The organism is Janthinobacterium sp. GW821-FHT03A03 (assembly GCF_059421435.1).
Genome location: NZ_JBWKUZ010000002.1, coordinates 448,617 through 563,959 on the forward strand (window position 1 = coordinate 448,617; position 115,343 = coordinate 563,959).

General features: G+C 60.3%; 94 protein-coding genes and 4 pseudogenes (2 of these 98 cut by a window edge). 54 read left to right on the forward strand and 44 right to left on the reverse strand.

Going from position 1 to position 115,343, the window contains the following annotated elements; translation table 11 throughout:
• Window positions 1-105: the start of a GTP cyclohydrolase FolE2 gene (gene folE2 / locus AC07VI_RS08665; protein ID WP_086145424.1), read on the reverse strand. 813 nt of this gene lie to the left of the window's left edge; only the first 105 of its 918 coding nucleotides appear in the window; the start codon lies at window positions 103-105; its stop codon lies beyond the left edge, outside the window.
• A 121-nt stretch (window positions 106-226) separates the two neighbouring features.
• Here folE2 and AC07VI_RS08670 point away from each other — a divergent pair, with 121 nt between their 5' ends.
• The 3 genes from AC07VI_RS08670 to AC07VI_RS08680 are packed head-to-tail and all read left to right on the forward strand — an operon-like array spanning window position 227 to window position 1,305.
• On the forward strand, window positions 227-562 hold the full coding sequence (locus tag AC07VI_RS08670; protein ID WP_099374352.1) for an ArsR/SmtB family transcription factor: 336 nt from the start codon (window positions 227-229) through the stop codon (window positions 560-562).
• Between the two features lie 15 nt (window positions 563-577).
• Window positions 578-835: a hypothetical protein gene (locus tag AC07VI_RS08675; protein WP_492994415.1), complete on the forward strand. Its 258-nt coding sequence runs from the start codon at window positions 578-580 to the stop codon at window positions 833-835.
• A 38-nt stretch (window positions 836-873) separates the two neighbouring features.
• Window positions 874-1,305 (forward strand): hypothetical protein, encoded by a 432-nt coding sequence (locus AC07VI_RS08680; protein ID WP_492994416.1) that lies wholly within the window; start codon window positions 874-876, stop codon window positions 1,303-1,305.
• Here the strand turns inward: AC07VI_RS08680 and alkB are convergent.
• Window positions 1,277-1,939: a DNA oxidative demethylase AlkB gene (alkB, locus tag AC07VI_RS08685; RefSeq protein WP_492994417.1), complete on the reverse strand. Its 663-nt coding sequence runs from the start codon at window positions 1,937-1,939 to the stop codon at window positions 1,277-1,279. The genes AC07VI_RS08680 and alkB overlap by 29 nt on opposite strands.
• Before the next feature lie 82 nt (window positions 1,940-2,021).
• Here alkB and AC07VI_RS08690 point away from each other — a divergent pair, with 82 nt between their 5' ends.
• Window positions 2,022-2,492 (forward strand): heme-degrading domain-containing protein, encoded by a 471-nt coding sequence (locus AC07VI_RS08690; RefSeq protein WP_086145428.1) that lies wholly within the window; start codon window positions 2,022-2,024, stop codon window positions 2,490-2,492.
• On the opposite strand, the gene AC07VI_RS08695 is transcribed toward AC07VI_RS08690, so the two are convergent.
• The 3 genes from AC07VI_RS08695 to AC07VI_RS08705 are packed head-to-tail and all read right to left on the reverse strand — an operon-like array spanning window position 2,493 to window position 4,673.
• Window positions 2,493-3,185 (reverse strand): aspartate/glutamate racemase family protein, encoded by a 693-nt coding sequence (locus tag AC07VI_RS08695; RefSeq protein WP_086145429.1) that lies wholly within the window; start codon window positions 3,183-3,185, stop codon window positions 2,493-2,495.
• Between the two features lie 17 nt (window positions 3,186-3,202).
• Entirely contained in the window at window positions 3,203-3,937 is a 735-nt protein-coding gene (locus AC07VI_RS08700; protein WP_086145453.1) for an SDR family NAD(P)-dependent oxidoreductase, read from the reverse strand.
• Window positions 3,938-3,944: 7 nt separating this feature from the next.
• Window positions 3,945-4,673, reverse strand: a complete 729-nt coding sequence (locus AC07VI_RS08705; protein ID WP_086145430.1) for a GntR family transcriptional regulator — start codon at window positions 4,671-4,673, stop codon at window positions 3,945-3,947.
• 136 nt (window positions 4,674-4,809) lie between these two features.
• On the opposite strand from AC07VI_RS08705, the gene AC07VI_RS08710 reads away from it, so the two are divergent.
• Window positions 4,810-5,262 carry an acyl-CoA thioesterase gene (locus AC07VI_RS08710; RefSeq protein ID WP_492994418.1) on the forward strand — a complete coding sequence of 151 codons (453 nt, stop codon included), beginning with the start codon at window positions 4,810-4,812 and terminating at the stop codon, window positions 5,260-5,262.
• Here AC07VI_RS08710 and AC07VI_RS08715 read toward each other — a convergent pair.
• On the reverse strand, window positions 5,259-5,942 hold the full coding sequence (locus AC07VI_RS08715) for a YoaK family protein (protein ID WP_086145431.1): 684 nt from the start codon (window positions 5,940-5,942) through the stop codon (window positions 5,259-5,261). The genes AC07VI_RS08710 and AC07VI_RS08715 overlap by 4 nt on opposite strands.
• 189 nt (window positions 5,943-6,131) lie before the next feature.
• On the opposite strand from AC07VI_RS08715, the gene AC07VI_RS08720 reads away from it, so the two are divergent.
• Window positions 6,132-7,496 carry an amino acid permease gene (locus tag AC07VI_RS08720; protein ID WP_086145432.1) on the forward strand — a complete coding sequence of 455 codons (1,365 nt, stop codon included), beginning with the start codon at window positions 6,132-6,134 and terminating at the stop codon, window positions 7,494-7,496.
• Window positions 7,497-7,580: 84 nt separating this feature from the next.
• On the opposite strand, the gene AC07VI_RS08725 is transcribed toward AC07VI_RS08720, so the two are convergent.
• A complete protein-coding gene (locus tag AC07VI_RS08725; protein WP_492994419.1) occupies window positions 7,581-9,185 on the reverse strand; it encodes a hypothetical protein in 1,605 nt (534 codons plus the stop codon).
• Between the two features lie 423 nt (window positions 9,186-9,608).
• Here AC07VI_RS08725 and AC07VI_RS08730 point away from each other — a divergent pair, with 423 nt between their 5' ends.
• The 6 genes from AC07VI_RS08730 (at window position 9,609) to AC07VI_RS08755 (ending at window position 15,605) form a co-directional block, all read left to right on the forward strand.
• Complete coding sequence (locus tag AC07VI_RS08730) at window positions 9,609-11,291, forward strand: methyl-accepting chemotaxis protein (RefSeq protein WP_172404723.1); 1,683 nt, start codon at window positions 9,609-9,611, stop codon at window positions 11,289-11,291.
• A 24-nt stretch (window positions 11,292-11,315) separates the two neighbouring features.
• Entirely contained in the window at window positions 11,316-11,942 is a 627-nt protein-coding gene (gene cysC, locus AC07VI_RS08735) for an adenylyl-sulfate kinase (RefSeq protein ID WP_086145456.1), read from the forward strand.
• Between the two features lie 31 nt (window positions 11,943-11,973).
• Window positions 11,974-13,092 carry a sulfotransferase family protein gene (locus tag AC07VI_RS08740; protein WP_086145435.1) on the forward strand — a complete coding sequence of 373 codons (1,119 nt, stop codon included), beginning with the start codon at window positions 11,974-11,976 and terminating at the stop codon, window positions 13,090-13,092.
• Window positions 13,093-13,286: 194 nt separating this feature from the next.
• Window positions 13,287-14,627 (forward strand): sensor domain-containing protein, encoded by a 1,341-nt coding sequence (locus tag AC07VI_RS08745; RefSeq protein ID WP_099419738.1) that lies wholly within the window; start codon window positions 13,287-13,289, stop codon window positions 14,625-14,627.
• A 46-nt stretch (window positions 14,628-14,673) separates the two neighbouring features.
• Window positions 14,674-15,066: a hypothetical protein gene (locus AC07VI_RS08750; RefSeq protein WP_494808781.1), complete on the forward strand. Its 393-nt coding sequence runs from the start codon at window positions 14,674-14,676 to the stop codon at window positions 15,064-15,066.
• 95 nt (window positions 15,067-15,161) lie between these two features.
• Window positions 15,162-15,605, forward strand: a complete 444-nt coding sequence (locus tag AC07VI_RS08755) for a DUF411 domain-containing protein (protein WP_086146942.1) — start codon at window positions 15,162-15,164, stop codon at window positions 15,603-15,605.
• A gap of 91 nt (window positions 15,606-15,696) precedes the next feature.
• On the opposite strand, the gene AC07VI_RS08760 is transcribed toward AC07VI_RS08755, so the two are convergent.
• Both AC07VI_RS08760 and AC07VI_RS08765 read right to left on the reverse strand, forming a co-directional pair.
• The gene (locus AC07VI_RS08760; protein WP_086146974.1) at window positions 15,697-17,928 is read right to left on the reverse strand and encodes an NADP-dependent isocitrate dehydrogenase; all 2,232 of its coding nucleotides are present in this window, start codon (window positions 17,926-17,928) and stop codon (window positions 15,697-15,699) included.
• 348 nt (window positions 17,929-18,276) lie between these two features.
• Window positions 18,277-23,319: a diguanylate cyclase domain-containing protein gene (locus tag AC07VI_RS08765; RefSeq protein WP_492994423.1), complete on the reverse strand. Its 5,043-nt coding sequence runs from the start codon at window positions 23,317-23,319 to the stop codon at window positions 18,277-18,279.
• Window positions 23,320-23,765: 446 nt separating this feature from the next.
• On the opposite strand from AC07VI_RS08765, the gene AC07VI_RS08770 reads away from it, so the two are divergent.
• Window positions 23,766-25,130, forward strand: coding sequence for a hypothetical protein (locus tag AC07VI_RS08770; protein WP_492994425.1), 1,365 nt, complete (start codon window positions 23,766-23,768; stop codon window positions 25,128-25,130).
• Window positions 25,131-25,203: 73 nt separating this feature from the next.
• Entirely contained in the window at window positions 25,204-25,857 is a 654-nt protein-coding gene (locus tag AC07VI_RS08775) for a PEP-CTERM sorting domain-containing protein (protein WP_492994427.1), read from the forward strand.
• On the opposite strand, the gene AC07VI_RS08780 is transcribed toward AC07VI_RS08775, so the two are convergent.
• Window positions 25,817-25,942, reverse strand: coding sequence for a hypothetical protein (locus tag AC07VI_RS08780; RefSeq protein WP_492994428.1), 126 nt, complete (start codon window positions 25,940-25,942; stop codon window positions 25,817-25,819). The two genes, AC07VI_RS08775 and AC07VI_RS08780, sit on opposite strands and share 41 nt — an antisense overlap.
• A 157-nt stretch (window positions 25,943-26,099) precedes the next feature.
• Entirely contained in the window at window positions 26,100-28,331 is a 2,232-nt protein-coding gene (locus AC07VI_RS08785) for an AAA family ATPase (protein WP_172404811.1), read from the reverse strand.
• A 229-nt stretch (window positions 28,332-28,560) separates the two neighbouring features.
• On the opposite strand from AC07VI_RS08785, the gene AC07VI_RS08790 reads away from it, so the two are divergent.
• The 4 genes from AC07VI_RS08790 to AC07VI_RS08805 all read left to right on the forward strand — a co-directional run bounded on the left by AC07VI_RS08790 (window position 28,561) and on the right by AC07VI_RS08805 (window position 31,399).
• Entirely contained in the window at window positions 28,561-29,400 is an 840-nt protein-coding gene (locus tag AC07VI_RS08790) for a universal stress protein (RefSeq protein ID WP_086146947.1), read from the forward strand.
• A 63-nt stretch (window positions 29,401-29,463) separates the two neighbouring features.
• Window positions 29,464-30,108, forward strand: coding sequence for a BON domain-containing protein (locus tag AC07VI_RS08795; protein WP_086146948.1), 645 nt, complete (start codon window positions 29,464-29,466; stop codon window positions 30,106-30,108).
• Window positions 30,109-30,398: 290 nt separating this feature from the next.
• Window positions 30,399-30,869 (forward strand): pyridoxamine 5'-phosphate oxidase family protein, encoded by a 471-nt coding sequence (locus tag AC07VI_RS08800; RefSeq protein ID WP_492994431.1) that lies wholly within the window; start codon window positions 30,399-30,401, stop codon window positions 30,867-30,869.
• A gap of 158 nt (window positions 30,870-31,027) precedes the next feature.
• On the forward strand, window positions 31,028-31,399 hold the full coding sequence (locus AC07VI_RS08805) for a hypothetical protein (protein WP_139842566.1): 372 nt from the start codon (window positions 31,028-31,030) through the stop codon (window positions 31,397-31,399).
• Window positions 31,400-31,469: 70 nt separating this feature from the next.
• Here the strand turns inward: AC07VI_RS08805 and AC07VI_RS08810 are convergent, their stop codons facing one another.
• Together AC07VI_RS08810 and AC07VI_RS08815 are read right to left on the reverse strand one after the other, a co-directional pair.
• A complete protein-coding gene (locus AC07VI_RS08810; RefSeq protein ID WP_216356375.1) occupies window positions 31,470-32,114 on the reverse strand; it encodes a SagB/ThcOx family dehydrogenase in 645 nt (214 codons plus the stop codon).
• A gap of 38 nt (window positions 32,115-32,152) precedes the next feature.
• Window positions 32,153-32,602 (reverse strand): Hsp20/alpha crystallin family protein, encoded by a 450-nt coding sequence (locus AC07VI_RS08815; protein WP_226935707.1) that lies wholly within the window; start codon window positions 32,600-32,602, stop codon window positions 32,153-32,155.
• A 293-nt stretch (window positions 32,603-32,895) separates the two neighbouring features.
• Between AC07VI_RS08815 and AC07VI_RS08820 the strand changes: the two genes are divergently transcribed.
• Together AC07VI_RS08820 and AC07VI_RS08825 are read left to right on the forward strand one after the other, a co-directional pair.
• A complete protein-coding gene (locus AC07VI_RS08820) occupies window positions 32,896-33,627 on the forward strand; it encodes a lipid-binding SYLF domain-containing protein (RefSeq protein ID WP_157792298.1) in 732 nt (243 codons plus the stop codon).
• A 50-nt stretch (window positions 33,628-33,677) separates the two neighbouring features.
• Window positions 33,678-34,538, forward strand: a complete 861-nt coding sequence (locus AC07VI_RS08825) for a universal stress protein (RefSeq protein WP_226935709.1) — start codon at window positions 33,678-33,680, stop codon at window positions 34,536-34,538.
• 15 nt (window positions 34,539-34,553) lie between these two features.
• Here the strand turns inward: AC07VI_RS08825 and AC07VI_RS08830 are convergent, their stop codons facing one another.
• The 3 genes from AC07VI_RS08830 to AC07VI_RS08840 all read right to left on the reverse strand — a co-directional run bounded on the left by AC07VI_RS08830 (window position 34,554) and on the right by AC07VI_RS08840 (window position 38,219).
• Window positions 34,554-36,122 (reverse strand): thymidine phosphorylase family protein, encoded by a 1,569-nt coding sequence (locus AC07VI_RS08830; RefSeq protein WP_099374342.1) that lies wholly within the window; start codon window positions 36,120-36,122, stop codon window positions 34,554-34,556.
• The gene (locus tag AC07VI_RS08835) at window positions 36,119-37,477 is read right to left on the reverse strand and encodes an MBL fold metallo-hydrolase RNA specificity domain-containing protein (RefSeq protein WP_492996333.1); all 1,359 of its coding nucleotides are present in this window, start codon (window positions 37,475-37,477) and stop codon (window positions 36,119-36,121) included. Before AC07VI_RS08835 ends, AC07VI_RS08830 begins: the two co-directional genes overlap by 4 nt.
• A gap of 103 nt (window positions 37,478-37,580) precedes the next feature.
• Complete coding sequence (locus AC07VI_RS08840; protein WP_086146978.1) at window positions 37,581-38,219, reverse strand: response regulator; 639 nt, start codon at window positions 38,217-38,219, stop codon at window positions 37,581-37,583.
• A gap of 305 nt (window positions 38,220-38,524) precedes the next feature.
• Here AC07VI_RS08840 and AC07VI_RS08845 point away from each other — a divergent pair, with 305 nt between their 5' ends.
• Window positions 38,525-39,355, forward strand: a complete 831-nt coding sequence (locus AC07VI_RS08845; protein ID WP_492994436.1) for a helix-turn-helix domain-containing protein — start codon at window positions 38,525-38,527, stop codon at window positions 39,353-39,355.
• Window positions 39,356-39,415: 60 nt separating this feature from the next.
• Here AC07VI_RS08845 and AC07VI_RS08850 read toward each other — a convergent pair whose 3' ends face one another.
• The 10 genes from AC07VI_RS08850 to AC07VI_RS08895 all read right to left on the reverse strand — a co-directional run bounded on the left by AC07VI_RS08850 (window position 39,416) and on the right by AC07VI_RS08895 (window position 50,076).
• The gene (locus tag AC07VI_RS08850; RefSeq protein WP_319017158.1) at window positions 39,416-40,045 is read right to left on the reverse strand and encodes a response regulator transcription factor; all 630 of its coding nucleotides are present in this window, start codon (window positions 40,043-40,045) and stop codon (window positions 39,416-39,418) included.
• 26 nt (window positions 40,046-40,071) lie between these two features.
• On the reverse strand, window positions 40,072-41,769 hold the full coding sequence (locus AC07VI_RS08855) for a PAS domain-containing sensor histidine kinase (RefSeq protein ID WP_099374341.1): 1,698 nt from the start codon (window positions 41,767-41,769) through the stop codon (window positions 40,072-40,074).
• A gap of 180 nt (window positions 41,770-41,949) precedes the next feature.
• Entirely contained in the window at window positions 41,950-42,195 is a 246-nt protein-coding gene (locus AC07VI_RS08860) for a hypothetical protein (protein WP_086146957.1), read from the reverse strand.
• Window positions 42,196-42,479: 284 nt separating this feature from the next.
• A complete protein-coding gene (locus AC07VI_RS08865) occupies window positions 42,480-44,093 on the reverse strand; it encodes a sensor domain-containing diguanylate cyclase (protein ID WP_492994438.1) in 1,614 nt (537 codons plus the stop codon).
• Window positions 44,094-44,263: 170 nt separating this feature from the next.
• Window positions 44,264-44,710, reverse strand: a complete 447-nt coding sequence (locus AC07VI_RS08870) for an Hsp20/alpha crystallin family protein (RefSeq protein WP_086146959.1) — start codon at window positions 44,708-44,710, stop codon at window positions 44,264-44,266.
• A gap of 187 nt (window positions 44,711-44,897) precedes the next feature.
• Entirely contained in the window at window positions 44,898-46,976 is a 2,079-nt protein-coding gene (locus AC07VI_RS08875; protein WP_492994441.1) for a [FeFe] hydrogenase, group A, read from the reverse strand.
• A gap of 45 nt (window positions 46,977-47,021) precedes the next feature.
• The gene (gene phbB / locus AC07VI_RS08880) at window positions 47,022-47,744 is read right to left on the reverse strand and encodes an acetoacetyl-CoA reductase (protein ID WP_086146961.1); all 723 of its coding nucleotides are present in this window, start codon (window positions 47,742-47,744) and stop codon (window positions 47,022-47,024) included.
• A gap of 205 nt (window positions 47,745-47,949) precedes the next feature.
• Entirely contained in the window at window positions 47,950-48,300 is a 351-nt protein-coding gene (locus tag AC07VI_RS08885) for a carboxymuconolactone decarboxylase family protein (RefSeq protein WP_216356376.1), read from the reverse strand.
• 28 nt (window positions 48,301-48,328) lie between these two features.
• Window positions 48,329-48,520, reverse strand: a complete 192-nt coding sequence (locus AC07VI_RS08890; RefSeq protein ID WP_086146963.1) for a YgaP family membrane protein — start codon at window positions 48,518-48,520, stop codon at window positions 48,329-48,331.
• Between the two features lie 230 nt (window positions 48,521-48,750).
• Window positions 48,751-50,076, reverse strand: a complete 1,326-nt coding sequence (locus AC07VI_RS08895) for a sigma-54 interaction domain-containing protein (RefSeq protein WP_492994444.1) — start codon at window positions 50,074-50,076, stop codon at window positions 48,751-48,753.
• Window positions 50,077-50,257: 181 nt separating this feature from the next.
• Between AC07VI_RS08895 and AC07VI_RS08900 the strand changes: the two genes are divergently transcribed.
• From AC07VI_RS08900 to AC07VI_RS08910, 3 genes are all read left to right on the forward strand, one after another.
• Window positions 50,258-50,986, forward strand: a complete 729-nt coding sequence (locus tag AC07VI_RS08900) for a lipid-binding SYLF domain-containing protein (protein WP_086146965.1) — start codon at window positions 50,258-50,260, stop codon at window positions 50,984-50,986.
• Between the two features lie 35 nt (window positions 50,987-51,021).
• The gene (locus AC07VI_RS08905; protein ID WP_099374336.1) at window positions 51,022-52,023 is read left to right on the forward strand and encodes a zinc-dependent alcohol dehydrogenase family protein; all 1,002 of its coding nucleotides are present in this window, start codon (window positions 51,022-51,024) and stop codon (window positions 52,021-52,023) included.
• 294 nt (window positions 52,024-52,317) lie between these two features.
• A complete protein-coding gene (locus AC07VI_RS08910; RefSeq protein ID WP_086146967.1) occupies window positions 52,318-53,613 on the forward strand; it encodes an HD-GYP domain-containing protein in 1,296 nt (431 codons plus the stop codon).
• 268 nt (window positions 53,614-53,881) lie between these two features.
• Here AC07VI_RS08910 and AC07VI_RS08915 read toward each other — a convergent pair whose 3' ends face one another.
• Both AC07VI_RS08915 and AC07VI_RS08920 read right to left on the reverse strand, forming a co-directional pair.
• Window positions 53,882-54,433 (reverse strand): hypothetical protein, encoded by a 552-nt coding sequence (locus AC07VI_RS08915; RefSeq protein ID WP_139842568.1) that lies wholly within the window; start codon window positions 54,431-54,433, stop codon window positions 53,882-53,884.
• Window positions 54,434-54,497: 64 nt separating this feature from the next.
• The gene (locus AC07VI_RS08920; RefSeq protein ID WP_492994447.1) at window positions 54,498-57,044 is read right to left on the reverse strand and encodes a cation-translocating P-type ATPase; all 2,547 of its coding nucleotides are present in this window, start codon (window positions 57,042-57,044) and stop codon (window positions 54,498-54,500) included.
• On the opposite strand from AC07VI_RS08920, the gene AC07VI_RS08925 reads away from it, so the two are divergent.
• Window positions 57,043-57,483, forward strand: a complete 441-nt coding sequence (locus AC07VI_RS08925; protein WP_492994449.1) for an integrase core domain-containing protein — start codon at window positions 57,043-57,045, stop codon at window positions 57,481-57,483. The two genes, AC07VI_RS08920 and AC07VI_RS08925, sit on opposite strands and share 2 nt — an antisense overlap.
• A gap of 224 nt (window positions 57,484-57,707) precedes the next feature.
• Complete coding sequence (locus AC07VI_RS08930) at window positions 57,708-58,106, forward strand: hypothetical protein (protein WP_139842569.1); 399 nt, start codon at window positions 57,708-57,710, stop codon at window positions 58,104-58,106.
• 231 nt (window positions 58,107-58,337) lie between these two features.
• Here AC07VI_RS08930 and AC07VI_RS08935 read toward each other — a convergent pair.
• The 4 genes and pseudogenes from AC07VI_RS08935 to AC07VI_RS08950 form a co-directional block, all read right to left on the reverse strand.
• Window positions 58,338-59,498, reverse strand: a pseudogene (locus tag AC07VI_RS08935) (IS3 family transposase).
• A gap of 389 nt (window positions 59,499-59,887) precedes the next feature.
• Entirely contained in the window at window positions 59,888-62,329 is a 2,442-nt protein-coding gene (locus AC07VI_RS08940; RefSeq protein WP_492994451.1) for an ABC transporter permease, read from the reverse strand.
• Window positions 62,330-62,342: 13 nt separating this feature from the next.
• Complete coding sequence (locus AC07VI_RS08945) at window positions 62,343-63,053, reverse strand: ABC transporter ATP-binding protein (protein ID WP_226935713.1); 711 nt, start codon at window positions 63,051-63,053, stop codon at window positions 62,343-62,345.
• A gap of 27 nt (window positions 63,054-63,080) precedes the next feature.
• A complete protein-coding gene (locus AC07VI_RS08950; protein ID WP_492994452.1) occupies window positions 63,081-64,283 on the reverse strand; it encodes an efflux RND transporter periplasmic adaptor subunit in 1,203 nt (400 codons plus the stop codon).
• A 287-nt stretch (window positions 64,284-64,570) separates the two neighbouring features.
• Between AC07VI_RS08950 and AC07VI_RS08955 the strand changes: the two genes are divergently transcribed.
• The 8 genes and pseudogenes from AC07VI_RS08955 (at window position 64,571) to AC07VI_RS08990 (ending at window position 72,920) form a co-directional block, all read left to right on the forward strand.
• Complete coding sequence (locus AC07VI_RS08955; protein ID WP_099419769.1) at window positions 64,571-65,941, forward strand: sigma-54-dependent transcriptional regulator; 1,371 nt, start codon at window positions 64,571-64,573, stop codon at window positions 65,939-65,941.
• A 292-nt stretch (window positions 65,942-66,233) separates the two neighbouring features.
• The gene (locus tag AC07VI_RS08960) at window positions 66,234-67,148 is read left to right on the forward strand and encodes a sensor histidine kinase (RefSeq protein ID WP_492994455.1); all 915 of its coding nucleotides are present in this window, start codon (window positions 66,234-66,236) and stop codon (window positions 67,146-67,148) included.
• Between the two features lie 218 nt (window positions 67,149-67,366).
• Complete coding sequence (locus AC07VI_RS08965; RefSeq protein WP_492994457.1) at window positions 67,367-69,025, forward strand: glycoside hydrolase family 13 protein; 1,659 nt, start codon at window positions 67,367-67,369, stop codon at window positions 69,023-69,025.
• Between the two features lie 19 nt (window positions 69,026-69,044).
• A pseudogene (locus AC07VI_RS08970) lies at window positions 69,045-69,221 on the forward strand (transposase); the annotation flags it as partial.
• Between the two features lie 134 nt (window positions 69,222-69,355).
• Window positions 69,356-69,703, forward strand: coding sequence for a hypothetical protein (locus AC07VI_RS08975; RefSeq protein ID WP_139842570.1), 348 nt, complete (start codon window positions 69,356-69,358; stop codon window positions 69,701-69,703).
• Window positions 69,704-70,183: 480 nt separating this feature from the next.
• Window positions 70,184-70,657: a hypothetical protein gene (locus AC07VI_RS08980; RefSeq protein WP_492994459.1), complete on the forward strand. Its 474-nt coding sequence runs from the start codon at window positions 70,184-70,186 to the stop codon at window positions 70,655-70,657.
• An 81-nt stretch (window positions 70,658-70,738) separates the two neighbouring features.
• Window positions 70,739-71,140 carry a hypothetical protein gene (locus AC07VI_RS08985; RefSeq protein ID WP_099419719.1) on the forward strand — a complete coding sequence of 134 codons (402 nt, stop codon included), beginning with the start codon at window positions 70,739-70,741 and terminating at the stop codon, window positions 71,138-71,140.
• Window positions 71,141-71,744: 604 nt separating this feature from the next.
• Window positions 71,745-72,920, forward strand: coding sequence for a tyrosine-type recombinase/integrase (locus AC07VI_RS08990; RefSeq protein ID WP_492994461.1), 1,176 nt, complete (start codon window positions 71,745-71,747; stop codon window positions 72,918-72,920).
• A 259-nt stretch (window positions 72,921-73,179) separates the two neighbouring features.
• On the opposite strand, the gene AC07VI_RS08995 is transcribed toward AC07VI_RS08990, so the two are convergent.
• Window positions 73,180-73,404: a hypothetical protein gene (locus tag AC07VI_RS08995; protein WP_492994463.1), complete on the reverse strand. Its 225-nt coding sequence runs from the start codon at window positions 73,402-73,404 to the stop codon at window positions 73,180-73,182.
• A 204-nt stretch (window positions 73,405-73,608) separates the two neighbouring features.
• Window positions 73,609-74,931, reverse strand: coding sequence for a HEPN/Toprim-associated domain-containing protein (locus tag AC07VI_RS09000; RefSeq protein WP_492994465.1), 1,323 nt, complete (start codon window positions 74,929-74,931; stop codon window positions 73,609-73,611).
• A gap of 101 nt (window positions 74,932-75,032) precedes the next feature.
• Here AC07VI_RS09000 and AC07VI_RS09005 point away from each other — a divergent pair, with 101 nt between their 5' ends.
• The 3 genes and pseudogenes from AC07VI_RS09005 to AC07VI_RS09015 all read left to right on the forward strand — a co-directional run bounded on the left by AC07VI_RS09005 (window position 75,033) and on the right by AC07VI_RS09015 (window position 78,436).
• The gene (locus AC07VI_RS09005; protein ID WP_492994467.1) at window positions 75,033-76,232 is read left to right on the forward strand and encodes a GmrSD restriction endonuclease domain-containing protein; all 1,200 of its coding nucleotides are present in this window, start codon (window positions 75,033-75,035) and stop codon (window positions 76,230-76,232) included.
• The gene (locus tag AC07VI_RS09010) at window positions 76,232-76,990 is read left to right on the forward strand and encodes a hypothetical protein (RefSeq protein ID WP_492994469.1); all 759 of its coding nucleotides are present in this window, start codon (window positions 76,232-76,234) and stop codon (window positions 76,988-76,990) included. Before AC07VI_RS09005 ends, AC07VI_RS09010 begins: the two co-directional genes overlap by 1 nt.
• Before the next feature lie 363 nt (window positions 76,991-77,353).
• Window positions 77,354-78,436, forward strand: a pseudogene (locus AC07VI_RS09015) (IS3 family transposase).
• A gap of 411 nt (window positions 78,437-78,847) precedes the next feature.
• Here AC07VI_RS09015 and drt3b read toward each other — a convergent pair.
• The 5 genes from drt3b to AC07VI_RS09040 all read right to left on the reverse strand — a co-directional run bounded on the left by drt3b (window position 78,848) and on the right by AC07VI_RS09040 (window position 85,953).
• A complete protein-coding gene (drt3b, locus tag AC07VI_RS09020; protein WP_492994471.1) occupies window positions 78,848-80,908 on the reverse strand; it encodes an antiviral reverse transcriptase Drt3b in 2,061 nt (686 codons plus the stop codon).
• Complete coding sequence (gene drt3a, locus AC07VI_RS09025; protein ID WP_492994473.1) at window positions 80,901-82,247, reverse strand: antiviral reverse transcriptase Drt3a; 1,347 nt, start codon at window positions 82,245-82,247, stop codon at window positions 80,901-80,903. The genes drt3b and drt3a overlap by 8 nt, the downstream gene beginning before the upstream one ends.
• Window positions 82,248-82,406: 159 nt before the next feature.
• On the reverse strand, window positions 82,407-84,998 hold the full coding sequence (locus AC07VI_RS09030; protein WP_492994475.1) for a DEAD/DEAH box helicase family protein: 2,592 nt from the start codon (window positions 84,996-84,998) through the stop codon (window positions 82,407-82,409).
• Between the two features lie 142 nt (window positions 84,999-85,140).
• Window positions 85,141-85,605, reverse strand: a complete 465-nt coding sequence (locus AC07VI_RS09035) for a hypothetical protein (RefSeq protein WP_492994477.1) — start codon at window positions 85,603-85,605, stop codon at window positions 85,141-85,143.
• A gap of 6 nt (window positions 85,606-85,611) precedes the next feature.
• Window positions 85,612-85,953: a hypothetical protein gene (locus AC07VI_RS09040; protein ID WP_492994479.1), complete on the reverse strand. Its 342-nt coding sequence runs from the start codon at window positions 85,951-85,953 to the stop codon at window positions 85,612-85,614.
• Window positions 85,954-86,407: 454 nt separating this feature from the next.
• Here AC07VI_RS09040 and AC07VI_RS09045 point away from each other — a divergent pair.
• The 15 genes and pseudogenes from AC07VI_RS09045 to AC07VI_RS09115 all read left to right on the forward strand — a co-directional run.
• Window positions 86,408-87,619: pseudogene (locus AC07VI_RS09045) on the forward strand (IS3 family transposase); the annotation flags it as partial.
• 187 nt (window positions 87,620-87,806) lie between these two features.
• Entirely contained in the window at window positions 87,807-88,814 is a 1,008-nt protein-coding gene (locus AC07VI_RS09050; protein WP_492994481.1) for a hypothetical protein, read from the forward strand.
• Window positions 88,815-88,966: 152 nt separating this feature from the next.
• The gene (locus AC07VI_RS09055; protein ID WP_099375916.1) at window positions 88,967-89,344 is read left to right on the forward strand and encodes a transcriptional regulator; all 378 of its coding nucleotides are present in this window, start codon (window positions 88,967-88,969) and stop codon (window positions 89,342-89,344) included.
• A gap of 198 nt (window positions 89,345-89,542) precedes the next feature.
• Window positions 89,543-90,502 carry a P-type conjugative transfer ATPase TrbB gene (gene trbB / locus AC07VI_RS09060; RefSeq protein WP_492994483.1) on the forward strand — a complete coding sequence of 320 codons (960 nt, stop codon included), beginning with the start codon at window positions 89,543-89,545 and terminating at the stop codon, window positions 90,500-90,502.
• A gap of 10 nt (window positions 90,503-90,512) precedes the next feature.
• Entirely contained in the window at window positions 90,513-90,941 is a 429-nt protein-coding gene (gene trbC / locus AC07VI_RS09065) for a conjugal transfer system pilin TrbC (protein ID WP_492994485.1), read from the forward strand.
• A 2-nt stretch (window positions 90,942-90,943) separates the two neighbouring features.
• Window positions 90,944-91,255 (forward strand): conjugal transfer protein TrbD, encoded by a 312-nt coding sequence (locus tag AC07VI_RS09070; RefSeq protein WP_092605191.1) that lies wholly within the window; start codon window positions 90,944-90,946, stop codon window positions 91,253-91,255.
• Window positions 91,252-93,789: a VirB4 family type IV secretion/conjugal transfer ATPase gene (locus tag AC07VI_RS09075; protein ID WP_492994488.1), complete on the forward strand. Its 2,538-nt coding sequence runs from the start codon at window positions 91,252-91,254 to the stop codon at window positions 93,787-93,789. Before AC07VI_RS09070 ends, AC07VI_RS09075 begins: the two co-directional genes overlap by 4 nt.
• The gene (locus AC07VI_RS09080; RefSeq protein WP_492994490.1) at window positions 93,786-94,550 is read left to right on the forward strand and encodes a VirB8/TrbF family protein; all 765 of its coding nucleotides are present in this window, start codon (window positions 93,786-93,788) and stop codon (window positions 94,548-94,550) included. Before AC07VI_RS09075 ends, AC07VI_RS09080 begins: the two co-directional genes overlap by 4 nt.
• 11 nt (window positions 94,551-94,561) lie before the next feature.
• Entirely contained in the window at window positions 94,562-95,461 is a 900-nt protein-coding gene (gene trbG, locus AC07VI_RS09085) for a P-type conjugative transfer protein TrbG (protein ID WP_492994492.1), read from the forward strand.
• A gap of 79 nt (window positions 95,462-95,540) precedes the next feature.
• The gene (locus AC07VI_RS09090) at window positions 95,541-95,954 is read left to right on the forward strand and encodes a conjugal transfer lipoprotein TrbH (protein ID WP_492994494.1); all 414 of its coding nucleotides are present in this window, start codon (window positions 95,541-95,543) and stop codon (window positions 95,952-95,954) included.
• Window positions 95,951-97,303 (forward strand): TrbI/VirB10 family protein, encoded by a 1,353-nt coding sequence (locus AC07VI_RS09095; protein ID WP_492994496.1) that lies wholly within the window; start codon window positions 95,951-95,953, stop codon window positions 97,301-97,303. The genes AC07VI_RS09090 and AC07VI_RS09095 overlap by 4 nt, the downstream gene beginning before the upstream one ends.
• An 18-nt stretch (window positions 97,304-97,321) precedes the next feature.
• Window positions 97,322-98,083, forward strand: coding sequence for a P-type conjugative transfer protein TrbJ (gene trbJ, locus AC07VI_RS09100; RefSeq protein ID WP_492994498.1), 762 nt, complete (start codon window positions 97,322-97,324; stop codon window positions 98,081-98,083).
• Between the two features lie 10 nt (window positions 98,084-98,093).
• Window positions 98,094-98,303 carry an entry exclusion lipoprotein TrbK gene (trbK, locus tag AC07VI_RS09105; protein WP_492994500.1) on the forward strand — a complete coding sequence of 70 codons (210 nt, stop codon included), beginning with the start codon at window positions 98,094-98,096 and terminating at the stop codon, window positions 98,301-98,303.
• A gap of 5 nt (window positions 98,304-98,308) precedes the next feature.
• The gene (gene trbL / locus AC07VI_RS09110) at window positions 98,309-99,958 is read left to right on the forward strand and encodes a P-type conjugative transfer protein TrbL (protein WP_492994502.1); all 1,650 of its coding nucleotides are present in this window, start codon (window positions 98,309-98,311) and stop codon (window positions 99,956-99,958) included.
• A 35-nt stretch (window positions 99,959-99,993) separates the two neighbouring features.
• Window positions 99,994-100,446: a lysozyme family protein gene (locus tag AC07VI_RS09115; protein WP_492994504.1), complete on the forward strand. Its 453-nt coding sequence runs from the start codon at window positions 99,994-99,996 to the stop codon at window positions 100,444-100,446.
• A 142-nt stretch (window positions 100,447-100,588) separates the two neighbouring features.
• Here AC07VI_RS09115 and AC07VI_RS09120 read toward each other — a convergent pair whose 3' ends face one another.
• The 3 genes from AC07VI_RS09120 to AC07VI_RS09130 are packed head-to-tail and all read right to left on the reverse strand — an operon-like array spanning window position 100,589 to window position 107,980.
• Window positions 100,589-104,821, reverse strand: a complete 4,233-nt coding sequence (locus tag AC07VI_RS09120; protein ID WP_492994506.1) for a DEAD/DEAH box helicase family protein — start codon at window positions 104,819-104,821, stop codon at window positions 100,589-100,591.
• A complete protein-coding gene (locus AC07VI_RS09125; protein ID WP_492994508.1) occupies window positions 104,814-106,763 on the reverse strand; it encodes a phospholipase D-like domain-containing protein in 1,950 nt (649 codons plus the stop codon). The genes AC07VI_RS09120 and AC07VI_RS09125 overlap by 8 nt, the downstream gene beginning before the upstream one ends.
• Complete coding sequence (locus AC07VI_RS09130) at window positions 106,760-107,980, reverse strand: hypothetical protein (protein WP_492994510.1); 1,221 nt, start codon at window positions 107,978-107,980, stop codon at window positions 106,760-106,762. Before AC07VI_RS09130 ends, AC07VI_RS09125 begins: the two co-directional genes overlap by 4 nt.
• A gap of 649 nt (window positions 107,981-108,629) precedes the next feature.
• On the opposite strand from AC07VI_RS09130, the gene AC07VI_RS09135 reads away from it, so the two are divergent.
• Together AC07VI_RS09135 and AC07VI_RS09140 are read left to right on the forward strand one after the other, a co-directional pair.
• Complete coding sequence (locus AC07VI_RS09135) at window positions 108,630-111,197, forward strand: hypothetical protein (protein ID WP_492994512.1); 2,568 nt, start codon at window positions 108,630-108,632, stop codon at window positions 111,195-111,197.
• Complete coding sequence (locus AC07VI_RS09140) at window positions 111,190-112,221, forward strand: ComEC/Rec2 family competence protein (RefSeq protein ID WP_492994514.1); 1,032 nt, start codon at window positions 111,190-111,192, stop codon at window positions 112,219-112,221. Before AC07VI_RS09135 ends, AC07VI_RS09140 begins: the two co-directional genes overlap by 8 nt.
• Window positions 112,222-112,535: 314 nt before the next feature.
• Here the strand turns inward: AC07VI_RS09140 and AC07VI_RS09145 are convergent, their stop codons facing one another.
• Both AC07VI_RS09145 and AC07VI_RS09150 read right to left on the reverse strand, forming a co-directional pair.
• Window positions 112,536-112,907 (reverse strand): hypothetical protein, encoded by a 372-nt coding sequence (locus AC07VI_RS09145; protein WP_492994516.1) that lies wholly within the window; start codon window positions 112,905-112,907, stop codon window positions 112,536-112,538.
• Between the two features lie 68 nt (window positions 112,908-112,975).
• Window positions 112,976-115,343, reverse strand: the 3' portion of a protein-coding gene (locus AC07VI_RS09150; protein WP_492994518.1) for a zincin-like metallopeptidase domain-containing protein. Its footprint extends 875 nt past the window's final position; the window shows 2,368 of its 3,243 coding nt (coding positions 876-3,243); its start codon lies beyond the right edge, outside the window; its stop codon occupies window positions 112,976-112,978.

Sequence of the window (115,343 nt, forward strand, 5' to 3'; positions counted from 1 at the left end):
GATGCCCTGCATGCCCACCCATTCCAATGGCAAGGGGTGGCCCAGATGGGGGCCGGCCGCCACGTCGGGCAGGGGCGAAGAAAGGGAATCGCGCTTCATGGTCATGGCTCCATATGCAAACAAGTTGCATATCATGGAGAAAAAGCGCCGCATTTGCAAGTATCTTGCATTAAAACGGCGAATGATTTTTCTTGACTCGCTAACACATGTCAGATAATGTTGACACATGACAGATACAAACACTTTCCCCACCGGCGAGCGCTTGCTGGCCATGCTGGCGGCGCTCGACAATCCGCACCGGCTGCGCATCATCGCGGCGCTGGCCAGCGGCGGGCGCAACTACATCAGCCAGCTGGCGCGCGACCTGGGCATCAGTCGGCCCCTGCTGCATTTGCACCTGCAGAAGCTGGAACACGCGGGACTCGTCACCAGCCAGCTGGAACTGTCGCACGACGGCAAGGCCCTCAATTACTTTGAAGCCAGCCCGTTTGAATTGCTGCTGACGCCGGCCAGCATCGCCGCGGCGGCGTCCACGCTCACCCCCAACCCGGATCAATCCTGAACTGTAGAGGTCATCATGTCTGAAAATATCTTTTTCGCCGCCTTCTTCTTCCCCTGCACGGCCGCCGTCATCATCTTCGCCCTCAAATACACGTCCGGCATCGTGCAGGCGCGCGCCCGGCTGGCGCAGGATGGCGCCTACCAGGAGCTGGCCAGGTCCGCAGCCGCCGCGCAGGCGGAAACGGCAGCGTCGCTGGCCGCATTGAACGCCTCCGTGGCGCAGATCCAGGCGCGCCTGGGCAGCCTGGAAACGATACTCAAGGAAGTCGAGTAAACCCTTTCATCGCCACCCCACGACCAGGAGACCGCACCATGAATACCGTATCGACCGCCCGCCTGTATGCGCTGCGCGCCATGTATCTGCTGGTTGTCCTGGGGCTGGGCAGCGTGCTGTGGCCCGGCATCGTCACGCCGCACGCGCCGTGGGAACTGGCGCGCGGCACCGTCAACTGCATGCTGGCCGCGTTCTCGCTGCTATGCTTGCTGGGCTTGCGCTATCCGCTGCAGATGCTGCCCCTGCTGCTGTGGGAGGCGCTGTGGAAGACCCTCTGGCTGCTGCTCGTGCCGCTGCCGCAATGGCTGAACGGCCAGATCGATCCCGCCACCGCGGCAACCGCGTTTGAATGCGCGTTCGTCGTGCTGGTCTACCTGGCCATCCCGTGGCGCCATATGCACGCGCAGTACGTCGTCAAGCCGGGAACGGCCTGGCGCCAGCTCAGGCAGCCTTGCGAAACGTCAGATTGATGCGTTGCGCGCCCAGCAGCGCGTGTTCACCCTCCTTCAGGGGCGCCACGCCGTGGAAGCGCAGGCGGTCGGCGCCGCCCCACACCACCACGTCGCCATGCAGCAAGGGGATGCGGATAGCCTTGTCGGCCCGCTCCGCGCCGCCGAACAGGAAGGTGGCGGGCAAACCGAGCGAGACGGAGACGATGGGCGCATTGAAATCGCACTCGTCGCGGTCCTGGTGCAGGGCCATGCGCGCGCCGGGCGCATAGCGGTTGACCAGGCAGGCGTCGGGCATGAAGTCCGCATAGCCGGCCGCCAGCGCCGCCTGCTGCGCCAGGTGCAGGAACACGGGAGGCATCGGCGGCCAGGGACGGCCGCTGGCCGGATCGAGCCGCGCATAGCGGTAGCCGCGTCCATCCGTGACCCAGCCAAGGGCGCCGCAATTGCTCATGGCGACCGACATGCGCAAGCCGCCCGGCGTGGCCATGTGGCGCAGGGGCGCCGCCAGCATGATGGCGTCCAGCGCCGGCAGCAGCTGCGCCAGGCAAGGCAGCGCGAATGCGCGCAGCAGGACCGACGCGGACGATCCCGGCACCAGCGGCGCCGGGCCGGCCGGAGCCTGGTCTTCATCGGCAAACAGGGACAGGTTCATGGCGCCTATTTTAGCCGCATTACACAAAAGCCCCCATGGTGCGCTACAGTAGCGCTTCCAGCCACTACCACCCGCCTCCACGATGGATCATTACGCCGATTTGCTGCACACCCTGGCGCAACAGGAACAATCCCTGCAATTCGAGCGCTTCGACAACGACGCCGCGCTGGCCGTGGGCCTGTGGATCGTCGAAGAAGTGCGCAAGCGGGGCAAGGCCGTCACCGTCAATATCACCCGCAACGGCCAGGTCCTGTTCCACCACGCCATGACGGGCGCCACGGCGGACCAGGCGGACTGGATACGCCGCAAGAACAACACGGTACAGCGCTTTTGCCGCAGCTCCTATTACATGGGCATCTCGCATAAAAGCCGCGGCAGCACCTTCGAAGACGTCAAATACCTCGAAGACGTCGAGTACGCGGGCCATGGCGGCGCGTTTCCCCTGCTGATACGCGGCGTGGGACTGGTCGGCACGGTCACCGTATCCGGCCTGGCGCAGGCGGACGACCACGCGCTGGTAGTGGCTGCCCTGCAGGCGCAACTGGACAAATAGTCAACCGCCGACTGCATGGCGCAGGGCGGCGCGCGCCAGCAGGCGCGTGGAATCGAGCGTCGGCAGCGGCGCATTGGCGTCGCTGATGATGAGCGGGATTTCCGTGCAGCCGAGGATGACGGCGTCGCAGCCCCGCTCGCGCAAGCCTGCGATGACGGCCTGGAAGCGCGCCACGCTGTCCGGCTGGACCGCGCCCGGCACCAGTTCTTCCATGATGATGCGGTTGATCTCGTCGCGCTCGTCCTCGCCGGGCCGCACGCAGGCGATGCCGCGCGCGGCCAGCCTGTCCGGATACACGGCGCTGTCGACCAGCCAGCGCGTGCCCGTCAGGCCCACGCGCCGGTAGCCGCGCGCGGCCGCCTCACTGGCCACGACGTCGGCGATATGCAGCCAGGGCAGCGGCGACCGGGGCGCCATCAGGGCAAACGCCTGGTGGATGGTGTTGTCGGGGCAGATCAGGAAGTCGGCGCCGGCGGCGGCCAGCTTGTGCGCCGACGCCAGCATCAGCCCGGCCACGCCGGCCAGATCGCCCCTGTTCAGGCATTCCACGTAGCGCGCCAGCGGCGGCGTGTGCAGCGTCACTTCCGGATGTTCATAGGCGCCCAGCGCATGCGCGCCCTCTTCGCAGATGGTGCGGTAGCACAGGGCCGCCCCTTCGGCGGAACAGCCGACGATGCCGATATGTTGAGTCATGCGATCTTCCTTTTCACTTAAATGCGCTGGCCGCCGTCGATGGGGATTTCCGCGCCCGTGATGTACGAGGCGCGCTCGCTGCATAAAAACTCCACCAGGTCCGCGACTTCGGCCGTCGTGCCCAGGCGGCGCAGCGGAATTTGCGTGTCGACGATGTGCGAGGTCCCCGGCGACAGAATCGCCGTGTCGATCTCGCCCGGCGCAATCGCATTCACGCGCACGTTCAGCGGCGCCATGTCATTGGCCATTTCGCGCGTCAAGGACGCCAGCGCCGCCTTCGAGCTGGCGTAGGCGGAGCCGGCGAACGGATGCACGCGGTAGCCGGCGATCGAGCACAGGTTCACGACGGCGCCGTGCGCATTCGACAATTCCTGCGCAAAGCCGCGCGTCAGGGCCAGCGGCGCAAAGAAATTCGTGTTGTACATTTCCTGCCACGTCCGCATGTCGGTGGTCAGCGAATTGACGCGCGCGCCGCCCGGCCCCTTCGGCGACACGCCCGCGTTGTTGACCAGCGCATGTAGTTTGGAGTCGCCCAGCATGGGGCGCAGGGTATCGACCATCTGCCCGATCTGGCTCAGGTCCGACAGATCCATGCACACATGCGTGTTGTGCTCCTGGCTGCGCGGGCAGCCGCCCGGTATCGGGCTGCGCGAGACGGTGATGACCCGCCAGCCCAGGCTGCGGAAGCGCTCGGCCACGGCGTGGCCGATGCCGCGGCTGGCGCCCGTGACGATGGCGGTCTTCTGTTCCATGCTCCGTTCAATCTTGTGCTTGATGTGCGTCATGTGCTTCCTTGTCCTGTTGTGTTGCGCCGGCATGCATGCGCTCCTGGCGCATCACATAGGCCAGCATTTGCGTGCCGCCGTCGAGAATGTCCTGTTCGATGGCGCGCCGCGCGGCCGCGCCGTCGCGCCGGCGCAGCGCGTCGAGGATGGCGTGGTGGTGGCCGACCCGCATGTCGGGAGAAAAGCTGGCGTAGCCGACGGCGATCAGGGGCGCCGTCTGCATCCACAGGTGGTCGACGAAGCGTTTCAATGTCGGCATGCCGGCCGCCTGCGCCAGGCCCAGGTGAAAGGCCTGGTTGCATTGCAGGGCCGCCGCCTGGTCGTGCCGCGCAATCGCCGCTTCATTCGCCTGCAGCAGGCGCTCCAGGTCGGCCAGGGTGGCGGCGTCGATGCGCTGCGCCGCCTCGAACGCGCCCAGCCCTTCCAGTTCCAGGCGCAGCGCGCGGATTTCCAGGTAGCGCGCCACGCTGAGCACGGGCACGCGAAAGTCGCGCGGCGAGCGCAGCACCAGCGCCTCTTCCTGCACCAGCTGCAGCATGGCGTCGCGCACGGGCGTGACGCTGGTGCCCAGCTGCAGCGCCAGCTCGCGGATGCGCAGCCGGTCGTTCGGCTGGAAGCGCCCGGCCGCCAGGGCTTCGCGCAGCATCGCATACACGGACTTGCCGAGGTTGACGTGCAGCAGACTGTCCAATTGGCGCTTCATGCGTATGCTCGAGAGTTGAAAAATTATGATGCATCATACATCAAGAGAAAAAACACTGCTTCATACCGTGCGCAACGCCAGCGCAAACGGCCGCAAGACCGTACAATCAGCCGCCACCGTCTCGAAAGGATTGCTCTTGAACTGGGATTTTCCGCACGCCTGCACCCTGCCCGTCAGCCCCGAACCGGCCGATATCGACGGCTTGCAGCATACGAACAACGCCGTCTACGTGCGCTGGTGCGAGCATATCGCCTGGCACCACTCGGCCACCCTGGGGCTGGACCTCGACGATTACCGGCGCCTGGACCGGGCCATGGCGATCCGCCGCGGCGAATACGACTACCTGCTGCCGACGCGGGCCGGCGAAGCGCTGAGCCTGGCCACCTGGCTGTGCGCCAGCGATGGGCGCTCCAGCATGGAGCGGCGCTTCCAGCTGGTGCGCGACAGCGACGGCGCCACCGTCGTGCGCGGACGCTGGGACTTGATCTGCATCGAATTGAGCAGCGGCCGCGCGCGCCGTTTGCCGCCCGAGTTCCTGGCCGCATACGAGCCGGCCGTCGTCGCTGCGCGCGCGCCTGCGCGGGACTAAGCGGCCAGGCGCGCCGGTTCCAGCGCGATCAGCACCAGCAGAATGGCCAGCGGCACGGCCAGCGCGGCAAAGCCCACGGCCAGGTAGGCAAAGGCGGCCAGGATGGCGCCCGCGGCAAAGCCCAGCAGGGGCCAGAAGAATTTGACGCAACGTTCGCGCGTGGCGCCGTCAGCCGCGCCGCGCAGCACGTCGACCGTGTCGATCACCACTTGCGTCACATTGCCCGTCATCATGGACGTGGGCGCCAGATGGGCCAGCAGCAGCCGGCTGATGGCGCTGTGCGCGCCCATGGCCGCCGCGCCGGACAGGCCGGCCGTCATGGCCAGCGCGCCCGGCTCGGGGCCCAGCGGCTCGGCCAGCACGCCCAACACCATGAAACCGAGCAGCAGCGCCAGCTCCAGCAGCAACGCCAGGCGCAGCGCCGGTCCACCGCGGCGTTCGGCCGCCACCGTCAACAGCCGCGCCGCCGCCACGCCCGCGACAAACGCGGGAAACGCCAGCAGCTTGAGGGCGATCGAGGCATGCGTGGCGTTGGCCAGCGCCGCGCCGATCAGCACGAAGTTGCCCGTCACGTGGGCCGTGAACAGGCCAAACAGGGCGACGAAGCCCAAGGTATCGACATAGCCGGCCAAAAAGCCCAGGCTGACGCCCTGCAAACGGCTACGCTGCGCAAGATTCATACCCACTCCTTGAAATTTTCCATCATGATACCGTGGCGCCGCCGCGGCCTGCAGCCGTTTTGCACGCCGTTCGGCGAAGATGCGGGGCGTTTCTTGCACCTCCGCAGTGCAACATGCATTTCGCTCCTGCTTTGCCCGAGCATGCTTTAGAATCAGCGACCTCAGCCCCGTAAAAACAGGATAAAACATATGACGGCAGTCGGGAATACCGAACCACAAGAGCTCAAGCGCGGCCTGAAAAGCCGCCACATCCAGCTCATCGCCCTGGGCGGCGCCATCGGCACCGGCCTGTTTCTGGGCATCGCGCAAACCATCAAGATGGCCGGGCCTTCCGTGCTGCTCGGTTATGGCATCGCCGGCGTCATCGCCTTTCTGATCATGCGCCAGCTGGGCGAGATGGTCGTCGATGAACCGGTGGCCGGCTCCTTCAGCTACTTTGCCGACAAATACTGCGGCCACCTGCCCGGCTTTTTGTCGGGCTGGAACTACTGGGTGCTGTATGTGCTCGTCAGCATGGTCGAACTGACGGCCGTCGGCATCTACGTGCAGTACTGGTGGCCGGACGTGCCGACCTGGGTCTCGGCGCTGGTGTTCTTTTGCGTCATCAACGCCATCAGCCTGCTGAACGTGAAGGCATTTGGCGAGATGGAATTCTGGTTCTCCATCATCAAGGTGGTCGCCATCATCGGCATGATCGTCTTCGGCGCGTATCTGCTCGCTTCCGGCGATGCCGGACCGCAGGCGTCGGTGGCCAACCTGTGGCAGCACGGCGGCTTCTTCCCGAATGGCTGGCAAGGCCTGGTGATGGCCATGGCCGTCATCATGTTTTCGTTCGGCGGCCTGGAACTGGTGGGCATCACGGCGGCCGAGGCGGACGATCCGAGCACGACGATTCCCCGCGCCACCAACCAGGCCATCTACCGCATCCTGATCTTTTACATCGGCGCGCTGGGCATTCTGCTATCCCTGTACCCATGGCAAAACGTCGTCACCGGCGGCAGCCCTTTTGTCCTGATCTTCCATGCGCTCGACAGCAACCTGGTGGCCACGGCACTGAACGTGGTGGTACTGACGGCGGCACTCTCCGTCTACAACAGCGGCGTGTACTGCAACACGCGCATGCTGTTCGGCCTGGCCAAGCAGGGCAACGCCCCGCGCGCGCTGCTGCAGCTGAACCGCCGCGGCGTGCCGCTCGTCGCCCTGGGCGTCTCCGCCCTGGCGACGGGCGCCTGCGTGGTGGTCAATTACCTCATGCCGGGCAAAGCATTCCAGGTATTGATGGGACTGGTGGTCTCGGCGCTGATCATCAACTGGGCCATGATCAGCTGGATCCATTTGCGCTTCCGCGCGCAGAAAAAAATCGAAGGCAAGACGACCCTGTTCCAGAGCCTGGGCTACCCGTTCACCAACTACCTGTGCCTGCTGTTTTTGGCCGGCATCCTGGTGATCATGTACCTGACGCCGGGCCTGCGCATCTCCGTCTACCTGATTCCCGTGTGGCTGGCCGCGCTGGGCGTCGGCTACTGGATCAAGCAAAACAAGGCCAAGGCATAGGCTGTTTTACACCGCATCAAGCAAAAAGCCCGTCTTCGCAGGAAGGCGGGCTTTTTGCATTCAACGCGGTCTCGCCGTCTATTGCTAAGCGGCGGCCCCGCCCTCTTCCGGCAGCACGTCGGCGCGCCACAGGCCGATGGTCTGGCCCGGATACGATTGCAGCAGCACTTCGTCGTTCAGGGTCAGCATCGCCTGCTGGCGCTGCTCCGCCTTCTTCTCGGGCGTCATGCCCAGCTCACCCGTCTTGTACGGCCCCAGCACGGACAGCAGGTCGCGCAGCACGGAATAGTTGCCCGGCGTGGTCTTGTCCGATTCCAGCTTGCCCAGGAAATATTTCATGACATGCTCGGACTGGCTGGCCTCCTGCCGCAAGCTCGCCTTCACCATCTTGCCATCCTTGTAGGCCACCTGCGCGTCGCTGCTGGCCGTATCCTCGATCTGGTGGTAGGTATAGTTCTGCGATTCCGTGCTGGTCGTCAGGCGCAGCGGCACGCCGGGGACGAGAGTCTCATGGAAGCTGGCGCTGAGCTTCGATTGCTGCTGCTGCCTGACCGAACGTGCATCCTGGCTGGCACCGGTCTGCTCCGTCTTTTGCGACACTTCATAATTGAAGCCATCCTTTTCCGAACTGCGCATGGGATTGCTGAATTGCACGGTCTGCGACACGGAGGCGCTGAAATCGGCCAGTCCCGTCAGGATGGACTTGTCCTCGGCCGCCAGGCGCCACTTGCCCGTCGCGGGCGTGTCCGTGGCCGCTTGCGGCGCGGCGGTATTGCTGTGCAGGGCAGTAAAGCTGTCCTTGAGCATGGCCACCAGCCCCGCGTCGCCATGGCCGCGCGACGCCGCCTGGTCGAACTGCTTCATGTAACTGCCCAGCGCCTTGGCTTGCCGTTCCTTGCTGCCCAAGGTATTGAGTTGGCTGGCGTCGACCTTCAGGTCCAGGCTGCCGGCCAAGCCGCTGAAGCTGATCTTGCGCTGCGCGCCATCGGCCTGGAAATCCAGGGTTTGAATACTTTCCGGCTCGCCGCGCACCTTGACTTCCGCATGCAGCTTCACCGACGCCAGCAGCTGCTGGTCAAACTGCATCAGGCCTTCCAGCTTGATTTTCGGCGTATCCCGTCCCATGCCATCGATGGCGTCCTGAAAACCTTTCGCCAGGTCGCCCAGGGCGCTGGCTTCAGCGTCGCTGAGCTCGCCGCTCGTCGTCATGCTCACGGCCAGGCCGTCTTGCTGGCTGTCGAGCGACAGCTTGACTTCCACGCCGCTTTTGGTGGTGATGGTGAGGGCAACCTTGTCCTCGCCATTGCCGTGCAGGCTGCCCGGCGCGATGCCGGACGCCGCGTAGACATTGGGCGTGGTGCTCGGCGGCGGCTGCCGCATCGCCTGCGCGAAATTGTAGTTTCCAAGCTTGGCCTGCCCCAGCATGGCCGCGCCCAGGCCGCTGAAGCGGCCGCCAAACGCATGCGAAGAGAAACTCTTTGTCATCGCGTCGCTCACCTTGTTGCGGGTCGCGCTTTCCCATATCGTCGGCGAAGGCAGCAGCTGCGCGACGGCTTGCGTCGCCCCGATGTCAACAATGGAGGACGGGCTCGGCGCCGGAGACGGCGTGGCATCCGCCTTGGTGGCAGCGGCATTGAGCGCGCGTGAGGGACTTGGATTCCAGCTCGGGATCGAAGAGACGGAGGTCATGGGTCTTATGCCTTGCTAAACGAAGATGGGTGGTTAGGTAAAGTATGCATAACTTTCATTTTTTGATAACTGCTAGCCGTCGAGTACTGCCATGTTTTCTCAGAGCAAGGGATGGGTCGCATCTCAAGCGCTAAGCAGACACTGCTATAACGACGTGAAATGTGAAATCATGAGCGCGAAGGAGCATGAAAATTTTTCATTCTTGATACAAATCACGCTCCGCCGCCATGCCAGCGTTCGCAGGTGTTCGCCATCTAACTCAATTTGAACAGTTGCCACAAGTAAATTTCTACTGTTGCTCAAATGCTGAAAGTGACTATGTGTGATTTTTCGCCCGCCCGCAATCAATATGATCGCTGAGTGCTTGGTGATAAAGCTGCATATGCTTACTCGGAACCGCAAGCACGGCCTTAAGGAGGCAATATGAAATTTATGCACTTAACCATCGCCAAACGGCTCGGCATGGGCTTTGGCCTGGTCGCCCTGTTCCTGTTGCTGGTCATCGCGCTGGGACTGACCAGCATGCGGCAAATCCAGGATCGCATGGATGAAGCGACCAAGGTCAACGACGTCGAAACCAGGCTGGCCCAGACCATGGATTTGACGGTGACCGAGCGGGCACTGGCCCTGCGCAATCTGATCTTGCTGAAAGAAGACAAGGAAATCCAGATCGAGGTCGCGCGCATCGGGGAGCAGGAAAAGAAATACGCCATCGCCCAGCAAAAGCTGGGGGCGATGTTCGGCAGGCTGGAGGGCACATCGAGCGAAGAAAAAAGCCTGCTCGAACAGATCCGCACACAAAGCGAGCTGGCGGCCCCCTTCATACAGCGGGCCGCCGACCTGGCGCTGCACCAGAAACAGGACGATGCCTACAAGCTGCTGCGTTATGAATTCCGCCCCGTGCAGAAGCGCTGGTGGGAATTGCTGCGCACCTTGATCGCCGTCGAGGAAAAACAGAATAGCGAAGCCTCCATCATCGCCGAGGCCGCCTACAGCCAGGCGCGCCTGATGATGCTGAGTATCGGCTCGCTGGCGCTGGTCACCAGCCTGCTGGCCGCCGTGCTGATCACCCGCAGCGTGACGCGCCAACTCGGCTGCGAACCCGACGAAGCGGCGGCGATTGCCGGACAGATCGCCGGCGGCAACCTGGCCGTCCCCATTCATACCCGCGCCGGCGACACGCACAGCCTGCTGTACGCCATGCAATCGATGCGCGACAGCCTGGCGCAAATCGTCCAGCAAGTTCACGCCAGCACCGAGACCATCGCCACGGCGGCGGGACAAATCGCCATGGGCAATCTGGACTTGTCTTCGCGCACGGAGCAGCAGGCCAGCACGCTGGAGCAAACCGCTTCATCCATGGAAGAACTGACCAGCACCGTGCGTATCAACACCGACCATGCGCGCCAGGCCAACGGGCTGGCCGAAACGGCTTCCGATGTCGCCACCAAGGGCGGCGCCGTAGTGGCGCAGGTGGTCGACACCATGGCCGCCATCGATGTCTCGGCGCGCAAGATCGTCGACATCATCGCCGTCATCGACGGCATCGCCTTCCAGACCAATATCCTGGCGCTGAACGCGGCGGTCGAGGCGGCCCGCGCCGGGGAACAGGGGCGCGGCTTTGCCGTGGTGGCCACCGAGGTGCGCAACCTGGCGCAGCGCTCGGCCGCTGCGGCGAAGGAAATCAAGGACTTGATCGGCGACTCCGTCGACAAAGTCCAGGCCGGCAACCGGCTGGTGGAACAGGCAGGATCGACCATGCATGAAGTGGTCGCCAGCGTGCGGCGCGTCACCGGCATCATGTCTGAAATGATGTCCGCCAGCCAGGAACAATCGGCCGGCATCGAGCAAATCAATATGGCCGTGACGCAAATGGACAATGTCACGCAGCAAAACGCGGCCTTGGTCGAGGAAGCCGCCGCCGCCGCGCAAGCGATGCAGGAACAGGTCAACAGCCTGAACGAGGTGGTCAGCGTCTTCCGCGTGGAAAACAGGGACGGCCGCCGCGATGCGGGGCTGCGCGTGGTCAGCCGTCCGCCAGCGCCCCTGGCAGTGCCGCGCCCCGCCGCTGCCAAGCCCCGCGAAATCGAATGGGAGCAGTTTTGAGCCGGCAACGGGGGAGTGACGCACGTGGGTAAACTGGAACAGATCGCCGCTGCGGGCGGCGTAGCGCAACACATCTTCCCGCATGCGGGCCATATCGGCAAGGCACAACGCAGCGTGCTGGCCGGCCAGCAAGGCGCGACCTTGTGGCTGACCGGCCTGAGCGGTGCAGGCAAATCGACGCTGGCCTACGCGCTGGAAAGGCGGCTGCTGGCGGAGGGCCACCTGAGCTGCGTGCTCGACGGCGACAATATGCGGCACCACCTGAATGGCGACCTGGGTTTCTCTCCCCGCGACCGCCAGGAAAACATCCGCCGCAGCGCCGTCGTGGCCAGGCTGATGAACGATGCCGGCATGATGGTCATCTGTGCCTTCATCTCGCCGCTGCGCGGCGACCGCGAAATGGCGCGCCAGATCATCGGCAGCGATAATTTTATCGAAGCCTACATCAGCACGCCATGCGCGCTGTGCGAGGAACGCGATCCCAAAGGACTGTACCGGAAAGCGCGGGCCGGACTGATCCCTGCATTTACGGGCGTCTCGGCGCCCTACGAAGTGCCGCTGGCGCCGGCGCTGACGCTCGATACCGGCACGCTGTCGCTGGACCAGGCTTGCGAACGGCTGTTCCAGCAACTGCGCCCGTGCTTCATCTGATGTCGCGCCCACTTTTCAGAGGAATGATGAAATGAGCAGCAGCCACCATTGCGGCCACGGTAGGCGCCCGCGCCCTGTCATGATGATCCCCCTGCGCCGCTGCGGCAGCCATGCCCTGCGGCTGCGCCTGAACCTGTCGCCCCAGTTTTATTCACCGTATCCGCTGCACCTGGTCGACATGATGCCATTGCTGCCCCTGTACGGCGACTTGCGCGACGACCGCGCCTACTTTCGCCTGGTGGTCGATGTGGTGGGCCTGGCGGCGGTCAGCATGGTCAAGTGGCCGGGGGTCGTCTTCGATCCAGTGGAAGTATTCGAGACGCTGCGCAGCCAGCCGCGCAGCATCCACCGCGTGGCATGGGAACTGCTGCTGCGCGCGGGCGAACACCGCCAGGCGCAGGTGGTGATGGACAAGTCACTCGACAGCGTGCACTACGCCGACGACATCGTGCGGCTGTACCCGGACATGCTGTTCCTGAACGTGGTGCGCGATCCGCGCGCGCAGGTGGCATCGATGAACCGCGCCATCATCCACGATTTTGACACGCTGCTCAATGCCAGGACCTGGCTGGCCGCCCATGCGGCAGCCGACCAGGTCGTGCAACGCTATGGGGCACGCGTGCTGACGCTACGCTATGAAGATTTCCTGTCGCGCCAAAGGGAGACGCTGGAAAAGGTATGTGACTTTCTCGGCATCGCCTTCCTGCCGCAAATGCTGGATGTGACCGCGTCGGCGGAAGCGCGGCAAATCGCGCAGTTGTCGTCGCTCTGGTCGGCCAACTGCTATGCGCCCATCGCGGCCAACATCGACAAATTCAGGCAGCAACTGTCGGACGATGACATCAACATCATCGAAACGCTCACCGGACCGTATATGGACCGCTACGGCTACGCGCGCCTGAGCCGCGGCGACGCCAGCATCACGCCCGCGCTGATCGAGCTGGCCGGCCTGCGCTCGGCGCAAGGACGCGAACGCGCCTGGCGCACCCTGGAACACGATAACTTCCGCGATTACCTGCTGCGCCGCTGCCGCGCCGACTATCTGGCACAGCTGCATGTACGGCTCAGCCAGAGCAGCGGCGCGCCGGGCAGCGGCACCATCGTTACGCTGGATCAACTGGACCCGGGCGCGTTTGTCGTCAGTGATTAAAGCCTGGCCATCGCCAGTGCCAGGCCGCCCTCCTGCGCCTGGCAAGCAGCTGCTTGCCCGGTAGCTCTTCCTAGGTGACATGCTTGGGCATGTCATCGCCATTGCCTCCCGGGCAAGTCGCGCTGCCCAGTCATTTATCCCTAAAAACAACAATTTCAATATCAATCGGCAATGTCCACTAGAATAGTGAACATATGAAACATATGCTTAGCGCGCCGGTCGCCAGTTTCACCGATTTGCTGCTCGACGCCGTGTGCATGGTCGATGTGGAGGGCCGCTTTGTCTTCGTCAGCGCCGCCTGCGAGCGCATCTTCGGCTATACGCAGCAGGAAATGATCGGCAAGCTCATGCTCGACATGGTCGCCCCCGCCGACCGCGCGCGCACCCTGGCGGCCGCGCGCGCCATCATGGACGGCCATGCGCAGACGCATTTTGAAAACCGCTACCTGCGCAAGGACGGCAGCCTGGCCCACATCATGTGGTCGGCCCGCTGGTCCGCCGCCGACCAGCTGCGCGTGGCGGTGGCGCACGATGTTACCTTACTGAAACAAGCACAGGCGAAGCAGGCTGCGCTGTACGCCATCTCCGAAGCCATGCAGGCGACGCAGGACTTGCCGGCCTTGCTGTACCGCATACAGCACATCATCGGCGAACACTTGCCTGCGCGCAGCCTGACCTTGCTGCTGCAGGACGAACACGGCGCGCAACCTTTCATGACCTGTCATGCCGACGACGGCGCGCCGCAGCCCGCGTCGCCGCTGGCCAGCCTGCTGTGCGACGAAGTGCTGCGCAGCGGGCGTTCCCTGCTGCTGCAGGCGGGGCAACTGGCCGGCCTGCCGCCCGCGCTGCAAGCGGCGGCCGGCACCTTGTCCGGGTGCTGGCTGGCCGTGCCGCTGTATTCCTCCAGCGGCAGCATCGGCGTGCTGGCCTTGCAAGGCAGCCCGGACGCCGTCATCGGCACGGAGCAAGACCAGGATCTGCTGCAATTTGTCGCCAAACAGCTGGCCACCGCCATCGAGCGCCGGCAATTGCAGACGCAAATGCAGTTCATGGCCATGCACGATGAGCTGACCCGGCTGCCGAACCGCCGCCTGTTCCACGACCGCCTGCACACGGCGTTCGCGCGCGCGCACCGCCAGGAAGGCCGGCTGTCGCTGCTGTTCCTGGACCTCGACAACTTCAAGCTGGTCAACGACTTCCATGGCCACGCCTGCGGCGACCTGCTGCTGCAGACGGTGGCGGGCCGCCTGCGGGATTGCATGCGGGAAACAGATACCCTGGCCAGGATGGGCGGCGATGAATTCGTCGTGCTTCTGGAAAGCAACGCCACGCCGGTGGACGTCAGCCTGATCGAGCAAAAGATCCACGCGGCGCTGGCCGCGCCGTTGCACTTGGGTAACGGACAGCAGTTGCAGATCGCCGTCAGCATCGGCGTGGCCCACTATCCGGAAGACGGCGACACCATGCAGCAACTGCTGCGTCATGCGGACCGCGCCATGTACGCCGCGAAGCTACTTGCCGCGGCGGCGCGCTAGCGGCCGCCTCCTGGCGGCAATTGCCCCTATGCTATACTTTCCAGCGATGCTGAAACTCTTCAAAACATGGCTGATCCTGCTGCTGATGGCGGCGGTGCCGCTGCAAGCGGCCGCTGCGGGCGTTGCCCGGGCATGCACGCCGCCGGCGCACGCCGCGCCTGCCGCCGTGGCGGCAACGGCCTGCCAGCATCACGGTGCGGCGCCGTCAGCCGCGCCGGACGGCGCCAGCGCGCCCGGCGACGCCAAGACCGCCCCTGCCAAGCACCCCGCTTGCGGCGCCTGTTCCGCCTTTTGCCTGGGCGCGCTGATGCCGCCCCCCTGCGCCCTGCCTGCCGCCGCCGCCAATGGCGCGGCACATGCCGCCGCCTCCGCTGCCGCCTTGCTGCCGGGATTCATTCCCGACGGCTTGCGCCGGCCGCCGCGACCGCTTTCCGCCTAAGCGCCGGCAGCAACGCCGGCACGTTTGCGCGCGCGCAAACCCAGAGCGGGCCACGCGGGTGGCCACGATTATCTTATTTATTTGAAAACAACACCATGATCAAACATTTCTTATTGCGCGGCGCCTTCGCCGGCATGCTGGGCCTGCCCACGTTCGCCATGGCGGCCTTGCCCGTCATTGAAGTCTACAAGAGCGCCTCGTGCGGCTGCTGTGCCGACTGGATCAAGCACCTGGAAGCGAACGGCTTCACGGTGCGCGCGAAAAATGTCGAGATGCCGGCGCAATACCGCAAGCTGTCCGGCATTCCCGACCAGCTCGGTTCATGCCACACGGGCCTCGTCAACGGCTACGCCATCGAGGGCCATGTGCCCGCCAGCGAGATCAAGCAGCTGCTGCGCGAAAAACCGAAGGCCAAGGGCCTGGCCGTGCCGGCCATGCCGATGGGCTCGCCAGGCATGGAAGGTCCGCGCAAGGATCCGTACGACGTCTTCCTCGTCAATAACAATGGCAGCACCACGGTCTACAAGCATTACAAATAAGGCTGAACGGCCATAAAAAAACGCCGCCGGGATCGCTCCCCGCGGCGTTTTTTGTCAGGCAGTAAAGAACTTACCGCCTGTCAAGATTGCATCAGATGCTGGCCAGGGCCGCGTTCAGCGTGGCGCTCGGACGCATGACGGCGTCCGTTTTCACCGGATCGGGCAGGTAGTAGCCGCCGATATCCATTTCCTTGCCTTGCACTTCTTTCAGCTCGGCAACGATCTTCTCTTCATTGGCGGCCAGGGTTTGCGCCAGCGGCGCGAAGTGTGCCGCCAGTTCCGCGTCATCCTTCTGCGCGGCCAGGGCTTGCGCCCAGTACAGGGCCAGGTAGAAATGGCTGCCGCGGTTGTCGAGTTCACCGGTGCGTGGCGATGGCGACTTGTTGTTGTCCAGCAACTTGCCGGTGGCTTCGTCCAGGGTTTTGGCGAGGATTTTGGCCTTCGCATTGCCCGTCTTGATGCCCATGTCTTCCAGCGACACGGCCAGGGCCAGGAATTCGCCCAGCGAATCCCAGCGCAGGTGGTTTTCTTCCACCAGCTGCTTGACATGTTTCGGCGCCGAACCGCCGGCGCCCGTTTCGTACATGCCGCCGCCGGCCATCAATGGCACGATGGACAGCATCTTGGCGGACGTGCCCAGTTCCAGGATCGGGAACAGGTCGGTCAGGTAGTCGCGCAGGATGTTGCCGGTCACGGAAATGGTGTCCAGGCCGCGGAAGGCGCGTTCCAGCGTGTAGCGCATGGCGCGCGTCTGCGACATGATCTGGATGTCCAGGCCCTTGGTGTCGTGTTCCTTCAGGTAAACCTGTACCTTCTTGATCACTTCGTTCTCGTGCGGACGGTAGGAATCGAGCCAGAACACGGCAGGCATGCCCGAGTTGCGCGCGCGCGTGACGGCCAGCTTGACCCAGTCGCGGATCGGCGCGTCCTTGACCTGGCACATGCGCCAGATATCGCCCTCTTCCACCGTCTGCGTCAGCAGCACTTCGCCCGTTTCCAGGTCGGTGATGTTGGCGGTGCCGCCTTCCGGCACTTCAAACGTCTTGTCGTGCGAACCGTATTCTTCCGCCTGCTGCGCCATCAGGCCCACGTTCGGCACGGTGCCCATGGTCTTCGGATCGAAGTTGCCATGCCATTTGCAAAAGCCGATCATTTCCTGGTAGATGCGCGCGAAAGTCGATTCCGGCATGACTGCCTTGACATCCTTCGGACGGCCGTCGGCGCCCCACATCTTGCCGCCGATGCGGATCATGGCGGGCATCGACGCGTCGACGATGATGTCGTTCGGCGAATGGAAGTTGGTGATGCCCTTGGCCGAGTCGACCATGGCCAGTTCCGGACGGTTCGCGTGGCAGGCGTGCAGGTCCTTGAGGATTTCATCCTTTTGCGACGCTGGCAGGGTCTCGATCTTGTCGTACAGGTTGCTCATGCCGTTGTTGACATTGACGCCCAGCTTGTCGAACAGTTCGGCGTGCTTGGCGAACGCGTCCTTGTAGAAAATGCGCACGCAGTGACCGAAAACGATCGGGTGCGACACTTTCATCATGGTGGCCTTGACGTGCAGCGAGAACATCACGCCCGTCTTGAAGGCGTCGTCGATTTCCTTCTCGTAGAATTCCAGCAGCGCTTTCTTGCTCATGAACATGCTGTCGATGATTTCGCCCGCTTGCAGGGAAACCTTCGGTTTCAGCACGATGGTCTTGCCCGAGGCGGTGACCAGTTCCATCTTGACGTCGCGCGCCTTTTCCAGGGTCAGCGACTTTTCGCCATGGTAGAAGTCGCCATGGTGCATGTGCGACACGTGGGTCTGCGACGCCTGGCTCCACTCGCCCATCGAATGCGGGTGCTTGCGGGCGTACTCTTTGACAGCCTTCGGTGCGCGGCGGTCGGAGTTGCCTTCGCGCAGAACCGGATTGACCGAGCTGCCGATGCACTTGCCGTAGCGGGCCTTCAGGGCTTTTTCTTCTTCCGTCTTCGCCTCTTCCGGGTAGTCCGGCAGCTTGTAGCCGCGGGCTTGCAGTTCGCGCACGCAGGTGATCAGCTGGCCCTGGGAAGCACTGATGTTCGGCAATTTGATGATGTTGGTGTCCGGATTCTGGGTCAGCTTGCCCAGTTCAGCCAGGGTGTTCGGGACTTTTTGCTCGTCCGTCAGGAATTCGGGGAATTCGGCCAGTACACGCGACGCCACCGAAATATCGCTGGAAACCACGTCCACGCCGGCCGGCGCGGTGAATTTTTTAATAATCGGCAACAGGGAATACGTCGCCAGCAGCGGCGCCTCGTCAGTCAGCGTGTAGATGATTTTGGATTTTTGTGTTGCCATGTTCATTCCCTTGTATGCGGTGATGCCTGGTGGTTAACTTTCTTCATTCCAAACACAGGACGGTTAGCCTTGCTTTGGACGGCTAGTGTGCCGGCGGTGACGCCGTGCTTGCCCACCACGTATTTTAGACTGTCCTGCCGCTGTTTGTGTATCAGATGCCGAGGAATCTTATATAAGACAGCAAATATCTGGCGGCGGCAGCCCGGAATGGCCATTTTCCGTCTTGAAATGCCGGCAGCACAGACGATGCGGCATGTATGCGACAATGGAAACAAATTAAATAAAAGCAATATCCAAACGAAAGCGGCATCGGTGCCGCCTCCTTGTCGACGATGCGGCGCAGTTTCTTCATGGCATGGCAAGCGCCCGCAGCACGACGCAATTGCGCCCCGCATCCTTGGCGCTGTACAGCGCGGCATCGGCCAGGCGCATCAGCGCATCCGGATCGGCGGCGCCCGGCACCGGCTGGATCGCGACGCCGACGCTGATCGTCACCTGTCCCGCATCCGCCCCCGCGTGGGCGATGCCCAGGTCTGCGATGGCGCGCCGCAGCGCTTCGCCTATCAGGCGCGCCTCGTCCGCGCCCGTATTTGGCAGCACGATCGAAAACTCTTCGCCGCCGTAGCGCGCCGTCAGGTCGCCTGCGCGGCGCATGCTGGCCAGCAGGGCGTGCGCGACGCGGATCAGGCACGCGTCGCCGGGCTGGTGGCCGTAATGGTCGTTGTACCGCTTGAAGTAATCGACGTCGAGCATGATGACGGCAAGCGGCTGGCCGACGCGGGTGGCGCGCGCGCATTCGGCGCGCAGCACGTCGTCGAAATGACGGCGGTTTGCCAGGCCCGTCAAGCCGTCGGTGATGGACAGCGTGGCCAGCTTGCGGTTGGCGTCTTCCAGCTGCTCGGTACGCTCCGCAACGCGCCGTTCCAGGCTGTCATGCAGCCTGGCGCTGGAGATCGAGATCATCGCCTGCGCGCCCAGCATGCGCAGGAAGGCCACGCGCTCCTCCGTGAACGAGGCGTCGGCAAGCCGGTTTTCGAAGTACAGGACGCCGTCGATCTGGCCGCCATGCCGGATCGGCAGGCACATGACGGCACGCGGCCGCTGCAAGCGCACGTAGGGGTCGCCGGCAAAGCGCGACACGTCGGCGATGCTGTCCTCGATGACCGCGGCGCCCGTGCGGATGACGTAGCGCAGCAGCGACAGCGGAAACTGCGGGTCGCTGGCGGCGTCGAGGTCGAGCCGGCGCGCCTGCAGCACGGTGACGGCGTCGCCATCGATGTCGGCCTCCAGCTGGTAGGCGCCATCGGACAGCAGCAGCAGGCGCGCCACCTGCCCGCCGGCGTTTTCGCACACGATGGAGATAAGGCGCGTCAACACGTTGCGCAGGCCGACTTCGTTCGACAGGATCTGGGCCGCTTTCAGCAGCGACACCAGGTCGAGCGCGGAACTGCCGTGCGTGAGGGAGGCAAAATGCGGCTGCAGGGCGCGTCCCGCCCCTGCGGGCAGCAGCGCAGCATGGCGCGCCCGCAGCTGCGCCACCTTGCCTTCCGCGCCCCACTGGCCGTAATGGGCGATGGCGTCCCGCAGGAACACGGCGGCCACGCGCGCTTGCCCCTGGTCCGACCAGCATTCGCCGCACAGCTCATTGCCCAGCGCCTGCACGTTGACGTAGCCGGCCAGGCCGGCGGCGTCGACGGCCTGCTGGTACAGGCGCGTGGCCAGCGGCAGGTCCTGCCGGTAGCGCGCCATCTCGGCCGTCACCAGCAGATGCTTGGCGGCGCTATTGTCCGAGCCTTGCCTGGCCCAGCCGGCCAGACTGGCTTGCAGCGTGCCGATCACGGCCAGCACGTCCGCGGCGTCCGGACGCGCGGGATCGCGCCGCAAGGCGCGCAGCAGGATCAGCGCGGCGTAGAAGCTGGACTCGGCAACCTTGGCCTGGCCGCGCATGATCTGCGTGACCATGCCCAGCTGGCCAGCCAGCATCTCGGCGTCGGCGCCGTCGAACAGGTAGGCGTTGCGTATCTTGCCTTGCAAGAAATAGGCGCGGTACAGCTGCGAATGGCCATATTGCTCAAGAAAGCGCGCTTCGCTGAACGTCGCATCGTCGTAGCTGTCGTGACGGGGAAGCAGGCCCATCAGGCACTTGATCGGCTGGATCGCGGCCGCCACGCAGCAGTCGGCCATCGCCTGCTGGCCGTTGGCGCGCATCAGCGCCAGGTCTTGCCCGATGTCGTGCATCAGGTGCGGCAGGTAATCGCCGAGGATGATGCGCTCCGTCGCGCGCACGGCCGCCACCACGCCGACCTGGACGAAATCGGCGATTTCCAGCGCCCAGCCGAACGCTTCCTCGTACAGGGCGTCGGAGCTGCGTAGCGGCCGCGTCCAGTGGTTGCTGAGTGCGCCGAACATCAGCGCCGTGAGGGTGCGCGTCTGCAGGTTGGCGCGGCGCCTGGCCAGCGCCATCGCCATGGCGCCGAAGTCGTAGCCGCGCGCGACGTCGCCGCCGTACAGCGCCAGCATCAGCGCGTAGCCGACATAGGCGACAGCGCTGAAGTCGCTATTCCCCTGCTGCATGGACAGGCGCGTCATCGACACCACCATCAGCGCGCTGAGATCCTGCTGGCCCGCGTAATAGCTGGCCATCCACAGGCCCTGCATCATCTGCATCGCGGCCACGGCGCCCGGATCGTTCATTTCCCCGGCCGCCAGCAAGGCGTCGGGGGCGTGCGCGCCGGGCAGCCGCCCGATGTCGGCGAGAATATCGGCGAAGCGCGCCTTCATGTGCGCCACGTCGTGGGGAATGTCGATATCCAGCTGCGCCAGGCCGTCGCGCTGCACGGCGATGGCTTCGAGCAGGCGCCCCTGCAATTGGTACTGGTGCGCCTGGATGGCGATGCAGCGCAGCTGCTGCAGCGGACTCAAGGCGCGGGCGCGCAGCAGCGGATAGATGGCCTCGGCGGCGTCGAACTGGCCGCACAGATAGGCCGCTTCGGCCGCGCCCAGCTGCAGGTCGAGCCAGAGGTCCGCATGGCCGCGCCAGGCCTGCGCCGGCAGCAGCTCCAGGCCGGTGCGCATGTGCTCCAAGGTAGCCTGGAACGCGGCGGCGCGGCGCGCCTTGCCGCCGGCCTGCAGATTGAGCGCGGCCAGCCGCGCGCGTTCGCCCGCATCGCGCATCAGCGCGCGGCCGGCGTTGAGCTGCTCGACGATTTCAAACAGCGCGCCATCGAGGCACTGCTGCGTCGTATGCCGCAGCAGCAGGCGGCCGATGAGCAGATGGTTGGCCGCGCGCGCGCCGTCATCGGCGACCAGGTAGGCCGCCTGCTGGACCCGGTCGTGCAGGAATCGGTAACTGACGCCGCTCTCGCCACGCCCGGTGCCGCCATTGACATATTTATAGCGTTCGTCGAGCGGCTGGATCAGCCCTGCCTTGAGCGCCGGCCACAGTTCCTGCTGCGTGCGCCAGGGTGCCCGGTCCACGGCCAGGGCGAGCGTATCGAGCGTGAAGCGGTTGCCGCTCGATGCCGCCAGTTGCAGCAGATGCTGCGTGACGCCGGGCAGGCGGCGGATTTTCTCGAGCAGCACCTCGACCACGTTGTCAGTGTATCTGGCCTGTTCGATCGCCGGCAAGTCCCACTCCCAGCAATCGCCGTCGGCCTGGTAGCGCAGGTGGCCGGCATCATTGAGCGCCGCGAGGAACTGATTGAGGAAGAAGGGATTGCCGGCCGTCTTCCGGTAGCAGATGCGGCTCAGCGGCGCGCAGTCGGGGACTGCCACGCGCACGGTGGCCGCCACCATTTGCGCAATCTGCGGCTCGGTCAGTGCGGCCAGCAACAGCGTGGACAGGCGCGCGCCGCGCGCCAGCAGCTTGTCGCGCAAGCCCCTGAGCGGATGCGCGGCGTCCACTTCGTTGTCGCGGTACGCGCCGATGCACAGCATGCAGCACGTGTCGCAGGAAACCATGAGCCGCTCAAGCATCCGCAGCGTGGCCATGTCGGCCCATTGCAGGTCGTCGAGGAACAGCACCAGCGGATGCCCGGCGGCGGCGAACACTTCGACGAAGCGGGGAAACAGGCGGTCCAGGCGCAGCTGGGCCTGTTCCGGCGCCGGATCGGGCACGGCGTCGGTGGGACCGACGATCAGCGCCAGCTCGGGTATCAGTTCGACGATCACGCCCAGGCCGCTGCCCAGGGCGGCATGCAGTTTTCCGGACCACTGCCGCAGCGTTTCTTCTGGCTGGCCCAGCAACTGGCGCACCAGCCCCTGGAATGCCTGGACCAGCGAGGCATAGGGCACGTCGCGCTGGAGCTGGTCAAACTTGCCAGACAAGAAGCAGCCGCGCCGGGCAACGATCGGTTTTTGCACTTCGTTCACCACCGCCGACTTGCCGATGCCGGAATGGCCGGCCACCAGCAGCAGCTCGCAGCGGCCTGCGGCACTGCGTTCAAACGCGGCCAGCAGCACGGCGATGGCGTCCTCGCGCCCGTGCAGCGTTTGTGGAATCAGGAAGCGGCCGTTGTGGCCGGACAAGGTGAGTGGCTGCGCCGGCTTTGCCGCACGGCATGCCTCAAGGTCGCTGCGCAAGCCTTGCAAGCTCTGGTAGCGTTGATCGGCATTCTTTTCCAGCAGCCGCTGAAGGATGGGCAGCAGCTGGCCAGGCAAGCCCGTGAGCGCCGGGTGCGACCAGTCCGGACTGCGCGCGATGTGACAATGCACGAGCTCCATCTCATCGCCTGCCTCGAATGGCGCCTGGCCGACCAGCAATTCGTACAAGGTGGCGCCGAGCGCATAGAAATCGGCGCGGTAGTCGACGCGCCGGTTCATGCGCCCCGTCTGCTCCGGCGCCATATAGCGCAGCGTGCCTTCCAGAACATGGAGATTGACGATGCCATGGCTTTCAAATGGCAGTTCGCAGGCGATGCCGAAATCGATCAGCTGCAGCCGGCGCCGCTCGCCATTCCACGCCAGGTTCGATGGATTGATATCCTTGTGGATCACGCCCTGCCGGTGTACCTCGTCCAGCGCCGCGCACAGTTGCAGGGCGATGTCGAAAAAATCGTCCAGCGCCAGCGCGGGCTGCGATGGCGACGAGCGCGCCGCCGCCTGCGCGCGCACAAGCTGGTCGAGCGCCTGGCCGCCGGCATCTTCCAGGAGCATCGTCCAGCGCCCCGCGTGCAGCTGCAGCGCAAGCGGGTGCGCCACGCCCGGATGGCGGCAGCGGCGCGCGATCGCAAATTCACGCTTGAATTGTGCCACTTGCTGAAAGGAAGGAAACGGCTGGTTCGGCATCTTGACGATCAGCGCGGTGCCATCGGCGGCCCTGGCGCGGTAAACCCGCGAGCGGGCACCGCTGTGCAGCTGTTTGATGATCTCGTGGTCGAAAAGTGAGCTCATGGGCGAGTCTTGCGGTACACAGACGGTTGCGGAAGCCTCGGGGCGCAGATTTCGTGGCGTTAACTGATTGTAAGTATTATATCAGTTGAGATTCGTGGAGTGTATGCTCAGCGGCAATAGGCCCACTTGCACACATTGCCGCAGAGCTAGAGAGATTGTCTGCCGTGATGCAATTTTACAACGCAGATACCGTAGCGGCACCGGGATGCGGCCCGGACGGCGCCAGGAAAGTTCAGCGCCCCTGCCTGCCGATGCGCAGCCCGCCCCCCCGGCGCCTGTCGAAGAATTTGACAGTCGAGCCCGCAAATCTCACTCTTCAAAAAAATTTTACATATGAATCAGTAGCTTGCACCGCTGGCCCTGTTCTTGCTCTCGTCTCTGCCGCAAGCATGGCCTGCCCGCGTGCCAGCCATGTCCCTGGCCGCAGTACCCGAGGAGACGACATCATGACTGCTTTCCCTACAAACATCGCGGCAAGCGCCGCCCGCTGGTGCCGGCGCAGCTTCGCCATGGCCGCCTGCGCCGGCTTGCTGCTGGCGCCAGCGGCCATGGCGGCCAGCCAGCGCAGCGACCTGTTAAGCGGCGCGGGCCGTACCGACGGCAGCGGCTGGCAAGCGAGTCCCAACGGCGTCGACGGCTGGATTCCCGCCTACGGCCCCTACCCGAACCCGGTCACCATGCCCAATCCCCATATCAACCCGGAGGGCGTGCATGCCAACCTGATGTGGTACTGGCCCGGCCCCGGGCTGCCCGCACCAGGCAGCCCGCCGACCAGCGCCTACTTCCGCTACCAGCTCAACCTGGAACCGGGTCTGCTGCCGCAGATTGTCGCGCTGGTGGCGGCCGACGACCAGATGACGCTCACCGTCAATGGCGTCACGATCGGCAGCTACGAGCTGGCCGAGCACATGCCCGATGGCCAGCCTGAAGCGGTCGTCATGGATCTGACGCCGGGGCTGCAGCCTGGCGCGAACCTGATCGAGATCCGCGCCACCGATAACGGTAGCTATCACTGGGTATTTTTCGATAGCTACAACATTATGGCGTCGCCACAGCGCGTGCTGGTGAAGCTGGCGCCGGTCTTGACCAGCCTGATCGGCGACGTGGACAACTTCCACGGCGGCGATCCGGCCGACACCGCGCCCAGGTCGCAGCACGTGCTCGACATGCAGGACCATCTCGTGGCGGCACCCGCCATCAACCTGGACCAGCCCGCGGCGAAGCAGTCGGTCGGCCTGAGCCACGACGCCACGCTACCGGACGGTGCGCTGATCACCTCGGCGACCGTCAAGCTGCACGTCAGGATGACGGGCGATATCCCCGATAACGACGTCATTTTATTTAACGAAAGCAATGTTCCTGAGCAAGGACAGGCCAGCCGGGTGATTGCGCTGCATGATTTGCTGGGCTTTCCCCCGCAGTCAGGCGCTAGCTATGACGTCACGTGGAACCTGGCCAAGACGCCGCTGCGCAATTTCACCGCCGATGCGGTGACCGGCCAGCCGGACCAGGTGGTCAACCTGTTGCCCATGCTGAAGAACGCACAACATCTGGACGTGCTGCTGGCCGACGACACCATGCTGGATTTTTCGCAGCTGAGCATCACCTACACCACTGTCGATGCCGCTTCTGGCGACCTGAACAACGACGGCGCCGTCGATCGCGACGACCTGAACATCCTGCTGCTGGGACTGAACACCGTGGCATCGGCGTCGAACGACCCACGCGACCTCGACCATGATGGACGCATCACCGTGCTCGACGTGCGCAAGCTGGTCGCCAGTTGCACCCGTGCGCTGTGCGGCAAGTAAGCCGATGCCGGTACGCCAATCTTTCACGCCGGCCGTGTGCGGCCGGCTTGCTCATATTGCGGGAGAGGTGATCATGAATAAGCTATTTCTTGCGGCACTGCTCTGGCTCGCCTGCCTGGGCTGTTCGCCGCTGGCGCAGGCGCTGCAGATGACCCTGGTGCCGCGCGGCGGCTACCAGATCGCCCCGGGCGGCACGGTGCTGGTGGACCTGAACATTGCCGGCCTGCAATCCGCAGGACTGAGCACGGAACTGGGCGCTTTCCATTTGGACCTGTACTACGACCCCGACCTGCTGTTCTATCTGCCCGGCGCGCCATCGGGCTGGGGCACGGCGCTGGGCCAGACGGCCGGCGGCGCCCAGGCGCTGGCGTTCGCCGGCCACGGCACGCCCGGCCTGCTGCATCTGGACGAGGTGTCGCTGCTCGACGCACTGACGCTGGGCCAGCTGCAAGGCGATGGCTTCCGCCTCGCCACGCTGGCGTTCCAGGCGCGGATGCCCGGCGGCCCGGTGCCGGCCAATACCTTTCTGTTCGCCGACGATATCCTGCTGGGCGATGCGGCCGGCAACCGCATTCCCGTCGCGCTGGACGAGATTCCCGTGCTGATACTGCAGGTGGAGGAGCCCGCAACCATCGCGCTCTTCGGCATGGGCGTCGCGGCGCTGGCCTGGCAGCGGCGCCGCGTCATCATGCGGCCGCGCCGTCGGCAGGCGGCGCATAGCGCTTGAGCAGCTCGCACCATGCCAGCGCCAGCAAGGGTACCAGGCAGCAGAGCGCCAGCGCCGCCATGCCCGGCACGGCAAAGGCGAACAACTGCCTCGGCGGCAGTCGATCCGCTTCCCTGCGAAGGTGCCCGTGACATGACTATCGCTTGGCAGCAAGATTGACGGCATGTAGTTTTCACAATGCCAATATTGATGGCCGCATCCATCAGCGCCGCAGCAAGCAGCACGGCTCCAGAGGAGGCAGGTCACGTCGTGTTTCGATGCGGCTCGCATGCTGTGGCGCACCGCTGCAAGGCCTGGCGCACCTGTTCCACCAGCAACGCCAGCGCCTCGGCGCCGAAATCGGCGCCATTGGCGATCTCAATGACGTCAGCCGTTTCGCCGGGACGCAAGCCTTGCCCGGCGCAGCGCTCCATCTGGCCAGCGAGAACGGCCATGTCCGCATCGGAAGGGTCGGTGCCGGCGCGCGCCCGCGCAGCCAGGCGCGCCGCAAGCACGGGCAGCGGCGCATCGACGTGCAGCAGCAGGAACGGCACCTGGCTGCGGCGCGCCAGCGCGCGAAAGGCCAGGCGCCGGCGGCGCTCCAGGAAGGTGGCATCGACCACCATCACGAAACCGGCCGCCAGCCCTTGCCGGGCGAGCCGCGCCAGGCGCCGGTACGTCGCGCCATTGGCGGCCCGGTCATACATTCCCTGCGCTGGCAAGGCAGCGGCGCCGCTGGCGGCAGGGGCGCAAAACAGGCGCTTGCGCTCGACATCCGAGCGCAGCCGCACCGCCTCCAGCGGCTCGACCAGCGCGTTGCACAGCCATGACTTGCCGCTGCCGGCCAGTCCGAAGGCGATCAGCAGCGCCGGCGCGGCGGGGGCGATGCACGCATGGGCGAAGGCCAGATAGCGCTGCGCATGCAGCAATGCCGAAGAGCGTCCGCGGCTGCCTCCCAGGGAGCGCAGCAGGAACACCTTGCAACGCACCAGCGCCCGCTGTACCCGGTAATAAGGCAGCAGCGCCAGGCTGCCATAATCGCCGCAACGCTCCAGATAATCGTTCAGCAAGCGGGCGGCCAGGCCGCGCCGCCCCTGGCATTGCAGGTCCATCCAGGCAAAGGCCAGGTCCTGCGCCACGTCGATCCAGCGCAATGCGGCGTTGAATTCAATGCCGTCGAATACGCGCACCTGTCCGGCCACGGTCAGGATGTTGCCACAATGCAAATCGCCATGGCATTCGCGCACCCAGCCATCAGCCTTGCGCTTTGTCAATACCGGCGCCAGGGCTTGCTCCTGCCGTGTCAGCCAGGCCGCAATCTCGTCGAGCATGGCACGCTGGCGCGCGTCGTCGAGCACGGCGCCGATGCCGGCCACGTCCTCGTGGGTGCGGGCGACGATCAATGCGGCATTGCCCCAGGGCGACTGGGGTGCCGCCCGCGCGGCGCCGGCATGAAAATCCGCCAGCAACAGCGCCAGGGCGCTGACCTCATCCGCGCCAAGCAGGCCGGCATTCAAGCGCGCCTGCCACAGGGCGGACTGGTCAAAGCGGCGCATGCGCACGGCATACTCGAGTACCGGCCCGTCGCCATCGATGGACGGACATGCCCGCGTGCCGGTGATGCTCGCCAGGCCCAGGTACAACTCGGGCGCCAGGCGTCGATTCAGGCGCAGTTCCTCCTCGCACGCATACCGCCGTGCCGACAGGGTGCTGTAATCGAGCACGTCGCGCTGCAGGGCCGTCTTGAACTTGTAGGCCAGGTCGCCCACCAGCAGGATGCGCGAAATATCGGTGACGATGAGCCGCACCCGCGCATCGGCGCTGTCGAGGCGATTTGCCAGGCGGTGCAATAGCCTGGTCTGCCGCCCGACCTCGTGCTTCCCGCTGCCTTGCTCGGCGGCAGGCCACCGGTGCCCGCCTTGCGGCGCAGGCATCGGCCCCTGGTCAAGCAGCGGCGACGCCCCCGGCTGCGCGGCCCCGTTCTGCCCGAGCGCCTGGACGCCGCCAAGGGCATGGGGAGGCAGCCGCCTTTTCCAGCGCATTTCACCGGCAGGGCCTGCCGGCGCCAGGGCAATGCGGTTCTCGACGCCGCGCACCCCGCGCAAGCCATACACCGCCTCCTCGGCCCGCTTGCGCTGATAGTTCCAGCCCAGCATCCCTTCCAGCCGCAGCACGCCGTCTTGCGCCGCCACCGTAACGGCATCGGCGGAGCTGGGCAATTGCGCCTTGACGATCGCCAGCGCCGCGCGCGCAAGGTCCGCATCCGAGCGCTCCTGTCCCCCGGGCACCACTTCGATCTTGTTGAGCACGCCAGCCACCCCGGCCACTTCCCCGGCGCATCGCCCGGCCTGTATCTTGCCGACGAAATCGGGCGCCAGCCCCGACAAGGTGACGACGCCATGACGCACGGACACCACGATGGCAGGTGGCCCTAGCCGGGCAACACAGCTCAGTTCATGCTCCACATTCCGCCTTACTTCGGCATCGTTCAACATGCTTTCCTCCGCAGGCCGGATGCCGCGCGCACAGCATCTTCTTGCCGTGCATCGCCGGCCCGGCAGTGATCCTAGCATGGCCACAGCGCCAGAAAATATGATCTGGATCAATGCTTGCCCTGCGCCAGTTCCCTGAGCTGAGAATTGCGGGCCGGCTTGACCTGGATCAGCTGGCCCTCCTTACAGGCGCGCCGGAAACAGGTATCGTGAATTTTTAACGGAGTCCAACATGTACAAGACCATCCTGATGTATGCCGACCAGTTTTCCGGCTTCGAACGGCGCCTGCAAGTGGCAGCGGCGCTCGCCAGCGAAGCTGATTCCCATCTGATAGGAACCGTCGCCAGCGGCGGGCCGCAACTCGATTACCTGGTCTACGGGGCGGTCACGCTGGCGCCGCCCCCGCCGATCGACTACGAACCCTTGCGGGAAGCGGCGCGGGAGCAGCTGGCGCGCTTCGACGAGCGTTGCCGCCAGCTGGGCGTCGCCTCGTATGAAACCCGCTTTCAGGACAGCAGCGCGGCCGATGCGCTGATACTGCAGTCGCTGTACTGCGATCTGGTCATCACGGGCCAGAGCGACCTGAGCGACCGGTCGCTGATCTGGTCGACCCGCCTGCCCGCCTATCTCGCCCTGCACAGCGCCCGCCCCTTGCTCGTCATCCCCGATGGCGATGGCCCCGTGACCATCCCCGGCCGCTCCGTCGTCATCGGCTGGAACGCCACTGCCGAGGCCAGCCGCGCGGTCGCTGGCGCGCTGCCGCTGCTGGTGCGGGCGCAGCGCGTGCAGATCATCGTGCTGAACCCGCGCCAGCATTACGGGCAGCATGGACAGGAGCCGGGCGCGGACCTGGCCACCTACCTGGCGCGCCATGGCGTGCGCGCGGAAGTGAGCCGCAGCGAAACGAGCGAAGAATGCGGTACGGCGCTGTGCCGCCTGGCCCAGGACAGCGGCGCGGACCTGATCGTGGCAGGGGCATTCGGCCGCAGCCGCTTCCAGGAATGGGTGCTCGGCGGCACCACGCACAGCCTGCTGAGCCAGTCGCGCCTGCCAGTATTGCTGGGCCACTGAGGGGCGCCGCCGACGCCGCGGCGCAGGCCGCAGGCGCTTTCTTGTCCGACTGGGAGCACGTTCATGATCACCGACAACGACATCAAGACGCAAGTCGAACAGGAATTGCTGTGGGATGTGAGCATCGATCCCAGCCATATTGGCGTCTCGGTCAACGACCGCGTCGTCGCGCTATCGGGCTTCGTGCACGCCTACAGCCACAAGCTGCACGCGGAGCGCGACGCGCAACGCCTCGCCGGCGTGCTGGGCGTGGCCAATGACATCGAGGTGCGCCCCCACTCGCGGCTGGACGCGGAAATTGCCCACGACGCCATTGCCGCCATCGCGCTGCAGCTGCCCGTATCGTCGAAAACGATCAAGGTCATCGTCGAGCACGGCCATGTCAGGCTGGAAGGCACGGTCGACTGGAACTACCAGCGCGAGCACGCCCAACTGGCACTGCGTCACATGCATGGCATACGCGGCATCGAGAACGCCATCGCGATCAGCCACAAGGCCATCCCGGCCGATATCAAGGCGCGCATCCAGGCGGCGCTGAAGCGCAGCGCCCTGATCGAGGCCAGCGGCATCAAGGTCGAGGCGGATGGCGACGCGGTCATCCTCAGTGGCAAGGTGCGTTCCTGGAGCGAACGCGACGAGGTCGAGCGCGCGGCCTGGATGGCGCCGGGCATTACCGCCGTCACGAACCAGCTTCAGGTGGGCAGCTGAATTGTCCGCGCGCATGGACGGGACGCAAACTGCGCCTCATCCCGCTGCCGTACCTCGACGAAGTCAGGGCAGCATGGCGGCGCTGCCTCCCGCCCACTGCCGCGCCGCCAGATAACCTTATCTGCCGGGCAATATCCATGCCCGCGCCACGACAGCGCCGGCATCCGCGACCTAGCTGCAGCAGCAACATCGCCTGCACATGATCTGGCGCATTGCCAGGCACGGCGCAATTTCCTACTATCGAAGTCCGGGCGCAGCGCGCCCACCGTGCATTGCGTCAAGGAGCCACCATGATGCCGCTGGACTCATCCCACCGCCAGTTCATTTTCGACGTACTCGCTGCCACGCAGGACATGGCCCTGGCCACCGTGCGTCCGGATGGCTATCCGCAGACGACGGTGGTCAGTTACGTGCACGACGGCCTGACGCTGTATTCCTGCATCGGGCTGAACAGCCAGAAAGCGCACAATATCCGCCAGCACGACAAGGTCTCGCTGGCCATTACGCCCGCGTACCAGGACTGGCAGCATATCCGCGGCCTGTCCATGGCGGGCACGGCTGCCCTGGTCGACAACGCCGACGAAACCGAGCAGGTGGCCGACCTGATGCTGTTTCGCTTTCCCCAGATGCGCGACATCATGGGGGCCGGCACGGCCGCGCCGTGGCCGGGCCTCGTCTTCCTGCGCATCCGCCCAAGCGTCATTTCCTTGCTGAACTATGAACTGGGTTTCGGCCACACCGAATTGTTTGAAGTCAGCTGAAACAGGGTAAGTCACCATGCCTTGCCGATTATTGCTGCGCTTGATACATATCAATTCCCCGGCTTCCGCCGCGGATGCCGGCCGCTACACTGACCTGGTGGCTGCGTTTCCTGCAGCAGAACCTGCGTGCCGCGCCACGCCAACACCGGAGAGCCAACATGCCCGACATTCACCTCAAATTTGCCAACCTGCTCACTTCCGGCAGCAGTACCTTGCTCGACCGCTACAATGCGGTGGCCCGGCATGCGCTCGACAGTAGCGCCGATGCTGCGCGCCTGACCCTGCATTACCTGCAGGACCTGTCGCAGGCAAACATGAACGCGCTGCTGCAGCGGGTACAAGACAAGGGCGGTGCCAATCTGTATGAATTCGATCCGGGCAGCTTGAAAGCGCTATGCACCTTGAACGATGATTACCGCTCCAATCTCTTCGCCATCCTGCTGGACATGCAAAAATCTATGGTGGAAAGTAGCTACTCATCCGTCTACGACGGCTACAGGCAGTGGCAGAGAAGCGCTCCCTCCCAGTAAGGCGGCGCTCCTGGCGCACCTGGGGAGCGGGGATCGCACCCTGCCGGCGCAGCCCCTGCCATCCCGCTGCTCAGGAATAAGGCGATGGCGCGGCGGCCGCCAGCGGATAGCCCAGCGATTGCGCCAGCATCACATGGTGCCCATCCGCCAGGCCCATGGCTGCGGCCAGCTCCCGCTGGTCGAACCAGCCACGCGACACCACCGCCAGGCCCTCGGCGGCGCAAAACAGGTACACGTTCTGGCTGATGTGGCCGGCATCGAGGGCGGCAAACAGCAACTGCCTGGCCTGCTCCTCGGGCGGCATGCGCGACAAATTGGCGACGTACAGCAGGTTGACGGGCGCCGTCGCCACGAAATCCTGCTTCCCCGTCACGGCGCGGATATCCACGGCGCTCAGTTGGCGCAATGACGGTGCCAGCGGGTCATACAGGTACAGGCCGCTGGACATGGCGACGTAGATGTCGATTTCCTGCGCATTGCAGACGGAGGGCGCCGTTCGATGGCCCGTGCCGGGGCGGTTGCAGCCATCGGCGGCCCACAGCAGGCGCGACAGCCGGTACCAGGACAGCTCGCGCTCGCCAAATTCGCGCTGCGACTGGCGCAGCTTCAATACTTCGATGAGGGCCATGCCCAGGGCACTGATGTCGGCATCGAGTTCGAAGGTACCCGGCCCCATCAATGGCAAAGGCTCGCTTGTGAGTGCATTTTTCTTCACTTCCCCTCCGTTGCCTGAAACGGCCCGCCATGCTTCCCCTAACTGATCTGCAGGCGCTTTGCACTGCCGCCGAGCAGCTTGGGCAGCTCCATGTCGAGCACGCCGTCACGGTACCTGGCCACGGCCTTGTCGGCGTCGATGTCCTGTGCCAGCGAGAAACTGCGGAAATACTGTCCCGCATGGCGCTCGCGGCGCACGACTTTCTGACCGTTCGTCTCTTCGTGTTCCTGCCTGGATTCGGCCGAGATGGAGACGCGGTTGCCATCGATGTCCACCGAAATATCGTCCACCTTAAAGCCAGGCAACTCAGCCTTGATCTGGTAGGCTTGCTCGCTTTCCGTGACGTCGAGCCGGATCGGCGACGGTCGGCCAAAGTCCTTGAGCGCATCCTTGAAGCCCATGTCCTTCAAAAAATCGTCCATGCTGCGCATGGGGTCGAATCTTGCGATGTCGCTGAGCGGATCAAAATGCATCATATGCTGTGCCATCTCCTGCCTCCTGAACAAAAATCGATGCCGCAGGGAAGAACCGGGCTGCGGCAACCGGATACCCAAGCTCACTATAAAGGGCCAACTCCCGCTTGTCTGCCTGGAAAATGATCGATATCAAGAACGACGCTAATCGGCACGCATGCGCCTCCTGGCCGGACGACAGCCATCACCGGCGACTGAGCGGCTGCGCACCATTATTCGGGCCCGGTATTGATGCAGATCATGGCAAGCGATGCCTGCCTGACTGTAGTGTGAAAGGCCGTTGCCCCCATTTAAACAGGAGTATGGCCATGATTGCCTACATGAAACCGCTTGGCAGCCTGCTGTGCGGCGCGCTGCTCGCTTGCGCGCCAGCGCAAGCCCTGTCCCAGCCTAAGGATGGCCTTGCGTCCGACCAGGAGATGGCCAGAGTGCAGTTGCAGGCGACGGCAAATCAGCATGTCGACACCGCGCGCACGGCTGTGGCCGTGCTGGCGAAGGATCCGCTGATGACGGAAGCGCTGCGCTGGTCGAAGGGCGTCTTCATTCTGCCCGCCTACCGCCGTGCGGCGCTGGCCATCGGCGCCAGCGGCGGCACCGGAGTGCTGCTGGGCAAGCGGGGCGACGGCAGCTGGAGCGCTCCCGCATTTTTCAAGCTGGGAGCACTGGGCATCGGGCTGCAGGCCGGCGTCGAAGCTGGCCCATTCGTCTTCGTATTGCTCAACGACAAGGCCATGCGGCAGTTCCAGCAGCGCAGCAGCTTTTCCGTCAGTGCCGATGCGGGACTGACGGTCCGCAACTGGAAAAAAGTGGCACGCGGAACCGTTGGCAAGGGGGACGTCATCGCCTGGTCCGGCACGAAAGGCCTTTTCGCCGATGCGGTGGCTGTCAGCGTGGACGATATCCGCTACGACGAGCAATTGACCGACGCCTATTACCACCGCACGCTGGCCGTCGGCGACGTGCTGGCCGATCGCGTCAGCAATGACCAGGCCCAAGGGCTGCAGCAGGCGCTTGCGGCAGCCAGTGCGCCGGACCGCTAAGTAATCCTCAGGAAATTATTGTGAATTTATGACGAACAGAAGCAAATGCCATGCAAGACGCCCGCTGCGCCGCAGTGCGAGCACTGTTAGCAGCGGGCAACGCCGCAGAGCGCCGGTTATGGAAGTCAGAAATCACAATCATTTATTGGGGGTTACTTAGCGGCGGCAGCGCGCGGCCCTGGCCCTGCTGGTCCCGCGTGCTGACGCGGAACAGCAATCCGCGCCGTGCCTGCACCACCTGCGTCCGCTATCGCCGGCTTCGCCTGCCCGGCCGCATCAATTTACATCAAGGCAACATCGCTGATCGGCAGGAGCCGTGCGCATCGCAAGCGGGCATGCCGGGCACCACCCGGCCTGGGCGGCGATGCCTGGCATCCATTTGCTGTCGTCACAATGATCTGGATCATGGTTTCTCTGCGGTATCAACGGCACACTGTACGCTCCACAACAAGTTCGAGGAGAGCACCATGTTCAAGCACATACTGGTTCCAACGGACGGGTCGCCCGCCTCGCGGACTGCGCTGCTGTCAGCCATCGCGCTGGCGCATTCGTGCGGCGCGCGCATTACCGCGCTGCACGTGGTGCCGGAATTTCACGTCCTCAGCCATGATACGGAGATGCTGGAGGCGACCCGCGCAACTTATCTGGAAGAAAGCATGGAGAACGGCAAGAAAGTGCTCGATGTCGTCCTGCGGCAGGCACGCGAAGCCGGCGTCGAATGCGCCACCTTCCTGACGCGCGCCGATTCCCCGAATGAAAAAATACTCGAGGCCGCCCAGGCAAACGGCTGCGACCTGATCGCCATGGCGACGCACGGCAAATTCGGCTTGAAAGGCGTGCTACTGGGAAGCGAAACACACAAGGTCCTCGTGCACAGCCCCGTGCCGGTACTGGTCTTTCGCGCCGCCTGAGCGCCGGCGGCAGCCTTATTCCGCGCCGGCCAGGCCGGCGCCTATCGCGGCGTCGCCGATCGTGACGAGATTATCCTGGGCCTGTGCATAGGCGAGCGCATACGCGAGTTCGCCGGGGGAACCCGCATGCAAGGTGAACAGCGGTTGCCCCACCGCCACCACCGTCCCCAGCGGCGCATGAAACACCATGCCTGCCGCCGGCGTCTTGGGCGCGCCGGCCAGCTTGGCCGTCCGGGCCAGCAGGCGGTTGTCGATGGCCAGGACCGTGCCAGCGTGCAATGCACACAATGGCTGCGTAAAGGCGGCGCGCGGCGGCTCGCGCATCCCGCCCTGGGCGGCGCAGATGGCCTGGAATTTGCGCCAGGCGGCGCCACTGTCCAGGGCCGCGGCGGCCATGGCCAGGCCGGCGCCCTGGGACGCCTTGCCGGCCAGCTCCAGCAAGCCTGCGGCCAGCGCCAGGGCCCGCTGGCGCAAGTCATCCGGCGCGCCGCCGTGATTCTGCAACACGGCCAGCACGTCGAGCGCTTCGAGCGCCGGACCGATACCGCGGCCAACGGGCTGCGTACCGTCGCTCATCTGCACGCGCAGCGCCATGCCCAGGCTGCGCGCGACCTCCCCCAGGCGCGCGGCCAGGATAGCGGCGGCCTCGGGCGAGCGGACCTTGGCGGTGCGCCCCACGGGCATGTCGATCAGCACGTGCGTGGCGCCCGCCGACGCTTTCTTCGACAGGATGGACGCTACCAGCAAGCCATCGCTGTCGAGCCCCAGCGGCCGCTCCACGCGGATGAGCAAATCATCCACCGGGCTCAGCGCTACAGCCCCGCCCCAGGCGATGCAGCCGCCCTCCTGCTCCACCACGCCGTGCATCTGCTGCGCCGTCAATTCCACCGGCGCCAGGGTTTCCATGGTGTCCGCCGTCCCCGCCGGCGACGTGATGGCGCGCGAGGAAGTCTTGGGTATCAGCAAGCCGCAGGCGGCGACGATAGGCACCACCAGCAGCGTGGTGCGGTTGCCTGGCAAGCCGCCGACGCAATGCTTGTCCGCCACGACAGGGGCATCCCAGCGCAGGCGCTGCCCCGCATGGACCATGGCCATGGTCAATGCCGCCGTTTCGGCCAGGTCGAGCCGGCTTCCCGAGCACGCCGTGATCAGCGTCGCCAGCTCGATGTCCGAATACGCGCCGGCGGCGATGTCATTGATAATGGCCGTGATTGCCTCGTTGCCTAAGGGACGGCCATAGATCTTGCCGCGCACGGCCGAGAACGATTCCACCGCCGGTGCATGGCCAACTTGCACCACCTGCCCGTCGGCCTGCCCGAATGCCATCCAGGCGGCCTCCGACAGGCCGATTTCGTCCATGTCGATCAGGGGGAAATGCACGACATTCAGGGTCGCGACGATCCTGCGCTCGCCGCACCACAGCTCCAGCCGCGAACGCGCTTCGAAGCCCTCCGCCTTGCAGACGGGGCTATCGCTGCGGATATAGGCGATGGCTTCCTGATAAGTGTCGATGCCCAGGCGCCGCAAGCGCAATGCCGAGGCGGCGACGGCGGTGCGCGGCGGCGACGGTGCATGGCGCATCATGTCAACGTCACTTCGTCGCCATACGCCGGCACGCTGCATTCCCAGCCAAGCTGCTCGCCTATGCGCCGCCGCAGCGCTTCGGCGGCATCCGGCTCGCCATGGGTGATGAAGGTGTGGCGTGGCGCCTGGCGCAACGGCGCCATCCAGGCCATCAATTCATCGCCATCGGCATGCGCGGACAGGTTGCTGATCTGTCGGACGGTGGCACGTACTGGCACATACGCGCCATGGATCTTGACGGCGTCAGCGCCAGCGACCAGCGAGGCGCCGCGCGTGCCGCCGGCCTGAAAACCCGCAAACAGGATGCTGTTGCGGCGATCCGGCGCGAACGCCTTCAGGTGGTGCAGCACGCGCCCGCCCGTCGCCATGCCGCTGGCGGCGATGATCACCATCGGCATGCGGCGCTGGTTCAGCTCGATCGACTCCTGTGCGCTGTTGACGATCGTGGCCGCGTGCGACATGGCCTCGCACTGCGCCGGCGTCAGGCGGTGATCGTGCGGATAGCGGCGGTACAGCATGGTGGCGTCGACCGCCATGGGGCTGTTCAGGTACACGGGCAGCGCCGGGATGGCGCCGCGCTGCTTGAGCAGATGCACGTCATACAGTATCGTCTGCGCCCGTCCGACGGCAAAGGCGGGGATGATCGTCACGCCGCCGCGCGCGGCAGTCTCGCTGATGGTCTTGCCCAGCAGTTCGATGGCGTCGCTGGCTTCATGGCACCGGTCGCCATACGTCGATTCCACGACCAGGTAGTCGGCGGGCGGCAAGGGCTCAGGCGGTGCCATGAGCACGTCGTTCGGACGCCCCAGGTCGCCGGAAAAGACGACGCGGATGCCCTCGCCCTGCAGCAGCACGCTGGCCGCGCCAAGGATATGCCCGGCACGCTGCAGCTCCACGCGCAATGACGAGCCAATGCCGAAGGGCTGGCCGAACGCCATGGGAGCGAGCTGTTCGAGCGCCAGGAGGGCATCGGCCTCGGTGTACAGGGGCAAGGCGGGATGATGCTTGCTGAAGCTGTGGCGATTCGCGTACTCGGCCTCCTCTTCCAGCAGGCGGCCGCTGTCGGGCAAAATGATGCGGCACAGGTCGCACGTCGCGGCACTCGCATAAATCTTGCCGCGAAAGCCGTCGCGCACCAGCAGCGGCAGGTAGCCGCTGTGGTCCAGGTGGGCATGCGTGAGCACGACGGCAGTGATCTCGGCCGGCGCCAGCGGCAAGCCGGCCCAGTTGCGCAAACGCAACTGCTTATACCCCTGGAACAGGCCGCAATCGACCATAATCCGCTCATTGCCGCTGCTGACCAGGTATTTCGACCCGGTCACGGTCCCCGTCGCGCCCAAAAACGTCAGTTTCATCATCGCTCCCCAGTCACCAGCACGACGCTCGGTCGCTACCGAACGTCCGGTCCCATGGCGCGCGTGTCACGCGGGTTCTTTTCCCGACAGAGCCGTGGGCAGCCTACAGCATGCCAAGTTCCAGCGCATAGCGCGTCAACTCGGCGTTACATGCCATTTTCATCTTTTTCAGGATGCGCGCGCGATAGCTCGTGACGGTATTCGGGCGCAAATTCAGAGCGGCGCCGATCTGCACCAGCGACTGGCCAGCAGCGAGGCGCTGGAACACCTGCAGTTCGCGCTCGGACAGGTTCTCGTGCGTACCCAAGGGCCCCTGCGCAAGCACCATTGTCAACTGGTCCGCCATCGCCGGGCTGACATATTTCCCTCCCGATGCCACCTTGCGCACGGCCTGCACAAGAACGTCGGCCGAAACATCCTTGCTCAGGTAGCCAGATGCCCCCAGGCTGAATGCCCGCAAGCCATAGATTTCTTCCGAATAATGACTCAGGATCAGCAGCCCCATGCCTGGCCTGGCCAGGCGCAAGGCTTGCAGCAGTTGCAAGCCGCTTTTTCCCGGCATGGCAATGTCAATGAGGGCCACATCGAATTGCTCGGATGCAATACGATCAGTCGCGTCGTCAAAGGACGCCGCCTGGGCGCCAACGCAAATGTCAGCCGCCGTGCCAAGCATCAGCGACACGCCATTGCGCGCGATGGCATGGTCGTCAACCAACAGCACCCGGATGATTCCCGCTTCCATGGTCAAGGTCCCGAACATGCCTTGCCTAGCGTGATTCGCTGATTTTCATGCATTTGATTCTGCGCCGAACGGCTGGCGGCGTCAACGCCTCGCTGCACCCGCCACCGCTGCCGGGCAGACCCCGTCCATGCGTACTGGCGAAGAAGAAATGTAGGGGATTCCCTACGCAAAAGTTTGAGAAAATTACTACACAAGACCAAGGGTTAAGCTTATAGCCACTGTGCCTGGGTGCGCACATACTATCAGGCATGTAGTCAGAAACACAAAAACTTGATGCAAATCATAAACAGCAATAAGAGGAACCCATGAACGCCTTGCTCTCGACCGATCAGTCCTTGCCAGCGAAAAATTACAGCAGCGGCAATACCTGCGCGAAATGCAGTTCAAGGATGCGCTGCCTGCCCTACGGCCTGGATGAACGTAGCGTCGCTCAGGTCGACAGACTCATCGGCAAACGGCACTGGATGGAGCGCAATGAGTTGCTCTTAAGGGTGGGTGAACCGTTTCATTGCCTGTACATTATTCACGGCGGCCAGTTCAAGACCTTCCGTGATAATGCACATGGCAAACAGCATGTGATGGGCTTTCACATGGCGGGCGAGATCCTGGGCATGAGCGCCATCAGTACCGGCATTCATGACAGCAATGCCATGGCGCTTGAAGACAGCGAGGTGTGCGAGGTCCCCTTTGCGCAGTTGCAGATGCTGTGCGCAAGCATTCCAGCGCTACAACAACACTTCCATCGCCTCTTGAGCGAGGAAATCAACCGGGATCAGCGCGTCATGCGCTTCCTGGGCAGTTCGGCCGAGCTGCGCTTTGCCACCTTCCTGCTGGATCTGTCGAGCCGTTTCGCGGCCCGCGGCTACTCGCGCCACGACTTCACGGTACTGATGTCGCGTGAAGACATCGGCAACTATATCGGCTTGACGATGGAAAGCGTCAGTCGCCTGATGTCGAAATTCCGCCGCCAGGGCTGGATCAGCACGGACGGCAAAGATCTGCATATCCTCAATTATCGCGCCATCGAGGCGCTGGCCAACGACCAGCCCATGAAAGCAATGGCAAGCATCAATTCGCTCACGCAACAGACCACGGCGATACTGGCCTCCATCGCGAAGACAGCAAGCCAGGCTTGACAAGCACGGCAGCCGGGGCGCGTCGCTTCCGTCGGCGCGGCGCGGTGGACCGAGCGCAGGCTAGTCGCTGCCGGAAATCGGTGGCCCGATGCCATGCTCGATGGCAAACCGGGTCAGCTGCACATTGTTCTTGGCCCGCGTCTTTTCCAGCAGGCGCGCCCGGTAAGTGCCCACGGTATTAATACTCAAATGCAATATTTGCGCGATATCCGCCAGGTCTTCCCCATTGGCAAGCAGCCGCAGGACCTCCAGTTCCCGATCCGACAGTTGCTCGTGCCAGGCCATCCTGCTGCCGCTGATCATGTCGGCCAGATTTTCCGTCACCGCCGAGCTAATGTATTTCCCTCCGCAGGCAGCCTTGTGTACTGCGCCAAGCAGGACGGAGGCATTGCAGTTCTTGGTCAGGTAGCCAGCGGCGCCGTATTGCAGCGCCCGTACGGCGTACACCGTCTCGGCATACATGGACAGCATCAGGACGGCCATGCGTGGCCACTCGCGGCGTAATTTCCTTAACAATTGCAAGCCATTCTGATCGGGCAGGCCGATGTCGACAATGGCAACATCAAACGCCTGTGCCTGCAGCAGATACAATGCCGCGCGTGCAGTCTCGGCCTCGGCAACGACTTCGATGCCGTCGTCCGTACCGAGCATCAAGCGAATGCCGTTGCGGGCAACGACATGGTCGTCCACCAGCAGCACCCTGATCTTCCCGCATCTCATGCGCCCCCCCGTACCGGCAATTGCACGACCAACAAGGTTCCATGCGCGATGGCCATGAAACGGATATCGCCGCCAAAATGCCGGGCGCGCTCACGCATGCCCGCCAGCCCCCACGAATTGGCCGTCAGCAGGCTCTCGCAATCGATGCCCTTGCCGTCATCTTCCACCTCCATCCGGATCGACGAAGCGTCGTGGGTGACGCGCACATCGACCCGCGTTGCCCCGGCATGGCGAACGACATTGGTTAACGCTTCCTGCAATATGCGGAACAAGGCAGTGCTGCGCTCGGGATCGAGCTCCAGCAGGACAGTCTCAGGCGGAATATGGGTCCGGCAGACGAGCCCCGCCCTGGCACAGACCTCTTCCGCGTGCCACTCCAGCGCCGCCCATACGCCAAGCTGGTCGAGCACGCTGGGCCGCAGTTCGGTGATCACCCTGCGTACGGCTGCGGTAGCCGTATCGAGCAAGGCACAGGCATCCTCTAGCCGAGTCTGCAACATACCGCCGTTGCGCTGGTCATGTATCAGGGCCACGGAAAGGTGGGCCTTGACTCCAGTTAAGACACTGCCTAGTTCGTCGTGCATCTCCCTTGCGATCCGAATGCGCTCCCCCTCCTTCACGCGCTCCTGATGGGCAATGAACTGGCGCAGTTGCTCGTGCGACTTTTCCAGCGTTTCCAATGCCAGCTTGCGCACGCTGATGTCCTCCACCATGCCCACGTATTGCCGGGAAAGTCCGGTGGCGCCGCACACCGTCGTGGCACTGAGGATGGCCCATATGGCATGGCCATCCTTGTGCAGGTAGCGCTTTTCGATGCGATAGCTGCTGATCTCGCCGCTGCACAGGCGCCGCCCGAATTGCACGCTGTTGGCAACGTCGTCGGGATGCGTCAGTTTCAGGTATCCAATCGCCAGCAGTTCCGGCGCCGTATAGCCCAGCATCTCGGACAGCGCCCGGTTCACCGTCACCCAGCGGCCCTCCATGTCCGCCATGATCATGCCCAAGGACGAATTTTCAAATGCCCCGCGAAATCGCTCCTCGCTGGCATGCAGCTGCGCCGCCGCCACAGTGCGCTCGGTAATATCGTTGAGTACCAACAACACGACCCCGGGTCCGAAATGCTCCTGGCTCAGCTTGGCCTCCAGCATGGCGGAAAATACGTCGCCTTCCCCCTTTTTCATGCGCAGTACGGCCGAATGCGATGCATCGCGGTCCAGCAGGCGCTGGCGCAGGAAGTAAAAAATATCCTGGTCGTCAGGCACAATGAAACGCGTGAGCGGCTGCCCGGGCAGCATTTCGGGCGCCGTGCCCAGCAAGGCCGATGCGGTGAGATTGGATTGGATGATGATGCCGCGGGCATCCATGCTGATGTAGCCGACTGGCGCCTGGTCGTACAGGCGGTTATACAGTTCGCCGGTATTTTTCAGCGCTGCCTGGGCGGTGCGCAGCTCATCGTTCTGCATTTCCAGCTCGATCTCGCGCACGCTCATCTCGCGATGCGTGGCTTGCAGCGACGCGGGATAGCGCTCGTGGGAGCGGCGCCTGGACGATTCCAGTCTCTGCTTAAGCCGCAGTTCCGCATGCTGACGCAATGATTTCCAATATTGTTCAGTCTGGAAAGGAACGGCAAAGTACTTTCTTCGCTTCGCGCACATATTAACCATGCCCATCGTTAGCAGTTGCCCCTGCAGCATCACATCTTGCAAGGTTCGTGGATGGAGATGTACTAAACAACAATCATAGTTTATATTAGCGCAATAGCGAGCTCAGTAACAGGCATGAAAAAATCCCACTTTTTGCACAACGCGCAGCCGGCATGCGTGCCGTGGATCAAGGTGAGCGCCCGGCGCCGTGACGCGCCTGGCCGCCGTCCGTCACCAGGTGCCGGGCAGTTTCTCGCCCAAGGCCTTGACTGTTGTCCGTTGGACACAAAGTGGTGACAGCGCATTGCCTGATTCGACCTGAAGACAGCCCGATACGCGTGTGATCTTGACGACGCCCTCATGCGCCACCTCGACGAAGGCGGCGCCAGCCCCGTTCAAGGTGGAATGCAGGCGCATATGGCCATGCAACAAGAAATAATCACTGCCGTTCCGAACTATCCAGATATCTGCATGCATGGGTGATCTCCTGTCGTCGTGCGTTTGCCCGGTGTGCATGGCAGTACCTGAATAGCCCCACGCGCTTGCCGCCGAGGGCGAAATGTGCTGCCTGCTGATACTGACTGTATCGCTTCAAGCATGGCCGGTCACGCGCCAGTAATGATCTACATCAATGCGGTGGATAAACATTGGCCCTCCAGGCAACACAGTTATCAAAAAATACTCGGCATGGAGGATGCATGCTCCGCACTGACGGACGAGCCGGCGCCGACACCCCGTGCGCATCGGCCTGGCGGCCATCGTCAGCCCTGCGAAGCTGCCATGCCGGCCTGCCCCAGGTACTCCTGGCACCAGTTTTCATTGATTTCCACGGCATCTATGCGGGAGAACTTCTTTTCGCGAGAATCGCAGGTGCAGACGTTGTTGCGGCCCGATGCCTTGGCCTTGTACAGGGCATGGTCGGCGGCATTGAGCAGGGTGGTGGCTAGCATTTCCATTTTAATCAGGGGAAACACCGCCACGCCGATGCTGACCGTTACCTTGCACAGGGGACTGCCAGTATGGGCAATGCCCGCGTTCTCGATGCCGCGACGGAGGCTTTCCGCAAGCGATACGGCGCCGTCGATATCCGCCCCCGGCAAGAGCAGCACCATTTCCTCGCCGCCATAGCGTGCGGCCATATCGCCCGCCCTGCGCATGCCCGTGGCGACCACGCTGGCGATTTTCTTCAGGCATTCATCGCCAGCCACATGGCCATAAATGTCGTTATACTGTTTGAAAAAATCCACATCGACCATCATCAGGCCCAGGGAATTTCCTGCCCGCTGGGCGCGGCTGAACTCGACAGTCAATGCCTCGTCGAAACTCCGTCGGTTTGCCAGGCCCGTCAAGCCATCGTGCAGGGCGAGGTTGGTCAGGCGCTGGTTCGATACTTTCAATTCATCGCTCGACGCCTTGAACCGCTCCTCGATGATGAGGCGCGAGTTCAGCTGGCTGAGCAAGCGGCGGCCAAAAAATCCGATGAGCAAGATCAAGGCGCTCAACGCCGCAAGGTGCAGGTAGGCATCGTTGCGCCAGCCACGCAGGACTTCATCCTGCGACAAGACCGTCAAGACCAGCAGCGGATATGCGCTGATCTTGCGATAGCTGATGATCATTGCTCTACCGCCCAAGCCCCGACTGTACAGCCTGAATGGCATTTCCGCCGCTTCCGCTCCCCCGCCAGCATAGGGAATTTTCAAGACGAGCCTGGCATCATCATGTGTCATCAGAATCGTACCTTGCTCGCCTATGGAAAAGTCTTCATAGAATTTCCTGAAATAGTCGAGGCGGATAGTGGCGAGCACAACGCCGCCGAAACTCCCGTCGGGAAGATTAATTCTGCGCGACACCGCCATGATCCACTCGCTATGCGCCAACCGCCCCGCGCCCGTCCCCAGATAAGGCTGCAGGTCATTATGCAAACGATGATAATGAAGATATGCATTGTCCGGGTTGTCGAGATTGACTGGCATCGTCGTCCCGGAATTGAGCAATGGCCTGCCATCATCGGCAAAGACAATGATGGCCTGCAATTGAGGAAGTTCTGCGACACGGCTCCTCAACAGCGCTTGCATGCGGGATGGGTCGAAGCCTGACGCTCCCGGCAAGGCGCCGCGCTCGACCAGTCCCAGCAACAGCGTATCGACCTCCTTGAGCGTATCGTAGGCATGCTGTGCGACAGCCTGGCTGACATTCGCAGCCGCGTCGCGCGCATCGTGCAGGCGCACTTCACGCGCGCGCCATAGCGTCGACAGCTGGATCATCAGGATGGCCAGGCATGCCAGCACGACACATCCCGTCGCCAGCGTGGCCAGGGAAAAATGCCGGAAAAAAATCCCGCGCGGGTAGTGAGCAAACCGCCCTGTAGCAGACATAGACGCGCCTTTTCCCTCAGTATGCTGATGCGGCGACACGGTGGCGATACGCGGTGCAGGCCAGGCCTGGCGTCATCCGCAGCGCCCGGTGGCCAGCGGCAGCCACGCAGGCCACAGGCATGCGCGCTCGCATCCACGCCGGACAGCCCTGCGCCAGCCGCGCAACGGCGCTAGCTGATGGGGATATGCTTGCTTGCCTTGCCGCTCTTTTTCGGCAAACTGAGGGTCAGCACGCCTTCGGCATAACTGGCGACCACCTTGGCATCGTCGATATCATGCGCCAGCGTAAAACTGCGGCGCTGTTCGCCAAACGTACGCTCCGTACGCAGTAACTTGCCGGTTTTCACTTCGCTCTCGCGTTTCAGTTCGGCCGTGATCGAGACCACACCGCCCTCGACGTCCACCTTGATGTCCTCCTTTTTCACGCCGGGAATCTCCGCCTTCACGGTATACGCCACATCCGTTTCCGCCACATCGATCTTGATGCGCGGCTCCATATTCCAGTCGCGCAGGGCGGGCCGCAGCTGAAAATCGCGAAACCAGTCCTCGATGCCGTTCAAGGATTCGAAGCGCGCGATGTCGGAAAATGGATCGAATCGAGTCAGATGGTTAGCCATGGTAATGTTCCCTCCCTGATTGCCGGCACCCGGATAGATGCTTGAACTGATGATATTGATTTGCTACAGGAAAATGAATGATGCACATCAAACGGCACGTGGATCCCTGGACCGGCAGGCGCGGCGCAGCCAGGCATGTCACGACACGGGGCCGCTACCCTGGCGCGTGCCCTGCTGCCAACACAGCCTATGCCTGGTGCAAGATGCGCACCAGCCGGGTGATGACCATCGGGGACTGGCTGCGGTCCACCTCCACGCTGAAGCTGCACAGCTCGCCCGTCGGGGTGATGACGGCAAGGTCGTGCATATCGGCGGCCGACAGCATCCGGTGCCGCGCGAACGCCGGACCATACTTGCGTGCAGGCAACTGTGTATCGATCAGCGCCTGGATCGCGCTGGCGCCGTGCATGTCGCCGAATAGCGACGCCGTCGACCACGACGCATCGGGATGCAGCAGGGCCGCAGCCTGCGCGCCATCGCGCCGGTCCACGCAATCGAGAAATTGCATCAGCAGCAGGCGCGTGGAATTGCGCGCGGCATAGCTCGTGTGCAGCAGCGCGCGTGCCTGGGCGGCACGCGGTTGCTGCAGTTCAGCGGCATACCAGGTTTGCACGGCCCGGTTTTCATGCGCGCCGCGCCGCGCCGCATGCTTGTCGAGTTCGTAGATCGCCCGCATGCGCTTGTCCAGCACCAGGGGATCCAGCGATTTGGGTTCGCCACCGCCGCCCAGGCAGCCCCCCGCGCAGGCCATGACTTCGATGGCGACGAATTGCTCGCGCCAGTCCGGCGTCTGCAGCAGCTGCTGCGCCGCAGCGATGCCATTGCAGATGGCGACCGTGCCCAAGCCGGCGATCTGCGCGGTCTTGATCCCCGGCCCGATACCGCGCAGGGGCTGCCATTCCAGCGCCGGCGCGTCCGGCCTGCCGAGGAAATGAACGGCGCTGCGCAACATGGCCTCCATCACGCCCCCCGACGCGGCGAAGATCTGCGCCGCGCCCGTGCTTTCCCCCAGGGGATCATCGAATGCGCCATCATCGGCCAGCGCAGGGAAGGCGATGCCGCGCGACTTGATCATGCGGGCCAGCTCCCGCGTCGTCAGGACATGGTCGACGTCGCCGGACAGGCCGGGCCTGGCCGCCTCGTCCTTCTTGGCCGTGCAGGGCATGACGCTGACCACGCAGGGCTCCGCCCTGCCCTCGGCAAAGGCGGGGCCAAGCCCGCGCGCAAAGGCGCTGCGCTTCGTCAGCGCGCCATGCATTTGCTGCGGCGACCGGGTCGTGCTCAGGTGCGGCAGCAGGTCGGGCCGGTTGATTTCCACCCAGTTCACCCATCCCGGACAGCAGGACGTCAGCAGGGGCAATGGCGGCGTGCTTGCTTCCCGCCCATTGATGCGGTCCAGCAACTCGCTCGCCTCTTCCATGACCGTCAGGTCGGCACCGAAATTGGTGTCGAACACATAGTCGAAACCAAGTTGCCGCAAGGCATTGATCATTTTTCCCGTACTGACCGTGCCGGCCTCCATGCCGAACGCTTCGCTGATCGCCACGCGCGTGGCCGGCGCCACTTGCACCACGCAGACGCGCTCGTGCGCATCCAGTACCTGCAGCACCGCGTGCCAGTGCGGCGTCTCGACAAGCGCGCCAACGGGACAGACCAGCGTACATTGACCGCAGGAAATACATTGGGTATTCGCGAGCGTATGGTCGAACACCGTGACAGGCAAGCGCCCCGAGCCGCGTTCGGCGAAGCCGATCACGTATTGCTGCTGCCCCGACGCGCCGCACGCTTCCACGCACAGCCCGCATTCGATGCACTTGGACAAGTCGCGCCAGATACTCGGCGAGGTATGGTCGATCAGGCGGTGCTCCGGATGCGCCACCGAGCCGCGCGGCGACTTTTCCCAGCGCGCCAGCCATTGGTTTTCGCTGACCAGGCTTTGCAAGCGGCAAGACCCATTGACTTCGCAGCGCGGGCAGTCGTCCGGATGGCGCGCCAGCAGCCATTGCGCATCCATTGCACGAAAGGCCAGCAGATCGCTCGATCCCGTCTCGACAACGTCGCCCGCCCTTGCCGGCGTGATGCAGGCCGGCAGCGGGCGCGGCTGGCCGGCCACATGCACGAGGCACATGCGGCACACGGCATGGGTGGGCAGCCGCGGATAATAGCAAAGCGTGGGAACATGCACGCCGGCCTCCCTGGCGGCATCGAGGCAGGTCGCGCCTTCCTGGACCGCGACGGACCGGCCGTTGACCGTCAGCGTGATCATGCAAGCCACTCCCGGCGCAACGCGGGGACGCCGCGGCGCCTGCCGCTAGCCCATGTACTGGCCGCCATTGACATCAAAGGTTGCCCCCGTGATGAAGCCGCTGGCGTCGTCGGCCAGGAACGCCACCAGGCGCGCGATGTCCGCAGGCGTGCCGAGCCGGCCAACGGGGATGCCGGAGATGATTTCTTGCAAGACATCGGCGGCAACCTCGGCGACCATGTCGGTATCACAATAGCCGGGGGCCACCGCGTTCACCGTGATCTGCTTGCGCGCCCCCTCCAGCGCCAGCGCCCTGCTAAAGCCGAGAATGCCGGCCTTGGCGGCGGCGTAGTTGGCCTGCCCAAGCTGGCCCTTCTCGCCATTGACGGAGCTGATATTGACGATGCGGCCGAACTCGCGCGCCCGCATGCCTTGCATGACATGGCGGCACATATTGAACATCGAGCCAAGATTGGTATTGATGACCTGCCACCACTGATCCGGCCCCATGCGGTGCAATAGCGCATCGCTGGTGATGCCGGCATTGTTGACCAGGATGTCGATGGGGCCCAGCTGCTGTTCCACAGCGGCAATGCCGTCGCGGCAGGCGTCGAAATCGCTGACATCCCAGCGGAATACGGGAATCGCTGTTTCCTCGGAAAATGCGCTGGCAGCATCCGCATTGCAGTGGTACACGGCGGCGACACGGTGGCCGCCCGCCTGCAATGCGAGGGAGATGGCTTTGCCCAGGCCTCGGGTGCCACCAGTGACGAGTGCGGTTCGTTGCATGAAGTTACTCCCATGGCGGCAATCCGGCCAATGCTGCGGCAGCGACGGTCGACACGCCCATTGCGGCAAGCGGGACGGCCAGTCACCAATGTACGCGACAGCAAGCAGTCAGGTCACTGGCTCTCCATGACATAGATCAAATCCTGTGAGACTAAATTGACACATTGCGGCAGCACGGCACAGGCGGTGCGCGCCAGCATCCGGTTCACGCAGCAGCGGAGAATTCCTCGAATGCCGCCAGCGCATAGGCGCAGTACATGGCCGACGGCCCGCCGCCCATGTAGATGGCCATGCCCAGGGTCTCTTCGAATTCCGCCCGGGTGGCACCGAGCTTGACCAGGGCCTGGACATGAAAGCCTATGCAGGCATCGCAATGGGCCGCGATGCCCAGGGCCAGCGCAATGAACTCCTTGGTTTTCTTGTCCAGCGCACCGTCACGCGTTGCCGCGCGCGCCAGATCGCCGAAGCCTTTCATGACATCGGGCATATCCGTGCGCAGGGCCGCCAGTTGTTGCGATACCGACTGCGTCAATGCGCGGTAGCCGCCAGATTGCATGCTCATGTTTGCGCCGCCCTTCCCTGTTTCATTTTTTCACCGCACAGGTACGGATGCCAAACGGCAAATATGCGGGACAGAAGCGGAAAATGCCCGTCGCCAGGGGAATGACGCCCAGCCAGCCCCAGGCGCCGATGGCACCGGCCAGGGCGGCGGCAATCAGGCCCAGCCCCAGCAGTATCCGGATGGCACGATCGATATTGCCGACGTTCGCGTTCATGGTCTTGCTCCTCAATGGTGAATCGTTGCGATGACAACAGGGAGACGCGCGTCCAGGCTCCCGGCACGCGTCATGCTTTATCCACGCATATTTCATGCCAGCGTTACATCAGATGAAGAGTGGCTATAAAACAGGGACTTGGGGGCGCTGCGGCAGGCGCCAACGCGCTGCCAGTCAGCCGGCGGCACTGCCACGCCGGCAGCCTGGCAGTGCCGCCGGCCAAGCGACTGCTAGGCGATGCCCAGCGATTTCAGGCGGCGGTACAAGGTGCGCTCGCTGATGCCCAGTTGCGCCGCCAGCGCCTTGCGCGTGCCGCCGAAGGTGGCATGCAGCTCGGCCAACGGGGCGCCGGTACCGCGCGCGGGCATGCATGGCGCGGCACCCTGCTCCACCGGCGCCGCCAGCACTTGCTCGACGCGGATCACGCCGTCATCGGCGAACAGGCTGGCCCTTTCCAGCACGTTGCGCAGTTCGCGGATGTTGCCCGGCCACGGGCGCCGCTGCAGCTGCGCCATGGCTTCGGCGCCTATCGTCAGCGTGCGCTGGCCCGCGCCCGCGCGGCGCAGGAATGACTGCACCAGCAATGCGATGTCGTCGGGCCGCTCGCGCAGCGGCGGCAAGACGATGGGGAAAGCACTGATGCGGTAATACAGATCCTGCCGGAACTCGCCCCGCGCCATCATGTTTTCCAGCGGCTTGTGGGTCGCGGCGACGAGGCGGAAATTGGCGTGCCGGGTCTCGACGCTGCCTACGCGCCGGTAGGTCCCCGACTCGATCAGGCGCAGCAGCTTGACTTGCATGGACAGGGGCACGTCGCCTATTTCGTCGAGAAACAAGGTACCGCCTTGCGCCGTATCGACCAGTCCCGGCTTGCGCGAGGTCGCGCCCGTGAAGGCGCCCTTTTCATGTCCGAACAATTCGCTTTCAAACAGCGTTTCGGTCAGCCCGGAGCAATCGACCACGACGAACGGTCCCGCGGCCCGCGCGCTGTTTTCGTGCACGGCACGCGCAAACAGTTCCTTGCCCGTGCCTGACTCGCCCAGCAGCAGCACGGGCAGCATCGAGGGCGCTACCCGCTGCAATGCCGCCAGCACCCGGTTAAATGGGGCGGAACGCCCAACGAGTCCTTCCCCGCTCGGCCTGGCCGAAGCGCTGCGCACCACGTCCAGCCGCTCGACATAGGCGGTAATGCTGCCGCCGGCATCGAAGATCGGGCGCAGTTCGATGGCGACATGTTCGGGGCCGCGCGGCGTATGGTGAATGTGCAGCACGCGGTCAGGCCCGCGCAGTTCCTGCGCTTTCTTCATGGGGCAATGTTCACCGGCCTGGTCGCACGGGGCATCGTAGTGATGCGAAATGCGGTAGCACTTGTGGCCGGTCACCGGCTGGCCGATGGTGCCAAATTGGCGCCGGTAGGCGGCATTCGCGGCCAGGATGGTGTAGTTGGCGTCGAGCACGATCATCGGCTGGACCTCGTGCTCGAGAAACGAGATCAATGACTGCACCATGGGCTCGGTGGCGTCTGGCTTGATGCTGGTGACCGGTGGCGTCGGCATGCTGGCTCCTCTTTGTGCAGCCATACTGTCGCAGCACTGCCAATGCGTCAAGTGGCACTGCCGCTGCCTGGCACGAGCGGGAACAGTGATGTAGATCATGGTCAATGGCGGGCAAGCGGCGCTAGCATGAGGCACGGTCGCATCGCGAGCATAAACCAGTACCCTTACGGAAGGAATAGCCATGTCTATCGAAAATCGCTGTCGCCAGGCCGCCGCTGCCTGCTGCTTCATGCTGCTGGCGTCGGGGCCAGCCATGGCGCAAAGCGACAGCCTCCAGAGCAGCGCACCCGATCTTGCCGCCAAGTCGATGGAAAGCGCCAACAAGCGCGTGGAAGCCGCCATTCCAGTGGTGCACGCACTGCAGGCCGATGCGCGCATGCAGCCGTTGCTGCAACAAGCCAAAGGCATGTTGATCATTCCCTCGTACGGCCGCGCGGCGCTGGGGATAGGCGCTCAAGGGGGCGGCGGGCTGTTGCTTGTCAGGCGTCCCGATGGCAGCTGGAGCGGACCAGCCTTCTACAACCTGGGCGGCTTGACGCTGGGTTTGCAGGCCGGCGCCGAAGGCGGCCCTGTCGTGATGGTCTTGAACAATGACAAGGCCGTCAACGCGGTCATGAAGAAAAACAACTTTTCCCTCAACGCCGCAGCGGGGTTGACCGTGGTCAACTGGCGGAAAATGGCGCAAGGCACGGTGGGCATAGGCGACGTCGTGGCCTGGAGCGCAACAAAAGGCCTGTTCGGCGATGTCGTGGCCGTGGGACTGAGCGACATCCGCTTCAACCAGCATTTGACGGATGCCTTTTACGGACGCACCTTGTCGCCCAAGGATTTTGCAACAGGAGACATCGACGATGCCCGCGCCGCGCCCTTGCAGCAAGCGCTGAGCGACGCTTCGGCAATGCCGAAATAGTTCCGCAATGCCTGACATTGACGGAGGGAGCTGCCATGCGGGCAATGGTTCTGGAACACGGCGGGCCTGGCGCGCGACTGCATGCACTGGAACGTCCTGTGCCGGTACCAACGGCACAGGACGTGCTCCTGCGGGTGCTGGCCTGCGGCGTATGCCGCACCGATCTGCACCAGCTCGATGGCGAACTGCCGGCGCACCGCATGCCGGTCGTGCCTGGACATGAAATTGTCGGCACGGTGGTTGCCATCGGCGCCCAGGTAAGCAATCTGCAGATCGGTTGCCGCGTGGGCGTGCCCTGGCTGGCCGGCAGTTGCGGCGCCTGCGCGTATTGTTGTTCTGGCCGGGAAAATCTGTGCGATGCCGCGCGCTTTACCGGCTACGACCGCGATGGCGGCTATGCCGAGTACACATTGGCCGACGCCCGCTACTGCCTGCCGCTGCCCGCTGGCCATGACGACGCGCACGCAGCCCCGCTGCTGTGTGCAGGACTCATCGGCTACCGCGCCTATGCCATGACGGGCGCGGCGCGCAGGCTCGGCATCTACGGCTTCGGTGCTGCCGGACATATCGTGGCGCAACTGGCGGTAGCCCAAGGGCGCGAGGTCTACGCATTCACGCGTGACGGCGACTTGCGCACGCAACATTTCGCCCGCTCGCTGGGGGCCACATGGGCGGGGGCGTCGACGGGGCCGGCCCCGGTAGCGCTGGACGCGGCCATTCTGTTCGCGCCGGATGGCGCTTTGGTGCCCCTGGCACTGGCCGCCTGCGCCAAAGGGGCCACGGTGGTCTGCGCCGGCATCCACATGAGCGACTTGCCCGCCATGCCCTATTGCCTGCTGTGGGGAGAACGCAGCGTGCGCTCGGTAGCCAACCTGACCCGCGCCGACGGCTTGGCCTTCATGGCGCTCGCGGAGCGTTTCAATCTCAAGACGGCGCCATCGGTCTATCCGCTGCTGCAAGCGAACGAGGCGCTGGCGGACTTGCGCGCCGGGCGCTTTGACGGCGCCGCCGTGCTGCTGCCCAAGCGCATGCCCTGAAGGAATGTGCAACAAGGTAGGCCGCAAAGCCCGCTGCGATGGCGCCCTCAGGGTCAGGTTTGGGCGGGCCCGGGCGCTGCCGGCTACAAATTCCTGATGCGTTTCTGAAGCGTGCAGGTGTTCCCCTACATTGAATGCCTTGAAATTACTACACGAAGCGGAGAGTTTATCCCGTGCCTAACGAGCGCATCCGGGCTCATACTGTGTCCTAATGGAAACAAATACAGGAGCCACGCATCTCCGCGGCGCGCAGGTGTCCGGATTGTGAATTTTCTTCTGCACGGAGGTTCCTTGATGAACAAAAACGTTCCCGACGTCCGCCTCGCCTTCCCGCCAGACGAAAATCCGCACTATATTCGCGCCGTCACGCAAGTGGGCGATGTGCAGGAAGTGATCGCCCATGTGGACATCTTCGAAAGCAATGGCATGAAGCTGCTTGCCAAGGGTGCGCGCATTGACGGCCGTCAATTCAAGCGCCTGACCCAGCACCGCCTCACTGCACCGCTGGACAGCATGCTCACGGCAGAATTCCCCGTCAATGCGCCCAGCCTTGCGGTGGAGCTGGACAAGATTATCCAGCATGAAACTGTTTATCGGCGCATCTTGGCGCGCACGGGCGACCCGCATGCCATTAAACAAGCCATCGCCTGCGCGCAGCTGGCGCCAGAGGTCATGTTACGTTTGACGGTCATGCGCAAATGCCGTCCCGAGCTGTTCATGCATTCGATACATACCGCACTGATCGCCTTCGCCTTGGCGCAGAGCCTCGGTCTGCCAGAGGGGCAACGGGATTCGATACTGCTGGGAGCACTTTGCCATGATTTCGGCGAGATGCATACCGACCCCGAAATACTTGCTGCGGAGCACGACATCACACCCGAAGAACGCCGCTACATTCATGTTCATCCCATCACCGGCCATGTCCTCGTTCAAGGCTTGCCCGGTTTTTCTAGCGATGCGACGCAAGCCATTTTGCAGCATCATGAACGACTCGACGGCAGCGGCTATCCGCATGCCCTGCAGGGCAACAGCATTGCGGTGCATGCAAGAGTACTGGCTGTCGCCGATGTTGCGGAGGCTGCAATCCGGCGCTTTGATCTCCTGCGTGTCGAGATGCTGTTCAGGCTAGGTCAGAAGCGCTTTGACGCCCACATCGTCAATGCCTTGCGCGACCTGCTGCACATCACCACGAACGACGCACAGGATATGCGCCTGGCCCGCAACGCGACTGCCCAGGTGCAGCATATGGCTGCAGTACTGGAAACGTGGACTACCTTGCGCGCCATCCTCAAGCAGGAAGCTGCCCCGGCAAAGGCCGATAGCACTGCATGGACATTCCTGTTCGAACGCATGGCCACCATGCGCTCGTTGATCCTGCAGGCAGGTTTCGATCCGGAAAGCATGGCAAGCATGCTGGTCCTTGCCCAGGATGACCCCGACATGTTACGGGAATTGCGCCGCATGCTCGACGAGCTGGAGTGGCTGGCATCCGACCTGGCCCATGAAATCGACCGGCGCTCGCCGCAACTGAGTCCCCTGGCGCAAGCTGCGTTAACTGCATTGCTGGCGCAGTTACACCAGATGAAGTAGCGGCACATGCCCGGGAGATCGCACAAGATCTGCCTGCCAAGTGAGCAATGCAGTGAAGATTACCCTGTCATGTCAATCCGCATCATTTAAATGCGCACCGAGGTGGCGCATGACAAATGCACGGAAAGATAGCGTGATGACCCGGTTTGCGCCCGGACCGATCGATTGCACGAATGGGGCCAGTTCAACATATCGTCCCTGCCCAACGCATGGGTCACGGCCTTCATGGCCACGCCATCGGCCCGTTCTTCCGTACGTTAAAATACCGTCAACTGCTTCGCGACATAGTCGGCATGCTGGCCCGCCAGGCGCGGAAATGCCGCCATGCCCTCCCCTTTGGCGCCGTGGCAGGCAGCACGGGCCGGCACGCCAGCAGCGCCGATGCCGTCGGCATAAATGGCCTGCCATGGGTTGCCAGCGAAGGATAGTTGTTCAATGTGAGGCCGAGGATCAGGTCGCGATTCACGTCGATCAGGCGATCCGCATAGCGCAGCTCGAAATTATCGGAGGCCCATTTGCCGTGCCAGCCTACCGTGTCGGGCTTCTGATTGTCGTGGTTGTATAGGTTGCCTGGGCAAACACGCCAATATTGCCAGTCACTTTTCCTGCCAGGAACACGCTTCCCGTCTGGAACAAGACTGCGGCGTCCTCGGCGAATGGCGTATCCGCTGTAGGAGACGAGCTTTTGGTCAAGCTCACGAGCCCCATCGCCGACTGCGGGATGGCCCGCGCGCCTATCGTATTGCCGCTCAACTTGAACAGACGGCCGTAGCTGCTCAGTTCCGGGAACTGGCCACCCGTGCTGTTTGTCCTGCGTCATGGCGCCTGGCTCGAAGAAATTCTGATTATCGACGGCAAGATGGTCTGATCCGCATTGCCGTGTATCAATGCGCGGCCAAGCCGCGCGGCCGTCGCCATTTCGACAAGCCCCACTTGACGCACTCGAACCAGATGATGGCGAGCACGGCGACGAATGTGCACTGCATCAGCAATGGCAGGTCCGGGAGCGCGAAGGCAAACAGCGCGCGGATGGCCGCCACGCCCAGTACCAGCAACAGCAACAGCGAGGCTGATATGCTGATCCAGGCGAACGCCCGGTTCGACGTCACCCCCCTCTTCCATGACGGCTGGGCCCATTGGCGGTTGACATAGATCAATCCCAGGTTCGACAGCACGAGGCTGAGGAAGGTCGTCGCGCGCGCCACCTCATCGGCGTTTCCCATCCACCGCACGCACACATGGAAGCCGACCAGCATGGCCAACAGCCCAGCCCCCTGCAGCAAGCCGCGCAGCAGTATTTCACGGTCGAACAAATGCATGCCCGGCCTCCTGGGCTTGCTTACCATGGCATCGGCTTCGATCGGCTCGGCCTCGAACACGATCGAGCACGCCGGATCGATCACCATTTGCAAAAACAGTATGTGCACAGGCATCAGGAGCAAGGGCCAGCCCAGCAGCACCGGCAGGATGGACAGGCCAACGATGGGTACATGCACCGCGACGATGAAGACGATGGCCTTGCGCAGATTGGCAAACAGGCGGCGGCCATGTTGCACCGCAAGCAGCAGGGACGAAAAGTCATCCTTGAGCAATACCAGCGCTGCCGCTTCGCGCGCGACGTCGGTGCCACGGGCGCCCATGGCCACGCCGATATTGGCCGCCTTCAATGCGGGCGCGTCGTTGACGCCGTCGCCGGTCATGGCGACGATATCGCCACGGCTGCGGAAAGCTTGCACCAGGCGTAACTTCTGCTCTGGTGCGATGCGGCAGAAGACGTCGGTCTCCGCCAGACGCGCCTGTAGCGCCGTGTCGTCCAGCGCGGCCAGGTCCATGCCGGACATCACACCGCTGGCCATGCCGGCGATACCGGCCTGCCGCGCGATCGCCATTGCCGTGGCGGGATGGTCGCCCGTGATCATCACCACGCGTATCCCCGCCGCGTGACATTGCGCCACCGCATCAGGCACTTCCGGGCGTACCGGGTCGTGCAAGCCAAGCAGGCCCAGGAATTCAAAATCAAAGACATGCTGGTTGTCAGGCAGGGGCGGCGCGGCAAAAGTGGCGCTGGCGACGCCGATCACGCGCAAGCCATCGTTCGCCATGGCCAGCACCTGCGCCGCGATGGCGGCGGCGCGTGCCGGCGCCAAATGGCACAAGTCGATGATCGCCTCGGGCGCACCCTTCGCCGCCACCAGGAACTCGGAATGGTCAGGCGATCGCCATACCCGCGACATGGCCAGCATGTGCCGCGACAGCGGATAATCGTCGATCAGCCGCCAGTCTGCATGCAGGTGCTCCGTATTTGCCAGCAAGCGGGCGCCGGTCTGGCCGATGGCCCACTCCATCGGATCAAACGCCCGACGATGGCTTGCCAGGACGGCATACTCGAGCAATCCATGCAGCTCCTCCTGCAAGGCCCCGGCGTGACTGCTTTGACAAGCATAGGCGGACTGCTCCGACCACAACTGGGCCACGTCCATGCGGTTCGCCGTCAGCGTACCCGTCTTGTCCACGCACAGCACCGTCGTCGCCCCCAGCAATTCGATCGCGGGTATGCTACGCGCCAGAATGCTTTCCCGCCCCAGGCGCCAGGCGCCCAAGCCCAGGAACAGCGTCAGTATCACCGGCAATTCTTCAGGCAGGATCGCCATGGCCAGCGTGAGACCGGCCAGCAGGCCTTGCAGGGCGTCACCGCGCAGCCACCAGTAAACCAATGCCAGGCCTGCGGCGAGACACAAGCCGCCGATGGCGACATTCCTGACCACGCGGCGCGTTTCCGATTGAATCGGGGTCAGCTCGCTCCCCATGCTGACAAGCGAAGCGCCGATCCGACCGAGCGCACTATGGGGTCCGGTAGCGACTACCAGGCCGCTTGCCGTGCCTTGCGTGATCAAGGTGCCGGAATAGACCAGGCAGGCCGGACTGCCGTCAGTCTCGGCGGAACTATGCTTGACTACCGGCACGGACTCGCCCGTGAGCATGGACTCATCGGCCGTCAAATTCGATGTACTGAGCAGTTCGATATCGGCGGGCACGCGGTCGCCCTCGGCAAGTAGCACCAGGTCTCCGGGCACCAGGTCCCTGCCGGCGATGCGCCCCTGTTTCCCGTCGCGTATCACCAGGGCGCGCGGACAGGAGAGGTCGCTTAGCGCATGCAGCGAGCGCTCCGTACGCCTGCGCTGAAAAAAAGTGATGCCCATGACGATGCAAACAAAGCCCAGCAGCATCAGCGCTTCATTGCGGTCGCCAAGCAGCAGATAGATGACGCCGCAGGCGACCAGCAGCAGGAACATCGGTTCGGCGACGACATCGAGCAGCAAGCGCCCCGCACTCAAGGGACGCGAGGCGGGCAAGGCATTGGGCCCATTTTCCAGCAACCGCTGTGCGGCCTGTGCGGCTGTCAGCCCGTCACTGCTCTGCGGCTCCGTCATGGCATCGAACCTTTCCCTGCATGGCAGATCGTTGTGGTTAGTCGTGGCCAAGCTGCGTGTGGTCGCAGTCTTAAGCGTAGCACAATTGCAACACAAAGAGCCACGAGTTCATGCTCTGCTGCATTATGGCCGCCAGGCGAGATCAAAGGGTCTCTCGGGCGCTGCTCTCCTGCCATGTGACTTCGCCGGCTTCCTTCGAGCGTGCCACGGCGTCACTCAAAATTTCCAGTACGGCATTACCGGGAGCTTCGTCAACACGTTTAAACGGGACTATGCCAGCTTGAAGGACCGCAACAGCGCAGAAATCTTTCTGGCTCAGCTACCAGACGCTATGATGCACTTCAACGAGGTCCATCCACATTCGGCCCTGAAACAGAAATTGCCTCGCCTGTTTAGGAGGGAGCTAGCGCGCCGGGCTCAGGAAAGCGGCGCGAGCTAAACGGTTGGCGGTGTCTGTTTATACAGGGGCAAAATCAGTATGGATTACCGATTATTTTTTGTATGAAAAATACGGTTGGGGCAAGGACTGGAGCCGGCACGACATGGGCATGCAAAGCGAGTGGAAGGAAAAGCCCAGCACGACCTTTCCTGGCAAACTCAACGAAGCGACCCGGCTCAATCCATTGTTCGCCCTGAAAAGCGCATGACACAGGGATTGATGGCGTGTGGAAAGTGCAAAGGGGCGACCCGCACAATGGCGGCAAGCCGTATGCAATCGTGGAATCGAAGGCGTCGAAGGTGGGAACGGCACCGAAGAATGCCTCCTGCAAGCCCGGCGTGAAAAATAAGCTGATGGATAACGCGCGGCGGATCAAGGACGCGGCGCTGCCGAAATCTGAAGATTTGCTCGAACCGGATACCAGCGAAGGTGAGCCAAATGGACCGCCAGTTCCGACTGGGGGGACGCCCTGGCAGACCGGGAGGTGCCGGAGTAAAACCAAAGGAAAACACGCCAGCAACAAAAGCGCCGGCAGCATCGAACACAGGAACATCGAGCGAAATTATTGTACAGATGAGTCGCGCTTGGATTGTGAAGAACATCAAGAGCGCCGTTGGACATGAATTATGCAAGCTCAATTCGTTGAAGCTGCCGCAGGCCTTCGAGGCCATGGAGGACTTTTTGGACAAACCAGAGGGATTTCGACGTACTAGCGCAAGACGGAGGCGGGATTGCCTGGAATGAGGATGCAACTGACCACGGGCGTGGAAGTCATCTCGAAACGAGATTGGTTCGATTTCTTCGGATTCCGCCTGATGATAGTGAGATTCCCTTGCCGACTCATAGTGTAGCGGTCAACCCATCCCGGACACTACGTTAAGTTTTTCTTCGGCGACGGCCGGTACCAGTCCCTGGTTGAACAGATGTGGCCGTATCCAGTTATACCGGTGCATCAGCTAGTGGCTGATGTCCCGTTGTGCTTCTTGTGCCGTCACGTAACCGGTTGACGGCAGCCATTCCGTTTTGACGCTGCGGAACAGCCGTTCCATCGGGGAGTTATCCCAGCAATTCCCCCGCCGGCTCATGCTCTGTCGTATCCGATAGCGCCACAAGCGCTGACGGAATTTCCGACTGGCGTACTGGCTACCCTGATCCGGATGAAACAGCAGCCCCTGCGGTCGACCTCGCTGCTGGTAAGCCATTTCCGGCGCTTGCACAACAAGGTCCGCGTCGGGGCGTAGCGAAAATGCCCAGCCCACCGCTCGGCGAGCGAACAAATCCAACACCACTGCCAAGTAATACCATCGGCCTTGCGCCAAGACATAGGTGATGTCCCCGCACCAGACCTGATTTGGCGCCTCTACTGTGAATTCACGATTGAGGTTTCGGAATATCGACCCGCTCCACCGTAGCCTGCTTGTAGGCATGGCTGCCAGGCTGTTCGCAGACCAGCCCCAGCTCTTCCATCAAACGACTGACTTTGAAGCGGCCAATTGCCGTGCCTTCCTCGCGCATCATGCCCATGATGCTGCGGCTTCCCGCCGAACTGCGACTCTCGACAAACAGCTCGTGCACGCGGCTACGCAATGCCATGCGCTCCACATCAATGTGCCGGGCGCGCTCCCGATACGCATCCAGGCATAACCGCGCTACGTCGAACACCGCGCAGATCAACTCGATGGATTCGTCACTACAAATCTGATCGATTTCCTCGTACGTTCTATCCCTTCCGACATCAAGAGCGCGGTAGCCTTTTTTAAAATGGATTTCTCCCGCTCGAGACGCGCAATGCGTGCTTCGGGTCCCTGTATTCGCTGCTGGTCCGGCGTCATTGCCTTGCCCTGAGGCGTGATACCTTGTCGCTCCAACTGAAGCTGCTGCACCCAGCGGCGCAGCACTGATTCGCCAATGCCGACCGACCGGCTTGCCTCCACGTGGCTGTATCCTTGATCCAGTACCAGGCATGCCGCCTGCTGTTTGAATTCAGGGGAAAACGTACGTCTTTGCTTGCTCATCAAACACCTCTCCATGGCGAGCATTCTCGCCTAAATCAGTGTCCGGGTACATCAAACCACTACACTTGTACCTCACTGATCCCACGACGACATCTAGTCTAGCTAGTCGGTCCCCTTCCCTTCAGAGACTTCTGCCCCGCACGTGCACGAGCTGGTTGAGCTTCGGCGGTTTTCTGTGTGAACTCCCCATGGCTACACGCTTTGCGACGTTAATCTCGGGTTTCGCGGCGCGCGGCGCAATCGATTCGAGTTCTCTTTCGCATCATTTCCGCTCTGCAACGATGCATTTAAATTAAGTGTTGCGTTGAGCGATTGAATCAGCAACCCAAAGCAGCCTTTCAAAGGCTGCGTTTTGCTTACGTCAAGTGTGTATAACGAACATTGATGCGTTACATTCGAAGGGCATTGGCGGGACGGACCTTCATCGCGATCCACGCTTGTCGACTGGCTGCCGCCAATGCAACGACGCTGGTCACGACGAACGCGAGCAGTAAGGTCAAGTATCCGGCAGGTGCCGTTTCGACCCAAGTAGACAGATAACGTGCGATGGCCACTGCTGCTACCGGCAATCCAATTGATGCGGCTACCAACAGCATAGTTCCGACGCCGCGCAAGACCAGCAGTCCGATAGCAACGTCACCTGCACCATGCAGCTTGCGCAAGACGATTTCGCGAGCGCGGCGCTGCACCGTATCGGCCGACAGAACGTAGCTTCCAAATGCTGCAAGGGTTAGGGCGAGACCTGTTGCCAATGCGAGTAGGCTGGCCATGCGCGCATCGTCAGCATAATTGGCGGCGAGGACGCTCGACGCTGGCTGGATGGACGCAATGGCCGAGGGAAAATAACTTGGCCATAGGGACCTGATGACATTCACCACCTTTGCCGGGTCGCCATCCGTGCGCACGCTCAAGGCACTACCGCCTGTGCTCAATTGGAACGCCATCGGCGCCGGTGCTTCGCGCAATGACTGGAACCGCAGTGGTGGCGCGATCCCGATGACACGACCTGGGACCGGCTTGTTATCAAAACTTGTCGTGATGACGATTTGACCAAGTGCTGCTCGTGCGTCGGCAAAGCCGAGCTGGCGTGCTGCAAGTGCATTGAGGACCAGCGGTACGGGGTCGTCGTCACGGTCCAGGATTTGATCGAATAAGCGCCCGGCTTCTGGCTTGATGGCGTAAAGCATAAAAAAATTGCGGCTAACTTGCTTGATTTCCATCGTGGCACTGGTGCCATCCGGACGTTTCAGGTCGCGGCGCCACATGTCGTTATGACGGCCGATCGCGTCATCCGACACAGCCACGTCTTGTACCCCGTGCGCAGCCGCCAAAGCCGTCATCAGGCCGCGCGCTGGCGCGCTGTATTTGACCTGTTCAGGCATATCGACGATGAGTATGGAGGCCGGGTCGAATCCAGGCGACGCACGCATGGCGTAACTTGTCTGCCAGGCGATGGCTAAGGTCACACTGGCAAATCCAATCGCTGCGGTGAGCTGCGCCACGGTCATGCCGCGCCGCAGTCGCGCAGTCGCACGCGATTCAGTTGCCGTGCGCCCGGCCAATGATTTTGCCGAAGGGACAGACCAGGCGATCCACGCCGGCCAGGCCGCCGTCAACAGCCCGAGCCCGACGACAAGGGTACCGACCCAACCCAGGTCGCCAACCGTGAACGCGTCGTTGAGTTGGCGGTCGACCAGGGTCGAAAACAGCGGCAGTGCCAGCCATGCCAGGAGTAACCCGACAGAAGCCGCTAAGAACGTGATCAGCCATGCCTCCGCCAGCAATTCCAGCGCAATGCTCCACCCTGAGGCGCCGAGCACTTTACGCATGGCCAGTTCACGCTGGCGCCGCACTACCCGCACGGTCGCCAGGTTCACGAAATTGATCGAAGCCAGAACAAGGATGAGCACGGCGACGGCGGCAAGGCCGGCAACGACCACTGGATCGCCCCGCTGGCCGGCGCCGGCGATGAAATTACCCTTGATGCCCGTATCGAAATACGCTGCGTCTAGCCGCGCTAGCGCGATGTCCATGACTGGCCGCCGGCCCAGGCGCGCCTTGACATCGGGGGCCTGCTGATGCAATGCTGGTGCGCCATCGACCGCGTCCTGCAACTGCCGGACAAGCATCGGCACGGACGCGCCGGTTTTCACACGCACCAGGAGCTTGCCTGGCCAACCTTTGAGGCCGGTTCGCATTTCATCGCGGACATCGGCCGCAAGCGTTGAATCGGTGCCGAGTAGTGCTTCAAATGGCATGGTGGTATTCGCAGCCGGCGTACGCAGCACCGCGCCAACGCGTAACAATTTACCTTCCGCAACCAGACTGCGGCCCAGGGCTTGCTTGGTGCCAAACAAACGCATTGCGGTCAATTCGGTGACCGCGATCTGATCCGGCGCTCCCAATGCGGTGGGAAGATCGCCCCGCACTGCCCTCAGGCCCAACATCTCGACAAAACCAGGCAAGACAGTCAGGCTTTTCAGGGCATGCAGCTTGCCGTCGACGTTCACCGTCAAGCCTGCTGTCTCGGGGCGTGATGGCAGGTAGCCGGTGGCCGCAGCCACACCGGGCGCTGCCGCTGCAACAGAGCGCAGCAGCAGCGGCGCCTGGTCGTACCAGGGACCCGTGGGATCGACGTTGTCGCGTTGTTTCACGACGTAGACATGTTCCACATCGGGCACTTCGGCATTATATTGCCAGCAGTAACGCACTAAGCCGAGAATCAGTATGGCTGAAGCGATGCCGATAGCCAGGGTGACTATGGCAATGGCAGCGTAGGCGGGTTCCCGCCGCAGTGCGCGTGCGCTGTGGCGCATCGTGGTCAATAACATGTTCGCTCTCCGGTCAGGCAGGCTGCAGGGCGTCGATCAGGATACGGCCGTCCAGCAGCCGTACCGTACGAGAAGCTTGCGCGGCGTGCGTCGGCGAGTGCGTCACCATGACGATGGTCGTGCCATCTGCATTGATCTGACGCAGAATGCGCATCACCTCGTCGCCGTGTGCCGTATCAAGATTACCCGTCGGCTCATCAGCAAGCAGCAGCGCTGGATTGGCCACGAGCGCGCGCGCGATGGCTACACGCTGTTGCTGTCCGCCGGAAAGTTGCGACGGACGGTGACCGGCGCGGTGCGCCACGCCTAGTTGATCAAGCATCGCGGCGACGCGAACCTTTCGTTGCGTCGCAGGCACATCCAGGTAATCAAGTGCCAATGCCACATTTTCGGCAACCGTCAATTCTTCGATCAGATTGAAATTCTGAAAAATAAAGCCGATACGTCCGCGCCGTATTCGGTTGAGCTGTGCCTCGCTCCAGCCCGCCACATTGCGACCGTCGAACCAGCATTCGCCACCATCGGGCGTGTCCAGCAGTCCCAGCATAGCCAGCAGTGTAGACTTGCCACAGCCGGACGGCCCGGTGATCGCCACATATTCACCCGCGGCGATGGTGAGGTCAATCCGGTCAAGCGCCGTTGTCTGCACCTCGCCGCCACGATATGTTTTCGTCATGTTGACGAGCCTGAACATGCTTTCCTGTTGTGTGCGATTCAATTGCATGATTTTGTCATTTCCGTGAGAGACCTATTAGTGGGTAAGCTGAAGATGCAGCGCCGTTGCATACGGCGTGTATGACGACACGATAACGCGCTCGCCGGCGACCAAGCCGTCGAGTACTTCGATCTGCGTGCTGTTTCGCCGGCCAAAACGCACGGCCCGGCGCTCCGCTTGTACGCCGTCAGCGCGCACGACGAATACCCAGCCGCCGCCGGTGTCATTGCTGAACGCATCATTTGGAAGAAGCAAGCTAGTCCGCGCAGCACCCAGCGTGATCAGGACGTCGACGCTCTGGCCTGGGCTGAGGGTGGCCGGCTGGCCATCAACGAACGTCAACTCAACAGTGAATTTGCCGTCGCTCACTTGCGGATATATGCGGCTGACAACCACGTGCGTGGTCTGGCCATCGATCACGGCTGTCGCCGGTCGGCCGGTGGCAAGGCGACGCAAATAGTATTCGTCGAGCTGGGCCGCCAAACAAAATTGCGCGACGTCGTCGATACGTCCAAGGCGCTGTCCTGATCGGACCGTTTCCCCTACCTGCAATTTGAAATCTGCAAGGCGGCCAGCAACGGGCGCGCGCATGGCCAGTGCGTCGACGCCGGCATTGACCAACTTCAGGCCATCTTCCAGCCTGGATACCGCCTGGGCAATCTGTCCGATGGCGTCGCGCCGGGCTGCCTCTTCGCTTTTTCCAGCGGCGTCTTCGCTGGCGAGCGCGTGGCGCTGCCGCGTCAGCTGGTCGGCTACTTCTTCCAGTGCAGAACCCGACACGAAACCCTGCTTGGCCAGTGCCGCGCTCCTCGCGAATTGCTTCTCAGCCTGAGCGACTGCAAACGCGAGGTCGGCGCTGCGCCGCGCACTTTCCGCCCGGCTGGTTTCACCCGCGAGGCGCAGGTTCAACAGGTTTGAAATCTGCTGCGCATGCTCAGCTTCGCGTGCGAGCACCTCAAGCCGGCGCTGTGGATTCGACAGCCGGAACATCAATTCGCCTTGGCGTACCAGCGCGCCATCGCGCACCATCACCTCTTCGGCCCGGCCATTTTCCACCACATCCAGCACGACCGAGTGCAGCGGCTGGGCCGTTGCACGCGCGGCCACGTCGTCGCGCAGGATGCCGCGCTCGACGACAGCGATGCGCACGCTGGCAGCGGGCACCTGCAGTCCGCTGGGCCAGAGCCACCACGCCAGTGCAGCCAGTCCAATCAAGATGAGCAAAATCGCTATTGCCATGCCCCAATGCCGGCCGCGCTGTCGTAGAACCGGTTGGTCCATAGCCGCCCCCGTAGGGCGTGATGCATTTGTGCTGTGGTCTTTTATCATGTTTTTTATTGTAGCAACATCCGTGCCACGCGATTTCGGAGCAATCGACCGACATTTTTTTCACTTTCCCGCTCATTCGTCCGCAAACGCACATGCAAACTGTCCACTTCCGGACACTTTGGGCAAAGTGATATCGCGCTGTGGAATCATGCAAAGCATGCTGATAAACTCGAGTTTTGTTAATTCTTTTATTTCCAATGTCCGGCAAGCACGCAAATGTACTGATCCTCGACGACGATGCAGACGTGGCGCTGGCAGCGTGCATGCTGCTGCGCCGGCACGTCGCGCAGGTCGCAACACTTGACCATCCTGCACAGTTACCCACATGGCTCGCATGCAATCGTCCTGACGTTGTTCTCCTCGATTTGAATTTTTCGGCGGGACGGACGGATGGTGGCGAAGGTATGCAAGTTTTGGCGCAATTGAGGGCGCTGCCCAACCCACCCGATATCATCGCGATGACCGCGTACGCTGATGTTCCTCTAGCCGTTGCGGCGATGCAGGGCGGAGTAAGCGATTTTCTGACAAAGCCGTGGGATAACGTGCGCCTAGTGCATGCTGTCGAGGCAGCCTTTGCGCGACAGGCCTTGCGTCAGCCTATTCATGCTAAAGCATCTGACGCGGCGCCAGCCGACGCCGATGGATTGCTCGGAAACTCGGCTGCGATGACTGCCTTGCGTGACATGATCGCCAGTGTGGGGCCCACCGAGGCAAACGTCATGATCCTGGGAGAAAACGGCGTTGGCAAGGAACTGGTGGCGCGCGCCGTTCACCGGGCTTCACACCGGGCATCCCGGCAGTTTCTGGCAGTGGATATGGGGAGCCTGCCAGAGGCAACGCTGGAAAGCGAATTGTTCGGACACCGGCGCGGCGCGTTCACCGATGCACGCAATGACCGCGCGGGACGCTTCCAGGCAGCGTGCGGCGGCACATTGTTTCTTGACGAAGTCAGCAATATGCCCTTGACAGCACAAGCAAAGCTGCTAACAGCGCTCGAACGACGCCAGGTGACGCCCTTGGGCGCGGACACTCCCGAGGGCGTTGACGTGCGCGTCATTAGTGCCACCAATCTCGAAGAAGACCGGCTGCACGACGTTGCGCTTTTTCGCACAGACCTTCTGTTTCGCCTAAATACTATCGTCCTGCGCGTCCCGCCCTTACGCGAGCGCGCTGGCGACATTCCGGACTTGCTGCGCCATTATTTGGCCCACTACGAGCAGCAATATCGCAAACCCGCGCGCGCCATAGCAGCGACCGCATTCGATGTACTGTGCTCAAATGCATGGCCAGGCAATGTTCGCTCCCTGCGCCATGCCTGTGAACGCGCTGTCATCCTAGGTCGGGAAAATGTCTATACCATCGCTGACTTTGGTATTTCAGCGAAGACAGCTGTGCCTGCGTTATCGTCCCCGCTCACCATCGATGTCCCACGTGAACTGGGTACACTCGAACGTGCCGCCATCGCCGCGGCGCTGCTGGAAGTTAAGGGAAATATCAGCAAGGCTGCCAAGACGCTGGGCGTAAGCCGGGCAGCGCTGTATCGCAAGCTGGACAAACATGGGTTATAGGCAGGCTCGCGTCGCCCTCGGCGGGACACTGCTTGTTGCGGCTGGGTGGGTAGGTGGTGCGCTAAATGAGAGCGTTGATGGCCTGGGAGCTCGCGCCGCCGTTTTGCTCATCCTGACAGTGCTGCTCGCCGCAGCGCTGATTTGGCATTCAATCGTACACGTTACGGCAATGACGCCAGAGAGACCGTTTCAACTCACGACTTTGCACGCGCCTGAGCCTCTCCGTCTGCTATTGCTTGAAGCACGGCTTGAACATGCGCCGGTCCCTCTGTTCAACATGATGCCGACCAGGATGGAACCATTGAATGCAAGCGCGCGGCGCCTACTGGCGCCTGGACGTGTCACTGACACGGTTTCCCTGAATACGGCTTTAGCCGGCCTTCCCGTTGGCACGCGGACGCTGGTTCAGTTCGACAGTGAGCATGGCACTGAACGTGCCCTGGCCGTCCGCAATGCTTTGACCGTCAATGGTGCGCCGCAATCCCTCGTTGCACTGCTGCCGCTGGAGGACGAACTTTCCGCTGAAGCCATGCAAGCCTGGCGCAAGCTCGTGCATGTATTGACCCATGAGATCATGAATTCACTGACCCCAGTGGCGTCCCTTTCGCAAACGTCGCGCACGCTGCTCGCTGAGGCAGCAGGCTCTCTTGCTCCCGACGTGGCCGCAGACCTTGACGTCGCGCTAGACGCAATAAGCCGTCGCGCTGAAAGTCTGAGTCATTTCGTCAGCCATTACCGCGTGTTGGCCAGCCTGCCTACGCCACTGCCTCAACAATTCCAAATCAAGGACTTGTTTGCACGTTTATCGGCTTTGGTGGCACCGAGCTGGCAGGCCCGCGGAGGAAGCGCGACGTTCGTCGTCGCATCAAGCACGCTGGCATTACGGGCGGACTCTGGCCAGATCGAACAAGCTCTGGTTAACCTGCTGCAGAATGCGTTGGAAGCAACCACCGCGAGTCTGGTGCCGCAAGTGGCCGTCGATGCGCGCCTCACGACAGGTGGCCGGTTGCGCATCGATGTGCGTGACAATGGACATGGCATTGCCGATGGGGTAGCGGCGGAAATGTTTACGCCATTTTTCTCGACCAAAAAACAGGGAAGCGGTATCGGCCTTGCAATGGTGCGGCAGCTAATTCAGTTGAACGGCGGAACTGTGCGCTACGCCCGCCCGGTCAACGATGGCGCTCACTTCATCATCACATTCTAGGTCACGGCATCTTGAATCGCCACCTGTAGCTTAGATCCATAGTTTTGAAAGATGAAAAGCCGATGGATCGTGTGAGTGGCCTGAGTGTCTTGCCAAGCGCTTGGTGTACGATCTCATAGCTGCCTGATCCAACGACGAGATCGGATCTGTCCTACCCCTGGCGATCCCTTGGCACGTTGCAAGACAGTGCCGCCAATCCATAAGCGAGAAAGATAATCATGTTGGATAAGCAATGGTGGCATAACGCCGTCGTGTATCAGATCTACCCACGTAGTTTTCAAGACAGCAATCACGATGGGGTCGGTGATCTGGCCGGCATCATCGGCAGACTGGACTACCTGCAACATCTGGGAATCAACCTGATCTGGCTGTCGCCGGTGTACAGGTCGCCGATGGACGATAACGGCTATGACATCTCCGACTATCAGGATATCGCCGCTGAATTCGGCACATTGGCCGAGATGGAGCAGTTGATCGCAGGAGCGGCCAAGCGCGACATCCGTATCCTGATGGATCTTGTGGTCAACCACACCTCTGACGAGCATGCTTGGTTCGTCGAGGCGAAGAAATCCAAGGATAGCCCCTACCGTGACTACTACATCTGGCGCAATGCAGGCGCCGATGGCTCACCGCCCGACCAGCAACGTTCGTATTTTGGCGGGAGTGCATGGGAATACGATGCCGCCAGCGGTGAATATTACTTCCATCTGTTCTCGAAACGACAGCCGGACCTGAACTGGGAAAATCCCCAGGTGCAGGAAGAGGTGCATCGCATGATGAACTGGTGGTTGGACAAGGGCATCGGCGGCTTCCGCATGGATGTGATTGATCTCATCGGCAAACAGGTCGACCAGCAGATTATCGCCAACGGCGCACAACTGCACCCGCTGCTGCAGCAAATGCACCAAGCGACCCTGGCCGCACGCGATGTAGTGACGGTGGGCGAGACGTGGAGCGCCACCCCGGAGATCGCCAAGCTGTATTCCAACCCGGCGCGTCAGGAGCTGTCGATGGTCTTCCAGTTTGAGCACATCACCATGACCCACGATGCCAAGGAGGGGAAATGGAAGCCGCGGCCGTTCGATCTAATCGAATTCAAGCAGATCATCAGTAAGTGGCAGACCGAGCTGGCCGATGCCGGCTGGAATTCACTGTTCTGGAATAACCACGACCTGCCGCGCGCCGTATCCAAATACGGCGATCCCGGCCGCTATCGGGTCGAGTCGGCCAAGATGCTGGCCACCGCGCTACATTTTCTCAAGGGCACCCCTTACGTCTATCAAGGCGAGGAAATAGGCATGACCAATGTCCGTTTCGATTCCATCGACGACTATCGCGACATCGAATCGCTCAACCTCTACCACGAACGCATGGCCGCCGGCGTGTCACCGGAGACGATGATGGCCGGCATCCACGCCAACGGACGGGACAATGCACGCACCCCCATGCAGTGGAACAGCACACACAACGCCGGCTTCAGTACTGGCACGCCATGGCTAAAGCTGAATCCAAACTACCCCGAGATCAACGTCGCGGCCGCGCTGGAACAACCCGATTCGGTCTTCTTCCACTACCAGAAGCTGATCGAACTGCGTAAGGACTGGGACGTCATGGTTTACGGAAAATACCAGCCGTTGCTGGAGCAGCACCCGCAGGTATTCGCCTACCGGCGCAGCTTGGGAAGCCAACAGGTCGTTGTCGTCAACAACTTCTCCAGCGAACACGTCGAACTGGATCTGCCGGCGATGCTGCACGGCATTGCCGGGCAAGGCTTGATCAGCAACTATGTCCAGCGTGACAGCTTGACCGGCCACCTCAGCCTGCAGCCATACGAATCGTTTGCGATCGCGTATGAGTGTGAGGCGGGGCGCGGGTAAAACGTTGCTGTGCAATCACATCGAGTCGCGCGATCGCCTGGGTAAATGGCGCTGGGTGGTCGAACGCACACTGGGCTGGCTGCACCACTTCCGCCGATTACGCATCCGCTACGAACGCCGTGCCAATATCCACCGGGCGTTTCTCTCGCTTGCTGGCATACTCATCTGCTGGCGATATATTCGAAGATGTTCTTAGGCCTTGTTAGTCTATCTTGTCTTGGCATCGATATTGGTTAATGAGACTGAACCGAGTAAAGTATGGTATACAGCGGTGAGCCACATTCCAATTTTTTTATTTGGTAACTTGCCATCGTCGTAGTTTGGAGCAATATGAAGCATCCATATCCACCGTATTCTGCCATTGAGCTTGCGCTGAACGAAGTTATTCTAGCTGCTCGCTTGAAAGGGGTGAGCTTCAGGAATACTGAATTGATTACTACGTCAGAGGAATGGGATAGAGAACTGGTGGTTTTATTTTTTTATCAAAATGACACTGATGTGCAATGGAATCAAGAAAACGGCATTAATGAATGGTTGCAGCGAAAATTCGTTCATGAACTGAATGCCACCAAAGTCCGCTATGGTTTTTCTGAATTTCCAGAGATCATTTTCATGTTTGACTCCGAAGAGAATGTTAAGACTAATTTTCAAGGGGATTATTTTTTACGGCTAAGGTAGTGTCTCGTGACCACCGTTTAATTCGCAATCCAGTTGCTGACACTCATTTTGGAAGGGGTGAATTGCCACCCGTCGCTTAAACTCTCCTGATCCATAGTTCCCAGAAGATGAAAGATCAATGGATCGTGTTAGGTGGCTAGGTGTCTTGCCAACCGCCTGGCGCGCGAAATCGTCACTGCCTGATCCAACGACGAGATCGGGAATGACCTGCCCCCTACCCAACAGAGGATCCCCACCGCGTACTAGCAAAAGCTACTTGCGCTTCGGTGGATTCCACCATGAACTCTTCCGTGGCTAAACCTCTTGCAACGTTAATCTCGGGTTTCGCGTGTCGCGGTGCAATCGATTCGAATTCTCTTTCGCATAATTTCTACTTTGCAACGATGCATTTACGTTAAAGTGTTGCGTTGAACGATTGAGTCCGCAGCCAATAGCGGACAGAGAAAAACAAAGAAGATTAGGATCTTCAGAGGAGGGTAAGTGACGTCCAGGAACCAGACATATTTTGACGCTGTTTTGAAAGCCGCAATTGCAGAAGTGAAATCGAAAAAAATCTCGGTGTTCACGTTCGCGTTTTACCATGACCACGAGTCGGGTGCCGTTTCGGTTTGCGTTGACACGGAAGAAAATTCTGCAAGAATTGTTCACTCAATGAACAGGTACAACTTGCGCCATTTTCAGAAGGCTGTCGCCGCCGGCAATCTTCAACAAGCAAGCTTATGGCAGGCTAACTTAGGTCGAAGTCTGTCATTAGGGGATTTTTTTATGGTCAACGTGGCCCGCGCTGACATTGAAGAGTTGGTGATTGATAAGCAGTTCCATCTTTCGATGGTACAGGCGCTAGTTCATGTCCAAGATGAAATCGCAACGCTGTCGTCAAATCCAGAGCTGCTTTTGCTTGCCTGTTCTAGCGAGAATAGTGAGGTTGGGTATGTCTGGTCTCTTCCCGAATAGGGGCACTCGGGAGTCGCAATTCGGCCAGGAGCGGCCATTGCGATAGGCCGAGATTACCACCACACCCAAGAAAGGATTTAGATGGCTGCTGACGTAGCTTTCGTCGAAGGACCACTCAAGTTCCAGCTTTGGTTTGCAGAATTAGACCCGATAGATCTTGGCGTCCAGATCCGGCTTGAAGTTGAGTATTCAAGTGGAAGTCAAAGTTTCAACTGGACTGCCGAGCACCTGTGGTTTGAGTATAACGCCCTTGGTCAATTCGAAAGTGAACTCCGTGACGGCAGCGACGTGGGACTGCATGACATGAGCGAGTACCCAATACTTCACTTCGAACGGTATTCATCTCAGGAGTATCTAACGATCAATCCTCGTTCGGAAAGGCAGTCACAAGATGGCGACAGCATCGCAATTCGTCTGAAGATCAATGCCGGGTCAATGCTTGCGCTGCATTCAGCGCTCAACAAGTTTGGTAAATGGTGGTGACGCGATTACGTCCGTTTAGGGCGTAAGCGGTCGGTGGCCTAGGTCTAGGGAATCGCGCAAATTGTGTCATACTTTATTATTGCAAACTATGATCTTCGGAAACTGCGGCGAGCAGTTGTGTCAAGCTTTACCGGACACGTCGCGTGTCAAAATCGGCCCGCATCTTCGCTGCCAGTAAATTGAAGCCGGTACCGAAGGAAACATGCAGAGCGCTCGATTCCCGGATGAAAAGGTTTACTCTCCGGACTTATGTATTCGTCGCATTGTCCGTTGTCCGGCATCGTCCAGGCTTGTCCGAAGCGGATTTTTCATACTTTTTTCATACCAAACAAAAAAGGCCTACACTTGATCAGTGTAAGCCTTTGATATCAAACGAATTCTTGGTGGGAAGTGCAAGTTTCGAACTTGCGACCCCTGCAGTGTGAATGACGAAAACGTGCACCTGCTTGGATGTCACTGGACTATTCCTTCATAGGAGAAAGCATCATCTTGATCTGCTAACGGCCGCCGAAATGTGCTACTATTTCCCGTACTTTTCCCGTACATTGAGCACTGATTCTACGGTTGAACACATACAACATTCTTGCACGTTACGGAGGATGGCATGCCCAACAAAATCGATACAGTTACAGCGCGCAACAAGCTGAAAACCCGGCGTGAACCGTATTGGCACAGAATCAGCAAAGGCTTCTATGTCGGGTTTCGCAAAATGTCAGATAGCTCAAGCGGAACGTGGCTGCTTCGACATCGTGATGAGACAGGAAATGAAGTCGAAAGTAGCCTAGGCACGTTAGATGAATATATGCATCATGAACGTTTTGACAGGGCTGTCGCAGCCGCACGTGAATGGTTTTCTCGCGCGGCCACAGGCGACGCTGGTGCCATTCACCAACCGACAACTGTATTGGATGCCTGTAACGCGTATGTGAAGCGGATCCAGGAGCTGAAGGGTACCAAGCCAGCACAAGACCTCGCCGCACGGTATCGCCGATGGATCACGCAGGATCCTATACACAAGATAGAACTGATGAAATTGACCCGGGACCACATGAACGACTTTCGTCGTCGCATGGTAGCTAAACCCGTCACCATTAACAAGGCTGGTGATGTCCGCGAACGTTCAAAGGACAGCGTCAACCGCGACCTTGCGGCGGTACGTGCAGCCCTCAATTGTGCGTTCGCTAACGGCAAGGTCAATTCGAACTTCTCCTGGAGCGAAACGCTGAAGGCATTCAAGAACGTCGCCAAACGAAGGGATTTATATCTGGATCGCGAGCAGCGGCGAAATCTCATCAGACATGCGCCAGACGATCTCGCAGCATTCCTGCGGGGATTATCCATGCTGCCACTTCGTCCGGGGGCCCTTGCTGCCCTCACCGTGGCGGATTTTGACCAGCGCCTAAGCGTACTGAAAATTGGCAAAGACAAGGGCGGCAAGGACAGAAAAATTAAACTCCCCCCGGAAATTGCTCAGCTATTCGAGATGGCCGCCGCAAACAAAACAGCAACCGCGCCCCTTCTGGCACGTGCCGACGGACAAGCCTGGAACAAGGACTCCTGGAAAGATCCCGTCAAAAACGCAGCAAAAAACGCAGCTCTGCCGGCAGAAACAAGTGCATATACATTGCGTCACAGTGTTATCAGCGATCTTGTCCATGGGGGGCTGGATCTTCTAACCGTTGCGCAAATTAGCGGCACGTCAGTCGCAATGATCGAGAAGCATTATGGTCATTTACGTAGTGAGGTCGCGGCTGTCGCCTTGGCCAAACTCGTTTTATAGTTACTACTTGCCACGGCCCTCACGCTCAGTGCAACATCGTCTGTGGGTCTTTTGAATTAAAGGATTTGCCGAAGGCTGTGGAGTCGACGGTGTCCGTAGAACATGCCTATGAAAAGCGACGCATACTTCGGCGCCCCCCTGCCTCCCCCCTATAAGTACTGGATTTAGAGGTCGCTAAGCAATGGCAAGTGAAAACACTTCGACAATTTGGAAAATATTTCATCAGCATCAAGTCCGCCTCCTAAGGACTGCCTGATCTTTACAATGCAAGTTTCGAATTAGAAATAAAGTGACCATCGATCACAATAGCTTGCAAGAGCGCAGGATAAAAATGGGTAACTTCCGGCATATTTTTCGCTAAAGCGATCTGACGCCATCTTCCTTTGCCCCAAGTTTTACCGAAAGTATCACAAGCATATGAAGCTAAAAAAAATAAAGCAACATAGGTTTCTTTTGCAACGGCTAGCATGCCCATTTCAGCCATCGACTGCTCATGTTTCTGGTCAGAATTAGTGCGATTCCGAAAATCTCACAGACTTGAGCATCGGCGAAACTGCAACAGAGCTTGATCCGAATATTTCCCACTCAATTGTAAATAACAGAATTTATACCCTATCAACCAATAAGTTACAAAAAAAACTAACAATGCAGCACCACGAAAAATACAATACAACAAAAAATCTTCGATTCAATAGAGGTTTCTCAGGTCAGCCTCACTTGGCTCCCATCGTCCAGCCACGATTGCCGTGCACTCTGCGATGAGCACCTTAAGTACGGACACGATCTTCCTGGTATCGTACCTGTCGGCCTCCAGAGCGCCAGCCGTCAGCCTCAAGAATTCTTTGCCGTAGTTTTCTTTGTTTTCCAAAGCTCCTTGGTAAGCACCTAAATTTTTCTTATAGACGGTCCAAAGCACACGTGCTGGCGTATGGCTACCAACGCTCAGATCAAGATAGCACTCAATGGCAGCGGCCCGCCGGTTGATGTCGGAGATATGAAGCCCTTCAGGTCCTTGCGAAGGAAACCCACAAAAATCTTCAAGCTCCGGAAGCATAACTCCTCGCATATTGGACGGCAGCTTGAGTGCCGATAGGCGTTGGTGCGCATCCAGCCCTTCAGCGTCATTGTCGAACACAAAGACGATTTGATTTTGAACGTCGATCTTAGCAAGCCCTTCGGCGAACTTCACCAGGTTGCCCGTGCCTGCAAACGGATGGCTCTCACTGACATCTATAAAGCGAAAGAAATCAGCGATCCCTGGCCGAAGTAGCGCAAGAGCATGCCTTAAAATATAGACGTCCGAGCTGCCTTCCGTTGCAATTAGAAATGTTTCGGCACGCCTCGCATGAGGTGTGAACTCCTGTTCTGTCGCCCATCCGGCTTCCACCAGCGGTCCATATTGCCAGACTACCGGCGCATCAGCATTCATGGGAGCCTCCGCCAGGAGACGTAGTACTGAGTATGGGTGGAGAAAACCAACCAGTTCGATGAAGAATCCCCGTTCGGAGTAAGCTTGGCAATCATAGTCCCTATAGCAAGGGATTCGATCAAGCCGCATCGCGGCGAACCGGCCTCTGATCCTGACCTCTCTACCGTTATCGATGTCCCAAACGAAAGTACCGTCAAGGCCGCCTAGCGGATGAGCAACAACAAACTCACAGAGCTCTTCAAAGCTCATTAGCTCAAGCTCAGCTTCGTCACCATCATCCTTTAGATGTTCTCGCGCTTCAAGCCATCCTTGCGCGAGGGCATCGTATTCGCGGCGGACGCGTCCAAGATCAAAGCCGAGCAGTTCGAGGCGAGGGACGACATGTCCTAGCGGCCGGCTGAATGCCATCTCAGACGCCCCAGTGTTCTCCCCCTGCTCCTGATCCGTGTTATCGTTGAGCTGATCAGACTTCAGGGCAATTCGATCTTGCTCTTGAAAAATTGAGCCATGATCGATGCCACGATGGTTCTTACTATACGTTACCGACACTCCCGCTACATCCAGCGTAATTTCAGTTCCCAAGATCCCTCTCCTTCCGTGAAGCTCGACCAACACTTGACCGATCACCACCTGATGTTCAGACACAGTTACAATACAATGATAATCTGACTAGGAAGAATTCGATGGAACAACACGACGATTTACTAAATTTTGCTGACGACGCTGACGACGAGTTAGACAAACGAGAGCAACCAGATTTTTTCGCCCAGGCTGTGCTCTATGGCACTGATTGGACGGTAAAGACCATACTTCAACAAATCGAGGACGGAAACATCGACCTGTCCCCGGACTTTCAACGGCGAGACGCATGGTCGTCAAAGAACAAAAGCAGATTTATTGAGTCCGTCGCTCTTCAAATTCCTATTCCGCAAATTGTACTTGCTGAAAGAAGAGAGCAACGAGGCACCTATATTGTTTTGGACGGAAAACAACGTTTGATTACGCTTGCACAGTTTGCAGCCGAATTGGAGCCTACGCATCCAGTACTCGCTATGTCAAAAGAAGTGCCACCACTACGCCTAAATGGCATAAAAATATTAGATCAACTAAATGGAAAATCATACTCTGATATATGTAAGGATCCCGCACTTTCGCTAATTAAAACACAATTTGACAATCACACTATTCGAAGTGCCCTGATCCGCAATTGGCCTGACGAAGATTATCTTTATGAGGTGTTTATTCGCCTAAATACAGGTAGCGCAAAGCTCTCTCCGCAAGAATTGAGGCAAGCGATGAAACCAGGTAAATTTACAGAATTCTTAAGTGAAAAATCATCGGAAATTGAAATTTTGCAGAAAATCCTTAACCTGGATGGCCCCGATTTCCGTATGCGTGATATTGATCTACTGTTGCGGATGATCGCCTACTCACACCGTTTGTCAGCGTACCGAGGAAATCTGAAAGAATTTCTTGACACTACCCATGACACCCTGAATCAGCAGTGGTCTACGCTTGCCCCTACTATCGTTAAGCTTACTGATGATATTGCAGCTGCGCTTACTTATCTGGCCAAGAACTTCAACTCTCCTCTAATGGTTGGACGTAGGGTGAAGAACGGCGACTGCGAGTCCACAATTAATAGGGCATTATTGGATGTCCAGTTGGCGTCGGTCTTGTCACAAAAAAATCAGCAGCTTTATGATGAAAAAGGATTGAATCTCACCGACATCACATACGATTTGTGTATGAACAATCCAGAGTTCGTCGCGGCGATTTCCAGCACCACAAAATCGATTACTGCAGTCCGCACTCGATATTCGATTTGGCGAACTGCAATTGAATCCAAGGTCGGAAAAATTGAAATGGCGGAGCTGCCGTAATGCCGGCAACTTCCATCCATTTCAATAATCTTGTTGCCTCCCATGGAATTTTGGTTTCAACCTATCTTCCAAACGTTGCAACTGTTGGAATACCTACCGCACAAGAACAGGAGATGACACGCGCATTTATAACACTTGCACACGCCGAAATCGAGTTCTATTTTGAATCGATTTGCGAAGAAATTCTTCGGTTCACCGAGTCCGAGTTTAGCGCGGGACGCGTCACGACAGCCGCGCTCGGATTGATTACGTTCTCAGGCTTACCAACAATGTCTGCTGGGGACAGAGTCGTCCCTGACAAGAAGGGTTCATTTCGCAAAATAGCGGAGCGATTCCATATCGCCGCGAATAATTACAGAAAAGGACTTTCGGACAGCCACGGAATTCGACAAAAGTATCTTGCACCTTTACTCACTCCATTGGGAGTAACTCAAGAAAATATCGATCCGAATTGGATTATTTTAATCGACGCTTTCGCAGGAAAACGAGGTGCAATTGCACACAAGTCGATGAATCACGTCGAGGCGCAATCGAAGAACATTAATCCTGTAGACGAGGCTGATAGGGTCAATCGATTGATATTCGATGATCCAAAATTGAAAGGAGTAGGTTCGATATCATCAATAGAGAGCTTCGACAGTTGGGCTATCAATTACATTGCCGCATCTAACAATCAAATATTGGTCGGTCATCAGCGTTACAATGGATTGATTAAGCGCATGCTTTGGCGCCTAATCGAGGTCATGGATCGTTGGTGATAGGACTGGTAGAGATCGGCACAGTCCACGGCCCTCCTCCTGCCCCGAGGTACCAAAGCCGTGCTAGCCCGATGCTCTCGACGTTTCATGCCGAATGTGAACTTGCAAGTACTTGGCCTGGCCGAGAACGGATATCCGCTCATTCGGCAAATAGAGGGCGATTGGACTGAAGGTACTGATCGGGCAACAGCGCAAACTCCCCCCTGGGAACGCACCTCCATCCGGCGATAGATATCGGTAAGTTCTCCACAATCAATCTCACGGAATTAAATACCATCAGATAACTCAGCCGGGGTAATCCCCCGCCAAAAGATCGAGTTTAAAAGTAGAATTTTTCCAAACTCAGATTTTTGAAAGTTCTACATGAAGACGTCCCGTTTTACCGATAGCCAGATCATCGCCATCCTCAAGCAAGCCGAGGGCGGCTCGCCCGTCCCTGAGCTGTACCGCGAACATGGTATCAGCAATGCCACGTTCTAGGCGCTCCAAGTTCGGCGGCATGGACGCCTCGCTGATGGCCCGCATGAAGGAGTTGGAGGACGAAAACCGGCGCCTGAAGAAGATGTATGCCGAGGAACGCTTGAAAGCCGAGATCGTCGCGGAGGCCCTGACAAAGAAGTGGTAACGCCATCTCAGCGGCGGGAGATGGCGCAATGGGCCGTGGCCCAGCGTTCAGCCACAATTGGACTGGCCTGCCAGGCGTTCGGCATCAGCCAGACCTGCTATCGCTATCGCGCCAAGCTCGATGCCGAGAACGCCCTGGTGGCCGACTGGCTGGTGCGCCTGACCAATAACCAGCGCAACTGGGCCTTCGGTCTGTGCTTCCCGTATTTGCGCAACGTGAAGGGTTTTAAATGGAACCACAAGCGCGTCTACCGGATCTATCGCGAGCTGGAACTGAGCCTGCGGATCAAGCCGCGACATCGCCTGGTGCGCGAAAAACCGCTGCCGCTGGCCGTGCCTACACAGATCAATGACACCTGCTCGATGGACTTCATGCATGACCAACTGGCCGACGGCAGAAGCATCCGATTGTTCAATGTGATCGACGATTACAACCGTGAGGGGCTCGGCATCGAGATTGATTTTTCATTGCCGTCTGAACGGGTCATCCGGTCCCTCGACAGGATCATCGAATGGCGTGGTAAACCCCAGGTCATTCGCTGCGATAACGGCCCGGAGTACATCAGCGCTGTGACGCTGGCCTGGGCCGCCAAGCGCGGCATTCGCATCGACTTCATCCAGCCTGGTCAGCCGCAGCAGAATGCTTATTTCGAGCGCTATAACCGCACGGTGCGCTACGACTGGTTGGCCCGTCACGTGTTTGAAACGCTCGAGGATATCCAGGATTTTGCAACCTGCTGGATGTGGACTTACAATCACGACCGGCGCAACATGGCACTTGGCGGCATTACACCAAAACAGAAGCTTGCCTTAGCCGCTTAACCTCTACTTTTAGCACGATCTAAAAATGGGGAGATTACCAAACGTCCTACCTGTGAACCTGTGTGCGCGACTAACTGTCCGCCGGCGACGCAACACCAGCGTCGGTCTGGTTTACCGACATTCCCGACCGCGAAGGCATCGACAAGTATTGTCATCACCGCCGCCACTTCGTTTTGTGAGATTTCACGCATTGCCAAATGAGCAATGTTCCGTCATTTGTGGTTGCCGACTAGTTCAGCTAAAACCGCCAATAGTAGGAAGTGGCCTATGTGCGGCCGAACACGATCATGATTAGGAAAAGACGGCCCGCTCCTACCGTCTGATTACCCCACCCCCAATTGATATAGGGAAAGGGAGGGCGCTTGTGTGTGGGCTGCCAACAGCCATTAAGGATAAAGCGGAGCGCCTACCCTAATATACCTCACGACTACGTTTGGAGTCCAGCTCTTTCCAAAGATCAAATTTGTTACCCCAGGCGGTGAACCAGTGATCGTTGGAGGCCTGAACAGACGCGAGCCCTGCAGAGTCCAGTCCGAAAATTTGCCCGATGTTTTCCTTTGTGACGTTACTGATGTACGGGCAGACCACGAGATCTAACAACATAATTAATGTCTCGGCGTCATCGGGACAATGGGCCTTCATATATTCGAGTTTGGCGACAATGTGTGCCTCCGCGAAAACCTTCAAATTCGCATAGCGAACTTTGTCTTTTATGTAGGACAGCAGGATCGTGATCGAAAAGTGGCTCATGAAGCCCGCTGGACGAAAATAGTGCCCAGTACACTCTTCCTCCTTAATTAGAAAGTGCTGGAGTAACACGGAAACCGGTAGCCAATATTCCCGTCCGATCTGTGACAAAGAGATAAGCAAGTAGAGGCTCTCGATCTCGCGATGAACGCTCATCGTGCTTTTTTCGAGCTGCTGCATAACATTATCGTGGATGTATTTGAACAGCAGATGCTTTAGCTCGTAGGGCATGCACTGCGCTTGCAAAAAGTCTACGGAGGTCGCAATCATCCGGCAAAGCCGGATTGTATGATTGACCTTTGGGCTAGCAGAGTATGCGAAAAAAGCAAACTCCATGATCGAGAGCAGTGCATTGGAGAGACGCTTACGGTCGCGATCTAACTTATCGCTCGCGAGATAGGATTTGAGGAGCCTCTCGAGCTTGTTTTCAAATATTGCAAATGTGTAATTTAGCAGATCGCCATAGGTGACATTCGCCTCTTTAATGGCGGACTTGTACCTGACAATCAGATGGTTCGCGTTGATGGCGCAGACCAGGGACCGCTGCGGGGGCGTGGAGGCATCTTCCTCACACAACGGATCAACCTCGTCATTCAATAGCGTCGAGATACGCTCTTTGGCAATCGTAATTTCGGTGATGATCGGCTTTTGATAGTATTTGATCTTCGCTGTGTTTATACTCAGTTTCTTTGATTTGAGAATCTCCTGGAGTGTCTCGAAAATTCTTAGTTGCGTGGACTCCTTGTTGTAAAAAACGAAGAAATCATCCACGTAACGGAAGATTTCATAATCGACCTTGTGGGTCAAATTCTCTCGTTCGCTCAGTTTATTGATTAGCTCCACGTCGACCGACTGCAAAATGATCTCGGCAAAAATTCGAGAAAACTCCGGGCCAATGACGATGCCGTTAGTTTCTTTCTGATTCAAGTTTTGCATGAGGGCATCGAATCGGCCTCCAAACGTGGCTTTCGATTCCTCCAGGCTAAATTTTGTCTGATCCTTGCCTAGGACGGCCCAAGGCAGTGAATGGGTGTAGATGCTATCGAAACACTTGCTTACATCGAGCTGGACCATTGCATCGTATTTCTTCTCACTGCGGTGGTATTTGTGAGATTCAAAAAAACGATGGATGTTGCGGTATTTTTTATAGACAAAAAAGGAACCGAGCTGCTCGTACTCTCGGTCTTCCTCTTCTACACCGGCAGCGGCGTCCACACGCTCTTCATGCAGCTTATCCTTGAAATAAGCGTAGCAAGACACTGATGCCGGGCGGCGAATCGAAAACTTACTAACAGACGTGTGGTACAGGATCAGCGCGCTGTGCGTTGAATAGAAACTCGCCACAGCCACCTGATTACGAGGATGTACCACGCTTAGCGTGCGTCCATCAAGATTATGAGCGACACGGAAATTGAAAGGAATAGTCGCCATACGGCACTTGCCGATAGGCACAGATCGACGCGTTTTTTGCTTGCCCCATTCCGTCACAACTTTTATTGTAATCACCGCATTAGAGGAAATTCCAAACAGTAGTCGCATCGTTAAATCGAGGTTGGCCACATCGGAAATCCAACATAACTGACCATTTTCAATCTCGATGCTGTTATTTCTCAAAAAGAGATAAAAGCCCCGGTTGGAGAATGTAGGAGGCACTTCAAATGGCAGCATGTCCGTCAGTATGGACCGTTGCTTCCTATGCGTGAGTGAGATGCGCCGATTAGCCATGTTTCCAGATCCTCACGATCACTTGTAGCTCTTTCGTACTGAAATTATGGTACCGACGTTGTTCGAAGCCTGTAGTGAATTTAAGATTTTTCAACTGCTTTTGTAAGCTGGTCCGTTTGAGTTCCGTGATGCGGACCTTGAGCCGCTTATCTAGCAACTCGAAGCTCGACAACTCCGTCGCTATCGAATTATTGAAGTAAATTCCAGTGGCCGCAGATGATTTGCTGTTGGAAAGGCGCGTGTTACCGGTCAGGAACTTAATACGCGCAACCAGCTTTCTAAATGCACTCTTCGGATTTACAGGATTTTCCCGCCAATAATCCGCGAATGCAGCATTCATCCGCGCGCGATATTTCGCCACCTTCGCGGCGCTAGGGCTGATTTCAAACTTTTCTTTTTTGAGTAGGAACCGATAACCCAAGTATTCAAATTTCTTGGGATCGACATTAGCCAGCTCAAACTCTGACGTTTTACCTGCGTTATGGGTAAGCCCATTCTTCTCAAAAATCGCAATGATCAGGTCTTTGAACGAGCCAAGGTTCTTGCCTGTTGGTGGCCTTACAAACATGGCCACAATATCATCGACAAACCGACAATATAGAACCAAACCAGGGATGGCTCTGATCGCCTCGTCAACTGGTCTCAGATACAGCTCGGCTAGATATGCACTGATGCCGACACCCCGGGGAACGCCGGTCGAGGTAGCAGAGATCGCGCCGTATGAGTCCAGTACTTGTTTGATGTATTTCTTTGTCGCGGCGCTCAATAGTTGGTCACGATCCAACTTTTCCACCAGACGCTTGCGGTCAATACTCTCATAAAACGTCGAAATATCGGTGCGGACCAGTTCAAACGGAAATTTACTGCCGAGCATATCACGAAGCTGGCAGACTAAATCGTGACGGTTAGCCTGTTTGACTCCATAGATTCGATGGACATTAAGCTGGAGTTGCTTTATGACGAAAAAGGTCTCTGGCTCGGCGTCGATGCAGAAAACCGGCTTTCCCTTCGGCCCGATTTTTTCAGTAAGGACGATCTTAAAACTTGACTTCAGCACCTTTTGGCTGACGTTATCCATTAAGGCATCGACTTCGGTTGACTTGTCGGCTTTTAGGTCATCCAATTCGACCTTCAGCGCAAGTAACTTAGCCTTGAAATCATCGGCCGTCAGTGTGGCCTCTATTTTCCGTAAATCACGAATGTCCTGCACCTTGTTACGCACAGCTAGAATGAACGGCGCGAGCGTCGGGAAATAGCGAGTTGCTAAGTCGACTCCCTTACGGTTTTCGGCATCATAGATATTACGGAAGTTCTCCGCGGTGAACATCTGGTCAAGCATCAGTGACAATCATCCCTTTTCATTAAGTTCGATGGTTAGCAATAACAAGCGCTGGAGTCCAAATCGTCATCCGGTTTGAGGGGCGGCGAACACCATGGTGCCGAATCGGCAAAAGGGCAAGCGAAAGTCTCGAAACACCGAGGAAACCTGTTTCATGAGTTAAACAGAAGCCATATGGTTTGCTAACGGACGAAGATTGGCGGCGGTGATAATTGATGACATGTCTAAACCATTATCCTGGATAACTGCGGCAGCACGAGCTTGCCAAAGCAAGTCGCCCGCTTCGGCGAAGTCGCGGCGCAATTCGCGAATTGCACCGAGTGCTTTGTCAGCCCATTCAACAAATGCCTGATATTCCCAATATCGGACCTCGCCCACGTGGGCTATAGCAGCCTTGCGGATGTAACGCGCTGGAGAAACCAGGATGGTCGTGATGGCGCACCCCTTTGCTTCTTGGACATTTGCGGCCATCCAGTTCGGATGGGACGCAGCTTGACGTGCTTTCTCGACAGACAATGTGCCCTCATTAGTCGTGTTAACATAGTCCTCAAAGACGATACATTGTTCGCCCGAGATCCACCAAGGGTCCGGCGATCCTTCACGCTCTACTTTATGGGCGACGAAACCGAGTAGATCGCCGAGCGCTTTCTGTGCAGCCTCAAAGGCCTCAGGGTCTCTCAATCCACCCATAATGGATGCCTCCAGGTTCGCAAACTCTCTATCTTGAGTTGTACCCAAACGTGTCAGGTTCGCCGCCAGTCTTTCCACCTGCGTTAATATTGCAGTGCGCGCTTCAGCTTTTGACGACCACTCGATTAGCCGCTGTTGGCGCGCGAACTTTGCGAGCCAACTAATGTCCGGAGCTGCTTGATGCGCCTCTACAAAATGCGCCCGCGCTTTAGCGGACATGGTGGCACTCCCCTCCACAAAGGCCAAGTGAGCGGCAGAACCAGCCAAGTAATGCCAGAGCGCTTGGTAGCCACGTAATTCGCGGCTGGTGTACGTGCCAAGTACACGCTCAGCTGCATCAACCGCAGATTCATAGTCCTTGCGCCACATGAACATCTGATAGTCAACTTCGAAATTCGCGCCCAGTTGAAGCTCACGCACAGCAGGCATCTGTTCCTGAACAAGTCGCGACCGTTCATCAACTATTTGATTGTTAACCTGCTCCCAATCCTTCTCGTTCTCAAAAAAAATCTCAAAATTGTCGTACATGTTTGCTGCGTCTGTCTGGAGCGATTGGCGAACGCCGAAATTAATTTCGGCCTGCAATTCGGGATGCAGGTATCGACGACGTCGCAAGTCCGTCAGGTAGTCGGGGAGTTCTTCGCCTGTCACTACAATTGCAGAAAAGTCTTCAAGAGATCTGGTGCATCGGCCAATCGCCTGAACGACGCGGGTTTGAATGCGCTCGTTATAAAGAGTATTTGCTGCCATGCGCGACATCAAGAAGCGTTCCTGTGAATTCATTGCTTTCGGAAGGCCGTCGATGAATAGCAATCGGCAGTCGTCACCTGCGAAATCCACGCCATCATAGCGATTCGCGATGACTGCAACTGCGTTCGGTTCATTGACAAAGGTCGCCTTGGAATCCTCAATGTTACGTGCACTAAATACTGGCACGTTCATTGTTTGAGTAATCTCTTCGGCCGCCCGGCTCGCGGCGCTCTCAGATGGGACCAAGACTACGCTGCGACCAGAACGCCTCATCAGGCGAGTCCGAAGCGCAGGAATATCGTCTTGCTTCAACGACATCTCTGGAAAAATAAAGAACCGTCGTCCAACCCCTTGCGTATCCCAGCCAGCTGGCGCCGGGACACGGTAAATTTCCTTGCGGCCAGTCAGGCGTTCTAAGTCGCCGCCGGCCCCCAGCGTGGCTGACATAAAGATGCGCTGTCGCGCGCCGACAAAGGCTGCGTGTGAATAGGTTGGGGGAAGCAGCGGACGAACCATTATCTCATTAGAGGAGATATACATCTGACACGCTAGCAGGTGAGACCGAATAGCGGACCACGGGTACGCAAGTTTGGTACCAGCAGTGTGTGCATCGAAGATTTCGATAAGTTCGTCAGCAATTTCCGCAAGAACAGGCGTAGGAACTTTATCGACCCATGTTCTGTCCACAATGTCGTCCCATACACCACGAAGGCGGGTGAGATCCGTACCTGAAAGATGCGGCTCTAGTACGTTTGTTATTGCACGATGAAGTGCCGCATACTCCTCTCCCGCCCGAGGCACAAGTATGGTCCACTGCTTTGCGATGTAATTCTCACTGACATGCGCATCGTCTACAAGGATGACATCGGCATTGTCAAAATAAGGGTTAGTGTTGAACAGTGCACTATAAGTTGTAACCGCAATCTTATTCGCCAACTGGTAGTCTGTTTTATCTGCAGGAGAATAGTCTTTAATCGGACCAATAAACTTTGCCACAGACAAGCCGTATTTGTCGTGGGCTTCAGCCGCGACTTGATTTACGAGCTGTATCGTAGGGCACAGATAAACGATTCGCTCGCGGAATTTCCGGCGTCGCCACTCTGCTATCAACAAGCCTACCAGTGTTTTTCCGCTACCAGTAGGCAACTGCAGCGCAATGTCATGTTGATTGACCCCTTCTGCTGCGTATTGCCGCATCACTTCAGCTTGGTGCGGGAGGACATCCGGCAACCGGCGGCGGGTCAAATCGCGAAACAGGCGATCCGGGCTTTCAGGAACAATGGTTTCGATCAGAGGGGTCTTGAACGCCACGCTTACACTCCAAATTTTATTTCGATTAACGAGCCAAGGGATATCTGCGCTTTTACATTTACGCAACTACAGTAGGCAGCGAGTTCTTCGGTGTTTCAATACTCTAATCAGAAAAATACTATATAAATTGTTTATTCCATTACTACTCGTTAAAGCCAATATCCGTCGCAGGAACCCTAAATTTATGGTCTTCCCATCCACCCTTGGCAAACTTTGTGCGTACTTTTGCGGTGAGCGTTTTCGGCGCGCGTACGTATTGGCCATCGAAAGTGATCCGACCATCAGCCATCATATCCGTGGCAATCGACATGCCGCGCCGAATGCCGCGTTCATACCAACTCAAGGCCTTGTTACGAAATTCATTTGGGATTTCCTCAAGCAGCGCATCAAAGTCGTGGTTGGGGCTTGAGGTATGGCGGGCGGTTGTACCAAGTGCTGCGGCAAGATCTTTAACCGCATTCCGCTTCGCCGCTGATGCCGAACCTGCATGTGTCTTACTCTTTGCTTTGTTCATAATTTCTTTCACTTTAGGCGCATGGTTCGAGCCGACATCCCCTGCATCGACCGATTGTCTGATGCGGATGCATCCGGTGGACACCGATTTCATCTCTGCTCAATTGCCGAATGCGCGATCCAAGACTGGTCTTGCCTCACCAATGGCATTTCCCAGTTCTACTACGCTCTGGCTTTGTTGTAAGCGCGCTTCAAAATCCCCAAGCTCGTCAAGTAGTTCACTATTTTCGCCAGCGTGGTGGAGGTCATACTGCACGCCATTGAGTGTACGAAGAACATTTTCCTTAGTGGTTTCAAAGCCATTTTGGCTGCCTGATACCGTTGCTTGGGACCAGCTAGTCAGCGGATGGTGACGTACCTCAATTTTTTTGGACTCAAACAAGAAATCGTAGGCACGCTGCACGAAACCTTCAATTATCAATCCGTGGTTCTTATCGTTCATAAATACTCCGAGATGCACAATATTGAGCAGTATGGAAAAGTGTCGTCGCACAGCGCCGGGCTATTCCATTTTCCATATCTACCATGCCGATTGAAGATGCTATCCAATAGCATTAATCTTCCAAGCGTAATAATTACATACCCCTGTCAGTCTGTAAAATTTCAATTGTCACTAATTATCACTAATTATCACTAATTATCATCGGCGACAAAGGTACGCGGCCGGATGCAGCTATTTTGATCTGTTTTCCACTTAAGGTTCAACTCTAGCGGCCGTACATGCGTTGCCGCAGGTTAGTGAGTGTCAAGTTGTCAGAGGAATGCTTGGGTTTCAGCTTAGGAAATAGCCCCTTGATACACCAGACACAGCCTATGCGTTATTCTTACGGATAGGAATAGGACTGTGCATTTGACTAGGAAAAAGCAAACAATCGAAGTGGTGACGGTGAACCAGGAAGCGCCGCAGGCGCTGGTCTGCGCAGGAAAAACAGCCTTGGTACGCGAGACTTACGAGCTAGGCATGAACGTATCGTTGGTCGCACGCAAGTACGGCGTCGCTGCAAGCCAGTTGTTCAACTGGCGCAAGCTCGAACGTGAAGGCGCGCTAACGGCGGTCACTGCAGGCGAATCGGTGATACCGGCAGCGAACTGGCCGCTGCGCGCGCACAGATAGCCCAGTTGCAGCCCATGCTCGGCAAGAAAACGATGGAGGCGGAAGTCCTGACGGTGGCCGTTGAGTTCGCTCGCGAAAAAAAGTGGATCGCGCGCTCGCCCTTGTCGGGCAAGGACGACCAGTGAAGCCGGTCTGCTCTGCCCTTGGCGTAGCGCGCTCACACGTCGCCCAGCTGCTTGTTCGCCCCGCGGACTGGATCGACGGGCGCACCACTCAGACGTTCCACCAGCCTGCCGACGCCATCCTGGTCGACGCCGTGCGCGCCGAGATTACAGCGCTGCCGACCTATGGCTACCGCCGGGCTGGCGCTCTGGTCAACCGCACGCGCGCCTTGATGGGCCTGCCAGCAATCAATCACAAACGGTTTTATCGCGTGATGAAAGCGAACAGTTTGCTGCTACCCAAAGCGCCCAAACGCCCAGTAAGCAGCCGCGTGCACAATGGCGTGGTGGCGGTGGACGAACCCAATCAGCGCTGGTGCTCGGACGGCTTCGAGATCGCCTGCGACAACGGCGAAGTGGTGACCGGTGTGTTCATGAAGGATTGCTGTGACCGAGAAATCATTGCCTGGCGTGCGTGGGCCGCACGTGGCCTGCCTGGCGAGCCCGTGCGCGACATGCTGGTGGAAGCGGTCGAGGCAAGATTCGGCCAGGCCAGCGTCGGATCGGCCCGGCTGGAATTCTTGAGCGACAACGGTGGAGATTACCGGGCCCATGAAACGCACGCCCTGGTGCGCGCCCTTGGGATTGAACCGGTGCACACGCCGGTATGCGGCCCGCAGTCGAACGGCATCGCTGAAAGCTTCGTGAACACGTTTAAACGGGACTACGTGAACTTGATGGACCGCAGCAGCGCAAAAATCGTACTGGCTCAGCTGCCAGACGCCTTTATGCACTTCAACGAGGTCCATCCGCATTCGTCGCTGAAATGGAAATCGCCTCGCATGTTCAGGAGGGAGCTGGCGCGCCGGGCTCAGGAAAGCGGCGCTAACTAAACGATTGGCTGTGTCTGGCTATACGGGGGGCAAGATCGATCTTTAATGAATCACTATTATTTGCTAGTCGTTCGTCAAGCTATTGAAATAGCACTTCTCAACATAAAATAATAGTATATCGTCACATCCTATACCGGCATTCATTATTTTAAAAGCTGTTTTTTGCTCGTCAATCAAGGAATAGAAAATGGAAATATTGCAAGCCTATTGCGTCGAATTAGACGAGATAGTCGATATTTATGAAGCTCAGAGTGCCTATTTCGATAACCCACCGAGCAGTCGCAAACGATTTACATTCCGCTGCTCCGATGAGGAATGCCGTCGCATCAAAAATCCATTAGTTTCTGGCGTCAACTACCACCGGCTTGCAGAGGAAACGGAAAAGTACCGCCAACCACACTTTCGTGCTCCTAAGGCAAACGCACACCTGGAAACTTGCATTTGGTCTGAGGAAAAAACTGGCCTGTCTCTAGCAGAGCCAACAACGGACGAGTCTCAGCAACGCGTTGCACGTGCCAAGAAAACTAATGTCGTAGACATATTCCGGCCCGCCGAGTCCGACTCATTGCGGGGGAGTCCAGAACAACGGAGGTCCGGAACTCACATTCTTACGCCTGTAACAACTGCCGCAGACCAAGCTACGCAAAAGGAACGTAATAGAATCAGAGATGGCTACAGCAGTACGTCTCGGTTGGAGCGATTCATCGACTGCTGGCTGCAATTTGACGCTGATCAATTAAAGGTTCAGCAGGTAGCCATTTCAGGAAAAACGTTGAGCTATCGTCAAGCTGTGACTAACCCGGCCTGGATCACAGAAGAACAGAATGGTCACCGGATCCTGTATGGTGCCGCCCGTATCAGCCTGTGGCCACCGGCCAAGCCAACTAGGCTTTACCTTAATTTTCTTGATGATTGCGAGCAATTCCCCGAGCATCTAGGCAGCCAATCGCTTGCTATTGACCTCCAGTTAGCACGTATAAATCAGCACCGCGGTGGAGCCGTCATGCTGAACAAGCTCACTCAGGCGCAACAACCAGATTACTATCTCAAAGTGTATTGCTGGGGTATGATCAAAGCTAAAGATGAGCGTCCAGGCTACAGGATTGAAGTCGCGTCGCTCAACAACTTGGTACTCAAACCTGTCGCGAAAAAATCCATTACCACGAAACCTTCACTTACTGACACTCCAACATAACTTGCTAAATTTTTTGATGCGCAACCTCATATGCAATGCCCCTGGTATGAAAGCTGTTTCAACGTGCCCTATCTATGAAAGATGCACGAGAAAATACCCAACCTGACACTGTTTGCATAATCCAAGAGTATAAATCCCAGACATCAGCCACCGTGTACAACCAAATCTTCTTCACCAACGTCCTGCGCGTGCTCGACGAACTGGGCATCTCCAAGAACGAACTGTCCGACCGTGCGGGCATGTCGGTGTCGTTCTTGTCCGACCTGACCAACGGCAAGGCCAATCCTTCGCTCAAGATCATGGAATCGATCGCCAGGGCCCTTGACGTCGCGCTTCCCGCCCTGCTGGAAATCACCGACCTGGACCAGGAATCGCTGGACATGCTTGCCGGCGGCAAGGCGCCGAGCAGCCTGCCGCCCGGCTACGTGCGCGTGGCAGCCGTGCTCACGGAATACCAAGCGTTCCAGGTGCGCCAGTGGAATGATGCGAACCGCAAGCATATCGCTGGCGCCAAACCGGAAGACGGCTGACGCCAGGTAGCGCCCAAGGCGCAAAATGCGCCGGAAATCCATATCCTGCGTGAAATAGTCAAGCAATACGCGCATTAAACACCGAACTCATCAAGAAATTTGCCGATAGGGTTTGCGCTAGGTCTAATTCAGCCGTTTTTTTACGATATATCCTTTGCATATGCGGCATGGCATAAATGCAACAGGGGTATACCGATCATGGCTGAAACCGAAGATTTTTCCACGCTGAAGGACCGGGCCCGGCGCAAGCTGGAACGCGACATGGGCCCGCTCCTGATGGCCGCGCTGAACGATCCGCGCACGGTGGAAGTCATGCTCAATGCCGACGGCAGGCTGTGGCAGGAGCGGCTCGGTGAACGGATGCAGTGCATCGGCACGCTGCGCGCGGCGCAGGCCGAGGCTATTGTGAAGACCGTGGCGGGCTACCATGGCAAGGAAGTCACGCGCGGCAAGCCCCTGCTGGAAGGCGAACTGCCGCTCGACGGTTCACGCTTCGCTGGTCAATTGCCGCCCGTCGTCCCCTCTCCCACCTTTGCCATCCGCAAGAAGGCCATGGCGATCTACACGCTGGACGAGTATGCCGCTGCCGGCACCATGACGGCACACCACTGCAGCATCCTGCGGCAGGCGGTGGCAGGCCACCGAAACATCCTCGTCACGGGCGGCACCGGCTCCGGCAAGACCACGCTGGTCAACGCCATCATCAACGAAATGGTCGCCTGCGATCCCGGCGAACGCGTCTTCATCATCGAAGACACGGGGGAAATCCAGTGCGCCGCCGAGAACTTCGTGCAGTACCACACCTCCTTCGACGTCTCCATGACGGCCCTGCTGAAGGCCGCCCTGCGCATGCGTCCCGACCGCATCCTGGTCGGCGAGGTACGTGGCCCCGAGGCGCTGGACCTGCTCGACGCCTGGAATACGGGCCACGAGGGCGGCGCCGCCACCCTGCACGCGAACAATCCGGCGGCAGGCCTGGTGCGCCTGAAGTCCCTCATCACCCGCAACGCATCGGCCCCGGCCGACATTGAGCCACTCATCGGCGAGGTGGTCCACATGGTCGTGCATATCGCCCGTACCCCCGCTGGCCGCCGCGTGGAGGAAATCCTCGAGGTTTCCGGCTACGCGGAAGGCCGCTACCTCACCCACCTACCCTAAGGAGCTCCCGATGCCTACATTCCTGCCTGGCCCGCCGGGCCACATGCACGCCAAGGCGCAGTTCTGGCTGTGCGCTGCCGTCATTGTCCTGCTGTTCCTGTCCTTGCCGCACCAGGCCTACGCCGCTGCCGGTACCGGCGGCTCGCTGCCCTATGAGAGCTGGCTGGAAAACCTGCGCAACTCCGTCACCGGCCCCGTGGCGTTCGCGCTGTCCATCATCGGCATCGTCATCGCCGGCGGCGTGCTCATTTTCGGCGGCGACCTGAATGGCTTCTTCCGTACCCTGATCTTCATCGTGCTGGTGATGGCGCTGCTGGTGGGTGCACAAAACGTGATGAGCACCTTCTTCGGGCGCGGCGCAGAAATCGCTGCGGCAGGCGACGCGCTGTGCGACGGCATCCGACATGCCGCGCTGTGCACCGGCACGCGGATGGCATAGCCATGGCCCTGCGCGCCATCCCCATCCGCCGGGCAGGCAACCGGCACAACCTGTTCATGGGTGGAGACCGGGAACTTGTCATGTTTTCCGGCCTCCTGGCCTTCGCGCTCATTTTCAGCGCGCAGGAGCTGCGGGCATCGGTGGTGGGGCTGCTGCTGTGGACGGGCGCCCTCTTCGCCTGTCGGCTGATGGCGGCGCACGATCCGCGGCTGCGCCAGGTGTACCTGCGCCACCGCCGCTACCGGCGCTACTATGCCGCGCGCAGCACGCCCTTCCGGGTCAATACGGGCAGCCAGGGGAGGCAGTACAAATGATCGAGACGATTTCCATCGCCATGGCGGCGTGCGGCTGCCTGATGCTGTCCATCCTGTACGCGCGCATCTGCGCGGCAGGCGCGGGCATGCGGCTGAAAAAGCACCGCTCGCGCGATGCAGGGCTGGCAGACCTGCTGAACTATGCCGCCATGGTCGACGATGGCATCATCGTCGGCAAGAACGGCGCCTTCATGGCGGCCTGGATCTACCGCGGCGGGGACAACGCCAGCAGCACGGAAGAACAGCGCGAACTGGTCTCCTTCCGCATCAACCAGGCCCTGTCTGGACTGGGCAACGGCTGGATGATCCACGTCGACGCGGTGCGGCGGCCCGCGCCCGGTTACGCGCCAGCGGGCCTGTCCCACTTCCCTGACCCGGTGTCCGCCGCCATCGACGAGGAGCGCCGCCGCCTGTTCGAAGGCATGGGCACCATGTATGAAGGCTACTTCGTGCTAAGCGCCACCTATCTGCCGCCGCTGCTGGCACAGAGCAGGTTCGTCGAGCTGATGTTCGACGATGAGGCGGCAGCACCCGGCCACAGGGCGCGCACGCAGGGCCTGATCGATTTCTTCAGGCGCGAATGCGCCAGCATCGAGTCGCGCCTGTCGTCGGCCGTGGCGCTGGAGCGCCTGCACGGCACGCAGGTCGTTGGCGAGGATGGTAGCAGCGCCACCCATGACGCGCTGCTGCGCTGGCTGCAGTTCTGCGTCACTGGCCTGAACCATCCGGTCATCCTGCCCCGCAATCCCATGTACCTGGATGCCATCATCGGCGGCCAGGAACTGTTCGGCGGCGTCGTTCCCCGGATCGGCCGCAAGTTCATCCAGGCCGTCGCCATCGAGGGCTTCCCGCTGGAGTCCACGCCCGGCATCCTGACCGCGCTGGGCGAACTGCCATGCGAGTACCGCTGGTCTTCGCGCTTCATCTTCATGGATGTCCACGAAGCGGTCAGGCACCTCGACAAGTTCCGCAAGAAGTGGCGGCAGAAGATACGCGGCTTCTTCGACCAGGTATTCAACACCAGCACCGGACCCGTCGACCAGGATGCGCTGTCGATGGTGGCCGATGCGGAGGCGGCCATCGCCGAGGTCAACAGCGGCCTGGTGGCGCAAGGCTATTACACCAGCGTGGTAATCCTGATGGACGAGGACCGGGACAAGCTCGACGCGGCCGCGCGCCAGGTCGAGAAAGCCATCAACCGCACCGGCTTCGCGGCGCGGGTGGAATCAGTCAATACCATGGACGCCTACCTGGGCAGCCTGCCCGGGCACGGCGTGGAAAACGTGCGGCGCCCGCTGATTAACACCATGAACCTGGCCGACCTGCTCCCCACGAGCACCATCTGGACAGGACAGGACAAGGCGCCCTGCCCCCTGTATCCGCCGCTGGCACCCGCCTTGATGCACTGCGTGACGCATGGCGACACGCCGTTCCGCCTGAACCTGCATGTGCGCGACCTGGGCCACACATTGATGTTCGGTCCGACGCGCAGCGGAAAGTCGGCGCACCTCGGCCTGATCGCCACGCAGCTGCGGCGCTACCAGGGCATGTCGGTGTATGTGTTCGACAAGGGCATGTCCATGTATCCGCTGGCCAAAGCCATGGGCGGAAGTCATTACACGGTGGCGGGCGACGGCGACGGCCTTGCCTTCTGTCCGCTGCAGTTCCTCGCCACGCGCAGCGACCGCGCCTGGGCCATGGAGTGGATCGACACCATCCTGGCGCTGAATAACGTCGACACCACACCCGCCCAGCGCAACGAAATCGGCAACGCCATCATGAGCATGCATGCCAGCGGTGCGAAGACCATGTCCGAATTCGCGCTGACGATCCAGGATGAAGCCGTGCGCCAGGCGATACGTCCCTACACGGTCGACGGCAGCATGGGGCACCTTCTCGACGCCGAGGAAGATGGCCTGTCGCTGTCCGACTTCACCGTGTTCGAAATCGAGGAACTGATGGGCATGGGGGAAAAATATGCGCTCCCCACCCTGCTGTACCTGTTCCGCCGCATCGAACGCAGCCTGCAGGGCCAGCCAGCCGCCATCATCCTCGACGAGGCATGGCTCGCTCTGGGCCACCCGGCCTTCCGCTCCCGCATCCGGGTCTGGCTGAAGGTGCTGGCCAAGGCCAACTGCCTGGTGCTGATGGCCACGCAAAGCCTGTCCGACGCGGCCAGCTCGGGCATCCTGGACGTCATGGTGGAATCGACGGCCACCAAGATCTTCCTGCCCAACGTGTATGCGCGCGACGAGGACACGGCGGCGCTATACCGCCGCATGGGCCTGAACGCGCGCCAGATCGACATCCTCGCCACGGCCATCCCGAAGCGCCAGTACTACTATGTCTCCGAGCACGGACGGCGCCTGTACGACCTGGCGCTCGGGCCGCTGGCCATGGCCTTCGTCGGCGCCACGGACAAGGAGTCGGTGGCGGCCGTCAAGGCGCTGGAGGCCAGGCACGGCGACGCATGGACCGGCGCATGGTTGGCCAGCCGGGGCCTGAATCTCAACGACTATGGAGAAGCAGCATGAACCTTACCCACATATTCAGATCGCTGCGCACAGCCGGAAGCCGCAAGGCGCCCGCACAGGACGGATTCCTTGACGGCGGGCGGCGCAGCGGCGAAAGCGACAACCCCTATCTTTCCGCGCGGCGTACCTGGAACGACCACGCAGCCCAGGCCGCGTCCTCGCGCCAGGCCTGGCAGCTACTGGCCGTGCTGTCGCTGCTGGTCGCCCTTGCTGCCGTCGGCGGCATGGTCCATATTGCCAGCCAGTCCCTCTTCGTGCCCTATGTGGTCGAGGTCAACACGCTGGGCCAGCACGCGGCAGTAGCACCGGCGCAGCGGGCGGCAGCAGCCGACCAGCGCGTGGTGCGCGCCGCCGTCGCCTCGTTCGTGGCCGACGCGCGCCTGGTTACGCCGGACATCGCGCTGCAGCGCAAGGCCGTCTACCGGCTGTATTCGATGCTGGCGGCCAATGACCCGGCGACGGCCAAGGCCAACGAATGGCTGAACGGCACCGATGAAAGCAGCCCACTCAAACGGGCCGCCAGGGAAACCGTCAGCACCGAGATCATTTCCGCCCTGCCGCAGACGGCCGATACCTGGCAGGTGGACTGGACGGAAACGGTGCGCGACCGCCAGGGCGTGTTGAAGGCGCCGCCATTCCGCATGCGCGCGCTGCTGACCGTGTACACCGTGGCCGCCACGCCGCAGACCACGGAAGAACAGCTGCGCAACAACCCGCTGGGCATCTATATCCGCGATTTTTCTTGGGCGAAACAGCTCTGAGGAGGCCTACCATGCAACCCATCCCCTTCCTGCTGATGCTGGTACTCGCCGCCGTCCAAGCTGCGGCCCAGGCTGCACCGGACGGCAAGAGCGTCGCCGACAGCTATTTCTCGGGCAAGGACCTGGTACTGACCAGGCAGGAAAAAGACGCGATCGCCATCGCGCAGCGCTGGCGCACTGGCAGCGGCACGGGCATGCAGCCAGTCCCGGGGGAAGACGGCGCAATCCGCTTCCTGTTTGGCGCGCAGCAGCCCGGCATCGTGTGCGCCGTGCTGCAGGTATGCGATATCGAGCTGCAAGCGGGTGAACAGGTCAATTCCATCCACCTCGGCGACACGGCACGCTGGACCGTGGAACCGGCCATCACGGGCAGCGGCCCTGCCGAAGTCCAGCACCTCATCATCAAGCCGCTCGACGTGGGGCTGGAAACCTCGCTGATCGTCACCACCAGCAGGCGCACCTACCACTTCCGCCTGCGCTCGCACCGCAGCGAGTTCATGCCGCGCATCGCCTTCACCTATGTCGAAGACGCGGCCGCGAAATGGGACGCCATCAAGACCCGCGATACCAGGGAAAAGCAGGAACGTACCATCGCGCAGACCGGCGAGTACTTGGGCGACCTCAGTTTCGCCTATGCCGTGACGGGGTCCGCCCCCTGGAAACCCGTGCGCGTGTACAACAACGGCAGCAAGACCATCATCCAGATGCCGCAGGCGATGGCGCAGACGGAAGCTCCCACCCTGCTGGTGGTACGCAGGGACGGCGGCCTGTTCAGCGAAGATGAAACGGCCATGGTGAACTACCGCCTGCAGGGCGACCGCTACATCGTCGACACGGTCTTCGACAAGGCCATCCTGATAGCCGGCGCCGGCCGCACACAGGACAAGATCACCATCACGCGGGAGAAATAGCATGCGCGCCCTGATGCTTGCACGCCTGATTTTTATACACCTCCTGCTGGCCTGCCTTGCGGGCTGCGCCGCGAACCGCATGGCTGACACGCTCGCCTACGGCAACCTGCTGGCAGCGCCGGTTCCGGCGCAGGAAAATGGCATCGCCGCCGACGCTGCCACGCGGCTCATCGCCAGCTATCCGCCAGCGCGCACGCGCTTTGCGCTGCAGCACGCGGCGCAGGACGGCTTCGGCAAGGAACTGCTGGAGCGGCTGCGGTCGCAAGGCTACGCCATCGGGGAATTCAGCAGCCAGACGCCGGCCGCCGCACCGCCACTGCCATCGGCAACCGGCGCCACCGCGCTGCGCTACGTGCTGGACATGGCTGCCGAGCCGGACCTGGTCCGCCTGACCCTGTATGCGGGAAGCGAATCGCTGACGCGCGCCTATCTGCTGCAAGGCGGCGCGGCGCGCCCGGCCAGTGCTTGGATACGCAGGGAGGCTGCGCCATGAGCGGCGATGAAGATATGTCGCCGGACGCTTCGCCCGGCAGCGTCCGCAGGAAATCCGGCGTGCGCAGGGTCAACAACCTGCCCGTCTACTTGGTTGGCGGCGCCATGGGCATCTTCCTGCTGGTGATGGCCCTGGTAGCCTGGGACCGCTCGGCGCAGCAAAACCGCCCGGCGGACCAGCTGGAAGCCAAGGCAGGCAGCACTAGCATGTTCGCCAGCGAGATCGCGGGCAGCGAAAAGGACGGTTTCGTTGCGCCCGCCAAGTCCACGGCCCCGCCAATGCCAGAGATACCCCCGCCCGGCGCCATCATCGTGGCGCGCCCCGATGACCTCGAAGCACCACCGCGGCCTCCTGGCGGCGCGCTGCCGCTGGAAGAGCAGCGCGGCATGGAGGAACGCGAGCGCAGCCGCATGGACAAGCTGCGCCAGCTCGACGAAGCGGTCCGCTCGCGCACCACGGTGCAGGCCGCTGCCCCGCGCAGCGCCGGTTCCGCGCCTGGCGGCGTCCCGCTCAACCGCGAGGAAGCCCTAACGCAGATGGCGGCCCTGCAGCAGCAGGCCGATGCGCAGGGCCGCGACAACCCCGCCGCAGCCTACCTGGCCCGGTTGCAGCAGCTGCAGGCAGCAAGCCTGGGAGACACCGCGTCCCGATCCGTGCCGCCAGCCGAACCGGCGGCGGGCGGCAAGGATTACCGCCAGTTCGACGCACAGGGCCAAGGCGACCGCTGGCGTCTTGACTCCCGTGCAGAGGCACCCCGCTCGTCGTATGAGCTGCGCGCCGGCTTCATCGTCCCGGCCGTCCTCATTTCCGGCGTCAATTCCGACCTGCCGGGCCAGATCGTCGCCCAGGTCAGCCAGGACGTGTTCGACACCGCGACAGGCAAATGGCGGCTGATCCCGCAGGGCTCGCGCCTGGTGGGCCAGTACTCCAGCGACATCGCCTATGGCCAGTCGCGCGTGCTGGTCGCGTGGCAGCGCATCGTCTTCCCCGATGGCAAGGCCATGGACATCGGCAGCATGCCTGGTGCGGATAGCGCTGGCTATGCGGGCTTCCGCGACCAGGTCAATAACCACTACTTCCGCCTGTTTTCCTCGGCCTTCCTGATGTCGGGCATCACGGCGGGCATCGCCATGAGCCAGCCGCAGACACTCAGCCTGGGCACGCGCCAGAACGCCAGCAGCGCCATGAGCGAGGCGCTGGGGCAACAACTTGGGCAGGTGACGGCCCAGCTGATCGCCCGGAACATGAACATCGCGCCGACGCTGGAGATCCGGCCCGGTTACCGCTTCAACGTAATCGTCACCAAGGACCTGACCTTTTTCCGCCCCTACAAGGCATTCGACTACTGACGGCAAGGAGCAGCAATCATGGACAAATCTTTAGCGGCTAAAATCATGGCGGGCATGGTGCTCTGCATTCCCATTGCGATGCAGCCGGCACGCGCCGGGCTGCCGGTCATCGATGCCAGCAACCTGTCGCAGAACAGCGTGAGCGCCCTGGAAAACGTGGCGCATACGCTCAAGCAGATCCAGCAGTACCGCACCCAGCTGCAGCAGTACCAGAACATGCTGCAAAATACCGCCGCGCCGCCCGCCTTTATCTGGGACCAGGCCAGCCAGACGATGAACCTGCTGCGGCGGGAAATCGACACCCTCGGCTACTACAAGAGCAGCCTGGGCAGCATTGACGCCTACCTGCGCAAGTACCGCAGCGCCAGCGACTACCGCGGATCGCCCTGCTTCTCGGTGCGCGGCTGCACGCAGGCCGAGTGGAATGCGATGAGCGACGCCCAGCGCCTGGGATCTGATGCGCAGAAGCGTTCGACCGACGCCCTCTTCCGTGGGCTGGACCGCCAGCAGGACGCCATGGAGGCCGACGCGCGCCAGCTTGTGAAACTGCAGGCGGCGGCGCAAGGCGCCAGCGGCCAGATGCAGGCCATCGGCTACGCCAACCAGCTGGCCAGCCAGCAAGCCACGCAGCTGCTGCAGATACGCGGCCTGCTGATTTCCCAGCAAAACGTCATCGCCACGCGCTACCAGAGCCTGGCCGACCGCGAGGCAATGCAGCGCGCCTCGGACGAGGTTGTGCTCAGCAACACCTATCGTCCCAGCCCCGCACGCGGCTGGTAGGGAGCTAGCCATGCGCCAGTCAATCATACTGTTCGCCTTGTTGGTCCAGCTGGTGGCGTGCACGCCTGGCGATCCGGCGGACTCCCTGCCGCCCGTGACGGCAGAGAACTGCGAGCCGGAGGCCATCGCGAAGATCAAGGACCGGAAGGACCGCAACCAGTTCGAAGACCTATGCGTGCGGCGCTACAGCTTCCGCCCCAGTCCGCCACGTGGATGGTGAGGTGCATGATGAAAACTGCCGGCGCCACCAGAGCACCTGCAACCACGGCCTTATTACGGGGGCTTCTCATACTATGCCTGGTACTCGTTCCCCTCGCCGCACGGGCCGAAATCGACAGTACAGGGGTGCTGGATAACGTCCTGGCACGCTACTCCGCGATTGCCGCCACTTGGTCGGCGACAATCACGACCCACGCCACACGCCTGTTCTGGACCCTGGCCACCATCAGCATGGTGTGGACATTCGGCATGATGGCCCTGCGCAAGGCAGATATTGGCGAGTTCTTCGCCGAATTCGCCCGCTTCACTATTTTCACTGGCTTCTACTGGTGGCTGCTGCGCACTGGACCTGCCTTTGCAACCTCCATCATGGATTCAATGCGCGTGATCGCCGCAAACGCAAATGGTTCCAGCACCATCCTTTCTCCATCAGGAATCGTCGATATCGGCTTTGATATTTTTGCCATGGTACTTTCAAAGTCGACCGTCTGGTCGCCGTTCAGCAGCGCAGTTGGCGTGGCTATCAGCCTGATTACCCTGATTGTTCTGGCGCTAATCGGCGTGAACATGCTGCTGCTCCTGATCAGCGGATGGATACTGGCGTATGCAGGCATCTTCTTTCTCGGCTTTGGTGGTTCACGCTGGACCTCGGACATGGCGATTAACTATTACAAGACCGTGCTGAGTATTGGGGCCCAACTTTTCACCATGGTGCTACTCGTCGGGATAGGAAAGTCGTTCATGGATGAGTTCTACACCAACATCAGTGCCGCCTATAAGATGAAAGAACTTGCCGTCATCATGGTCGTGGCCATCATTCTGCTCGCCCTGGTCAACAAGGTTCCCTCGCTAATAGGCGGTCTGGCAATGGGCGGTGGCACCGGCGCGCTTGGCAGCGGCTTTGGCGCAGGAACGGCACTGGGTGCAGCCGCCATGGCCGCGACGGCCGCAGCAACCGCCGGTGCTGCAGCGGTCGCAGGTACGGCGAACATCGCCGGCGGAGTTCAGGCGTTGATGGCAGCCGTCTCCAAGGCAAATGCTGCAGAAAGCGCAGGAAGCGGTACCCGCGACTTCATGGCCTCGGCCGGAGGCGGCGGCGGAAAAGGAGCCGCTTCAGGCACCGGTAGTGGCGCGCTCGCCGCAGCCATGGGCGACACCGCGCAGGCAGCAAGCAGCAGTGCGGAGGCTGGAAGTGGTAGCGCAGAAACACAACCAACAGGCAGCGGGTCACAGCAAGCGCAGCCTCCCGCCTCGCCGTCCAATCAGCAAAGTACGAACGGACCTGCCAACGCGGGTAGCGAGAGCAAAACAGGCCAACGTGTAGCAAAAACAGCACCCGGCATGGGTAGCCCGGCCGCAGCAGCGGAACTGGCAGCGAAAACAGCCAGGATTGCGGCAGGCACGGCGGGAAATCTGGCACAAGGAACCTGGGATGTCGGCAAGGCAAAGGGCAAACAAGGTCTTGCGGCGGCCGGTGACCGCGTCGGCAAAACCATCGGCGGCCAGATTGCTGCCGCCATCAAGTCCCGAGATCAAGTTGGAGCGCCGGATACCGGCGCATCAGCGATCGACGACGGCAGCCTCTCCGCAGGAGACAGCTCTTCCGCAGATCCAACTGGGGAGGTGGCGGCATTCCGCGACCGCAAGCCCGAATAGCTCCTCACGCCCCAACGGAACAAAGGAGAAACAGCATGCTCGACCTCCCTCCCCTGCAGCAGGAACGCATCGTGTGCTCGATCACGGCCGCCATCAAATACCAGGTGCCCGCGAATATTCTGCTGGCAATTGCCGAGAAGGAAGGTGGCAGGCCCGGGATGGTTGTCGCCAACAGAAATGGCACTTACGACATTGGCCCGATGCAGTTCAACACTGACTATCTCCGTGGACTGGTGCGACATGGTATCTCGTCGGCGGATGTCGCGGCCAAAGGTTGCTACCCTTACGACCTTGCCGCCTGGCGGCTAAGGCAGCACCTGTTGTACGACATGGGAAGCGTATGGGCCCGAACTGCTAACTATCATTCGCGGACCGCAAAATACAATCTACGGTATCAAGAAGATATCATTATAAGAGGACGCAAGTGGGCGCTTTGGCTGGAATCGAATTTTCCCACATACAAACTGACCTCCGGAGACCCAAGTTGATACAGCGACAGGAAAAACTTTTTCCTAGTACATCGACGAGGAACCCGGTTTCATGACAACGACAGTGTAGTAATGCTGAACTAGCAACGCCATAGCAACAATACCGATTCCGGCCTTGTGAGCGCGGCGCGACAACTGTCCATTAACCTCTTTGTCTGCGGATTCGCGTACCCGCTGCCACCAAGCGATCCGACCGCAATAATTTTCGGATAAGTGACGCTCCGGTCTCCGCGATAACAGGTCCCGTCCGCGCATAGCCCATCCACCGGGCCAATGCCCGGACTGAGTGCTCGCGCTCGATCCAGCCTGCACTCTCTCTGCTCAGGGCTGCAAGGAACTGCTCACGCAAGTGTCCGTCGTCATAGTCTGCTATCGATTTTGCCAATAAATGAACCATACCAGCTTGCCGCACGACAATCCCCCGCCGGGAAGCCGCGCGCAACACTCCTTCCAATGCCTGGCTGATACCTGCCACCGCACGTTGGTAGCCAAGTCCGTACGCTACTTGCCGGATCAAGTCTTCCGGGCTCATGGGTCCCGCTGACAGCAAGTCACGGACGATGCACATCGCATTGTTCTCCTCAGCCCATAAGCGCAAGCTCGGGTCAAGGCGGGATACAGCCTCATCCTGATCGACTGCATCCTCGTCATCCTCTTCGCCAGCGGTGAGGATTTGCAGCAAGCGATCAGCCTCGGTTGCCACTAGCGAGGCAGTAAAGTCCAACTCCTCGTGGTCCAAGTGCGCGAGTGGATGCAGCGCTCTCACCGCCAACGCGAGATTCTCATCAATGTGAAAATCAACCATATCGAACACGGCATTGCGGCGCACCGTATGCAATTGTGCCTGCTGCCCGGCAGAAAGCAATGCCGCCGTTTGATCGGTGCTGAGGACTTGCGCCGTCAAGAGCACGTAGTTTCCGCTCGCCCCCCATCGCACGCGCTGCCGGCGCTGCCCAAGTTCGAAATGGTAATCGAGCTCTCGCTCTCCGGCCTCCTCGACTCGATAGGCACCATGCTTGCCGCAGAGTGCACGTATCATGCCCGGGAGCGATGGCGCCGCGGTAGCCGGCGGTGGGCAGCCGCCGGCCTCAGCGACCCGCCGGCATAGATCCAAAACCTCGCCGCCAGACAAGACGCTCGCTCCACCGGCATATATTTCAGCGTTATACGCAAGTGTTCCCAGCTTGCGCACATCCGTATCGGAAAAGAACAGGATGCGGGAAAACACATCTTTTTGCAAGTCCCTCAGCCCGGTAAGGGTAGCGCTGGCTCTAATACCTACCGCTGTTTCGTCGGCAGACAACGACGCAGTCACCGACAGCAGCAGGTGTGGCCGTCCACGCGCGCCACGCACCGCCACGCGCACGCCATCTGCGCCGTCCCACTGGAGCTGCCCAAACATTGAGCGCCATACGACATCAGCGCCAGTACGTCGCCTCAGCGCAGACTCCACCAAGCTCTGCACATGCCCGATACGCGCACGCATGACTTCATCCGCCGTCTGCAAAGCGTCTATGTGATCTTTGCCTTGTAGGCGCGCATCTGTAATTTCAAATGGACTCTTCAGGAGCTCCGCAAGAGGCTCTTCGATAGGGCTGCGATCTCGCACCTGCTCAGCCAGGTCAACCGTCGTGCTCGCCGGAGGCTGGCTATCACCAACCTTGTTCATCGATAGCAGGAATTGGTTCAGGTTGCGTGCAGCCTGACGAACTTGCAAAAATTCGAGACTCTCTCGAATATGGGGAAAAACGACCTGGATGAAGTGATCATTGATATTCGCCTGCGCAGCGTGCATCGAGCGATGCGCCATTGATGCGATACGGTCCACGCGCCCTACCTTCTGCTCCAGCGCGATGGGACTGGCGGAGATACCATAGTGAATGACGCTATCGCAGAAGGTATGCAAGTCCTCGCCTTCCTGGAACACATCGGTCGAAATAAGAACGCGCGGGTAGCCCGGCATGCGGAATTTGCGCGCGATCGCCGATCGGCTGGCGGAGTTTTCTCCGGTTGCGCCGAGCACCGGTGACAATGGCTGAAGCTGCCGTGTGAGGTAGGCAGTCAGCTCCGCCAGTTTCTTGTCACCGGCTTCCTCGAAATTCTGCTTCAATACGAGCGACAAGTTAAGACACAAGTCTCGCAAGATGGTGTAGGAGCTGAAGGCGTGCGGCTGTCGGCTTTGTTTAAGCAGCAAAGACACGAACTCGGCAATCAACCTGTCATCGGCGCTACCGTCATCGCGCTTGCCGCGGCTGGCTCGCAGAGAATAAAGGTCAACGAAAGGATGATCGAGGCGGCAAACCGCCGCTGCCAGGCGGCAATGCACAAATATATCGCGAATATGCCTTACAGCGTCGGCCTCGTCATCCGATGCCAGCAGATCGAAAATACCTTCAGTCCAATCCATACCAAGAGCGCGTAGCTGGTCGTGCTGGCGCAGCGCTTCCCAAAAGGTAGGCCACTGAATCGCATCGACTATGCCGGATGCTTGCAACACTGGCTGGATAGACGGCATCGCGTCGTCGGTCACGGCCAGGATGCGCCTTGCGACGATCGCCGGCTTGCCACCCGCAAGAGCCACCGCCGACAGGTAGGCATGCTGTCCATGCTCGAACTGCTGCAGGCGCGTGGCGCTCGGCGCAAGCGGCGGCACCGTCATGACCCGGCTGAAATCAAGCTGCGCCGGATCCGGCATGCCTGGCAACTCTGACCAGTTTGTGGCGAACATCATACTGGACGATGCCAACATGGTGCGGTAATTTGCCGGTGTGGTCACGAGACGGTCGACAGCGATGGCAAGCCGCTCGTTGTCGCCACGATAGAACCATGAAAAGAAACTGGATACGTTACCTGCTTCAGAGCGCTGCTCATCGTCGAGCTGGCCGTGGTTACGGTCGCCCACCAGCTTCAGGTAGTCGCCAAAGAATTCCGTCACCACCGCATCACCGGCCAGGTAACACCCTATCCAGTGGTTGTACTCGTCCTCGATTTTAGCTTTGAGTTCTCCCACGCTGGCGACCCTGCGAACAAAGATAAGCTGTTTCTTGTTACCTTCCAACGCGGACTGAGCGGCCCGGCTGGCGATTTGGTCCATTTTTGGGTGCGGCGGAAATGCGTGAAAATTTTTCTGATAACTGCTGACCAGCACCTCAACCGCATTGCGGTCAGGCACGTCGCGCTCTTGCTCGCCAGCCGCACCCGCTTGCTCTTCCAGTCCATCGAACTGTACCGGCTTGCCCTTGTGCGCCGGCAAATAACTCTCCAGGGATGCAAGCATGCCCAGTTCAAATTTCCCACTATGGTTTTCGTTAAGGGATTCGCTGACCTTCTTCTGCAGCAGCGCCGCGAACAACTGCTGCTTCAGGCCCAATTGAATTTCCGCCCCTTGGCCAGAACGATGCTCGGTACGGTACATATTGCGTGTATGGGCCTTACCAGCCAGATCCAGCGTGTTCAAACGCCTTACCATGAAAGGCAACAAAGCAGCGTGTACCTGCCGCCATCCGGCTTCTTCGGGCATAAGCAGCGGAGTATCCTTGGCAAACAGCTTGAGTTGCCGCTGCAATTGCTTGATGTCGCGGTCAAATGGGGTGGCCGACAACAACAGTACGCGTTGCGCCCGCAGCGTCGATAGATTTTCCGTGCCCAGCACGGTCGCTAGCAATTGGTTGCGGTCGGCGCTCTGTAGCCCCCGGCGGTAGTTATGCGCCTCGTCCACCACCACCAGATCGAACTGGGGCAACATGGCGTTCAGGGCGCCGGCCCAGCATTGCTTGACGCGCTTTTTGATATCGGACAGTTCAGTGCTATCGGCGGATTGCTGTTCGAGCTCCGCAACCAGCTTCTCGACCTGGCGTGCCGCTTGCGGCAATTGACTGCGGAACTGCGACAAAGTTGTGAGCAACTCTTCGCGTGTGCCGCCCATGTGCAGGCTGAATGCCGAAGCACAAATAAAGAAGTCCCTTGCACTATCGGTGGCCACGGCTTGCATCAAGTCGGCCAGCGACTTGCAAAGTCGATACGGCGCCGCTGGTTCGTTGCCAAATCCTTTAACAATGCAATCATGTCGCAAATAATTTTTATCGATGAAACTGCGGTAATCCTTCCGCCACTTATCGCGCACATTATTCTTGGGCAGCAGATAAAGCACCCTCAGCGCCGGCTGAAAACGGCGCATCAGCGCAACCACGCCAAGCGCAATATAAGTCTTCCCCATGCCAACCTCATCCGCAAGATAGGCGACGTTGTGCTCGGCGAGCATATTATGCAAGGCAACGGTGCCGCGTAGCTGCTGCTCCGCCAGGCCGACAGCCAAGCCATCCTTTCCGGCAAAGTCAATCAAGGCACGGGCGGTGGTAATGGACAACTTATCCAATCTGCGACTCCTGGTTTGCGGTGGCGGTGACTACCTGCCGTACCGGTGAAATGAATGCCGTTTTGATCCAGTCCAGGTAGCCCGGAGGCAGCTCACCAAACTGGGGATCTCGCTCCGCCAGCGCCAGCAACTGTTTGACCTGTTCGCCGAGATCGGCGCTGGCGTCCGCGTAGAGCGACAGCAATTCAACCAGGTTAAGCAAGGTCAGATAGCGTACGATCAGCGGCAACTGCGATGCTGGTTCATCGACACTGAGCGAGCGGACCAGGCTAGGCAGCGAATCCGGTTGCTGTCCAGACAGGTAATACGCCAGTTCATGCTGTTTGCCCGCGATCTGGGCGGCTGCCAGCTTTTTCCGCAGGTTCCAGAAGGCGCCATTCACCTCGGAGAATTCCGAGAAAAAGCTGCCCCGGCCATCGTCGACGGGCAGTGGCGGCAGGAACTCGTTGAAAGCAGCACCATCTTGCGACAGCCTGATCTGCTTGACAGCCAGTTCGGTGATGACCTCCATGCGCGCTTCCGGATGCATATTTTGGAAGATACGCAACAAGTCCCGGACCTCCAGTTCAGGTAACGAGCTTGGGCGGCAATAGACATTGCGTTGCGATACCAGGATGGAGCGCTGCGCACTTTGCGCCCCGTCCGGCCTGGTCCATGTTGCAGTGACAAACGCTGACTGTTTCAGATGCCGCGGCAACCAGCCGACGGACGGCGTAGTCGGCATGTCGGCTGTGAGCCCGTAGCCCCCATGCCTATCTCCCTGCGCGTCAAACAACGTCAGCACGCCGGTCTCGGGGCTGATGGCCTCAAGGCCGGCACTGTGCCAGTCGTAGCAGAGATGTATCGGCGGCATGGAGGCCGCCGCATCGACCGTCTTGGCCTCAGCCAAGTCGGTCGACGAGAAGCCTTGCGCGGCAACGCCGCGTCCCAGCAAGCAAGGCTTGAGCGTGCTGCGGAGCAGAAAGCCCGCTTCGACGTTCTCATGCAATGCCTTGTAGCTCAGGTTGACGGAGCCAACAAAATACCAGCCCTGCCCCGCATAAATCTTGGCGTGCAATTTTCGAAACCCCGACCTGTCCGCAGGCAAGGCAAAGCTGGTGCGCATTTCGTCCCGCCAGTCCTTCCAATTGACGTACTCCGATAATTTCTGGTAGACGGCTTCAGACATCGCAGCAGCACCGCTTTCATCGGTGGGCAGCAGCAGCGACGGTCGGCCAAACGACTTAAGAAATGCAAGCACCTTGGGATGGTCGCCCTCTTCAGAAAAATACGGACTGACGATCTCCAGCGATTGACGATCAACGGACTCCAGCGCGCTGGGAAAGGACTGGCGCTCTTTTCCCGTACCGGAAAAATAAAAGGTGCAGCCAGGGTCGTCCGGTCCGACCATCCACTGTTCCACCGTCGCTTGAAGCGCGCCCAGCGCGGGCACGGCACGATACTGGTTGTAGTACTGCAGCGCCGCCACCAGTGGCCGTACGATGTTGCGGGGCGCATAAGTACTACTGAGCTCCACCCAATGGCCGACTTCAATATTGGTCCACCACCCTGCCCTAGTCAGGTTGAACGACCCGGCTGCAAGGATCAGGGCAGTACCTCCAGATACATCGCTCACCTCGATTACAGCCAGTTTGGCATGCTGGCAAGCACCATCGACACGGATCGGAATATAGTCGACTTCGAGCCGGGTTGTATAGCGTGGATCGAACACGTCAAAATCATAAGCAAGCGCAAATCGGCCGCAGCTGTCGCTCAGCAGCGACTGCAGTTGGTGATAACGCACTGTTTCGTCGGTCGACAACGCTGGATCTCCCAGCAGTAGCGGCAAGACGTCGAGTTCGAAAAAATCCGGATCCACACAATATGTGGAAAAGAACGCCCGCTCGACTTTGCGCTCGCGAAGCGCCAATTTAAATCCTTCGCTAATAGTCAACGATTTCACGCGAGCCCCTGCTCAGTAATGGAAAGGAATGCGCTGACAAAATAAGTAAAGCGCCACTGCTCTCCCAGATGCCGCAATACGTCGAGGCTGTTCTGGTGATCGCTCGACACGCGCACAATGAGGTTGGCTCCCTCCGCCTCGATCCATGCGGCGCCGCCGCGCGCGCGCATCAGCACCCGGTTTTGTGCCAAAACCGCATCGATCACCTTAGCGGCACTGCCCTCCTGCGCAGCCGATTGCAAGCGCATCAAGAATTCGCGGTGAGGCAGTTTTGTCTCCTGCTGCCATTCGGAACACCAATCCATGGCAGGCATTTTCGCCTGAAGCTCTTGTTCTATGCGCATCATGGGCTCGCCGTTCTTTTTCTGCAGCCAGCCCATGACGCTATCGGCAAATTTCAATACGGGATCGACGGTCTGAATCCGCTTCAGCGCTGTTTTCAACTCTGACGTACTATCGGATCGCGTTAGCACCCAATCACAGAAATCCATGCTGCGATGCTCGGCGCGTCGATCCAGCGCAAGATATGCCTGCGCATGGAAAAACAACTCTTGCTGCATAGCTCCGCCGTGCTGGAATGCCAGCAATGCGTTGACGGCCATGCTGCGCATAGCGGGCTCGGTAAGTGCGCCCCAGAATGCCGATGCGAGCCCGCTTGCCGATATTGTGCTCTTGACGAGATTGTCCCCGGCCGTCATTTGAACAAACTCGGCCCACCGCTCTTCGCCCAGTTGTTCCTTGATCTTGTAAATCACGGCCGTTCCGGCCGGGGTCGGGCGGCGACTGGCGCCGGCGATCAGTCCTGCACCTTCCAGCGCGCTCGAATACAAACCCCACAAGCCGTAGGCAGCTTGACTGGCAAGCAACTGGGCTCGGGCCGATATACCCAGTGGAATTTTGGCCTGTTCGAAATTCTTTTTGGCCTGGGTAATGCCAAGAAATCCGCGCGAGCCCTTATCGGCCGCCAACTTCAGATAGGCCGCTACCTGCTCCGCGCGCAAATAGCGTTCGCGCACCGTTGCCGGGTCCGTGACCTGTTCATTTGCGTGGGCGCAGCAGAGCAGCGCGACCATGAAGTTATCAAGATTCGCCGTGACCGTAGTGAGGTTACCGACGACTTTACGTCCAAGGAAGCTCCAGGTAGCCTCGGCGCCGAGAGGATCGCGGGAGCCTTTTGCGCGCGCCCGGTCGTCAAGGGCAGAGAAAATCGTAAACATTTATTTAGCTCTCATCAGGAAACGCCATGACAGCGGGGATATTAGTTAATTTCAATAAGATAAGCCGGTGCATCCGCTGAACTATTCCACAGGCCCACCATTATGAGCCCCGCTTTATCTTTATCAATGCCGAGATCACGATCAAACGGGACTGGACAGTTAGAAATACCGATCCAAGTTAGTGACCGAGAGTGTCGCCCGACACCTCGAACGGGGTTTCCACCTCGCGGGCACCTCGACGCCGCATTAACTGGCCGGACGCTGCTACTAAAGTGAGGGAAATTGCACCTGAGACAAATGCAATGCCGTAAGCGGCCAAGCTCTCAAGTGGTGAAGGCTGATTGCCCATAAAAAATGCTCCTTGAGATAATCGAAACAATGAAAATGGTTTTCATTTTTTGAAGCGTCCAACTGCGGAAAAAGCGATTCCGGCAAACAGCAGCGCGAGGACCACAGCCAATTATCGGCAAACCACCGACAATCCGTGTCGCACTGCAACTGCCCCTATTCATGATGCATGTTTATGATCAAACGGGACTAGACAGATAATTTCATTTCTTGATCAACATGATATAAGCAAATAACATTTCCCATGGGAAATTCTATTTGCATTGATGTTATAATAGCCACAATGGAAAATGGATAATGAATGATTACTGGTGATAGCGAGTGGCTGGGTGAGCATGCGGCAGCGGCGCCTAGGGTCCGTGCAGCGTTAGGTATATTGTTGGCGCGCGGTGATTGGACTTGGTGGCGTCACCCCGGCGCGGCATCGACCATTATGCTTGCCTCTGTCGCGCCATCCGGCATTGCGGAGTGGGGAGGCGATCCCGCAGTATTGGATGCTGCGGAGTGGTTAGATCTGAATGCCGCGTTGGCGATCGCCGAGGCTTTCCGTGTGCTGGTAGCGCGCCGCCAAGGCGACTTGCGTCTCAAGGTCCAGCGCTCTGTATATGATTGGGGCGGGTCGCCCTCCGTCCATGAGATTTGCGACGACCTGGGTCACGCCTTTGACCGGGAGCGCATCTTTGTCGAGTGGCCCACTGATCGCCGCCCTCGCCGTGCGCCAGCGTCCACCAGCCAAGGTGTCCGCGTGAGCTCAACGCAGCACTTGCAGCAGACCGCCGCGAAACTCATCGATTCAGTCCAAGGAGCGAACTGGGGCTTACCGGAGCAGCCTGCTACGATCTCCATTGCCACGCTGAAAGATCTTCTGCAGCACCCTTTCTCAAGCGAATTGCTGATCATCGTCGACACATCTCTTGAAGCGCTGCTGCCGCACATCGATACGATTCGCGCGACGACGGGCGCCCAATGCGCCATTTTTTTGCCAGCAAATCAACCCAACATCGACCGCTGGCTGCAGATCTTCGGTGCCAGGGTCACGGAGCAAAGGTCGATTGATCTGGCGCTGAGTAGCGCTAACCGCGAAGTCTCACGATTCGCAGTCATTGTTGCGTCCACGCAGTCGTTCATGGTGCAGTCTTCCCGCACCCTCCTTCCTTCGTCGACCCGCGCGCGGGAGCGCGACGAACGGCTGAAGACGCCTCGACCAGTCCATTCTGCAAGGGTTAAGAAGCACATTGGGCAACGTCGACTGCCGCCGCCTCCCAATCTGGAAATTTTGGGCATGAGAATGGAGGCGCCGCCGCCTACTGTGCGTGTCATGGAAGCGCGAATCAAACAAAATGGGCAAACGGTGCGTGTGTTTCCCCCTCATGGCAGAGTTGATATTCTGATCAGCATTGAGCCCATGTCGCCATTGAAACTTGGCACTCCCGCCTTTCCGGAACAAAACATCGCTTGGCATGGCGATCAGAAGGCCTTGCAGGTTCACTTGACCGAAATGGGAGCTGAGACACGCTCAGCTCCCTTACTGTTGCCCCGCAGCGGCCCCTCGACGTCGGTGCCTTTCACCTACACAGTAGCGCCTGACCGCGCCATCGATATATGCTTTTTGGTGTGTGACGGCAGTTGCATTCTACAGACCGCTCGGCTGCAGGGCGCTGCCGGCACACCCATTCGATTCTTTGTTGAGGCCTTCAACTCACCTCTTGAAAATCACAAAAAAGGCTTCGATGTTTCCTTACTAGTAAACGATAGCCTGGGCAACATACCAACGACAACAGTCCTGACCTGCGAAGGTATCCGCCTCAATGAAATGGACGTGTGTGGCATAGTGTCAACGCTCGACCATTTACGTGCGAACCTAAGCGCTTGTCTACATCCAAGTGGCGGCTTCAGTACCTCGCTCTTCAATTTGGCCAATTCCGGCAGACTCCTGCTGAATGAATTACGTGACCTTACCCCTGAGTGGCCTTCTACCATGACCAGGGTCCAACTGACAACGCCGGCAAATGTCCACTTCCCGATCGAATATCTTTACGATGGTCCCCTTCCCGCAAACGAGGATGCTAGGTTGTGCGATCATCGCGCTGGGTGCCTCACTTCGGGTGTCGCCATAGATAATTGCACGATCAGAGCGGCGCGACAGCAACTATGCCCCATGGGGTTCCTGGGTGTTACTACTGTTATCGAGCGCCAGACTTGGGCCAAGAACATGGGCAGGACTTTATGGTTGAGGCAAGCGAGCGGCCTCGGGGAGCGCAATCGGGTTACCGATCTGCGCCGCGCGCTATTTGCTGCATCGCACAGAGCTGATGACTTCCGTGACCATGAAGTTCGTCCTCCATTCACCCTGACGCGCACATCAAACATTGAGACACTGTTTAACGGCGAACGTAAATACACCTGGCAGGAGTGGAGCCAGTCTATCGCAGCCATCAAGCCAAAGCTGCTGGTCCTGCTACCCCACTTCGAAAACAATCACCTTTATATCGGCCACGACGACAAGCTTGCTCTGGGAGCACTTGAGCGAACCCATATTGGCGACGCCGATCCGATCGTCGTCGCGATTGGCTGCAATACCGCCATCGGCCTCACCGCAAATTCCGGTTTGCCTGCAACCTTGTTGCGTGAGGGCGCTAAAGTAGTGATTGCCGCACTAACAGGTGTTCTAGGCCGCTTTGCAAATATTGCTGCCGCCGACATCACCACCCAGCTCATGGCAGCATCGATGTCTAGCACGACGGTCACGATCGGTGAATTGATCACCCGTCTGCGCCGTGAGTTTCTGGCAAAAGATAATGCCTTGGGCTTGGTCCTTATTGCGTTCGGGGATGCAGACATATCCCTTGGAGCCGACCGGCATGAGTGACTTGCTGGAGGTCAAGCTGCTTCAAGCCGGGCATGGGGACGCTATCCTCGTCAGCTACGGCGAAAGTCCCGTTCGGCATATCTTGGTCGATGGCGGACCGACTCAGGCACTGCCGAATCTCTTGGAGGTGCTGGCGGCGGCGCGCGAGGATGGTACACTGAAGCTGGAGGCCCTAGTGGTCACCCATTACGACTTCGATCATATCGGAGGCATTATCGCGCTGCTGAAGCAGCGCCCGGCTTGGCTACAGATCAACGACATCTGGTTCAATGGATGTAAACATCTCGCTCCCGCTGATATGTTGGGACCACACCACGGTGATGCCCTTGCCGACCTCATCGACCGTAACCGTCTTCCATGGAACGCAGCGTTTCAGGGGCAAGCGGTAACTGTCATTAATGGACGTGACATTCACTTACCCGGCGGAATGACTGTCAGAGTGCTATCGCCCACAGCACGGGAGTTATCTGCGCTGGCGAAACAATGGCCGGCGGTAGTGGCGGGAGACGCCGACTCTGCACCGGGGGACACACTAGGGCACGGAGACAGTTGGCCACCACCATCGTTCTTCAGCTTGGTAGATAAACGCTTCTCACCAGATACTTCCGTAGCTAACGCAAGCAGCATCGCCTTGCTACTGCAGTTCGCCCATAAACGGGTGCTGTTAAGCAGCGATGCCCACGCGGAAGTGGTAAGCGCAGCACTGGCAACTTACTGGCCAGCACAAAAAGTGCACATTAATCTGCTGAAAGTTTCACACCACGGCAGCCAATCAAACACCTCCGCAACACTCCTGCAGGTACTCTCATGTCGGCGTTTCGCCATCAGCACCAACGGAAAAATCCACGCGCATCCGGACCAAGTTTTGATTGCGCGTATCCTCGCTTCAAGCAGCAATGCGGAACTCATTTTCAACTATCACACAACATTGACGGCGAGGTGGGAACAACACCCTACAGCTTGGCCCAGATACTTGACGCGGTATCCCTGCAACGATGACCCATTCGTAAATATCATCATCTAATAACGCGTCAAACCTGTCGTACCTGACGAGGGAATCAGGTTCGGGTCCTACGGAAGGTACCCGGCTCGCGAAGTGTATCGCCAGCGTCCTTCGCTAAAAAATCATGATACAAGGACAGGGCTACTTGAAACCGACGTAACCACTGGATAGTACTCGTCAATGGGAGACTACGGGATTGTGGATGCTTGCCCTGACGTTAAACCGCTACTTGTAGCATCCCCTGAAAATAGGGAATTAACCACAGCGGCTCACCCGAATCTTTGACTTATTAATACTATAGGCTTTCAGAAAACACATTCATCAATGCGCCCTTATCAATCAATAGGATACACAACTTGGGTATATGCGCCATTGAACAAATGCGCTGCCTTCCGCACAAAATAGGCGCACGGCCCCTCTCCTCCATCAAAAACAGCAAGAAGGAACCAGGATTGGTCGCCATCCGGCTTACAGGGCTGCCACGCAGATAGTGCCCCGGCAGGATCTCCGGCCAGAAACTTCCTGTAGCTATCCAAATCCTTGGCGTCATCCTCCATCCACACCCGCATCACCTCCAGGCGATGCGCTAGCAGCCAGTTGTCCCATGACTCCTGATCTCCGTCGTCGAAAAGCGGCAGGTCAGGATGGCAGCGCGCGCCGCCTGTATACATAAGCAGCGGCGCGGCCTTGATCGGCAAGACGTTCATTTTCGGGCCTCCGTTTCATTGCTTCCTGCTTCTGCCCCATCTGAAATGGGCCGCCACGCCGCATGCAGTCACTGCGGTCCTGACCTGGCTAGCCGGCGCTGCAGCGGTTCCCGCGCAAGAGACAAGACATCCTGATTGGCATTGGCCTGCCGGCTTTCAATTTCAGACTGCACAACTGGCCGCACCTGCCGGTCCAGGCCTTCCATGCCCAGCCGGCTCTTGCTGGCCAGGTCATTGAAGTCGGTGTACCCCTTCGGATCAGCCGCCTGCTCGCCCGGGGCGAAGATGGGCAGCAGCACGCGACCGCCAGTCAGGCGGCCCGCTTCCTGTGCCTTGGCCTTGCCGGGATTGATCCCCTGCGTTGCTTCCAGGTGCTGGTCGTTGTCCCCGGCGATGATCACCGGCTTGCCCGGAAAGCGGCCGTGCAGCGCCTTTGCCACCAGCGGCAGGTTGCCGGAGTCAAAAGCGGCCACGGTAGCGAAGCCAACCGACTTTGACAGGCTGGCGGCGGTCGCATAGCCTTCCGCGATGACCAGCGCAGGCGCCCGGGCCAGCGCCTCCAGGCCGCCGACGGCATGGAAGCAGCCTGTCTTGCGGCTGTCGCGCGCGAAGCGCTTGCTGCCATCCTCGCCGATGTATTGCATGCTCCACTGCTTGCCATCGGCGTCGGTGGCGGGAATGTAGCTGGTCTTGCCTGCCTTGTCGGTGAATATGCCCGGGGTGGGCTGCAGCCCTTTCGACACCAGGTACGGCGTCGGTTCCGCCATCGGCAGCAGGCTGGCCATATGCCGCACGACGCGGCTCGCCGCTGCCTCTTGCAGCTGCGCCTGAGCGGCTTGGCGTTCCTGCAGCCTGGTGGCCGCTTCGGCCTGCAGCCGGGCTTTCTGTGCCGGGTCGAGCGCATAGCCCTTGTATTTCCAGTCCATCGCCTCGCCCGTCTTGTTGTTCTTGATATGGCCTGCCGGATGGCCATCGAGGTGGGCGACATAAAAGCCGGAGCCGGAATGCTCGCTATGCTTTTCCCCTTCCACGGTGATCCGGTGCTTCTGCCCATCCATCACGGGATGCCCGCCGCTCACCACGCAGCGCAGGCTGCGCAGCGCATCGGCAAACTCCTCCTGCGCCGTCATAGCGGGCCCCTGCTGGGGACCTGCCTTGCCGGGCATCCAGCGTGCCAGCCGCGCCATGTTCGCCTTCGCTCCCGCATACCAGGACTTCGCCACCTTGTCCCATGCCGCGCCCGCGGCCTTGGCCAGCTTGCGTTCACCGTAGGGCACGGCCAGGTACTGGCGCAGCTGGCGCGGTGCGGCTGGCATACCGTCACTCGGCTCCTGTCCGCCAGCCCCCTCCGAAGCGGGTTGCCGGTACCACTTCCCGAACACGGCGGGATCGCCACCGGGCGGCACCGTCCACGATTGCGCCGCCCTGTCCCACCGCGCGCCCAGGGCCTTGGCTTCGTCCTTTTCCCTGAAAGGCACGGCAAGCAGCACGCTGGCGCCCGGTGCGGCCTGGCCGCTGCCCTGTTCAAGCTGCGCCACCCGGCGCTGCAGGTCCGCGCTGCCGGTGACGGCAGCCAGTTCCGCGCTCTTGCGCGCTTCGCGTGCCGCAACCAGGTCTTCCGCGGCGCTGGCGGGATCCCGCCGCACGCGCTCTTCATGCAGGCGGGCCAGTTTCACGGCCTTCTCGCGTTCATCCGTTTCGGAGTGCGCGTCGATCAGCGCCAGCCTGGCCGCCAGCTGTGCCGCTTCGCGCTGGGTGCCGCAGTCGGCCAGCCACTGGTGGCGGCCGTCGCCCTGCTGCGCGTAGACGCTCCAGAATTCCGGCCTGAGGCCTAGTTGCTCGGCCGATGCTTCCTGCTGCTCTCCATCCACCTCGCCAGTGGCCATGCCCTGCACCATCACGCGGCCGTTCCAGTCGTGCGGCAAGGTAAAGCCCAGATGCCGCATCGCGGCTGCGTCCAGAACGGCGCCGGCCTCGCTGCCGCCACCACGCAATACCTGCAACCGCGCCAGGGCCACGTCGCTGTCGCCCGCATTTTCCATTTCCGCCTTCACGATGGTCTCCCCTTCCACCCGTTCCGCGCGCTTGTCCACTCGGGCCGCGCCGATCACATGCCAGTACTGTTCCTGGGCCGCTGCCACTGCCTGCTCCACTTCCTGCGATGCAAAGCGCTCGCATTCGAAGTCGCCGTCCGGCCCCCACACGACGCCAGCGAGTTTCCGCCCGTCCGCCGCCTCCATGCTGCGGTTGGCGGCCTGCGACTTTGTCACGTAGCTGCGTGCCGCTTCCTCGAGCGCGGCGAAGGACTGCGAAAACAGGTCCTTGCCGCCCACCCGCTCCCTGACAGTGAAACTGGCAGCATCCGCGCCAACAGGCGCCTGCTGCGGCGACGCAGCCTGCCCCAGCGTCTGCACCTGTTCCAGTCCCAGCACATAG

Coding starts and splice junctions, on each gene's coding strand:
- AC07VI_RS08845 (WP_492994436.1), top strand. CDS start 38,525: ATGAACGCCTTGCTCTCGACCGATCAGTCCTTGCCAGCGAAAAATTAC.
- AC07VI_RS08805 (WP_139842566.1), top strand. CDS start 31,028: ATGCCCGACATTCACCTCAAATTTGCCAACCTGCTCACTTCCGGCAGC.
- AC07VI_RS08785 (WP_172404811.1), bottom strand. CDS start 28,331: ATGTTGAACGATGCCGAAGTAAGGCGGAATGTGGAGCATGAACTGAGC.
- AC07VI_RS09010 (WP_492994469.1), top strand. CDS start 76,232: ATGCCGGCAACTTCCATCCATTTCAATAATCTTGTTGCCTCCCATGGA.
- AC07VI_RS08775 (WP_492994427.1), top strand. CDS start 25,204: ATGAATAAGCTATTTCTTGCGGCACTGCTCTGGCTCGCCTGCCTGGGC.
- AC07VI_RS08905 (WP_099374336.1), top strand. CDS start 51,022: ATGCGGGCAATGGTTCTGGAACACGGCGGGCCTGGCGCGCGACTGCAT.
- AC07VI_RS09095 (WP_492994496.1), top strand. CDS start 95,951: ATGAGCGGCGATGAAGATATGTCGCCGGACGCTTCGCCCGGCAGCGTC.
- AC07VI_RS08950 (WP_492994452.1), bottom strand. CDS start 64,283: ATGGCAATAGCGATTTTGCTCATCTTGATTGGACTGGCTGCACTGGCG.
- AC07VI_RS08670 (WP_099374352.1), top strand. CDS start 227: ATGACAGATACAAACACTTTCCCCACCGGCGAGCGCTTGCTGGCCATG.
- AC07VI_RS08700 (WP_086145453.1), bottom strand. CDS start 3,937: ATGGAACAGAAGACCGCCATCGTCACGGGCGCCAGCCGCGGCATCGGC.
- AC07VI_RS09005 (WP_492994467.1), top strand. CDS start 75,033: ATGGAACAACACGACGATTTACTAAATTTTGCTGACGACGCTGACGAC.
- AC07VI_RS08705 (WP_086145430.1), bottom strand. CDS start 4,673: ATGAAGCGCCAATTGGACAGTCTGCTGCACGTCAACCTCGGCAAGTCC.
- AC07VI_RS08815 (WP_226935707.1), bottom strand. CDS start 32,602: ATGGCACAGCATATGATGCATTTTGATCCGCTCAGCGACATCGCAAGA.
- drt3a (WP_492994473.1), bottom strand. CDS start 82,247: ATGCTTGACCAGATGTTCACCGCGGAGAACTTCCGTAATATCTATGAT.
- AC07VI_RS08865 (WP_492994438.1), bottom strand. CDS start 44,093: ATGTCTGCTACAGGGCGGTTTGCTCACTACCCGCGCGGGATTTTTTTC.
- AC07VI_RS09140 (WP_492994514.1), top strand. CDS start 111,190: ATGAGTGACTTGCTGGAGGTCAAGCTGCTTCAAGCCGGGCATGGGGAC.
- AC07VI_RS08995 (WP_492994463.1), bottom strand. CDS start 73,404: ATGGCTGAAATGGGCATGCTAGCCGTTGCAAAAGAAACCTATGTTGCT.
- AC07VI_RS08695 (WP_086145429.1), bottom strand. CDS start 3,185: ATGACTCAACATATCGGCATCGTCGGCTGTTCCGCCGAAGGGGCGGCC.
- AC07VI_RS08690 (WP_086145428.1), top strand. CDS start 2,022: ATGGATCATTACGCCGATTTGCTGCACACCCTGGCGCAACAGGAACAA.
- AC07VI_RS09080 (WP_492994490.1), top strand. CDS start 93,786: ATGAACCTTACCCACATATTCAGATCGCTGCGCACAGCCGGAAGCCGC.
- AC07VI_RS08830 (WP_099374342.1), bottom strand. CDS start 36,122: ATGATGCGCCATGCACCGTCGCCGCCGCGCACCGCCGTCGCCGCCTCG.
- AC07VI_RS08825 (WP_226935709.1), top strand. CDS start 33,678: ATGCAAGACGCCCGCTGCGCCGCAGTGCGAGCACTGTTAGCAGCGGGC.
- trbC (WP_492994485.1), top strand. CDS start 90,513: ATGCCTACATTCCTGCCTGGCCCGCCGGGCCACATGCACGCCAAGGCG.
- AC07VI_RS08960 (WP_492994455.1), top strand. CDS start 66,234: ATGGAACCATTGAATGCAAGCGCGCGGCGCCTACTGGCGCCTGGACGT.
- AC07VI_RS08975 (WP_139842570.1), top strand. CDS start 69,356: ATGAAGCATCCATATCCACCGTATTCTGCCATTGAGCTTGCGCTGAAC.
- AC07VI_RS08955 (WP_099419769.1), top strand. CDS start 64,571: ATGTCCGGCAAGCACGCAAATGTACTGATCCTCGACGACGATGCAGAC.
- AC07VI_RS09040 (WP_492994479.1), bottom strand. CDS start 85,953: ATGAACGATAAGAACCACGGATTGATAATTGAAGGTTTCGTGCAGCGT.
- AC07VI_RS08920 (WP_492994447.1), bottom strand. CDS start 57,044: ATGACGGAGCCGCAGAGCAGTGACGGGCTGACAGCCGCACAGGCCGCA.
- AC07VI_RS08755 (WP_086146942.1), top strand. CDS start 15,162: ATGATCAAACATTTCTTATTGCGCGGCGCCTTCGCCGGCATGCTGGGC.
- AC07VI_RS09075 (WP_492994488.1), top strand. CDS start 91,252: ATGATCGAGACGATTTCCATCGCCATGGCGGCGTGCGGCTGCCTGATG.
- AC07VI_RS08675 (WP_492994415.1), top strand. CDS start 578: ATGTCTGAAAATATCTTTTTCGCCGCCTTCTTCTTCCCCTGCACGGCC.
- AC07VI_RS08990 (WP_492994461.1), top strand. CDS start 71,745: ATGCCCAACAAAATCGATACAGTTACAGCGCGCAACAAGCTGAAAACC.
- AC07VI_RS08895 (WP_492994444.1), bottom strand. CDS start 50,076: ATGCCGACGCCACCGGTCACCAGCATCAAGCCAGACGCCACCGAGCCC.
- AC07VI_RS08750 (WP_494808781.1), top strand. CDS start 14,674: ATGCTGAAACTCTTCAAAACATGGCTGATCCTGCTGCTGATGGCGGCG.
- AC07VI_RS08925 (WP_492994449.1), top strand. CDS start 57,043: ATGGCATCGAACCTTTCCCTGCATGGCAGATCGTTGTGGTTAGTCGTG.
- AC07VI_RS08740 (WP_086145435.1), top strand. CDS start 11,974: ATGAGCAGCAGCCACCATTGCGGCCACGGTAGGCGCCCGCGCCCTGTC.
- AC07VI_RS08720 (WP_086145432.1), top strand. CDS start 6,132: ATGACGGCAGTCGGGAATACCGAACCACAAGAGCTCAAGCGCGGCCTG.
- AC07VI_RS09115 (WP_492994504.1), top strand. CDS start 99,994: ATGCTCGACCTCCCTCCCCTGCAGCAGGAACGCATCGTGTGCTCGATC.
- alkB (WP_492994417.1), bottom strand. CDS start 1,939: ATGAACCTGTCCCTGTTTGCCGATGAAGACCAGGCTCCGGCCGGCCCG.
- AC07VI_RS08985 (WP_099419719.1), top strand. CDS start 70,739: ATGGCTGCTGACGTAGCTTTCGTCGAAGGACCACTCAAGTTCCAGCTT.
- AC07VI_RS08800 (WP_492994431.1), top strand. CDS start 30,399: ATGATGCCGCTGGACTCATCCCACCGCCAGTTCATTTTCGACGTACTC.
- AC07VI_RS08855 (WP_099374341.1), bottom strand. CDS start 41,769: ATGCTGCAGGGGCAACTGCTAACGATGGGCATGGTTAATATGTGCGCG.
- AC07VI_RS08745 (WP_099419738.1), top strand. CDS start 13,287: ATGAAACATATGCTTAGCGCGCCGGTCGCCAGTTTCACCGATTTGCTG.
- AC07VI_RS09145 (WP_492994516.1), bottom strand. CDS start 112,907: ATGAACGTCTTGCCGATCAAGGCCGCGCCGCTGCTTATGTATACAGGC.
- trbB (WP_492994483.1), top strand. CDS start 89,543: ATGGCTGAAACCGAAGATTTTTCCACGCTGAAGGACCGGGCCCGGCGC.
- AC07VI_RS08875 (WP_492994441.1), bottom strand. CDS start 46,976: ATGATCACGCTGACGGTCAACGGCCGGTCCGTCGCGGTCCAGGAAGGC.
- AC07VI_RS08765 (WP_492994423.1), bottom strand. CDS start 23,319: ATGAGCTCACTTTTCGACCACGAGATCATCAAACAGCTGCACAGCGGT.
- AC07VI_RS08945 (WP_226935713.1), bottom strand. CDS start 63,053: ATGCAATTGAATCGCACACAACAGGAAAGCATGTTCAGGCTCGTCAAC.
- AC07VI_RS08910 (WP_086146967.1), top strand. CDS start 52,318: ATGAACAAAAACGTTCCCGACGTCCGCCTCGCCTTCCCGCCAGACGAA.
- AC07VI_RS08885 (WP_216356376.1), bottom strand. CDS start 48,300: ATGCAATCTGGCGGCTACCGCGCATTGACGCAGTCGGTATCGCAACAA.
- AC07VI_RS09135 (WP_492994512.1), top strand. CDS start 108,630: ATGATTACTGGTGATAGCGAGTGGCTGGGTGAGCATGCGGCAGCGGCG.
- AC07VI_RS08915 (WP_139842568.1), bottom strand. CDS start 54,433: ATGACGCAGGACAAACAGCACGGGTGGCCAGTTCCCGGAACTGAGCAG.
- AC07VI_RS08730 (WP_172404723.1), top strand. CDS start 9,609: ATGAAATTTATGCACTTAACCATCGCCAAACGGCTCGGCATGGGCTTT.
- AC07VI_RS08715 (WP_086145431.1), bottom strand. CDS start 5,942: ATGAATCTTGCGCAGCGTAGCCGTTTGCAGGGCGTCAGCCTGGGCTTT.
- AC07VI_RS09070 (WP_092605191.1), top strand. CDS start 90,944: ATGGCCCTGCGCGCCATCCCCATCCGCCGGGCAGGCAACCGGCACAAC.
- AC07VI_RS08820 (WP_157792298.1), top strand. CDS start 32,896: ATGATTGCCTACATGAAACCGCTTGGCAGCCTGCTGTGCGGCGCGCTG.
- AC07VI_RS08790 (WP_086146947.1), top strand. CDS start 28,561: ATGTACAAGACCATCCTGATGTATGCCGACCAGTTTTCCGGCTTCGAA.
- phbB (WP_086146961.1), bottom strand. CDS start 47,744: ATGCAACGAACCGCACTCGTCACTGGTGGCACCCGAGGCCTGGGCAAA.
- AC07VI_RS08680 (WP_492994416.1), top strand. CDS start 874: ATGAATACCGTATCGACCGCCCGCCTGTATGCGCTGCGCGCCATGTAT.
- AC07VI_RS08860 (WP_086146957.1), bottom strand. CDS start 42,195: ATGCATGCAGATATCTGGATAGTTCGGAACGGCAGTGATTATTTCTTG.
- AC07VI_RS08725 (WP_492994419.1), bottom strand. CDS start 9,185: ATGACCTCCGTCTCTTCGATCCCGAGCTGGAATCCAAGTCCCTCACGC.
- trbG (WP_492994492.1), top strand. CDS start 94,562: ATGCAACCCATCCCCTTCCTGCTGATGCTGGTACTCGCCGCCGTCCAA.
- AC07VI_RS09035 (WP_492994477.1), bottom strand. CDS start 85,605: ATGAAATCGGTGTCCACCGGATGCATCCGCATCAGACAATCGGTCGAT.
- trbL (WP_492994502.1), top strand. CDS start 98,309: ATGATGAAAACTGCCGGCGCCACCAGAGCACCTGCAACCACGGCCTTA.
- AC07VI_RS08795 (WP_086146948.1), top strand. CDS start 29,464: ATGATCACCGACAACGACATCAAGACGCAAGTCGAACAGGAATTGCTG.
- AC07VI_RS09050 (WP_492994481.1), top strand. CDS start 87,807: ATGGAAATATTGCAAGCCTATTGCGTCGAATTAGACGAGATAGTCGAT.
- trbK (WP_492994500.1), top strand. CDS start 98,094: ATGCGCCAGTCAATCATACTGTTCGCCTTGTTGGTCCAGCTGGTGGCG.
- AC07VI_RS09090 (WP_492994494.1), top strand. CDS start 95,541: ATGGCTGACACGCTCGCCTACGGCAACCTGCTGGCAGCGCCGGTTCCG.
- AC07VI_RS08940 (WP_492994451.1), bottom strand. CDS start 62,329: ATGTTATTGACCACGATGCGCCACAGCGCACGCGCACTGCGGCGGGAA.
- AC07VI_RS08840 (WP_086146978.1), bottom strand. CDS start 38,219: ATGGAAGCGGGAATCATCCGGGTGCTGTTGGTTGACGACCATGCCATC.
- AC07VI_RS08900 (WP_086146965.1), top strand. CDS start 50,258: ATGTCTATCGAAAATCGCTGTCGCCAGGCCGCCGCTGCCTGCTGCTTC.
- AC07VI_RS08770 (WP_492994425.1), top strand. CDS start 23,766: ATGACTGCTTTCCCTACAAACATCGCGGCAAGCGCCGCCCGCTGGTGC.
- AC07VI_RS08965 (WP_492994457.1), top strand. CDS start 67,367: ATGTTGGATAAGCAATGGTGGCATAACGCCGTCGTGTATCAGATCTAC.
- AC07VI_RS09130 (WP_492994510.1), bottom strand. CDS start 107,980: ATGTTTACGATTTTCTCTGCCCTTGACGACCGGGCGCGCGCAAAAGGC.
- drt3b (WP_492994471.1), bottom strand. CDS start 80,908: ATGGCTAATCGGCGCATCTCACTCACGCATAGGAAGCAACGGTCCATA.
- AC07VI_RS08870 (WP_086146959.1), bottom strand. CDS start 44,710: ATGGCTAACCATCTGACTCGATTCGATCCATTTTCCGACATCGCGCGC.
- trbJ (WP_492994498.1), top strand. CDS start 97,322: ATGGACAAATCTTTAGCGGCTAAAATCATGGCGGGCATGGTGCTCTGC.
- AC07VI_RS08760 (WP_086146974.1), bottom strand. CDS start 17,928: ATGGCAACACAAAAATCCAAAATCATCTACACGCTGACTGACGAGGCG.
- AC07VI_RS08890 (WP_086146963.1), bottom strand. CDS start 48,520: ATGAACGCGAACGTCGGCAATATCGATCGTGCCATCCGGATACTGCTG.
- AC07VI_RS08835 (WP_492996333.1), bottom strand. CDS start 37,477: ATGAAACTGACGTTTTTGGGCGCGACGGGGACCGTGACCGGGTCGAAA.